The organism is Flavobacterium tagetis (genome assembly GCF_016735615.1).
In the GTDB taxonomy this organism is placed as follows: Bacteria; Bacteroidota; Bacteroidia; order Flavobacteriales; family Flavobacteriaceae; genus Flavobacterium; species Flavobacterium tagetis.
On record NZ_JAERSF010000003.1, the window covers coordinates 692,058 to 807,400 of the forward strand.

Consider the following 115,343-nt stretch of genomic DNA (forward strand, 5'->3'; position numbering starts at 1 on the left):
TTTCTTTACGAATCACTTTGTCCATTTCGTCAAAAACGGTTGCTGTAAAATCTTCTGGTTTTGTTCCGAAGAAATTGGCATCGCCATCTTTTGGTTCTAAAGTGATGAAAATAGGAACGTGATTTGGATTAGCATCTGACCATTTTTTTAATTCTTGAAGACAGATTTCGAAAGTATAGCAAGAAGTCCTAAAATCAATATCTGGCATATGAAAAACCTTAAAACCTGGTTTTTTCATTAATCCGTTTGGATCGTAAGCTTCTTCAGATTTTGCAATATCCAAACCTTTCGGGTGGGCATATTTTCCGCCTTTCGCGTCAGCAAAAATGTCAATTTCGAGATTGCGTAAGCCTTTGTTTAATTGATCTGTAATGCTAATATGAGTGTATTGCAAGCCTTTAAGAGAACGAGTGGTATCTCTAGCTTGAATAAGATTATATAAATCAGTTTCGATCGCGTGACGATAGCTGTTATGCGATCCGATAACCTGAATTTGGTTAATTTTCAGATTGTCGTTTTGCATTTGAGCACTTAAATTTAAAGTGCTGGCAAATAATAAAGTGAACAAGAATGGTTTCATAATTCTAAAATGTAATTAATGTTTGACTGGGACGCATCAAAAGAAAATTCCATTTTTTGAAAGTGACTAAATTAAATGTCATGCTCGATTTTGATGTTAGTTTAATAAAAAGAAATCGCAAAGGCATTTCTATTTTTACTTGAAAAAAGTAGTATTTCTACATCAAATGTGTTTGTTTTTTAATTTAAAGATAACATTGACACAAGAAACTTTGGCTTTTCATTTTATTATTTTACGATATTAAAAAGCCTCTAATTGCCATATGAATAAACCTGAAATTTTTGAACAAACGTATAATCAATATTGGAAAAAGCTCAACGCGTTTTCTTATACGATGACTCAGGACAAAGACTTGGCGCAGAACATTGTTCAGGATGTTTTTGTGGATTTATGGGAAAGAAAAGAAGAACTGAGTATTAATGCGATTGAACCTTTTTTGTTTCGCGCGGTTAAGAATCAGGTTTTCAAACATTACCAGAACAATCGTTTTGATAAGACGATTTTAGAAGAAAAATTCGAAGACTACATTATTGACAATTTTTCGACTATAGAGCCAGAAGTGATGGATTTGCTTTATGCTTTATTAGACAAACTTCCAGAAAAGAGAAAAGAAGTTTTGCTGATGTATAAATTTCAAGATATGACAATCGACCAGATTGCAGACGAACTTGGAATTTCTAAACAAACCGTAAAAAATCAGATTTCATCAGCGGTGAAGCAACTTCGTGAAGGCTTAAAAGACTTGGCTTGGCTGGCTCCTTTCATTATTTTCAATCAAAAATTTTAAGATAACTTTCGCTTGATGTTTTCATAATATTTGGCGATAGTACGATTTAGTGATTCTGGTACTTATTCATAACAATAAGTATTTATGATAAAAAGAATCAAACATAGTTTAGAATATCTGCTGGATAAAAGTTCGCGAGGAAAAACTTCATCGGCAGAAGAAAATTTATTACATGATTTTGCTTTCAGCGAATATCAAAAATCAGAATGGGATAGCGATTTTATGGGAAACCCTGAAATCGAATCTCAAAATATGTATGATGAAATCCAGTTAAGAATTGGAAAGAAGAGAGCTTTCCGTCCTTACTTAAAATATATAGCTGCTGCCAGCATTCTTTTTCTGCTTGGTTTAGGATTTTTCTTGAGACCAAATGTTTTAAACCAAAAACAAATCACATTTAAAACGTCATCGATTCCCAAATCTATCCAATTAAGTGACGGTTCGAAAATTTATCTGGCAGCAAACTCATCATTTCAGTATCCTGAAAAATTTAACGGCGATCAAAGAACGGTTTCTTTACTAAAAGGAAACGCTTTTTTTGAAGTTGCCAAAGACAAAGAGCATCCGTTTATTATTCATTCTGGCGAAATAAAAACCAGAGTTGTAGGAACTTCATTCCACATTCAATTATCAAAATTAAACTGTAAGGTAATTGTCGTAACCGGAAAAGTAAATGTTTCTGGAAAAGGGCAGAGTGTCGATTTAGTGCCAAATCAGGAAGCTTTATTCGAATCTCAAAAGTTAACCAAACAAATGGCTGATAAAGCTTTTTTGGTGAATTGGTATAATGAAGATGTAACGCTACAGCAAACTACTTTAAAACAAGTAATCACCATTTTACAATATAAATACGGAGTTTCATTTGAATATAATAATAAACACGTATTAGCAACGCCGTTAACGGTATTCATCAAGAAGGACGCGACATTAGAAAATGTTTTGGAACAAATAAATTATATCACAAACCTAAAATTCAAAGTTTATGGCGAAATAGTAAAAGTGGATTAAAAACAAAAAAGCAGTTGCGGGAACAACTGCCATTAATAATTAAGCATCGTAAAAACAATTACTTAAATCATGTATTTTAAACCTTCTTATTTAAATCTAAAGAGTTTTGTCTTTTTAGTTCTAGCTTTACTTGCCTTTCAGAGCGGTTATAGTAAAACTTTATTAAAAGAGTCAAAAGTAGCAAATAAAATAGAAAAAGCTACCCTTGTTTCTATTTTTTCAAAATTAACACAGCAGACCGATTACAAATTCAGCTACGGACAAGCTGTAATTGCCGATAATACAGCTTATGCAGTAAATTATAGCAATGAGTCTATTACGGCAATTTTGAATGATCTTTCTAAAAAAGCCGATTTCAATTATAACATTAATGGGAAATTAATTTTAATTCAAAAAACGGCTGCGCCAAAAACAGTAAATACTAAAGCTGTTGACAGAATTAAAGTAAAAGGAAAAGTGGTTGACGAAAATAAATTGCCTATTCCTGGAGCAACAATTACAGAAACAAGTTCATCAAATTCAACGGTAACTAATTTCGATGGAGAATTTGAAATTACAGTTGGAGAAGGAAAAACGATTGACATTTCTTATATGGGCTATAAAACTAAAACAGTTGCCGTACAAACTGGTTTTATGACTATTCAATTGGATCCAAATACAGCGGAATTAAATGAAGTTTTGGTTGTAGGTTACGGAAAACAATCTAAAAAAGATGTTACTGGTGCGGTTACGCAATTGGAAGCAGGAAACTTTAAACAAGGTGTAAACGTTTCTGTAGATAATTTAATGCAAGGAAAAGTAGCAGGTGTTCGTGTTGTAAATACAAGCGGTGAGCCAGGAGCGGGAGTAAATGTAACCATTCGTGGAGTTGGATCTATCAGAAGCGGAAGTACGCCTTTGTTCGTTGTAGATGGTGTGCCTTTGTCTAATGACGATGTGAGTCCATCGGGAAGTAATGTTGGTTTTGGAACTTCTTCGGCTAAAAATCCGTTGAACTTTTTGAATACAAGCGATATCGAATCGATTACGGTTTTGAAAGATGCATCGGCTTCTGCGATTTATGGAGCGAGAGGATCTAACGGAGTGGTTTTAGTAACTACTAAAAAAGGTTCTAAAGGTGAAGGTACATTAACTTTTGATACTTATACAGGAGTTGCAACTGTGGCTAACAAACTTGATGTTTTAAGCGCTGGAGAATACAGAAATGCAATTAAAGACAAAGCATTTGATCACGGTGGAAATACAGATTGGCAAGATGTAATTTACAGAACAGCTATTACGACAAACAATTCGCTGTCTTTTTCTAAACAGACAGAATCTGGAAATTATTATGCTTCGATAGCTCAAATGGATCAGGAAGGAGTTGTTCGCAACAGTAATTTTAAACGTCTTTCTGGAAGAATTAATGCAGCTGAATCATTTTTGGATAACAAACGTTTGAAAGTAAAAATGAATCTTACGGCAAGTGAAACTAAAGATGACGGAGTTCCAACAAGTGATGACGGTGGTTCAAACGGACAATTGATTGTGCATACTTTAATGGCAAATCCAACGCGTTCTGTTTTTGATGCCAATGGAAATTATACCAATTTCAATATGAATGCGCATTACAATCCTGCCTATTTGTTGAGCATTTACCAAGATCAAACTAGAACATTAAGAGTTTTAGGAAACCTAGAAGCTTCTCTTAGAATTATTGACGGATTAGAGTATAAATTAAACATTGGTGTCGATCGTTCGATGGCGGAAAGAAATACGACGATTTTTCCAAACTTAACAGATTTGAATCCAAAAGGGAAATATGTTCAGAATAATTTAGATTCTAAAAACTCTTTGGTTGAGCATTATTTGACTTACAATTTAAATTTAAATAAACATAAAATTGAAGCTTTAGGCGGTTTCTCATACCAAAAATTTGAAAGATCAGGAACAAGTTTCAGCATTGACGGAATTTCAAACCAAGGTGAAGGTGTTCCTCCATCAATTAATCCTGGTTTCAAAGGAACACAATCTGGAACAACAGGTTATGCGCAGGAAAATGAATTGCAATCTTATTTTGGAAGGTTAAATTATAGTTTCGATAATAAATATCTTTTAACAGCTTCTATGAGAGGTGATGGTTCTACTCGTTTTGGTAAAAACAACAAATACGGTTATTTCCCATCATTTGCTTTAGGATGGAATATTGCTAATGAAAGTTTCTTAAAAGATTCTTCGATATTAAACAATTTAAAACTTAGAGCAAGCTGGGGACAGACAGGAAACCAAGAAGTTGAAAATAAAATTACGCAAGCAAGTTATTCTTTGTCTGGAGCTGATGGATATTATTTATACGACGATTTAAATCTTGTGAACGGAGTTTCGGTAAACAGAACGCCAAATCCTGATTTGAAATGGGAAGTTGTAACGCAATACAACGTTGGTTTAGATTTCAATTTATGGAATGATAAATTGTACGGAACATTAGACTATTTCAATAAAACTACTACGGATGCGATTTTGAATGTTCCTTCTCAAGCTTTGAGCCCAACGACTACAATTTGGACAAATATTGACGGTAAAATCATCAATAAAGGTATTGAGTTTATGCTAGGGTCAAAAATTGTCGACACGAAGAATTTCTCTTGGAATATTGACATGAACGGAGCAACATTGAATAATAAAATTGAAGATCTTCCAGTTTCAGAAATCTTGACAGGAACAATTTCTGGTCCTGGTCAATCTGGAGTAAATGCAAATATCTACAAAAGCGGTTATGCAGCAGGATCATTCTATTTGTTAGAACATATTGGTTTTGATGCAAACGGAGGAAATATCTTTAAAGATCAAAATGGAGATGGGGTAATTGATAATAGTGACAGAATTATTATTGAAGGAGCTTTACCAACTTTCTACTACGGATTTAATAGTGATATGAGATACAAAAACTTTGCGTTCTCATTTTCTATCATCGGGCAAACAGGAGGTTATTTGTTGAATAACACAGGATTAAATGCATTAAATATCAACAACCTTGCATCAGACCGTAACGTAGCAACAGGTTATTATGAGTCTGGAGCAAATGCAGCAAACTCACCAATCTTGTCGACTTTATTCTTAGAGAAATCAGATTTCATCCGATTGAATACTGCTCGTATTGGTTACAACTTCGATTTGAAAGGATTAAACTGGATCAACGGATTAACGCTTTATGTAACAGGTCAGAACTTAATTACGATTACCAATTATACAGGTTACGATCCGTTAATCAACAGTCCGAAATCTAACGGAGGAAATCAATCTATCGGTATCGATTATGCAAGTTATCCAACTTCTAGAACATTCAGTTTTGGAGCAACTTTAAAACTATAATTATTATGAAGACAAATACAATTTTTAATATTAAAACATTAGCAATATTTTCTTTTATATGGCTTTTTGCAAGCTGTACAAACCTTGACGAAGTTGTGCTGGATGAGGTTTTAGGAGAAGATGCTTCAAATCCAGCAGGAGCTTTGGCAGCAGCTTATGATCGTTTAGGAGACGGAACTTTTGTAGATCACGGCGGTATTTTTTCTTTACAGGAATACACGACCGATGAGGCAATTTTACCAACTCGAGGAAGTGACTGGGGAGACGGAGGAAAATGGAGAGATATGCACGAGTTTACATGGAAATCTGATAATGCTGTTGTAGTGGACAACTGGAATAAATTGACAAACGGAATTACGCGTTCGTTAACTGCAATCCAGTCAGTTGAAGAAAGTTCAATTCCAGAGAAGAAATTGTTTTTAGCGGAAGCAAAAGGACTTTTAGCATATTATTTATACACGACATTAGATTTGTACGGACAAGCGCCTTACAGAGATCCGATGAACCCAAATGCGCCTTTGCAGATTTTAAAAGCCGATACGCAAATTGATCAATTAATTAAAGATGTTGAAGCTTTACTGCCAGATTTAGCAGAAATGGGAACACAGCAAACGCACCACGGAAGATTTACAAAAGAAGCGGCTTACGGATTTCTAGCAACTATGTACTTGAACCGTGCTGTTTTTAAAGACCGTTTTAATGCGTCTTCAAACTTCAATTTTAATGAGGCTGCCGCAACTGGTACAGGAACAGATATGGATCGTGTAATTTATTATACTTCATTGCTGATCAATTCTGGTAAATATTCTTTAGAAAGTGATTATTTCAAAAACTTCGCAAGAGATAATGATAAAGGGAAAGAATTGATTTTTGCAATTTCTCAAAAGATCGATTACATCAGAAATGGTTCAAATAGTTTTGCTTATGTGTGTATGGAGCGTAACCAAAGAACATCTGCGGCAAATAGAGGAACAAATGCGGCTTGTACAACTCCTGAGTTTTTTGCAACATGGGACGGAAATCACGATGATCCAAGATTTCAACAGAAATACCAATATGGAGACGGAACTTGGTTTATGAATGACGGAACAGACGTAAGCATTCCAGCAACAGACATTGTACCAAAAAGTGCTAATTTACCTTGGTTTCATTTTAACAGAGGAATTCAATACGGACCACAATATGGACCAGTATTATTGTCTTCTGGTTCATTAGAAATGGTTAACGGACGGATTAAAGTTTCGCCATTAGTAATGGAAAAAAGTACTACAACAAAAATGGATTTTACGCCTTCTTTAACTTTCAAAAATCCAGCTCAGGCAGTTTTTGCTCAAAACGAGATTAATCAAGGTGCACGTATTTTTAAATATGAATTTGATCCAGAAGGAGGAAACGGAAACAGTAATGTTGATATTCCATTATTTCGTTTAGGAGGAATTTACACGATGAGAGCCGAAGCATATTTCAGAAAAGGAAATACAGGTTTAGCGATGGAAGATTTAAACAAATTACGCACAAGCAGAAAAAGAGAATCTTTATACGGAAGCGTTGCAGGAAAAGCTTTGACTTCGATTGATCAGACTGTTTTATATAATGAAATTGGTTTCGAATTATATTGGGAATTATATAGAAGACCGCAAATGATCCGTTTCGGGAAATTTGATCTTCCAGGAACTGCAAAAGCAGCTTCAGAACCATACAGAAGAGTTTTCCCAATTCCGCAGTCAACAATCGATGTAACTAAAGAATTTGAACAAAATCAAGGATACAATTAAGTTTGTGTGTTAGTTTATTTTTTATTTTTTTTTCAAAAAGCCTGTTTTCAAAAAAAGCAGGCTTTTTTTCTTTAAGGTTCAGAGTTGCAAAGTGACAAAGGTTCAAAGGTTTTTTGGAATGACATTCTATGTAGAATCGTAGAGATGCACTGCAGTACATCTAACACAAAGAATTTCGCACAATCAAAGAAAACCTCTGTCTCTTTGAAACTTTGTCGCTTTGAGCCTTAAAAAAATATAATAAACGAATAGTTAAATGTAAGTGTTATCTGATTGATATTGAGTATATTTGAGTGTGTATTGAACATTGATAAAATGTTTAAAATAAAACTTCATTAAATAACTCAAAAAGTATAAAAATCATGATACATCAAATCGATACTACAGATAATATTGTTGCCTTTAGAGCATTGGCAGAAGTAACAAAAGAAGATTTTTTGACCACAGTAACTCCAGCCGTTGAACACTTGGTTAAACAAATCAATGAAATTAATTTTTTATTGGTGTTAGATACAGACATAAAAAATTTTACGCCCGGCGCTTGGCTAGAAGATGGCCTTTTGGGGCTTAAACATTTAGGAAAATGGAATAGGGCTGCAATTGTTACCGATACAGAAGAAATTATCTCTTTCACAAATGGATTTAGTTACATTGTTCCAGGTGAGTTTCGTGGTTATAAAAAGATAGATTTTAATAAAGCATTAAATTGGGTAGAAGGAAATATTTCTTAAATCAATCTTCTCAAAATAATAAAGAGCGCTTATTTTAAATAAGCGCTCTTTATTTATGATAGTTTATAAACGATTAGTGATTGTATTCGATACCGCTGCTTGCCTGAGCATCAATTTTTTCTTTAGATACTTGACTGTATTTTTTATAACAAGCAGAAGCTAGAATAGGTAATGCTACACTTCCTACAACTGCACTTGCTTTTGGATGCCCTGTTTTCTTCAAAACTGCCGATGCTAAAAGAGCACCAACGCCAACACATACCATTTGTTTTACTGACAGATTTAATGGTTTACTTTCAGGTTTAATTCCGTGTAATAATGGGTCTATAAAATTCAAATTCTCCATAATGCCAATTAATTTTAATTATACTTATTGTTATTTTTTTAATTTTTACTGTTTTCAGTGTCAGTTTCACTTTCAATTTTCTCAATTTCGACCTTTTCCTTTTTTATAGCTTGACGCAATAGAGCAAAAAGACTCATATAAACATTTGCCATAAAAACCAGAGAAAACCCTGCCAAAATATAACCTCTCCAATCATTTAACAAAAGTTTATAATCGCAGATAATCAGAAAGGCAATTGTAACGTAGTGACTAAAACAATATTCACAAGTAAGGAGATAGAAGAACTTTCTTGACAGTATGTATCTGTCATTTTTAGAATGTCTGACACACCATTCATGCGGTTCTCTAAAAATCTCTTCATGAGTGACAGTCCAACTGATACAGGCAATCGGAATTGCTAGTACAAAAAGCCAGACAATTTGAGTTGCTAAAGTCATATTACTTAATGCTTTACAATTTACAATAATTTTTGTTATTCTCTCGGATGATTTTCTGGATAATGTTCTGCGTCAAAATCATTCAATTCTTCATCTTTGTCATGATCTTCATCTCTTTCCTGATCATTTTGGTATTCTAAATCAGGATCGTATTCATCATTTAGATCATCTTCAGTATCATCGTTTGTTACGGCATCATCTTCATTGATGATTCTTTCTTGATTCGGAATATTTTCTGAACGAATAGTGGTATTAGGCTCAAAATCTCCTTTTGGATGCAAAGGATCTTCAATAAACTCTTCCTGATATTGATACGGATCTTCATCTCGCGCATAATTGTCATTGTCAATCAGCGTATTTTGTTCATAATAATCAGGATCGCTTTCGCCAAATTCTCGATTGTCCTGTTTTTTCAAAACTTGTTTAAACTCATCTTCATTAGAGTAAGTTCCATCAGCGAGAGTATTTTGTTCGATATAATCGGGATCAAATTGACCATAATCATAGTTGTGTTGCTTTTCCATAATACTATTTTTAGATTATTATTTTTTCAAGATTGAATCTTCATAAAGAAGACCTGTAAATTCTTTACAGTTTTACTGTAATTGTCTTATCCTAGCTTTAAAAGTCAAGGCATTTTGGCTTTTATATTTTTTCGAATTATACTAAATGACTTTAAAAAGCTGTATTTACAAATTTACTGCGTTAAGAGAAGGAAGTTCTTATAAGAAAATAAAGGATAGTTGCATAATTAACAGTTACTTATAATGTAAATATTGTAGGAAATTATGTAAGTTTACTATATAGGAACAATCTACATTTGAGGTTGAAATCAATGTGCAATTAAATTTGAATCAATATGGCATCAGAAAAAGTAGCAGCATGCTGTGAGGCTTTAATAGAAAAGAACTTAACAATAGCATTTGCAGAAAGTGCTTCTGCTGGAAAAATGTGTTACGAATTTTCTACAGTTGTTAATTCTGGAAGAATTCTAATAGGAGGAATAGTCTGTTATCATTCTTCAATGAAAGAAGATTTGCTTCATATTCCGTGGGGAACTATTGAACAGCATAGTGCCGAATCTGCAGAAGTCACCAAGTTAATGGCACAAAATTTTTACCGCTATATTAATTCAGATGTTTGTGTTGGTTTAACAGGACTGACTACACCAGGCGGAAGCGAAAGCGACTCAAAACCTGTTGGGACCATTTTCATCCATATCATTTTTGGCGAAAAACAAATTGCCAAACGTTATGAGTTTAAAGGAACTCCAGAAGGGATTATTGACCAAGCAATAGATGCTGTGGCCGATTTGATTTTGAAAGAGATATAAAAAAATAGGTATTAGAATAGCAAAAGCCGTAAAGTAATTAAACTTTACGGCTTTTTAATTTTTAAATTTGCATCTAAAGAATTTTGATTTTCTCATTTATGAAACCTCTCTCTAGTTTTAACGTAAGAGCTTATGCGATTTGCGAGAACGATAATAAGATTTTAGCACTTTACGAATATCACAAAGGCAAAATATATTGTAAACTTCCAGGTGGAGGTGTAGAATTTGGCGAAGGTATTCTAGATTGTCTGCACAGAGAATTTGAAGAAGAACTTAATGCTAAAATCGAAATCGTTGAACATTTATATACACAAGAACATTTTGTTGAATCTATTATTGATGATGGAAGACAGATTCTTTTGGTTTATTATGTCGTAAAAATTAGTAATCTTGAAGAAATGAAAATCAGTACATCAGATATAAGCAGATTTGAATGGATTGATATCAATGAAAATCCGTTTGTTTTACCAATAGATAAAATTGCGCTTGCCAAATACAGAGAACGATTTAACATTCTCAATCGGTAAAGTTTACTTTTTAATATAAAGCGAACCATTTTTAATTGTCTTTTTACCCAATAAACCTTGCTGATGTAATTTCTCTAAAATAGAAGTAGCTTCAGAAGTCGATTTATCCAAAATGACAGCATATTCTTTTGGTGCTAATGTTGGAAAAATCTCAAACAAATCTATCGCATTTTCATTTTTAATATTCTTCTTTTTTGCTTCAGGAAATAAGGTTAGCAAAGCATTTTCATAAGCATCATAAGGTTTAGAACCGTAAACAGTTAGTTGATTATTATCTGCATTGGCTAAAAATAAAGTTGGAAAACCTCGTACACCAAGAGTTTTTGCTAAATTTAAATCATCTTGAAAAAGTTCTTCGGCATCATCATAATCTGCTTTTAGTTTCGGAACATCTAGACCTGCGATTTTTGCAGCTTCTGCTATGTTTTCCCATTTGGCAATGTTCTTTTTATCGAGATAAAGCTTTTCGCGAAGAATACGCATAAATTTTACAGCTTTTTCTTTACTCTGCATTTGCGCTGCTTTCATAGCTATACATGACGGATAAGAAGAATCTAACGGATCTTCAATCCAAACATTTCCATCAATTGGCATTTCGTAGTATAAACTTGCTTCATCCCAATGATGCGCCACATCAGAAGGTTTGCTTATTCCGCCGCTATTATAACTCCAATCTGGCAATAAACCGCCCATTCGATAATCAATTTCAAAATAATCGCCGTACTCTAGTTTTAATTTTCTAAGCTGAGGTTCAATTCCCCAGCAAGAAGAACAAATAGGGTCGGTATAGTAAATTATTTTGACAGGTTTATTTTCTGTTGGAATAGCTGTTTTTTCATTCGATTTTTCGCCAGTAGGCATCTCACACATTCCGCTTACAGGATCGCATAATAACGGATTTGTTTTGTCTTCACTCATTTTAGAATTCGTTTGTGACTGACAGCTTGCACTGAAAATCAGGATTAATAATAACGACAGTATTTTCATAGTAATGTTTAAAAGGTACTCTCGGATTTATGAATTTGTTGCAAAGTTGAGCCGAATATCAAAACAAGTCAATTAGTCAAAAAAACATGACTAGAAGGTAATGGATTGTCATTTTTAAAAAGTGAGATTATCATTATAAAGTAATTGCGAGCTTGTAATTAATTGTTTATTTTTCACTTCCTAAAAATAGAAGCCAAAGATGAATTATATTCAAAAGATTAAACGCCTTTACAGCCTATCTGAAAATGAAAACTACGGATTTTTAGAAAATCAGATTCTCTATCTTGAGAAAACATTAAATGTAAAACTTCCTTCAAAAATCAAAGAATATTATTTGGAATTAGGGAAAGAAGAAAACCTTAATTACTGTTTTAATAGACTTTTGAAACCTGAAAATGAAATTGGATTCTCAGATGATGATTTTCTGGTTTTTTATGAAGAAAATCAAAACGTAGCTTTTTGGGGAATTAAAAAGGAAGATTTATCATTGGAGAATCCGCCAGTATATGGCAACTACGATACAATCGAAAAATCAGCTTGGGAAATGGAAACTGAGACAGCGGAAAACTTTTTTCTGTTGATGGCAGTTTTCAATGGTACTTTGGGCGGACTTCAATTTAATGGAAATTATTTAGGAGAAATTGATTCTGAAGTTGTAAAACTTGTTGAAGAAAACTATGCGCTTGTTTCTGAAATCAGCAGAGAAAATCAAAAGGTATATACAGATGAGTTTTATGATGTAATCAGTTTATCATTCGATCAAGAAAATAATTGTACAGGAGCTTTTATTGGATCAAGCGATCAGGAACGATTTGATGCCATTCTTAATCTTGTTGATATAGATTGGTCTTATCTGTCTTATGATGATGAAGAATATGATGAGGACGATGAAGAATAATCAAATTAAAAAGTGATAATAAATAAAGAATGAGAGAATTAAATTATTTAGTAAAAATAGAAGGTAACGAAGCGCTTTTAGAAAAATTCATTGAAGCGATTGATAATAATACAGTTAAAATAGATAAAGCATATCCAAATCCGTACGCATTAGATTCGGGAGAAAAATTTCTGTTATCACCCATAATTGAATATTTTTTCCAGACTAGACCTTTCTCAAAAGAGTTTTACATTTCGTTTGTTGAAAAATTAAGAAAACTTACTGGATTTGAGAGTTATCGATATTCATTAGGATTGCAAGCTGAAGAATTGGTTTTTAAAAGTTTTGAAAGAGTAAAAAAAGGCAAATACAAGATTTTTATACCAAAAACTAAAGAAGAACTTCTGAAGCCAATATTGACAGAAGAACAAAAAGAACTTTTAAGTTTTATATGTTATATTGCTGTTTCTCATATAAAATACGGCCCTAGTTATGCTACAGTTACTGCAAATGAATATTTTGATGTTGTAACTGAATTAGGTTCTAATGAGGTAGAACAGCTTAAGAAAAACGGAACAGGAAAAATTCCGAAAGAATTGACAGAGTATAAAGACAAAGATTTTACAGGAAAAGCAAATGATGTTTTCGCCAAAATAAATCTTAAACTAGCTGCGGAAACAGAAGAAAGCTACGCTAAAGCATTGCACTTCGTGAATAACCTTTTAAAATCTGATTTTCCTAAAAGCTTCGAAATTAGTTTTTCATCAAAAGGAAAAGAGCTGCTTCCTATAAAAGGGCTTTCAAAATGCGGACAGAATTACTTTTTCGCAGGAGCTGTAAAATATCCAAATTTGCATAAAAGCATTTTAGAATATATCAATCTTACTAAAAAGAAATACGAATGGTACACCAATCTTGAAGCTGAAAATTGTGCCATGCCTTCTACTTTTGCTGTTTTTGCTTTAGGATTAGAGAACGAAAAGTATTTTGATACACTAATAGATTATTATCAGACAATTGATGGTGAACATCAGTCTATTCAGCAGAAATTTACACCTGTGTTTTTGGAGAAATTCGGAATAAATGAAAAATCAATAAAAGTCTATATCAATGCTGTTTTATCCATGCAAGAACATCCGCATAATAAAGCGTTCATTTCTTATTTTACAAATGAAAATAGCTTGAAGTTATTATTGGATAGTAAAGAGAATTTTATTTCGAATTATTTTACGGAGGAAGATTTAAAAGACTATTCAGATAGTGGTACTAATGTTCAGGAAATGGCAAATTATTGCTGGGAAGGTGTGATGCATACTACGTTTGGACAAAGCAAAGGTTTCGCTAAAATTAGCAAACAGCTTACAGATGTAGAAAGAGAAATCTTTGAAAAACTTTTGCAATAAGAATCTATATAGTATATGTTTTATGGATAAAGATCAGTTTAAAAGTAATTTATTTCAAACCATACAAGAAGCTGTAAACGAATTGAAAAATAAAACAATTCTTTTTACTATAACTCCAATTAAAGAAAAGAATGTAAAATATAATTCAACGGATGATTTTGTGCGTTTATGGATTTTTACAGAGAAAAATTTAAGAAAGCAATTTACTTTAGATGAGTTTGTAAATCTCTTTTCATTACCTAATTGCAAATATCCATTTTGGATAAAAGTGATTTTAAGTGAAAGCACCGATGAAAATGTTATTTTTGAATTAAGAATGAGCATGAGATTCAGAAAATCTACACAATTGATGCATATTGAAGGTGGATATCCGCCCTTTATTTATGAACTTAAGTAAGATTTAAAACATGAATAAACAAATACAGATCGAAGAACTCAATAACAATACTTTTTTCTGGAAATATTATTTCTGCTGGTCAAGAGGTTATGATGAAAAAGAAGAAATAAATATCGACGAGGTTCTAGAAGTTGTAGAAATTAACGAAACTGAAGCTTATGAGTGGGAATGGAAGTTTTTCAATCAGAATGATATTGAAGAAAATCCAAGATATGTTTCGGGCAAAATAAATGATGATTTAAATTATGCTGTTGAATTCGCCGAATATGAAATCAACTTTTTCTTGAACGATATTTATATTGGCAATCTAGGCGGACATTTTGAAGCTTGGTTTTTTACTTTGGATGAATTATTAGCTTTTGAAAAATATCCAAATCTGTTTCTTCTTTTTCTTCCAATGACAGGAATACAAGAAAATGAAAAAGCTATTTTAAAACCCATAATTGTAAAACATTTAAATGCAATTCCAAAATTTGAAGCACATTTAGAATATATTTCAGATTGTATTTTAAACGGATTAGTGATGCAGTCTCCATTTCTAGAAACAAATGACATTGGATTGACAAATACCGAAAACCACAGTGTAAGAAACATAACAGATTACCCACGCTACAGAGAAGGGGTAACACTATTAAATAAAATTTTGCTTTCTTTTATAAATGAGTAACAATAGGCAACTTTGTTCCTTTGCAACTCTGGACCTTTGTGCCTTGCCACACTCATTAAACTTTCATTAACAAAAAGTAATTTATCATTATTTTATATTTGTAGGAAACAAATTAATCATAAAGCATTATTCTCATGAAAATAAAGCCTTTTTTCTACATATTTTTATTCGGTATTATTTCGGTTTCGGCGTATAGTCAGAATGTAAAATTGCTAAATATCAATCAGCTTAACGAGAGAATCAAAAACGGGAAAGACAGCACTTATGTTGTGAATTTTTGGGCAACATGGTGTGCGCCATGTATAAAAGAATTACCACATTTTGAGAAATTGGGAGCAGAGCACAAATCTGAAAAACTGGCTGTTTTATTAGTAAGCTTGGATTTTAAATCGAAACTGGAATCAAATGTGATTCCGTTTGTAAAAAGGAAGAATTTAAAGAATGAAGTCTTTTTATTGAATGAAAGCAGTCCACAGGAATTTATTGATAGAATAGATCCAAGCTGGTCAGGAAGTATTCCGGCTACACTTTTTATTAAAAATGATAAACGAAAATTTGTCGAAAGCGAATTTACATACGAACAATTATTAACTGAATATAAAAAACTGTAAACCATTATGAAGAAAATAATCTTATTACTAGCATTAGCATTTTCTGCTTTTCTATCTCACGCACAAAATGCTGTAACACTTAAAGCGGGTGATGCGGCTCCAGATTTCAAACTGAAAAATGTGGACAACAAAGAAGTTTCTTTTGGAACTTTTAAAGATGCAAAAGGATATATTGTAGTTTTTACTTGCAATACTTGTCCGTATGCAATTGGTTACGAACAGAGAATTATAGATTTGGATAAAAAATTCAAATCGCAAGGATATCCTGTCATTGCAATCAATCCAAATGATCCTGAAGCTTCTAATGCAGATACTTTTGCAAAAATGCAAGATTTAGCAAAAGACAAAAAATATTCTTTCCCATATTTATTTGATCCAGGACAAAAAATTACAGATGAGTATGGAGCAAAACGTACGCCTCATATTTTTATCGTTTCTAAAACAGCAAAAGGAAATGTTGTAGAATATGTTGGAGCAATCGATAATGATCCAGAAGGAAATAATCCTCAGAAAATAAAATATGCTGAAGATGTAATCGCATCTTTAAAAAGCGGACAGAAACCAGCAATTACGCAAACTAAAGAAATTGGCTGTACTGTAAAAAGAAAAGCAAAAGCTTAAGTTTTTTGTTTCAGGTTTAAAGTTCCAAGTTAAACGGAACAGAATAAAACTTGAAACTTGAAACCTGAAACAAAAAAACATAAAAGACAAACGCCCCAAATATGGGGCGTTTTTTTTGGCATGTATAGATGAACAAGTTTACTTTTTATCTATTCTATAAAGTCTTCCTTGATCGGTAACGGCGTATAATGCTTCATCTTTTCCTTGTGTAATATCTCTAAATCTTTGTCCTTCACCAGCCAATAATCTTTCTTCACCAGCTACTTTATTGTCTTTAAAAGCTAAACGAACAATATGCATACCGCTTAAAGCACCAATAAAAAGATTATTTTGCCATTCGGGAACGCGGTTTCCAGCGTAAAACGTCATACCACTTGGCGAAACCACGGGATCCCAATAATAAACAGGCTGTTCCATTCCAGTTTGCTGCGTAATACCTTCTCCAATTTTCGTACCACTATATTCAATTCCGTAAGTAATTGTTGGCCAGCCGTAATTTGCACCAGCTTTAATTCGGTTAATTTCATCACCTCCTCTTGGGCCATGTTCGCTTTGCCACAATTCACCAGTTGTTGGGTGCATAGCCAATCCCTGCGGGTTTCTGTGGCCAATAGTATAAAGTTCTGGCAAAGCTCCAGTTTGTGTAAAAGTAGGATTTCCAGGTGCTGCTTGTCCGCTTGTTGTAATGTGTACAATTTTGCCTAAACTGCTCGTTACTGATTGCGCCAAAGGACGTGTTTCTAGCACAGATCTTTCACCAATACTCACAAATAGATTTCCAGATTTATCAAATAAAACTCGACCTCCGTAATGAAGTGTGCTTGCGTTTGGCGTGTTCGAACGATAAATAACCGTTGCGTTTTCAATCGCTTTTTCATCGTTTGAAATTCTTCCTTTCGCGACAGCGGTAATATTTCCGCCAGCCACAACTTCAGAGAACACCCAGTAAATCATTCGGTTTGTTGCAAATGCAGGATCAAGACAAATTCCAAGCAATCCACCTTGACTATCTGGATTAACAGCTGGAACACCAGTTAAGGCATTGCTGATAACACCAGCTTGAGTAACGATTTTAATTTTTCCTGCTTTTTCAGTGACAAGTAGACGCCCGTCAGGAAGATAGGCAACTCCCCAAGGCGCACTTAAGCCGTTGGTAATAACTTTAGATTCAATTTCGGTGGTAGTCTGAATGCTTCCTGCGCGTGTCTGTCCAGAAAATGCTGGTTGATAAGTGGTGTTTGCCGTTCCTGTTTCTACAGGTGGTCCTGTCGGTCCTGGATCTGTGCCTCCGTCAGTATTGTCATTATTCGAACAGCTACCTAAAGCAAGAATTCCAGCAAGAAGAAAAATACTTTTTTGAATTATCATAATGCTTTCATTTTAATGGTTAAAATTAAATTTTTGCATTATCGAACATTTCGAAAGAGAAGATTTAGGGTAGAGGTTTGTTAATTATCAAATGGTCAGTTTCGAACAAACTCTTATTTTCAATTAAGAATGCCTAAATGCTGATGCCATTTTATATGAAGTAATAGAATTTCAAAAACAGAAATCAAACTTCTTTTGGAAAAAGCATTTAGTGGGACATGCCTAATTGGAACGATAAATTGTTATAAAATATTGCCAATAAGAACTGGAATGTCTTTTTCTTAGCAGAAATTTAACATTCAATATTTTAAAAGAAATAAGGCTGAGGTCTTATCTTTAAAGAAGATTTTAAAGACTCTTTAATTTTTTCATGAAGATTGGAAAAACTTCATTTAATTCTTCAAAAAGTGGATTTTTTCTGTTTTTTAATTTGATTTCGGTGAATAATTTTAGCCCTAAAGCAAATTGAACGGCTTCTGATTCGTTTGCAAAAATATCCTTTTGTTTGATTCGTTCAATGATTCCAAAAATTTCGTCGTGATTGTCAAATTCAATTCCGAGTTCTTTTGCTGGTTCGGTTTCACCATTTGAGTATTCCTTAAGACTTAAAGTAAGGTAATATTTGTTTGATCTTTTTTCCATGATTTTTGTATTCTAACTTTTATTTAAGCCATTTATCGACCAATGTTTTAAAGGCTTCTTTATATTGTTCGCCAACTGTAATTTCTATTTTATCAATAAAAATGGAGTTTTTACTGATGGCGCTTATTTTATCTAATGAAACAATGAATGAACGATGAACGCGCATAAATTTTGAAGAAGGCAGTTTTTCTTCTAATGCCTTAAGCGAAATAAGAGACATTAAGGCTTTCTGTGAATCTTCAAGATGTACTTTTACATAATCTTTGAGACTTTCGATATAAGTGATGTCTTTCAATGAAATTCTGACCCATTGGTATTCAACTTTCAGAAAGATAAACTCATCATCGGCTGCAATGGAATTAAAATGATTGCTAGCTTCTTCAGAAAGCTGTAAAACTTTGCTCGAAGCACGTAGAAATTCTTCGTAGCTAAAAGGTTTTAAAAGATAATCTACAGCATTTACTTTATAGCCTTCAATTGCATAATGATTATAAGCGGTCGTAAAAATAATTTTTGGCAATGGTCCAGCTTGATCTTGTATTAATCTTGCTAGTTCCATTCCGCTTAAATTAGGCATATTGATATCCAAGAAAACTAGGTCAGGTTTTGTTTCCCTGATAAGTCCCATGGCATCTACGGCATTGTCGCAAGTAGAAATTAATTCTAAAAACGGAGTCTGTTCTATAAAGGTTTCTACCAGTCTTAAAGCCAACGGTTCATCATCTACTGCTATACATTTTAATACTGTCATTGCTCTAAATTTATCTTCAACTTAATTTTATATGTTCCGTGATCGGTAACTCCAAAAGAAATAAAATGCTGATTTGGATAAATCAATTGTAATCTTCGTTTGGTGTTGGTTAAACCAATTCCGCCTACATCGGAAACGGTTGTTTTTTCGAAATAAGTATTTTCAACTTCAAACTCCAGTTCGCTTCCATTTTGTGTAAGCTTAATATAGATTTCACTTTTATCAGTAGCATGAACGCCATGTTTGAAAGCATTTTCTACTAAAGGTAGTAATAACATCGGAACAATTGGGTAATCGTGTATTTTTTCAGGAATATCTGTTATAATAGTCAATTTGCTGTTGGCACGAAGTTTCATTAATGCAATGAAATCTCTCATAAATTCAGCTTCTTTTAGCAACGTTGTTTTTTCTTCTGTGCTGTAAAGCAAATAACGCATCATACGGCTCAAAGTGTGAAGCGCATTCCTAGAATCTTCAATATCAGTATAAGTAAGTGAATAAATGCTATTAAGCGAGTTAAAGAAAAAATGCGGATTGATTTGTGCCTTAAGCATAGCAAGTTCTGCGGCCGTTTTATCCTGTTCTAATTTTTGCTTATGCTGAGCCGCTTTTTGCCAATATTGCAACATGGCCCAGCTTGTGCTTATTCCTAAAACAAGTAAACTAAGCATTAAAACGTAATTGTCAAAATAAGGGTTTTTATATTTTTTGAATCCTAGAATCAAACTTATTTTGGTGTGAAGATCGGTTTGTGAAGTATAAAAATACGCAATAACCTGCATGGCAAAAATCGTAATAAAAGCCCAAACCAAAAAAGGGGAAGTATTGTCTTTAAAAATGGTTCTTGGAACTATAATTCTTGCATTTGAATAAAAAATGATGATCAATAAAATCAATAAGACCATTTGCCAGAGCCAGAAGACACCAGGTAGCGTTACATTCCAAGTTAAAGGTATATAAAACAGCATTATAAAGCCTAATAATACCCAGCTTAGTATGTGTAATCCGGTAAATAAGTAAGGTCTGAAAAAGCTTGGTCCCATTGTGATTTTTGATATTTATGGACAATATTACATTTTATTCAAATACAATTTTTTGGTAATCGCTAAAATGGGATTTAGAGTCTCTAAAAAGCATTTTAGAGCCGATAAGATGAAAATTAAACACTTGTTTAATATTTTAAATAAAACCATCGGTTCTCATCTTGCCTTTATCGATTGTCTCTTGCTGTTCGTCTATTTGAAAAATTTCGTATCTTATATTTTATTTCTTTTGTTCACATATAATCGATAATTACACATTTTTCACAATGACTAAGCAATCATTTTTAAGCATCCTCGCAGCATCACTTATTATCGCTTCTTGCGGTAAAAATGATAAATCGGCTCAAGCCGGAGGTGCGCCGCAGATTAAAGAATATAAGACTGTGACATTACAGCTAAAATCAGCGACATTAAACAGCGATTTTCCTGCTAGTATCCAAGGACAGCAAAATATAGAAATTCGCCCAAGAGTTGAAGGCTATATTGATAAAATTTTTGTTGATGAAGGTGCTGTAGTTAAAGCAGGACAGCCTTTATTTAAAATCAGCGCTCCAGAATATGAGCAGCAAGTTCGTACTGCGACAGCAAGCATTAAAAGTGCTCAGGCAGAAGTTAGTTCAGCAAAATTGGCTGTGAATAAAGTAAAACCATTGGTTGAAAAAGGAATTATCAGCAAATACGATTTAGAGTCGGCTCAATATACTTATGAGTCAGCTATGGCATCTTTAGCGCAGGCAAATGCAGCTTTAGTAAATGCTAAAGTTAACTTAGGTTATACCACCGTTACAAGTCCGGTAAATGGAGTTGTAGGTTCAATTCCTTTCCGTTTAGGAAGTTTGGTAAGTTCTAATACAGCTGAGCCTTTAACAACAGTTTCAAGTATTGGTAACGTATATGCTTATTTTGCAATGAATGAAAAAGTTCTGCTAAATTTTACTAAAGACGCAGGAGGTTCATTAAACCAAAAAATTAAAAGTATGCCAGATGTTTCTTTATTGCTTTCAGACGGTTCGACTTATGATCAAAAAGGAAAAATAGAAACCGTAAACGGATTAATTAATACAGAAACAGGTACTGTAAACTTTAGAGCACGTTTCCCAAATCCAAAAGGAATTATCAGAAGCGGAAGCAGTACTACAGTTCAAATTCCGAACTACGTTAAAGACGCCATTATAATTCCTCAAAGCGCCACTTTCGAATTACAAGATAAAATGTTTGCAGTTATTGTAGGAAAAGACAAAAAGACAACAAATGCTAATATCACAGTGTTGGACAACTCAGCAGGAAACTATTATGTGGTAACAAGCGGTTTAAAAGCTGGAGATGAAATCGTATTAGAGGGAGTAGCTTCATTAAAAGAAGGAACTGAAATTAAACCTAATAATCAAAGCCAAGAAGCAGTTTACGCCGATTTAAAATAAAAAAAATGTTTAAAAAATTTATACAAAGACCCGTACTCTCGACGGTAATATCTGTTATTATCGTCATCTTAGGTGTTTTAGGCCTAATTGAGTTACCGATTTCCCAATATCCGGATATCGCGCCGCCAACGGTAAACGTTGCGGCAAGTTATACTGGAGCCAATGCAGATGTGGTACTTAAAAGTATCGTAATTCCGCTTGAAGAACAAATTAATGGTGTAGAAAACATGACGTACATGACTTCTACAGCAACAAATGACGGAAATGCTTCGATCAAAGTTTTCTTTAAAGTGGGAACAAATCCTGATTTAGCAGCGGTAAACGTTCAGAACAGGGTTTCTAGAGCAACCAGTTTATTGCCAGTAGAGGTAACTCAGGCTGGGGTTACAGTAACCAAAAGTCAGAGTAGTAACTTGTTGATTTTCTCTTTATATAGCGATGATAAAGCTTACGATCAGACATTTCTTCAAAACTATGCAAAGATTAACCTTGTACCGCAAATTCAGCGTGTAGTTGGGGTTGGAGATGTAACTGTTTTTGGTGCCAAAGATTACTCAATGAGAATCTGGCTGAAACCAGACATAATGCAACAATACAAACTGATTCCAAGTGATATTTCGGCAGCTTTAGCAGAACAAAACATCGAAGCGGCACCAGGTAAATTTGGTGAAAACGGAAATCAGGCATTTCAATATGTAATTAAATACAAAGGACGTTTAACAAGTGCTCAGGAATTTGGAGACATTGTTATAAAATCTGTTGGAAACGGACAGATGCTTAGACTTAAAGATGTAGCCAAAGTTGAATTGGGATCTTTAAGTTATTCGTCAACGATTAAAACAAACGGAGTAGAATCGGCAGCAATGGCGATTAGCCAGACTCCTGGATCTAATGCTCGTGATGTAATTATCAATTCTAAAAAACTGATTGAAGAAGCAGCGAAGAGTTTTCCAAAAGGAATGAAGTACACTATTATGGTGGACGTTAATGAGAACTTGGATGCTTCTATCGAAAAAGTAATTCATACGTTGGTTGAAGCTTTTATATTGGTTTTTATCGTGGTGTTTATTTTCCTTCAAGATTTTAGATCAACTTTAATTCCAGCAATTGCAGTTCCGGTTGCGATTGTGGGTACGTTCTTCTTCTTGAATTTATTCGGATTTACGATTAACTTATTGACGCTTTTTGCAATGGTACTCGCCATTGGTATTGTGGTCGATGATGCGATTGTTGTCGTCGAGGCCGTTCACGCCAAGTTGGATCATGGATATAAGTCGGCTAAAAAAGCGACTATTCACGCGATGGACGAAATTTCTGGAGCGATTATTTCGATTACTTTGGTAATGGCTGCGGTATTTATTCCAGTAACCTTTATTAACGGATCAACAGGGGTATTCTACAAACAGTTTGGTATTACACTGGCGGTTGCGATTATTCTTTCGGCAGTAAATGCCTTGACTTTGAGTCCTGCTTTATGTGCGCTTTTATTGAAACCACATGCCGATGATCACAAACATAAAAGCTATTTACAGCGTTTTTACACTTCATTTAACGTGGCATTTGATAATGTTACGGCGCGATATAAACGTTCTGTAAGTTTTCTTTCTGCGAAAAAATGGATTGCATTGGCTTCAATTGTAATTGCTGGTGTTGCGTTAGTTTATATGATGAAAACTACGCCTTCTGCTTTCGTACCTTCGGAAGATCAAGGAACTGTTTTCGCTAATATTAGTTTGCCACCATCAGCTTCTATGGAACGTTCTGATATTATTGCTAAAAGAGTAGATAGTATTGCGAAAACCATTCCAGGAGTTAAAAATACACTTCGTATTGTCGGACAGAACTTTACGGCTGGAGCAGGTAGTGCTTACAGTATGGTAATTGTAAAATTATATCCTTGGGATCAGCGTGATCTTAGTGTTGATGATGTAATTGGACAGCTTTTTGCAAAAACAAGTGGTATTCGCGAAGCAAGTATTTTCTTTATTTCTCCTCCAACTATCCAAGGTTTTGGACAAAGTGGTGGATTCGAATTCCAATTGCAGGATAAAGGAGGACATACGACTTCTGAGTTTTATAAAGTGAATAATGAATTCTTAGCGAAATTATCTGAACGTCCAGAAATTCAATATGCGACAACGCCATTTAACCCTGGTTTCCCTCAGTATATGATGGATATTAATTTAGCGAAAGCGAAAGATGCAGGAGTTTCTGTAAATACGATTTTATCGACCATGCAAGGATATTACGGAGGATTGTATGCTTCGAATTTCAACAAATTCGGAAAACAATACCGTGTAATGGTTCAAGCAGCTCCAGAATTTAGAGCGAATACAGAAGGATTGAATAAAATTTTCGTTCGAAACAGCGCAGGAAATATGGCGCCAATTACCGAGTTTGTAAAAATGACTAGAGTTTTTGGACCAGAATCTATTTCGAGATTTAACTTATTTACGTCAATTTCGATTACGGGAGCACCAAAACCAGGTTATAGTTCTGGAGATGCTATTAAAGCAATTCAGGAAGTAGCAGCGGAAAATCTTCCAGCAGGTTATGGATATGAATTTTCAGGTTTAACGCGTGAGGAATTAGCTTCGGGAAGCGAAACGATTTTTATTTTCCTTTTATGTTTGGTTTTCGTTTATTTCTTACTGAGTGCACAATACGAAAGTTACATTTTACCATTTGCGGTATTATTATCAATTCCGTTTGGATTAGCAGGTGCGTATTTATTCTCGATTATTTTTAAATTAAATAGTAACATTTACCTGCAGATTTCTTTAATCATGCTTATTGGACTTCTGGCGAAGAACGGTATCTTGATTGTCGAATTTGCTTTGGATAGAAGAAGAAAAGGACTTCCAATTGTACAAGCTGCTATTGAAGGAGCAGTAGCGCGTTTACGTCCAATTCTGATGACTTCGTTTGCCTTTATTTTAGGATTAGTTCCGTTGATGTTTGCCAAAGGCGCAGGTGCTGTTGGTAATAAATCTATTGGTACTGGTGCCGTTGGAGGTATGTTAATCGGAACCATTTTAGGAGTATTTGTTATTCCAGTTCTGTTTATCATTTTCCAAAACTTGCAAGAAAGAATAAGTGGTCCAGCGAAAGATGGTTATGATGATGACGATGATGATGAAGACGAAATTCATTTAATAGAAGCTCACAAAGAGTAAAATTTAATTACAACAAAAATGACGAATAGTTCTAATAAATATATTTTACTGGTAATAACAGCCGCACTCATTAGTGCGTGCTCTGTTACCAAGAAATACGAACGTCCCACAACTTTAAAAACAGATCAATTGTATCGTGATCAGTCTACAACAGATTCGACTACAATTGCAGACATGCCTTGGAATACTGTTTTTAAAGATGAAAAACTAAACGCATTAATTCAAAAAGGTTTAGAACAAAACTTGAATCTGAAAAATGCAATTGAGAATATTGTTCAGGCAAGAGCTTCTTTGCGTCAGAGTAAATTGGCTTATTACCCAAGTTTGCAGTTGGATGCAAACGTAACGCATAACAAGCAATCTCAGGCAGGATTAAACTTTCCAGCAGGAATCAATATTAATACTTTAACGACTACTTACAAATTAGGTGTAAGCAGTTCATGGGAAATTGATGTTTGGGGAAAATTAAGCAGTTCTAAAAGAGCGGCTTTAGCAACTTATTTAGCTTCTGATGCTGCAAAACAAGCCATTCAGACACAATTAATTGCTGATATTGCCAATAATTACTTCTTGTTATTATCGTATGATGAATCGTTAAAAATTACGGAAGAAACATTAAAAAGCCGTATCGAAAACGTTGCAACCATTAAAGCTTTAAAAGAAGGAGCAATTGTAACTGGTGCAGCTGTTGTTCAGAGTGAGGCTAATCAGCATGCGGCCGAAGTTTTAATTCCGGACTTGAAACAAAGTATTCGTGAAACCGAAAACGCTTTAAATATTTTACTTGGACAAGGACCTGGGCCAATTGATAGAGGTGTTTTGGGAACACAGATTATTCCTGAAAAAATTGCAATCGGAATGCCAGCACAGTTATTGAATAACCGTCCTGATGTCCGTCAAGCGGAATTTAATTTCAGAGTCGCTTTCGAATCAACTAATTTGGCTAAAACGTATTTTTATCCAAGTCTGACGCTTACAGCAAGCACAGGATTTTCAAATTTAGAATTGAATGACTTCTTTAGCCATTCTATTTTTTATTCGATTATTGGAGGATTAACACAGCCTTTATTCAATAATGGCTTAAATAAAATGAGATTGACTACAGCCCAGTCACAACAATTGCAAGCATACAACAATTTCCAACAAAGTCTTTTAGTAGCTGGTCAGGAAGTTTCAAATGCTTTGTATGCGTACCAAATGGCTGTTGAAAAAGAAGATTCTAGAGCGAAGCAAATTGCCGCTTTAGAAAAAGCAGTTGACTTTACACAAGAACTTTTAGAATATAGTTCTGCAACTAACTATACAGATGTATTAACATCGCAGCAAAACCTTTTAGCAGCACAATTAAACGGAGTTAATGATAACCTGCAAAAATTACAAGCTGTTATTAATTTGTACAGAGCGTTGGGTGGTGGTTGGAAATAATTGTTTATTATGATAAAAACCGTCTCAAAACCTGAGACGGTTTTTTGAAAAGTACGTCGTTTAAAAAACGCTCTCCGTCGATTAGTTTGATGATTTTGTATAATGAATGCTTGAATCGTGAATCTTTGGCATTACTTTCGATTAATATCTAATAAGATTAACATTTAAATTCTAAAGAAATGAAAAAGTTTATATTTGCCTCAGTGCTTTTTATGAGTGCATTTTTTGCTCAAGCTCAGGTATCAGTAAATGTAAATATTGGTACACCTCCAAATTGGGGACCACAAGGTTACGACAACAGCAGATACTATTATTTGCCAGACATCGATGTATATTATGATGTGAATCAAAGCGTATTTATTTACGACAACAGCGGAAAATGGGTTCGTGAAAGAAGACTTCCGTCAAGATATAGAAGTTATGATTTATATTCAGGATACAAAGTAGTTTTGACTGATTACAGAGGAGATTCTCCTTATTACTATCACACAAAGCATAGAGCCGAATATCCGAAAGGTTACCACGGAAAACCTCAAAAAAATAGAGGAGAAAAACCAAAAGGCAACAACGGAAATCATTACGGAAATGATAAAGATAATAAAGGAAAAAACAAAGGAAATAAGTCAGACAAGAACCACGATCACGGTAATGGCAAACACCATTAATAAACATGACTAAAAGAAAACGCCTCCCATTGGAGGCGTTTTTGATTTTTATACAATGAGTAAATAGAAAATATATCGTTTATATATTTCAAACATAGCCCGCGGTTTTAACCGCGGGAAACGTATTGTGATGATTAGTGGCTAGAAAAATCCTTTTTAATCCAAATAATCTGTGGCTAAAAAACTATTCAGAAACAGCTTTCACCTTATGACCAAAAGCCCCAAAAGAAAGAATAATCAAAAAGCAAACCAACGGAATAATATATCCCGACTGAATATCATCATGATTCATATCAATCAAAGTTCCCATTCCGTACGGAATAATTGCTCCACCAACAATCGACATTACTAGCCAAGAAGAACCCGTTTCTGTATTCGATTTTAAGCCTTTAATTCCTAAAGAGAAAATCGTTGGAAACATAATTGACATAAAGAATCCGATTCCTCCAAGAGCGTAAATCACTACGATTCCAGAACCGTAAATTGCAACTAAACATAGTAAAACGCTCATTACGCAGTAGATTGACAATAAAACATAATCTTTTACAAAACGTAAAAAGAAAGTTCCAATAAAACGTCCTGCCATAAAAAGGAAACCATAGATTCCTAAGTAATATCCAGCCGTTTTTTCGTCTAATCCAGCACCTTGCTGTGCAATTCTGATAAAGAAACTTGTAATACAAACTTGAGCTCCAACATAGAAAAATTGCGCCACAACTCCCCAGCTTAAGTGTCTGAACTTTAAAACAGAGAAAAATCCAGGTTTTATTTCAGCCTCTGAATGAGTTGCTTTCATTGAAGGCAGTTGTACAAAGTAAAATATAATAGCAACCAAAACCAAAATGCTTCCCAAAACGATATAAGGCATTTTTACAGAAGCTGCTTCGCCTAATAAATAGGTTGCTTTTTCTGCTTCAGGCATTGCTGCCATTTGCTCTGGTGTATGATTGGTTCCCGAAAGAATGAATAAGGAACCTACAATTGGAGCAACCATTGCAGCTAATCCGTTGAAAGAAGCAGCTAAATTCAATCTTTTAGAAGAAGATTCAGCAGGTCCTAATATTGCTGCGTAAGGATTTGCGCTAGTTTCTAAAATGGTTAATCCGCATCCAATTACGAATAGAGCGAATAAAAATAATTCGTAAGTTCTGGTATTAGCGGCAGGAACAAATAAAAATGCTCCAACAGCAAAAACTAACAATCCTGTAATAATACTGTTTTTATAACCAAATCTTTTAATCAGCATTCCCGCTGGAATTGCCATAATAAAATAAGCAAAAAATACAGAAGTATCAATTAGAGTAGATTGGCGATTGTTTAATTCACACGCTTTCTTTAGGTGCGGAATCAAAACAGAATCTAAATTGTGGGCCATTCCCCAAAGAAAAAATAGGCATGTAACTAGAATAAAAGGCAAAAGGTACTGATTTCCTTTTCCGCCTTCTGTCGGCACTTCGTGTTGATCGCCGGCTTGGTTTGTAATTTGCATTGTTTAGATAGTTTTTTGTTATTTTTTAGGTTCAAAGTGACAAAGAGACAAAGGTTCAAAGTTTTTTAAAATTTTGTCGATTTGTGACAATCTTCTTTGTTTTTATCGAATTCGAAGTGGCAAAAGATTCATAGGTTCAAAGTTTAGAAACCTCTGTCACTTTGCAACTTTGTCTCTTTGTCACTTCTAGAAAAATTATTTTTTCTTCACTAAAAGTAAGTGATCACATACCAAAACGACTTCACCGCGTTGATTAATGATTTTTACATGTTCGGTTACGGTTCCCATTTCTGGATTTTTGGCTTCTCCTTTTTCAGAAATAGTAATTTCAGAGTGAATAGTGTCGCCAATATGAACTGGTTTTACAAAACGCATTTTGTCGTAACCTCTAGAAAAAGCTTCTGGATTTATTTCCGAAGCGGTTAATCCAATTCCGATGGCAAACACCATGGTTCCGTGCGCAATTCTTTGTCCGAATGGCTGAGTTTTGCACCATTCTTCGTCCATGTGATGAGGGAAGAAATCTCCTGTGTGTCCGGCATGAACCACAAAATCGGTTTCTGTAATGGTTCTGCCTAAAGTTACTCGTTTGTCGTCGATTTGATAATCTTCGAAAAAAGTCGATTTAAAATACATATTATAGATATTTTTTGTCGGCCTTACTTAAAAAATACGTTTGTTTTGAAGAAGGCTTAAATTTGTTTTTTTTGGTTTTGAAATATAGTGTTTTAATTACACTTCATCAAAAGAAATTCCGCCGTTTTTGTTACTTTCATAACAAGCTTCTACAACTTTCATTGTTCCTAAAACATCCTGAACGCTGGCAGATAAAACTGAGTCAGAACCCTCTTTGTAACGCATCAAATTAGACATTGCACCAATAAAAGCTTCTGGAAACCACGAACCTTCCAATTTTACTTCTGTCCATTCATATTCCTTTTCATTATCTTTTTTTGGCAGAGCGTATTCAAAAACGTCTGGTAAACCGTCAGGATAATTCATTAACAAGCCCATTTTTGCTTTAACAGCGCCCTTTGTTCCTTCCCATTTGATGTAGCTTTCCTCATGTTTTGGACCAAAATGATGATCGTGATTCGTATTGATGACAACATGTTTATCTTCTCCATAATCTAAAATAATAGTAGATCGGCTCGATGATAATTTCTTAAGCGGATGTTTAGCCGTTTTTGCCAATACACTTTTCGGATTTCCCAGAAAAGATCGAATACAGTCAATATAATGAACACTATGGAAAAGAATCTCCAATCTTGGATGTTCTTTTATTAAAGGAAACAATTCCCAAGGCGTATTTACGGTAACTTTGAATTCCAAATCGTATAATTCGCCAATAATTCCCTGATCGATTAAATATCTCGCTGCGCTTACAAAAGAGGCAAAACGCAATTGGAAGTTGATTGCAGCAACGAGATTCTTTCTTTCGCAAACTGCTACAATTTCGCGTGCCTGAGCCAAATCATTTCCCATCGGCTTCTGAATCAAAACCGCAGCTCCGTCTGGCAATTGTTCTAAAATTTCGATGTATTGATCAGGTAAAACGGTAATATCGTAAACAGCGTTTGAAGGTGCATTTTTTACCGCATCTGCAACACTTTCAAAAACATGATCGATTTTGAATTGTTTCTGTAAATCGTACGCTTTTGAGATGGTTCTGTTGGTAATACCAAAAACTTTAAAACCAGCCATTTCGTAAGCAGGAAGATGAGCATCTTTTACAATACCGCTCGCTCCAATAATTACAATAGGCTGTTCTGTTTGGGGAAGTAAAGGTTTATAGGGAATATTCATTTGTTCTATATTTTGAAATTAAGCCCGCCAAGTTTAATTTTTGACAGAGCTGTGTAATGTTGTTCCTTGACTTAATTCTCTAATTTTTTTCTGAGTTTCCTCTAAAAGTATTTCAGAAGAAATATCCGTTTCAATGGCTTTTAAAACTGCGCCGTCAATAAGTTCGGCTACTTTTGGCCAGATTGGGGTTTGAGGCAGTGTTAATGCATTTTCATGAAGCATTTCCAGTTTATGATAAAAAGGAATTAAAGTATTAATTTCTGCATCTTTCCAAGTTGATTTTCTGCATCCAATACCGCCTTCAGTAGTTAATAGTTTATCGCTTTCGGGAGTAGTGGCAAAACGTAAAAAATCGTAAGCCAGTTTTTTATGTTTGCTTCCAGAACCAATGGTATACAACCAATATACATTCAAAGAAGCTGTTTTATGACCAGGATCGGATGGGAGGGAAGTAATATCGATTTTTCCTTTCACTTTCGATTCTTCGATAACTTCTGCCATAGAAGCAAATCCGAACCAGTTTATGGCCATTGCTGCTTGTCCTTCGGCGAAAGCCAAACCTGCTTCAACCGAACCAAATTCTCTCGATTTTGGATGAACCGCATTTTTGTCATTGACCATTTTTCTGTAAAAATCCAATGCTTTTATAGCCGCTTCGTTATGTATATCAATATGATTATTTTTGTTTAATAAAGAACCGCCACGTGTCCATAATTGCAGGCAAAAATCGAAAACCATATTATGTCCGTCTGGATAATTGGCAAAAACAGCACCGTATAAATTTTGTTTGGGACGATTAAAGAATGTGGCAATTTCTGCAAATTCCTGCCATGTTTTTGGTGTATCAAGTTCGTAACCAAACTGTTTTTTAAAATTCTCTTTTTCCGTTTCGTTTTCGAATAAATCTTTTCGGTAAATCAAACATTCTGGACCGTCGTGAAAAGGAAGTCCGAAAATGCCGTTACTTAGTTTCTGCAAATGCAACAACGATTTATGCCATCCAAAAGGATAATTTTCTGGCGGATTTTCTCCAATTAATGGAAATAAATTAAGAACCGCATTTTCGTTTGCAGCGTCATAAATCCAATCGGTGTTAATATGGGCGATGTCCCATTTTCCTTCTTTTAGACCTTTATCTGAAATTGTAGTTTCATATAAATCATGAAGTTCTAAGGCAACCATTTCCGCTTCCATTTTTATATTATTTTGAAGTGAAAATGCATCCCATAATTTTCGAAGTGTACTTTCGAAAGGATCGAATTTACGAACGGCGATTCTAATTTTTTCCATTAACAGTCAATAAATTCTTTAATAATTTTCTCGTTGTCCTGACCCAGTTTAGGAGAACCTTTTCCAGAAGTCAGATATTCGCCGTCGATTTTTATCGGACAGCGTGTTGTTTTATACGTATAACCGTCAAGCATTTCGACTTGTTGGGTAAAACTCAAAACCTTAAATCCGTCTTCAGCAAATAGCTGTTGATAGTTTAAAACTCCCGCACACCAAATGTCAGCGGGTTCTAAAATATCGAGCCAAAATTGTGTTTCCTGCGTTTGCAAATGATCGGCAAGAATATTTTTGATTTCGTCTCTAAGCGTAAATTTATTTTCAGGGAAAGCCAATAAAGCATCACATTTTAGTAAAGAAGCCAAAACAGGAATAGATCCCATTGCAAGAGCTAAATAGCCATTTTTGGTTTTATAAATTCCGTATGGCGCTCCCAAATAGGCGTGTGCGTTATTGGTTTTAGTTCTAACAGGCAATTCGCCTCCGTCATTAAAATATGTCGTAATCGTTTCGAACTGAAAATCAAATGCCGATTCCAACATACTTACTTGAATTTGAGCGCCGATATTATGAGTTGCTTTTCTATATAAAGCGGCCAAAATTCCTTGCGCCAAATGTGCTCCAGCAAGCATATCAACAATCGATAATCCCATTGGAACTGGACCATCTTCCTGATTGCCGCTCAACCAAGTTAAAGCGGTTAAAGATTGTAAAAGCAAATCTTGTCCCGGCAAATCTTTTAAATCGGGATGTTCTCCAAAACCTGAAATCGAACCATAAATCACATTTGGATTAATGTTTTTTACTTGTTCGTAACTTAATCCAATGCGTTCCATAACTCCAGGTCTAAAATTATGCATGACAACATCAGCTTTGGCTAACAATTTTTTTAGTTTTTGAAGCTCTTCAGGCTGTTTAAAATCAATCGCAAAAGATTCTTTGTTTCTGTTGATGGTATGAAAAACCGACGATTCGCCGTTCATTATCAAATCAGAAGTATATAAAGTACGGCAGATATCTCCCGTTCCCGGTTTTTCAATTTTTATTACGCGCGCTCCCAAATCGGCCAGACGCAAACTCGCCGACGGACCCGAAAGAAACTGACTGAAATCTACAATTAAATAATCTTCTAATGGCTTCATTTTTGTGTTTGTTAAACCGTTTAATGGGTTATGTGTTTAATCGTTTTTATTCAACAATTAAAAATCTAATTTGATCTGCTGAAATCTGTGTAAATCTGCGTGAAAAATCTATGTTCAAAAGTATTTCACGCAGATTTTAAAAAGATTAAAGCAGATTGTACAGATTAAATTAAAGCTGATGAGTGTTTTTTTACTCAACAGGATTAATAAACTCTTTATGTATATTCAAATTGTCTTGTCCTACTTTTGGTGCAGCTTTTTCGCTAAGTAAAATCTCACCGTCCAACTGAATCGGGCTTCTGGTCATTACCAAAGTTTCGCCTTCGGTATTTTTTACGGTTTGTTTCAGTTGTAATTCATTTACAAAAGGCTGATTGTCTAGTTCTTCGTAATTGAAAACTTTTCCGCACCAAATGCCTTCTTTCTGCAAGATTTCAGTCCAATAATCAGAAGTTTGAGTTTGAATCCTCTCGCTTAAAATCGTTCTGATTTCATCTCTTTTTTCAAACCAAAGATGTTTATCCGCGTAAGCGTTTAAATCTAAACCTAACACTTTTCCAATAAAAAGTAAATCTCCCATTGCAAGCGATAAATAACCATCTTGCGTTTGATAAACTCCATAAGGCGCACTTAAAAAAGCATGTGCACTTCCTTTAATATCGCCACGTTCTGGCAATTGACCGCCATCATTTAGGAAAGAAGTAATCGCTTCAAATTGTACATCCAAAATAGATTCTAATAGACTAACTTCTACTAAAACTCCTTTTTTGGTTTTGGCTCTTTTTAAAAGTGCCGCTAAAATTCCTTGTACAAAATGATTTCCGCACATTAAATCGGCTACAGCCAAACCAAAAGGAACTGGGCCTTGACTTTTTCGTCCGCTCAGCCAGCTTAAACCAGAAAGCGATTGTAACAATAAATCTTGTCCCGGCTTTTTTGCCCATGGCCCTTCATTTCCGTAACCTGTAATAGTTCCGTAAATAATCTGTGGATTAATAGAAAGCGCATTTTCAAAATCTAAACCGATTTTTTCCATTACTCCAGGTCTGAAATTATGTGTCATAATATCAGCCTTTTCGATTAGTTTTTTGATTAAAACCAAATCGTCTGGATTTTTTAAATCGGCTGCAAAAGATTCTTTGTTTCTATTAATCGTATGAAAAAGTAAACTGCTATCGTCTACAAATAAATCTTTGATGCTCAATTGTCTGCAAGCTTCACCTTTTATTGGACGCTCGATTTTGATGACGCGTGCGCCCAAATCAGCCAATTTTAAACCAGCTGAAGGTCCTGCTAAAAACTGGCAGAATTCCAGAACAATTAATCCTTCTAAAGGTCTCATACCGTCTGAATTTTTAGAGATTCCGCGTAAAGCGAATTCATTTCTTCCAGTACTTTTAATTCGTCTCCGCCATTCATCAAATAATTGCGAACCACATCTCCCGAATGATCTTGGAAATACATGTGACCATAATATCTCGGACGAAGGAAAGCGCGCTCTAAAGCAGGTAAAGTATTTTTGAAATAATCGTGCGTCACGCTATTAATTCTTTCGCTTTTCCAAGCTTGTAAATGTCCTGGCTGGCCACCATTATCGGTATAAATATTTTGCTGAACTTGTGATGAACACGTAAATTCAGCATATTTTACGGCTGTTTCAATATGTTCGCTAAATGAAGAAACTGCTAATCCAGTTCCGCCCAAAGAAGAAATCATAGGGTTTTCATTCAATTTTACTAAATCATAAAAATGTAAAAGGTTTTGGCTGTAGCCAATACGAGAATAATTAGAATAACCATAAGCAAACGGACAATAGGCAATTTCGTCTGAATTGACCATTGCTTCATAAACCTGAATTGGATTACGGTTAAAGTTTTTAGGATCAATTAATTGAGCTAATTCTCTAAACATTTGAAGCGCTTTGATTCCTGTTGTTTCAGAAATCACTTTTTCTTCAGAAAGAAAAGGAGCTTCACCCAAACTGCAGCAAAACATATAAAAGCTCATTAAAACATCTACTGGAATTCCGGCAAAGGCAACTAAACCTTTTTTAGCTAATGCCAATAATTCATCATAAGTTTTAGGAACTTCTAAATTATTTTTTTCTAAAAGATCCAAGCGGGCAGAGGCAACGGGAGTTGCAGCATCGATTGGAAGCGCCCATAATTTGTCGTGAAAAATATAACTTCCGTATGATTTCCCAACGGTGTTAATTTCTTGATCTTTAATATATTCGTTTGATAAATAATCAGATAACGGAAGAATCGCTTTGGTTTGCGCTCCAAAACCTGTCCAAGGATGATCGATTACCAATAAATCAAATCTTTTGGCTAAATCTTCAATAGAAGCATCTGCAAATTCTTGTAAGCTTCTTTTCTCCCAAGAAATTTCAACATCAGGATGTAGTTCTGTAAAACGCTGTGATGTGGCAACCATTGGTAGTAAACCTCTTGTATGATTCCAAGTTATGCCTTTTAATTTTATCATTTTTATATAGGAATTTTGAGTAGTGAAATCGTTTGAAATAATAAATGTAAAAAATACAATTACAAAAGTAGAAATAAGATTTAAATGAGCAAGAAATCCTTTATTTATTAAAGAATCTTTTTGCATAATAGGAGAATTAGTGATATAATTTTTACAATCCGTCTAAAAAATGTTATAAAAATTTAAAGTTTAACCATTTTAAGAATAGGAAATTGAAATATATCTCGGATATTAATTTTTAAAAAGTATTTTTGTAATTGTATTTTTTACATTTATTAATTTTGCTTTACTTTTTTAAAGGATTTAGAATAGATAAGGAGTAGAATTTCTAAGATAATTATGCGATTGATGAAGACCTTTCATCAGAAAAAATAAACTAACAACTAAAAATATACGATTATGAAATTAATACGTTTTGGAGAAATCGGAAAAGAGAAACCTGGAGTTTTGATTGGAGAAAAGAGATATGATGTTTCTTCGATTGTAACCGATTTTAACGAAAGTTTCTTTGAAGAAAACGGATTAGAAAAATTACAAAAAGCATTAGAAAACAATCCGTCTTTACCAGAAGTCGATGCTTCTGTACGTTTGGGTTCGCCAGTAGCAAGACCTTCAAAAATTATCTGTATTGGATTAAATTACATCGATCACTGTAAAGAAACCAATGCGCCGATTCCGACAGAACCTATTATTTTCTTTAAATCGACAACTTCTTTGTGCGGACCAGATGATGATTTGATTATTCCGAAAAATAGTGAAAAAACCGACTGGGAGGTAGAATTGGCTTTTGTAGTGGGTAAAAAAGCAAGTTATGTTGAAGAAGCAGAAGCTTTAGATTATGTTGCTGGCTACGCTTTATTAAATGATTATAGCGAGAGAGCTTTTCAATTAGAGCGTGGCGGTCAATGGGCAAAAGGAAAAGGAAGCGATACTTTTGCGCCTCTTGGGCCATTTTTGGCTACAAAAGATGAAATCGCTGATGTTGACAATTTAAAGATGTGGCTGACGGTAAACGGTAAAAAATTCCAAGACAGCAATACCTTAAATTTAGTTTTCAAAATTCCTTATTTAGTACATTATTTAAGTCAGTTTATGACTTTACTTCCGGGTGATATTATTAGTACAGGAACGCCTCCGGGAGTTGGCTTAGGAATTAAACCTGATCCGATTTATATTAAAGCAGGCGATGTTGTTGAACTTGGAATTGAAGGTTTAGGAACAAGCAAACAGAAAGCTGTAGCATATCAAAAATAAAAATTAAGAAAGTATAAAATGAAATATATTGTTTGCGAAAAACCGCAGGAATTTTTATTAAAAGAAACCAATATTCCAGAATCAAAAGAGGGTGAAGTTTTATTGAAAATTAAAAGAATCGGAATCTGCGGAACTGATATTCACGCTTTTGGCGGAACTCAACCGTATTTTGAATATCCAAGAATTTTAGGTCACGAATTGGCGGCTGAATATGTAAAAGGGAATGCTGAAGGTTTTAAACCAGGAGACAAAGTAACGTTTATTCCGTATTTCAACTGCGGAAAATGTGTGGCTTGTAGAAACGGATTGACAAATTGCTGTGTAAATATCAAAGTTTTCGGAGTTCATATTGATGGCGGAATGGCTGAATATGTTTCGATTCCAGAACAATATTTATTGCATGGTCAGGGATTAGATTATGACGAATTGGCTTTGGTTGAACCTTTGGCAATTGCAGCACACGGAGTAAGAAGAGCGGCTGTAAAACCAACCGACACTGTTTTGGTAATGGGAGCAGGGCCAATCGGAATTGGTTTGATTCAGTTTGCTAAAATCGCTGGTGCAAAAGTTATCGTAATGGATATTAACGATTACAGATTGAATTTCTGCAAAGAACAATTGAAGGCAGACGAAACAATTAATCCGTTGAACGATGATGTTGCTCAAAAATTAGCTGAATTGACAAACGGTGATATGGCAAATGTGGTTATTGACGCTACAGGAAACCAGAAAGTAATGAATAGCGCTTTTAATTATATTTCACACGGCGGAAGATTTGTTTTAGTCGGACTTCAAAAAGGTGAATTAAGTTTCAGTCATCCAGATTTCCATAAAAGAGAATCGACTTTAATGAGCAGCCGAAATGCGACAATCGAAGATTTCGAATATGTGATGAAATGTTTGAAAGAAGGAAAAATCGATCCAAAGAAATATATCACGCACAGAACTAGTTTTGATGAAATGATTACTGATTTTGGGAATTTGATTGATCCAAAAAATAATGTGATTAAGGCGTTGATTGAAATTGATTAATTTGTGAAAAGTGAAAAGTAATATGTGAAATGATATTTTAGTCGTAAAAATGGAAAACGACCCGATTTTTGATTTCACTTTTCACATCTTACATCTTACAGATCACATCTAACACAAAAAAGAAATGGATTTAAACTTAAAAAACAAAATAGTTGTCGTTTCTGGTTCGGCTGGAAAAGAAGGCAGTATCGGAGAAACGATCATCAACAGATTGGCAGATGAAGGCGCAATTCCGGTTTTAGTTGACAGAAATGCAAGAGGTTTCGAATACGTAGAAAGACTTCAAAAAAGAGGCGTTAATTCCTTATTTGTACAGACCGACGTAACCGATCCTGTTGCAATAGAAAATGCTGTAAAAGTAATTGGAGCCAAGTACGGAAGAATCGATGCCATAATTAATAATGTTGGTGTTAATGACGGAGCAGGATTAGATTCAAGCTACGAAGATTTTATGAACTCTTTGAAATTGAATGTAGTGAGTTATTTTCTTTTAGCTAAATACACATTGCCATATTTAAAAGAATCAAAAGGAAATATTTTGAATATTGGTTCAAAAGTGGCTTTAACAGGTCAGGGTGGGACTTCTGGTTACGCTGCTGCGAAAGGTGGAGTTTTGGGCTTGACAAGAGAATGGGCCGTAGATTTGATTCAGTACGGAATTCGTTCGAACGCGATTATTATTGCCGAAAGTTATACTCCTGCATACGAAGATTGGATTAAAACATTACCAGATGGAGAGGCAGTCTTGAAAAAAATTAGTAAAACGATTCCATTAGAAAGCCGAATGACTAAAACAGAAGAAATTGCAGATACGGCTCTCTTTATCATTTCTGAAAAATCATCACATACTACAGGACAATTTGTTTTTGTGGATGGAGGTTACGTACATTTAGACCGCGCTTTAATCAGCGATGTTAATTAAAAAGTTATGAGTAAAAGAATAGATTCCCATCAGCATTTTTGGAAGTTTGATCCCGTTCGAGACAGCTGGATTGATGAAACGATGCAGAATATCCAAAGAGATTTTCTTCCTGAAGATTTACAGCCATTATTAAATGCGAATCATTTTGAAGGTTGTGTTGCTGTTCAGGCAAGCCAGTCAGAAGAAGAAACTCATTTTTTATTGGATTTAGCTTCTAAAAATGATTTCATAAAAGGAGTTGTCGGCTGGATCGATTTGCGAAATGAAAACATTGAAGAACGTTTAAAATTCTTTTCAGATCAAAAAAAGCTGAAAGGTTTTAGACACGTCGTTCAAGGAGAAGCGGATGATTTTATGTTTGGAGCAGAATTTCGAAGAGGAATAGCAGTTTTAAAGCCATTCAATTATACTTACGATATATTGATTTTCGAACGTCAATTACCAGCGGCAATAAGTTTGGTAAAAGATTTTCCAAACCAAAAATTTGTGATCGATCATATCGCCAAACCAGATATTAAATCAGAAACTATTTTTTCTTGGAAAAGTGGCATTGAAGAAATTGCAAAATACGACAATGTCTGGTGTAAAATCTCTGGAATGGTTACAGAAGCCGACTGGAAAAACTGGAAACCAGAAGATTTAAAACCCTATTTAGATGTGGTTTTTGAAAACTTTTCAGCAGATAAATTGATGTATGGTTCAGATTGGCCAGTTCTCAATGTTGCTTCTGATTATAGTGAAGTGGTAAAAACATTGGAAGATTATATTTCGAAGTTTTCAATTGAAGATCAAAATAAGATTTGGTTTGAGAATGCGAAGGAATTTTATAAACTAAACAGCTAGTTTTTTTTCTTAACCATATAAGTTATATAAGTTCAATTTAACTGGTTCTTAAATAGTTATCTCAAAAACGCCAAGTCGCAAAGTTTTGTTTTCTTAGCGATTTGGCGTTTTTGCGAGATTTTTTTATTCGCATTTTTATTAAATGAACTTATATAACTTATATGGTTCAAGAAAAATTAAAATTTCACCGCTTTTTTAGGAACGTTTTTATCAATAGTAGTCGTCTTAGAAAAATTAGCAGAAGAACCACTTAAATCAATATTCTTGCTCGCTTCACCATTAATTGTAATTGCATTTGATGAAGAAGGATTAAACTCGATATTTTTTAACGAAAGGTTTTTAGTATTGTAAATTTCGAAAGCATTTTTAGCTTCAATATCCAATTGGGCATTGCTGATTTTAATTCCGTTGGCATCAATTATAGAAAAACCTTTTTGTGCTTTAGCAATCAAGTTTGTGATTTCAATATTTTCTAAATTCATTTCCGGGAGACCTTGTAAAAACACAGCTTGCTGAGCGCCTTTAATTGTGATGTTTTTGATTACGATATTTTTAAACTGAGGCGTTTCTTCGTTTACCGGAATCGCTTTTGTGCTAACCGTATTGCCGCCTTCCGCTAAAGTCTCAGCGATCGATTTTCCTCCGTAATACAAATCAAACGAAATTGCTTGAGATGGAATATCAGTCATAAAAACATCTGAAATGTAAATGTTTTCTACAACACCACCACGTCCGCGAGTACTTTTAAAGCGAAGTCCGACATCAGTCCCCATAAAAGTACAATTCGAAACATGCAAGTTTTTTACACCGCCAGACATTTCGCTTCCAACCGTAACACCGCCGTGACCATGATAAACGATATTATTTTTTACAATAATATTTTCGCAAGGAACACCTCTGTCGCGTCCGTCTTTATCTTTTCCGGATTTAATACAAATCGCATCGTCACCCACATCAAAACTTGAATTTTCGATTACTACATTTTTACAAGATTCTACATCAAGTCCGTCACCGTTTTGAGAAAACCACGGATTACGAACGGTTATATTTCGAACAATTAAATCTTCAATTAATAACGGGTGAATATTCCACGCAGGAGAATTTTGGAAGACAGGTCCGTCAAATAGCACTCTTTTACTATTTTGAATGCTTACCAAAACGGGACGAAGGAAATCATGAATAGCCTCAAAATCTTCTTTTGTTTTTAAGTCGAGACGAATGTTCTGATCGGCACCTTTAGCACCTTTTAAATATTGTTCAGAAGGATACCAGCTGTCTTTCTTTTCATTTAAAACCCCGCCAGAAGCTACAAATTTCTTCCATTGTTCATCTGTCAATTTACTCTTTTTAACTTGTCTCCAAGCTTCACCAGAACCATCCCAAACACCATTTCCAGTAAACGCAATATTCTCTAAGTTTTTTCCATAAATAGGAGAGATGCATCGCCAAGTGTTTAAGCCTTCAAAGCTGGTTTCGATTATTGGATATAAAGATTTATCAGTACTGAATTTGATTAATGCGCCTCTTTCTGCATGAAGCTCAATATTACTTTTTAGAATTATTGGCCCAGTTAGCCAAATTCCAGGTGGAATAACCAGTTTTCCTCCGCCTTTTTTAGAAAGTGCATCAATGGCATCTGCAAAAGCTTTTGTGTTTAAAACATAACCGCCATTTACTGCTCCAAAGTCTTTTAAATTTATACTATAATTCGGAATTACTGGTTCTTGGACTTCAGCCATTTTAAACTCAATATTTTTATAAGTGTCAGCAGATTTTTGTGCCGAAGCTGTGTTGAAACTCAAAGCAAAAGAGGCTAGAGCGACACATAAAAGGTTTTTTCGGTTAGTTTTCATTCTTATTCTATTATAGTTAAAAGTTTTTTTTGGAAACCGATTTACTAACAATTCAATTTTTAATTAATGAATTTTTTATTCAATAAATAAAATTACAGTTTTTTAATTTGAAATATTTAATGTAATCGATTACACAAATCTATTAAAAAAATAATATGAAATGACAGTTTTAGTGAGTTTATCACAGATTTTTTATGAATCTAACTTTTTTTGATTCGTAAATGAAAGGATAATTAAAAGCCGAATTTTCGAAATGAATGTCTTGAAGTCAATATTACAGGAGGGTACAGGATGCTCGTAATTTTATATTCTTTTAAATTGTCCCTGTTATTTGGTAAAAGTGTTAAAAATACAATTATTTGTAAAAATTATAGCGCTTTAAATAAATGCCTCGTAATTTTAGCTCAAGAAAAAAATCAATACTATAAATAATGCGTTTAATTCCTTTCAACAAATTACTGATCGTTTTTTTAATGGTATTCTCGCTTTCGGCAAGTGCTGCTGAAATCTGGGTTTCACCATCAGGAAAAGATTCGAACATCGGAACAAAATCAAATCCGCTGGCAACGGTTCACATGGCAATGCGAAAAGCCAGAGAACTTCGTCGTTTAAAAGATCCATCTATTAAAGACGGAATTCGAATCATAGTAATGAATGGAACGTATTATTTAAACGAACCATTATTTGTACGACCAGAAGATTCTGGAACAGCAGAAAGTCCAACAACAATTGAAGCTGATGTAAATGCAAGACCTATTATAAGCGGTGGAATCGAAATTAAAAACTGGACAAAATCGACAACCATTATCAACGGACTTAAAAAAGGATCAGTTTGGGTGGCCGATGCTCCTAAAAAAGCAGGAAGCCTAATTGATTACAGACAATTATGGGTAAACGGCAAAAAAGCCGTTAGAGCCAAAAATACTGCGGGAACCACAATGGAACGTATTTTATCGTGGAATCACGAAGAACAAACCTGCTGGATTCCGTTTAAAGATAAATCGGTAAAGTTTGAACCGGGAATGGAAATGTTTATTGTGCAATGGTGGTCGAATGCCAATCTTAGAATCAAAAATATTGAAGTTCAGAAAGACAGTGCTAAACTTTCGTTCGAAGAACCAGAAAGCCGTATTCAAAGCGAGCATCCGTGGCCTGCGCCTTGGATTTCTAAAAACAATGGAAATTCGGCTTATTTCTTAAACAATGCTTTTTCGCTTTTAAACGAGCCTGGAGAATGGTATTTGGACAAAAAAAATGCTAAAATCTATTATGTTCCAAGAGCTGGAGAAGATATTAATTCGGTTACCGTTACAGCTCCAGTTTTAGAAAATTTGGTTGAAGTAAAAGGAACGATCGATTCTCCTGTTCATCATTTTCAGTTTAAAGGAATTTCGTTTCAATACAGCAACTGGCTTCGTCCTTCACAGCAAGGTCATGTGCCGTTGCAGTCGGGTTTGTATTTGTTAGACGCTTATAAACTGAAAGTTCCAGGAACGCCAAATCAGGCGAATTTAGAAAATCAAGCTTGGGTAGGAAGACCTCGTGCAGCGGTTGAAGTTAATTATGCTAACAATATTCAGTTTGAATCGTGTCGTTTTGAGCATTTGGCTTCGACTGGTTTAGATTTAAATAAAGGAACGAATCACAATACGGTAAAAGGAAATTTATTTAAAGATATTGGCGGAAGTGCCATCAATGTTGGAATTTTCTCTGAAGAAGCTTTCGAAGCTCATTTGCCTTTAATCATAAAAGATGAAAGAGAAATGTGTTCGGATGAAGTGATTTCAGATAATTTAATCACCAATGTAACCAATGAAGATTGGGGAACTCTGGGAATCAGCGCTGGTTTTGTTCGAAATATTACAATTGAACACAACGAAATTTCGGATGTATCATACTCTGGAATGGCAATGGGTTGGGGTTGGACACACACACCTAACGTGATGCAGAACAATAAAATTCTAGGAAATAAAATTCATCATTATGCCAAACATTTACATGATGTAGCTGGAATTTACACGCTTTCGGCTCAGCCGGGAAGCCGAATTGAAGAAAACTATATCGACAAAGTTTACAACAGTCCGTATGCGCACGATCCGTTTTTATGGCTGTATTTATATACCGATGAAGGAAGTGAAGGTTTTACGATTAAAAACAACTGGATTGCAGAGAAGAAAATACTTAAAAACCATAATGGTCCAAAAGGGAATATTTGGGAACATAATGATCCATATGTAAGCGCTAAAATAAAAGATGCAGCCGGAATTAGAGCGCCTTACAAAGATTTAGAAAAAGAAGTTGTAATTGATGAAAAATGGGGATTGCAGGAAATGCCAAAACCGTATGCAATCGAATTGATAGGTTCTGATTTTGATATCGAAAAAATCAAATCGACTTTAACCGGTTTTAGAATTGTAGGTCAGGAATTGTACCAATGGAAAAATCATTTGGTGATTTACGGAAAAATGAATCAGCCCGAAAGAACGAAACGAAAACTGGCAGGTGCTTTTCCTTCTTTAGAAATTAAAATCTATGATGATTTGGTTTACGATTTCCAAAACTTCGAAAGATGTAAAGACTCAAAACCAGCATCGGATTGGGAAAATATTGTGTTGACAGCCAATCTTCCAGCTGATGAAAAACTCCAAAAAGAATATGTAGAGTATCATAAAACGCAATTCGAAAAATGGCCAGAAGTTGCCAAAGGTTTCTGTAACGCTGATTTCCAGCAATTGCAGGTTTTCAAAAAAAACAGACAATTGATATTGGTAATCAGTATCCCGAAAGGAGAAAGCTTGGATAAACTGAATCCGAAAACAACACAAAATAATCCTCGTGTAGATGACTGGAATGCCTTAATGAAAAAATACCAATCAGGAATTGATGGCGCAAAACCAGATGAAACGTGGATTTTCTTAAACAAAGTAGAAACGAAATAAAAGAGATAGCCACGAATTCACGAATTATTATTTGAAAATCTTTGCAATTATTTTTTCGAATAATTCGAATTAATATTACATCTAGATTTTAAAAAAATAATTCGTGAATTCGTGGCGAAAAAAAACTAATAATCTAAATTAACCACCAATGTTAAAAATAGCCATTCTGGGACTTGGAGAAGGACGAAGCACAATGTCGGCTGCTATAGAAAGTTCAAAACTAGAACTCGTTAAAATATGCGACCGAAACGAAGAATTGTGCAAACAACGCGCAAAAGAATTCGATTTTCATTCGTACACAACTAATTATGACGATTTGTTGAATGATTCGTCAATTGATATTATTGCGATTTATACGCCAGATCATTTGCACGCACAACATGTAAAACAAGCTTTATTGCACGGAAAACACGTTGTTTGTACCAAACCTTTTATCGATGATCTTTCGGATGCTAAAGAACTGTTAGAATTAAGCAAATCAACTGGAAAGAAAGTTTTTATTGGACAAAGTTCCCGTTTTTTCGAACCAGCCAAAAGACAAAGAGCCGATTATGAAGCGGGATTAATTGGAGATTTGATTACGATTGAAGCCCAATATCACGCTGATCACAGATGGTTTTTAAAGAAAGAATGGTCGCTTTTGCAATCGTTTAAATGGCTGTACGGTGGTTTGAGCCATCCTGTAGATTTTATCAGATGGTATTTGCCAAATATTCAAGAAGTGATGGGCTACGGAATGATTAGCAGTAACGGACAAAATGCAGGATTGAAGAATGAAGATACGATGCATTTTATTTTCAAAGCAACCGATGGAAGAATTGCTCGTGTAAGTGGAGTGTATACTTCGCCAACTCAGCCAGCACAGCGTGACAGTGGTATGAGTACAATTTTAAGAGCAACAGAAGGAGCAAGTCAGGCCGATTATCACGAATTACGCTATGCGATTACAGATAAAACGGGCGAAGAAAAAGTAGTTACTTGGGGCGACAGCACGATAAAATATTATTTCCGTTTTGAAGGGCAAAGTCATCACTGCGGGGAATATCAGAATTATTTAGAATATTTTGTAGACAGCATTGAGCAAGGTTTTGAGGCATATCCAAACATGGAAGAAGGAATTGGAACTGTAGCTTTATTACAGGCAATGGATAAATCTTTGCAAACTGGAATGCCGGTTAAAATTGCCGATATTCTTAACGAATACGGACTATGAACAGTATCTACGATAAATTAACCACACTCGATTTTGTAATTGTTGCGGGTTATTTAGTGGCTTTATTAGTCATTGGATATGTGGTAAGTATGAAGCAGAGAAAGAAAAACGAAACGCTTTTTCTGGCTGGAAATTCATTAAACTGGTACAGCATTGGGTTTAATATGTGGGGAACCAATGTTGGGCCTTCATCCTTATTGGCTTTTGCGAGTATTGGTTACGCTACGGGAATCGTAGCAGGAAATTTCGAATGGTACGCTTTTGTGTTTTTACTGCTTTTGGCAATGGTTTTCGCACCAAGATATATTGCGAGTAAAGTAAGCACAATGCCCGAATATATGGGAAAACGCTACGGCGACAGTACGCAGAATATTTTAGCTTGGTATGCTTTGGTAAAAATATTGGTAAGCTGGTTGTCTTTAGGATTATTCAGCGGAGGTGTTTTAGTGCGTCAGATTTTAGGAATTCCGATGTGGCAGAGCGTTACCGTTTTAGTGATTTTTTCTGGAATTTTTACGTTTGCTGGAGGATTAAAAGCAATTGCTAAAGTCAATGTTTTTCAAATGATTCTGCTGATTGTAGTTTCGTTGACGCTCTCTTATTTAGGATTACAAAAATTGGGCGGAATCGATGTTTTAATTGCTAAAACTCCTTCAAATTTTTGGAATTTAGTCCGTCCTTCAGATGATGCACATTATCCGTGGCCAGCTATTTTATTAGGTTATCCTGTAGCGGCTGTTGCTTTTTTCTGTACAGATCAATCGATGGTGCAGAGCGTTTTAGGTGCTAAAAACCTAGAACAAGGGCAATTGGGCGTAAACTTTATTGGGTGGCTGAAAGTGATGGCGCTTCCGTTATTTATTTTACCCGGAATTTTGTGTTATGCGTTATATCCAGAATTAGGAAGCAATTCTGATTTGGCTTATATGACAATGGTTACAAACCTTTTCCCAAGCGGAATGAACGGTTTGGTAATCTGTGTAATGATTGCGGTTTTGGTAGGAACAATTGGTTCTTCGTTAAATGCTTTAAGCACCGTTTTTACGAATGATATTTATGTGAAGAAAATCAACCCGACGGCGACGATTCAGGATCAAATTAAAATTGGCCGTTTGACAATTGCTGCTGGATGTGTTTTTGCAATTCTTATTGCTGTTGCGATTGACAATATTAAAGGACAGAATTTATTCAACATTTTTCAGGCGGTATTAGGTTTCTTGGCGCCTTCGTTATCTGTTGTTTTCCTTTTGAGTGTTTTCTGGAAACGCACCACCAAAAAAGCCGTAAATGGAACACTTTCTTGGGGTTCTGCCTTTAGTTTGTTTGTTGGAGTTTTATATCTATGGATTTTTCCTGCCGATAAATATCCAGCTTGGCCGCACTTTTTATTGATTTCCTTTTACATTTTTGCGGTACTTTTAATTACAGCAGTTATTATTTCTTTAACCGATAAAAATCCAGAAGTTAATGTTTCAGATGAAACGGATATTCCTAAAACGAATAAAAAAGTAAAGTTCTTGTTTGGTTTGCTAGGGTTGGTGATTGTTCTTTTGTATCTAATTTTTAATTTCAATTAATTATAATTAAAACAGCCAAAACTTTTAAACCAAGATTATAAAACTGATAAATGAAGATTTGCAGTAATAAAAGCGCTTTCTTGTTTGGAAGCGCTTTTATTATTTGATATAATAAATATGTCAAGATAGAATTTTAGAAAATAATAAATTGTATAAATAATAAAAAGATTACTTTTATATTATTGATTGTAGTTTTTTTACTACATTTGTATTGCTTTTTAAACAGTGTTTAACGATAAAAATGTAATTATGTCAAAAAGTAATTTTTTTAAAATTTTAGTTTTTCTTCTTTCGGGTTTCAATTCCATTACCGCTCAAAATCAAATTTATGTTACTCAGACCAGAAATGCAGATAATAGTGTCGAGTTTAAATATACTAAGGCAGTGCCGGGTAATTATTTTATAGAATTTAATATAGAAAACGTTTCAAATGTAAACGATATTGTTGCAATCAAAAAAACGTATAACATAAATTTAATTGGTGATACGGGAATACTTTTTAAACTTTATCCTGCTGATAAAGAGAAGCCAATTAATTGTTCGTACAGCTACATTTGCACAAGAGGACTTATAAAACCTCAAGTAGATTATGCTGTAACCTATTTGCTTCCATTTAAAGAGAATAAGACCGTAACAATTTATGAGTCAAATAGATTTAATGTAAGATCAGATATATGGAAAAATTATGTTGTGTACTCTAAAACAAAAGACACAATTTGTTCCATGAGAAAAGGCATTGTTACTGACATCAAAAGAAATGCTATTGATAAAGATGGAAAAATAGTTTTTAAAACTGAAATTGTTGTTGATCATGCAGATGGAACTAATGCATCTTATATCGGTCTTGATGAAAAATCACTAACTGTAAAAGTGAATGATCCGATTTTTCCTGGCACTCATTTGGGAGTGATGGATGATATATTAGACAATACAAAGAATCGCAATTTTAAATTTAATATCTATTATTTTTCTAATGAAGAAGTAGACGGGGTAGACGGAGAAAAAAATGTCAAAATAATTGAAAAATCTGTTATGCCAGTCTTTTATACCTCAGAGGGATATCAAAATTTGATAACGGATCAAAATTATACAGTAAAATATAAAGATGAGATTTTATTGAAAGAAATGACTCCTCAAGAGAAAGCAACGTATAAGTCTTAGATTAAAAGGTTGATTGTTAAAAATAAAAAATGCTCCTAATATGGAGCATTTTTTATTTTTAAGCTTTTAAAGTTTAAGCATTTTCCTTTCTCCCTTCAATATTCGGCAAAAATCCCGTAATAATACCAATTAATGGAAGAAACGCACAAATCTTAAATACATATTCAATACTGGTAGCATCGGCGATTTTTCCTAAAACAGCAGAACCTAATCCGCCCATCCCAAAAGCAAATCCGAAGAAAAGACCCGCTACAAGTCCGACTTTTCCAGGCATTAATTCAGTTGCATAAACTAAAATTGCTGAGAATGCCGAGGAAAGAATCAATCCGATAATTACAGATAAAGTTCCAACCCAGAATAAAGAAACGTAAGGTAACATCAAAGTAAACGGAGCAACACCTAAAATTGAAACCCAGATTACATATTTTCTGCCATATCGGTCGCCAATTGGTCCGCCAATTAAAGTTCCAGCTGCAACAGCTCCAGAGAACAGGAATAAATATACTTGCGACTGCTGAATAGAAATATGGAATTTATCAATCAAAAAGAAAGTATAATAACTCGTAATACTGCTCATGTAGAAGTATTTAGAGAAAATTAAAACTAATAGAATGATTAGGGAAGCAATTACACGGTTTTTAGATAAATGATGTGTTTCAATTTTGTGAGCGGCTTTATTCGCATTTCTTTCGGATAAATGTGCTGTGTACCAAATTGCAATTTTATACAAAGTAAAAACCCCAATTAAAGCAATAATGCAAAACCAAGCCACATAAGATTGTCCGTGTGGAATGATAATAAAAGCGGCTAATAACGGTCCAATCGCACTTCCCGCATTTCCACCTAATTGGAAAATAGACTGTGCCAATCCTTTTTTACCGCCTGAAGCCAAATGTGCCACACGCGAAGATTCTGGATGAAAAATTGAAGATCCGATTCCGATTAAACTTACGGATAACAATAAGTTGATAAAACTTGAAGCGATCGAAACAAAGAAAAGTCCAACCATTGTAAAACACATTCCAACAATTAGCGAGTATGGCTTAGAATTTTTATCGGTATACATTCCTACAAACGGCTGTAAAATAGACGCTACCATTTGATAAGTCAAAGTAATAATACCAATTTGAGTAAAACTTAAACTAAAATTATCTTTTAAAAGCGGATAAATTGAAGGAACAACAGCCTGTAAAAGATCATTAATTAAATGAGAAAAACTTATGATGAATAAGATCGAATAAGTGGTTTTTTTAACTATGTCAGGATTTGCTTTAATAGTGTCCATGAGATATTTTTTGATTTTTAAATTAGGTTAAAAAACAACAGCTGTATTATTTTTTGCAAAGATTAAAAGAATACTAATGTCAGAATTGCTATATTTGGACAATGAATAGTCAATATCGGACATATAGAGTAGCAACGGATTTTGGATATCAAGTAGATTCCTTGATCCCGGTTATAGGTTATACTGAAACAGTTAACAACGAAATGTGTATCTCGCACTCGCATCCAAGAGCTCAATTGATCTATGCAACTCGTGGCGTAATGAATGTTGTGGTCGGCAATAATATTTGGGTTGTAAATCCGTTGCAAGGCCTTTGGATTCCAAGCGGAGTAGAGCATCAGGTTACTTTTCAGAAAGACGTTAACTATTACAGTGTTTTTATTGATCCTTCTGCAATTGGAGGATTGCCAGAAAAGAGTTTTTCGTTTGATATTCCGATGTTTTTAAAGCAGTTGGTTTTCAAAATCATTTCTTTTGGAACAAGTGGCAACTTAACAGAATCACAATTAAGAATCATTTATGTCTTTTTAGATGAACTGGCTTTAATAGTGCCGAGCGCCACTTTTTTGCCTACTACAAATGATGAAAGGCTACAGAAAGTGGTAGAACTTTTAATGAGTGATGTTTCGAGTAAACAAACAATTGATTATTATGCCGAACTTTCTTTTATGAGCAGCCGAACTTTATCGCGATTATTCATAAAAGAATTGGGAATGAATTTCAGCGATTGGCGCACCCGAATGAAATTACTGGAAGCCATTAAAAGATTGGGCGAAAAACAATCCATAAAAGAAATCGCTTTAGATTTAGGTTACGAAACAGCGAGTGCTTTTATTTATATGTTCAAAAAGCATTTGGGCAAAACGCCTTCTAACTATATTTTAGAAGATGAAAACGAATCTGATAAAATGATTGCTTAGATTGTTAGCCTAAATTAGAACGCGGATAAAACGGATTAGCTATCGCGAAGATGCGGATTAATGCGGATTTTTTTCTTTTAATTATATTGAAAATAACAGTAATCATTGTCATTTCGACTGAAAGGAGAAATCACACGAGTAATTCTACAAAGATTGGTGACAAACGTTGCGTAACCCCGCGTGTGATTTCTCCTTTCAGTCGAAATGACAAAACTATATCCAAATTCCAAGTTTTACAGGAATGACAAAAAAGAGTAAAAAAAGAAAAAATCTGTTTTTATCCGCATCTTCGCGATAGCTAATCCGTCTCATCCGAGTCCCATAAAATTCTAACATCAATTTTTTTTAGTACTAAAAAAGTGATAAGTCATAATTTTTTCCTTAAAAATTTATCAAGAATCATAGTTTTTTATGAAATAACAGGATACTACAGGTTGTGAAATGTAAAAATAACACTTATCTTTAGTCCCAAAATAAACTAACTATGCTAAACCGCTTTTCCATTTTTAAGACTTTACTTCTTTTTGTTGCCCTTTTTTGTTGTTCGCTGTCCTCAGCACAAGAAAAAACAAAAGAAGCGACATGGATCTGGTATCCAGGGGATTTCGAAGTTTGGTTAAGCAATAAAATGCAGGTAAGACGTACAGAACGCGAAGCCGTATTTCCTCCGCTTTGGCAATATTACAGTCCTTATGCTTTGGTCACTTTTCAGACAGAAGTAGATATTCCGCAACAAGACGACGTAAAAATCTTCTCAGAAGGACCTTTTCAATTGCTTTTAGACGGTGTTCAAATTTACGGACAGCCAAAATCAATTACAGTTCCTGCTGGAAAACACAAAATTTCCTTTAAAGTTTACAATCAGGAAGTGTTGCCAGCTATTTATGTTTCAGGTCAATACGTTAAATCTGATGCCTCATGGAAAGTTACCAACGAAGATAAACTTTGGATTGATGAGACTGGAAAAGCACAACAATCTGGTACGCCATGGGTTCCTGTTGGTTCTTGGAATTTTAATTCACCAGAAAATAAACCTTCAGAATTTAAATTGACAACCAAACCTTTAAGCGCAAAAAAAACAGAAAAAATAGGAACTAGTCAATTAGTAGATTTTGGAAAAGAAACTTTCGGTTACATTAAAATTCATGGTTTAAAAGGAAAAGGGAAACTAGCATTGTATTATGGAGAATCTCGTGAAGAAGCTCTGGATTCTGCTAAATGTGAAACTTTAGATCATTTATCTTTTGATGGAAAACAATCTGAAACGTACACACATGATGGTTCAAAAGCATTCCGTTATGTTCAGGTGCAAGCAGATGCAGGAGTAAAATACGATTCTATTTCGATGCTTTATGAATATCTGCCATTAGACTATCGTGGTGCATTCAAATCTTCGGATGAACAATTGAATAAAATTTGGGATGTGTCGGCTTACACAATGCATTTAACTTCTCGTGAATTTTTTATAGACGGAATTAAACGTGACCGCTGGGTTTGGTCGGGTGATGCTTATCAAAGTTATTTGATGAATTATTATTTGTTCTTTGATTCGGCTTCTGTAGAACGAACACTTTTAGCACTTCGTGGAAAAGATCCTGTAACGGCTCACGTAAATATTATAATGGATTATTCGTTGTATTGGTTTGTAGGTGTTTATGATTACTACTTGCACACAGGCGATACAAAATTCATTAAAACTTTTTATCCAAGAATGAAATCACTTATGGATTTCTGTCTAGAAAGAAGAAACAAAAACGGATTCTTGGAACCTTTAGAAGGAGACTGGGTTTTTATTGATTGGGCAGACGGACTTCCAAAAACGGGTGAAGTTAGTTTTGAGCAAATGCTTTTAGCAAGAAGTTTAGAAGCTATGGCGGTGAGTGCTGAAATCGCAGGTAAAAGTGAAGATCAAAAACAATATCAGAAATTAGGCGATGACTTAAAAACGAAATTATTTGATGTCTTTTGGGATAAAAAAGAAAACGTAATGAAACACCAACGTATCGATGGTAAAATGCAAAATATTGTAACCAGATACGCTAATATGTTCGGCATTTTCTTCAATTATTTTACTGAAGAACAAAAACAAAGTGTAAAAAATAAAGTGTTACTTAATAAAGATGTTCTTCAAATCACAACACCATACATGCGTTTTTACGAATTGGAGGCATTGTGTGCAATAGGCGAACAAGATTACGTTTTAAAAGAAATGAAAGATTATTGGGGCGGAATGCTAAATGAAGGCGCAACTTCTTTCTGGGAAGAATACAATCCGAACAAAAAAGGAACGGAACATTTAACGATGTATGGGCGTCCTTATGGAAAAAGTCTTTGCCACGCTTGGGGCGCAAGTCCGATTTACTTGTTGGGGAAATATTATTTAGGTGTAAAACCAACTGCGCCGGGTTATTCTCAATATGAAATCAAACCAAATCTTGGCGTTTTAAAATGGATGGAAGGAAAAGTGCCAACACCAAACGGAGAAGTTGCTGTGTATTTCAGTACCAAAGAAATCAAAGTAAAAGCAGGCGAAGGAGAAGGAAAATTGATTTTTGAAAGTGCCAACAAACCCAAAACAAACTCTGGAACCATTACAGAATTAGCAAAAAATAAATATCAATTGATTGTAAAACCGAATGTGGAGTATAAAGTGAGCTATAAGGCTTTATAAGTTATGAGTGATTAGTAATTAGTAATTAGTGATTAGTGATTAACCGATAGTTTATAACGCCCAGTTTGTCATTCCGACTGAAAGGAGGAATCACACTCGTAACCATAAAGATTGTCACGTTTAGTTTGTCATTTCGACGAAGGAGAAATCTTCGCAAGAAACTCTACAAAGATTTGGGAAATGCATAAGAAAGAATAAAAGCCAATAAAAATAAAAAAACAATGTTTTCAAAAAATAAAAAATACAATATCAAATTAAAAACCGCTTTTTTAATGCTGTTAACTGTCTGCATCCAAGCCACAGCACAAACCACCGCATGGAAACCAGCGTCATTTGAAATTGTAAAATCCAATTACAAAACGTTCAAAACCACACTATACGCTCATGTATTTTCAGGAAGCAAACACAATATCGTTCGTCTAGCTCCAGAATTGCAAGGGTTAACAGGAATTGAACTTCCTTTAGATCAATATAAAAACGGAACACATGCTCCATTACAATTAAAATTTAAAGAACCAGTAACTGTTTTGATTGGAGTTTTTCAAGATAAAAATCCTGAATATCTTCAAGCAAATCAAATTGGAAATAACAACGAAATTCTTTCAAATGGAGTTACTATTACGGGTTTAGCGCCTGTAAGTGTTTATGCAATTCCTTACGGAAAAGGAACTCACACTATTTTGCCAAATCAAAAAGGATTATTTGCTGTTTTGGGAGTTTTGAAAAGCGACCAGCAGTTGAATGCGAGAAATGCCAATTTCCCAGACGGAAAACTTTGGAATCCAACTTTTATCGTTGAAGGATTTTCAGATGAAAAACCGCTTTTTGAAATTATCGGCGGAGAAAACAAACCTGTTATTGATGAAGGAATGTCTGGAACAGAAGGAATTCAGGGAGGTTTTGAAGGCGGACGTGTGGTAAAAGTCGGCGATACGTATCATATGTTTCCAACTGAAAGAGCAGGAGAAAAAGGAGTTGATTACTACTATGATCGTGTAAAAACCAAAATTGGACACTGGACAAGTAAAGATGCTATTCATTGGAAAAGAGAATCTACAATCTACCAAGCAAGCGGTGTCTATGCTGTTACTGAAGATGATAACCCGATGAATGATCGTCGCGCCGCAATTTGGTCTTATATGCCAGTTTTTAATGAAAAAGTAAACAAATGGTACGGTTATTATTTGGCTTATACAGTTAGTAAAGAGATAGAACCAAATCACTCATTCGGAAGAATTTGGCGTTGTGAATCGACTGTAGATGGAATCAACGGAATCGGCGGACCTTATAAAGATATGGGAATTATTATGGAACCGGGATTAGATTCTCAACCTTGGGAAGGTCGTCAGGGTGTAGCTTCATTTTTTCCATATCAGGTTGGCGATAAATACTTCGGATTTTACAGCGGTGCGTATCCGTTCAATTCATGGGCAGATTATCCGAAAAAATCAGGAAAAGGCTGGTTTGTAGCTTTAGCCGAATCTAGAAGTTTAGAAGGTCCTTGGTTGAGGATGAATAAAGGTTTGGAACCAATTAAAACGATGCATCCACAGTTTGTAGAAAACCCAATCGTTAGTCAATTACCAAACGGTCTGTACATCGCGATTTTCGACGGAGGCCCAGACGGCTGGGGGCATCATTTACCAAACATGATTGCTTATTCGTTATCAGTAGACGGCGTTAATTGGGCAGAAGCTCATTATTTACCAATCGAAACTAAAGTCGATAAATGGTGGGATATTATGAGAACGCCTTTGTGCCTAATCCCAGAAGGAAATGATGTTTACACAATAGTGTATAATGCAATTGACCTGAAAAGAAGATTTCATCCAACAGGAATGGTAAAAGTAAAACTGAATAAAGATGTGATGGAATCACGTTTAAAGGAATTGAAGAAATAGAAGATAGTGCGGAAGAAGAAAGATGCAAGAAGCAAGATTTTAGAGTATAGAAAATAGAAACTTTGCGACTTTGCGAGATTAAATTGTTCGCAAACTAAACAAAAAAACTTAGAGCCTTAGCGCCTTCGTGGCAAACAAAACATAACCAAAATGAAAATTAAATACCTAATCCTAACCATTTCAGCACTTGCCATAACCAGCTGTGCAACCAAATACAAGAAAAGAGAAATTACCGATAGCGTAATGCAGGAGATTTATGAAGAAATCAAAACGCCTTATAAATACGGTTTGGTAATGGTTCCTACCGACAACTCATACAAAATGGATTGTCCAAGTGTTTTTAGAAAAGACGGCAAATGGTATATGACGTATTTAATTTACGACGGAAGAGGTTACGAAACCTGGTTGGCAGAAAGTGACAATCTTTTAGATTGGAAACATCTAGGAAAAGTAATGTCATTTTCAGAAAATGAAAAACATTGGGATGTAAACCAAAAAGCAGGATATATTTCGTTACAAGACATGACATGGGGCGGAAGCTATGAATGGGAAAAATACGATGATAAATATTGGATGAGCTATTTCGGAGGAGACAGTAAAGGTTATGAAGCAGGTATTTTATCAATCGGAATGGCATATACCAAAGAAGCGCCTACAAAACCACACGAATTTCAAAGATTAGAAAATCCGGTTTTAACCCCAAAAGACAAAGACGCTAAGTGGTGGGATAATAGTACAATGTACAAAAACAGCGTGATCCGTGATAAAGACAAAGTTACAGGACATAATTTTATCATGTATTACAATGCCCGTGGCGATAGTATCAATCCTGCAAAAGGCGCTGAGCGTATTGCTATGGCAGTATCAAACGATATGAAAACATGGAAACGTTATGGCGATAAACCATTAATCAACCATCATAAAGGAATTTCGGGAGATGCTTATATTCAGCGTATTAATGATACTTGGGTAATGTTTTATTTTGGAGCTTTCTGGACAGGTTGGAATCAAGGTGCATTTAACCGTTTTGCCGTTTCGAATGATTTAGTAAACTGGAACGACTGGAAAGGAGATGATTTAGTTAAATCTTCTGAACCTTACGATGATATGTTCGCCCATAAATCATTTGTTGTAAAACATGATGGCGTTGTCTATCATTTTTATTGTGCCGTTAACAAAGCAGAACAAAGAGGAATTGCCATTGCAACTTCTAAAGATTTAGGAAAAAGCAAATTGAATTTTGTGGCAGCGCCGGAGAAAAAGGCGAAGAAGAATTAAGTATATAGAATTAAGTATTAAGATCCAGTTTGTCATTTCGAGGAACGAGAAATCACATTCGTAACCACAAAGATTGTCGATTATAGTTGAGGAATTTCTAGTGCGATTCCTCCTTCGTCGGAATGACAAAAAAACTAAAAATAAAAGAATGTTTCAACCAATTCAAAATAATAACTTTTCAAGGTTTCGAATTTCGATACCAAAATCAGTATTCACATTTTTCATTTTACTTCTAACATCTTACACAACGCAGTCCCAATCCGTAACAGGAGAACCAGCGGGAGTCCCAGAATTGCATAAAAAATATGAGTTTGCTCCGTGGGAAGATCCAACGATAACAAACATCAACAGGCAGCCATCGAGAGCGACTTCATATTCATACGCAAGTGTTGAAGACGCATTAAAAGGCGACAGAACCAAAAGCCGAATGCAAATGCTTACAGGCGATTGGGATTTCAAATATGCTGTAAACTTAAAAGAAGCTTCAAAAGACTTTTATCAAAACAAAGTATCAGGCTGGGATAAAATAGAAGTGCCTTCCAACTGGGAAATGAAAGGTTATGATAACCCGATTTACAAAAGTGCTGTTTATCCATTTCGACCAATTAATCCGCCTTATATTCCTAAAGATTATAACGGAGTAGGCTCTTATCAAAGAAGTTTTACGGTTCCCGAAAACTGGAAAGATATGACCGTGACATTACATTTCGGAGCCGTTAGTTCAGGTTTTGAAGTTTGGTTAAATGGAGAATTTTTAGGATATGGCGAAGACAGTTTTTTGCCATCAGAATTTGATATTACACCTTATTTAAAAGCGGGAGAAAATGTAGTTTCTGTTCGTGTAATTCGTTGGACAGATGGCTCTTATTTAGAAGATCAGGATCACTGGCGCATGAGCGGAATCCAGCGTGAAGTTTTTATTATGGCAGAACCAAAATTGCGTATTCAGGATTTCTTTGTTCAAACCAAATTAGATAAACAATATACAGATGCGATTTTTAAACTTCGTCCGAAAGTGGAGAATTTAACAGGAGCAAAAATCAAAGATTATACGATGAATGTTCAATTGTACGATGCCAATAATAAGGCAATGTTCAAAGAACCGCTTCAAAGACCTGTAATTGATTTGATCAACGAAAGTTATCCTCGTCTGGATAATGTCCGTTTTGGATTCTTTCAGGAAACCATTAAAAATCCAAAAAAATGGAGCTCAGAAGAACCGAATTTATATACGATGGTCATTTCGATAAAAGATAAAAATGGAAATGTTACCGAAGCCAAAAGCTGTAAAGTTGGTTTCCGTTCTATTGAATTTTCGAAAGAGAATGGAAAAATGCTCATCAACGGAAAAGAAACCTACGTTTATGGCGTAAACCGTCACGATCATCATCCAACAAGAGGAAAAGCCGTTACAAGAGAAGATATCAAACAAGATATTACCACGATTAAAAAGTTTAATTTCAATTTTATACGTACAAGTCATTATCCAAATGATCCTTATTTTTACGAATTATGTGATCAATACGGAATCATGGTTATGGACGAAGCCAATCAGGAAACACACGGAATTGGCGGTAAATTAAGCAACGATCCACTTTGGGCAAACGCTTATATGGAAAGAATGATTCGAATGGTTGAAAGAGATAAAAACCATCCATCGGTTGTAATGTGGAGTTTGGGTAACGAAGGTGGAAAAGGACCAAATCATGCTGCAATGTCGGGCTGGGTTCATGATTTCGATATCACACGTCCAGTTCATTACGAACCAGCGCAGGGAAATGCCAAATTAGACGGATATATTGATCCGCTTGATCCAGGATATCCAAAAACAATTGATCATTCATATAGATTTGAAAACCCACAGGATGATTCGTATGTCGATATGGTTAGCCGTTTTTATCCAGGCGTTTTTACACCTAAATTTTTGGTAGATCAAAAGAAAGATACTCGTCCGATTATTTTTGTTGAATATTCTCATGCAATGGGGAATTCGGTTGGAAATTTAAAGGAATTATGGGATGAATTCCGTTCACTTCCAAGAGTTATCGGAGGATGTATTTGGGAATTTAAAGATCAGGGAATCTTGAAATTTGATTCAAGATCAGGGCAGAATTATTTTGCTCACGGAGGAGATTTTGGCGAAAAATATCATGACGGAAACTTCAATACAAAAGGAATTGTAGATTCTTACGGAAAACCAAAAGGCTCAATTTTTGAGAATAAATGGGTGTATCAGCCTGCTATTTCGACTTTAAAAGGGAATTTATTAGAAATCAAAAATCGTCAGGCGGTTAAATCTTTGGAAGGATGTATTCCTTTTTTAAAAGTTTTAGAAAACGGAAATGTGATTAAAACTCAGATTTTAAAACCATTTAAAGTAGAAGCTGGACAATCGACAACTTTAGATGTGAGTCCTTATCTTCCAAAAATGAAAGCCGATGCCGAATATATTTTAAATATAGAATTCCAGCTTTCAAAAGATGAATTATGGGCTTCAAAAGGTTACGCTGTCGCGGAAGATCAGTTCATATTAAAAAAGAAAGAAGCTGTTTCTCCAGAATCTAAAAAAGAAACGCTGAAGGTTTCTGAATCAGATTCAGATTTCAAAATCAAAGGAAAAGCTTTTGATATTACAATTGGAAAAACAAACGGAGCTTTAAGTTCTTATATTTTTAACGGAGAAGAACAAGTTTTTGCACCGCTTTTACCAAATTTCGTAAGACCGCTTACAGACAACGACAAACGCGGATGGAAATCGCAAAAACTGCTGAAACAATGGTATAAAGCAAAACCAAAATTGGTCAACATTTCAATTGATAAATCAGCTTCAGAAATCAAAATTACAAGCGATTACGAAGTCATAAAAGACAGCGCAAGTGTAAAAGTAATCTACAGCATTTTACCAAACGGATTAATAAAAGTCGATTACAGTTTAAAAGCTTCAAACAAACTGCCGAACATTCCAAAAATCGGAATGCAAATGGGAGTTCAGAGAAAATTCGATCAGATTTCATGGTACGGTAAAGGAGAATTAGAAAATTACAGCGACAGAAGTTTTGGTTCGTTTGTTGGGAAATATTCACTTCCAATAAATGATTTTATCGAACATTATCCAAAACCTCAGGAAAACGGAAACCGATGCGATGTAAGATGGATGGCATTAAGCGCTCCACAAAAAAACAAAGGATTTTTAGTAGTAAACGATACCAAAGTTTTAAGCATGAGTGCATGGCCGTATACACAGGAAAACTTAAGCACATCTGGTCATACATACGATTTGAAAGATCCAGGATTCTTAACACTAAACATCGATTTAATCCAAATGGGAGTAGGAGGAAATGATAGCTGGACGATTGTTGCACAACCATTAGAACAATATCAGATTAAGTCTGGAAATTATGAGTATAGTTTTTATTTGATGCCTTTTAATGGTTCAAAAAATGAATTGGAAAGTAGTTTGAAGAAGTTTAAGTATTAATGAGGTCATTGCGAGGAACGAAGCAATCACACGTAGTTGATTTCGTTATGAGATTGCTTCGTTCCTCGCAATGACAAAACAACGATAAAATGTTTCAAAAAAAACACCTCTTTTTTATCCTCCTTTTAGCAAGCCTCGTCTCTGCACAGGAAGTCCCTAAAAAAGAAACCAATTTTCAGCCAACATTAGAATCCTCAAGACCTTGGGTGTATTGGTATTGGATGAAATCGGCGTATTCCAAACCCGGAATTACGGCCGATTTAGAAGCTATGAAACAAGCCGGAATTGCAGGCGCTTATTTAATGACCATTAAAGGGCCAGCAAATCCGCCATTGATAGATCCACCGGTTTTGCAGTTGACGCCTGAATTTTGGGACATGATTCATTGGGCTTTTAAAGAAGCTGATCGTTTAGGTTTGAAATTGGCTTTTCACGGAGCAGACGGATTTGCCGTTGCTGGAGGACCGTGGATTACACCAGAAATGTCAATGCAGAAAGTTGTCTGGTCAACAATTGAAATTTTAGGTGGAAAAAAAGTGGCGCTAAAATTGCCAGTTCCGGTACATTACAAAGATTATTATAAAGATATTGCCACTTTTGCTATTCCGATTAAAGAATACCAAATTACGTCGCAGATGGAAATACCAAAAGTAACGACATCAAACAACACCGATGCATCGTTTTTGGCTGATCCTAAAAAAGATGAAAATTTCAAGTTTGCTGATGCAGGATGGATTCAGTATGAATTTGCCCAACCTTTTACCTGCAAATCTATTGTAATAGAAACCAAAGGAAGAGATTTTCAGGCACAGCGTCTGATTGTAGAAGTGAGCGACGACGGAATCAATTTTAGATTCCACGAAAGAATGATCGCACCGCGTCACGGCTGGCAGGATATGGATTTCCCGAATACACATACGATTACGCCTGTTACGGCAAAATATTTCAGATTTGTTTATGATCCAAAAGGAACAGAACCTGGAGCTGAAGATTTGGATTTTGCGAAATGGAAACAGAATCTGAAAGTGAGTAAAATTACACTTTCGAATCAATCGCTGATTAATAATTACGAAGGAAAATCGGGCGCAATTTGGCGTTTGACTCCGCAGACTACTGAAAAAGAAATTCCAAACTCTGATGCATTCAAAAAGTCAGAAATCATTAATATCTCCAATTTTGTTGATGCCGATGGAAACCTAAATTGGAAAGCACCAAAAGGGAAATGGAAAATTCTCCGAATGGGACATACTTCGACAGGACATGAAAATGCCACTGGCGGAGCAGGAAAAGGATTGGAAGTAGATAAATTTAATCCAGAATTAATTCGTTTTCAGTTAGATCATTGGTTTGGAGAAGCCGTTCGTTCAGCAGGTCCGGAATTGGCTTCAAAAGTTTTAGAAATCCTCCATTTTGACAGCTGGGAATGTGGAAGCCAAAACTGGTCTTCGGTTTTTCAGGCTGAATTTAAAAAGAGACGTGGCTACGATCTTGTAGATTATCTTCCAGTTATGGCAGGAATCCCGATAGAAAGTGCCAATTTTTCAGAAAAAGTTTTATACGATATTAGAAAAACAATTGCCGATTTAGTAGCCGATAATTTCTACGGTACTGTCGCTCAAATTGCAAAAGAATACAACGTTAAGTTAAGTTCAGAAAACGTCGCGCCAACAATGATGAGTGACGCTTTGCTGCATTATAAATATGTTGATTATCCGGGTGGTGAATTTTGGCTGAAAAGCCCAACGCACGACAAACCTTTAGATATGGTTGATGCCATTTCGGGTGGACATATTTACGGAAAAGATATTATTCAGGCGGAATCTTTTACGGCTCTTCGAATGGATTGGGACGAACATCCCGGAAATTTAAAAACAATGGCAGACCGCAATTACGCTTTAGGAATTAACCGATTATTTTATCATGTTTTTGTACATAATCCGTGGACGGACAGAAAACCCGGAATGACTTTAGATGATATTGGAACTTTTTTTCAAAGAGACCAAACATGGTGGAAACCCGGAAAAGCGTGGTTTGATTATTGTCAAAGAGTTCAGTTTCAATTGCAAAAAGGAAAACCGGTAATTGATCTGGCGGTTTTTATTGGAGAAGATTTTCCTTCCCGTTCTTTTGTCCCAGATCGATTAGTGCCTTTTATTCCGAATGTGTTTGGTGCAGCAAGATTGGAAAGCGAGAAAATCCGTTTAGAAAATGAAGGTCAGCCAACGGCAAAAATGCCAAAAGAAGTCACCTATTCTAAAAACATAACTGATTTATCACAATGGATTAATCCGCTAAATGGTTATCAATATGATTCTTTCAATGCCGATGTTTTAATAAATCGTGCGAAAGTGGTAAACGGAAAAATTTCGTTTGATGGTGGAATAGAATATGGTGCTTTATTTTTCCCAGGAAGTCATAAAATGGCACCGAATAAAATTTTGTCTTTGGCTTCCGCCGAAAAAATATTGCAATTGCTAAAAGATGGAGCTACCATTTTTGCGGATGAAAAACCGAACCTTCAGCCAGGAATTCAATCAGAAGCCGATCAAAAGAAATGGCAGAATGTAATTGATGAAATTTGGAATAATGCCACTTCATCAACATGGAAAATTGGAAAAGGAACAGTTATCAAATTACCTTATTTAGGAAATGATTTTGCTTCCATCGGAATTACTCAGGATATTTATTTTCCAAATTTAAACAGAGCTGATTCAGAAACATTGGCGTGGGCGCATCGTAAATCGGATACTGAAGATATTTATTTTATATCTAATCAAAAAGCAGAAAAAAGAACATTTGTAGCTTCGTTTAGAATTTCAGGAAAAGTTCCGCATTGGTATACTGCTGTAACGGATAAAACTTCGGCTTTAGCTAATTGGAAAATAGAAAACGGCAGAACAATTGCTTTGATAAGTTTAGATGCGAACGAATCTGGTTTTGTGATTTTTAAAGGAGAAACGAAAGAAGTTTTAGCTCAAGGAAAATCCTCTGAATTTGAGAAAGTTCAGACTTTAGATGAAAACTGGGAATTGCAATTTGATCCTGAATTTAAAGGCCCAAATGAAGTGGTAAAAACAAACAAACTTTTTGACTGGAGTACTTCAGATAATGATCAGATTAAGTATTATTCAGGAACGGTAGTTTATAAAAAAGAGTTTATCTGGAAAGGAAAAGATACTAATAAAATCTGGCTGGATTTAGGTGAAATTGCCAATATTGCTGAAATCAAGATTAATGGAAAAGATTGCGGAACGCTTTGGACTTTTCCTTTCAAAACAGACATTTCAAAAGCTTTACAAAAAGGAAAAAATAGGATAGAAGTAAAAGTTACAAATACGTGGGCAAATAGATTAATCGGTGATCAAAAATTGCCAAAAGAAGAAAGATTAACGTGGACAACAGCGCCGTTTAGATTAGAAGGAGAACCGTTGTTGAAAGCAGGATTATTTGGACCGGTTGTGCTTGTGAAAGAGAAAAATAAATAAAAATTTAGCACAGATTAAAATGATTATTTGGATTGTCACCCTGAGCGAAGTCGAAGGGCGCTTCAATTGGAATCGGGCTTCGACTTCGCTCAGCCTGACAGAACTAAAACTAATAATCCTTTTTAATTCTCTAATCTGTGGCAATAAAAAATAAATATAAAATGAAAAAATTAATTATTGCATTATTAATGGTTTTAGCAAGCCTTCAAATCAATGCTAAAATAAAACTGCCAGCATTGTTTACCGACAATATGATACTACAGCAAAAATCTAACGCACCAATTTGGGGCTGGGCAGAAAAGAACGCCAACATCGTAATCAAAACTTCATGGGATTCTAAAACTTATAAGGTAAAAGCAGACAATTCTGGTAAATGGAAAACAGAATTAAAAACGGTTTCTTTTGGCGGACCTTACACAATCGAAGTTTCAGAAGGAAACGAAAAAGTAACTATCAAAAATGTTTTGTTGGGAGAAGTCTGGCTTTGTTCAGGACAATCGAATATGGAAATGCCATTGAAAGGATTTCAGGGACAGCCTGTTAAAAACGGAAACGAAATTATTGTAAGATCAACCAATAAAAACATTCGTTTAATTACGATTCCAAGAGCAACAGTTTTAGAACCTTTGCAAGATTTTGAAGGAAAATGGGAAGAAGCTTCTCCAAAATCAACCTCTCGTTTTAGCGCAACAGCTTGGTATTTTGGTTCGCTTTTGCAGGAAGTTTTAAATGTTCCTGTGGGATTGATTCATGTTTCATACGGCGGTTCGAGTATGGAAGCCTGGATGAATCAGGAAATGCTGAAGGATTTCACCAGTGCTAAAATTCCGACCACAAAAGAAGAATTGGCAAAAGACCCAAATCGTGTTGCAACTACTTTGTTTAATGGAATGCTTTCGCCTGTAATTGGTTACGGAATAAAAGGCTGTATTTGGTATCAGGGCGAATCGAATTACGAAAGAGCAAATGAATATACCGCTTTAATGAAAAAAATGGTCAGCAGTTGGAGAACGCTTTGGAATCAAGGAGATTTTCCTTTTTATTTCGCTCAGATTGCGCCGTTTAATTATGCTTCATTTCATCCAAAAGATTATCAGGAAAAATACAATTCAGCTTATTTGAGAGAGGCGCAATTAAAAGCTTCAAAGGAAATTCCGAATTCAGCAATGGCAGTTTTGATGGATGTTGGGGAAGAAAACAACATTCACCCAATGGACAAGGAAAAAGGTGGAAACCGATTGGCTTTTCAGGCTTTAGCAAGAACGTACGGTATTGAAGGTTTCGAATTCGAAAGTCCGAAATATAAATCAATGGAAATAAAAGATGGTGCTGTAACAATTTCTTTTGATGATGTTGCTAACGGAATTACGTCTTATGATAAAGAAGTTTTAGGTTTTGAAATTGCAGGAGCAGACAAAGTTTTTTATCCAGCGAAAACTGTGGTAAGAAGAAAATCTGTGGTTCTGACTTCTGATAAAGTAAAGAATCCTGTTGCAGTAAGATATTTATGGAAGGATTTCGTTAAAGCGGAATTGTTTAGCGCAGGTGGTTTGCCGGTTTCTTCGTTTAGAACTGATGAGTGGTAGTTTATAATGGTGAATTGTAAATTGTGAATTATGAGTTTAACGTCTAGTATGTCATTTCGAGGAAGGAGAAATCACACTTGTTAATCGACAAAGATTGAGGACATTCTGTGTGAAGTTTCTATTGTGATTTCTCCTTTCAGTCGAAATGACAAAAAGAACTATAAAAAAATAGATAAAATTGAAATACATAAAATACATCCTTCTCTTCACAACGCTTTGCCTTAAAGCGCAAATCCCTGTGCTTGATAATTACAATCAGGTTTGGACAACGCAGAGCAATAATTCATCAGAATCTATGCCTTTGGGAGGCAGAGATATTGGTATGAATGTTTGGGTAGAGAAAGGTGATTTGTATTTCTATTTTTCGCGAAGCGGAACTTTTGATGAGCATAATACTTTATTGAAATTAGGAAGAGTAAAAGTGACTTTAAGTCCGAATCCTTTTGAAGGAAAAGAAGGGTTTCATCAGGAATTGAAACTGAAAGATGGTTATGTTTTAGTTGGGCAAAACAACACAAAAATAAAACTTTGGGTTGATGTTTTTAAACCGATTATTCATGTTGATTTAGAAAGTAAAAATCCGTTGAAAATGAAGGCTTCTTATGAAAGCTGGCGTTATCAGAACCGTTATCCGAAAGGAAAAGAAAACAATGCCAATTCTTATAAATGGGCACCTCAGGGAGAACTTATAACCTATAAAGATTCTATTTCTTTTGAAAATAATGGAGTTAAATTTTACCACAGAAATCGAGACAATACGGTTTTTGACGTTGCGGTAAAACAGCAGAAAATGGAATCGGTTAAAGACCAAATGCTGAACCCGATTGCGAATCTGACTTTTGGTGGATTCATGAAAGGCGATAACTTAAAACCAGACGGAACGTATCTTGGAAAATATCAGGATATGGATTTTAAAGGCTTTACTTTATCAAGCATAAAACCATCCAAAAAACAGGCATTAGAAATTTATTTAAACACCAGTCAATCTGATTTTGTTGCTTGGAATAATGGATTGAAAAGTTTGATTGCTGCAAACAAAAACACAGCGAAACAAGCTGAGAAAAACACTCAAAAATGGTGGAATAATTTCTGGAATCGCAGCTTTATTTTCACTCAAAAAAATCATTCAAGTGTTAAAGATTCGGTGTATCAAATTGGGCAGAATTATCAATTGTTCCGATACATGCTTGGATGCAATGCATACGGAAAATATCCAACCAAATTCAATGGCGGACTTTTTACGGTTGATCCCGTTTACACGAACAAAGACCTGAATTTTACACCTGATTTCAGAAATTGGGGTGGAGGAACGATGACGGCTCAAAACCAGCGATTGGTTTATTTTCCGATGGTGAAAAGTGGTGATTTTGATATGATGAAATCGCAATTGGATTATTACGTAAGTCTTCAAAAAAATGCTGAATTAAGAAGTAAAGTTTATTGGAAACATAATGGTGCATCATTCACAGAACAATTAGAAAACTTTGGACTTCCAAATCCAGCGGAATACGAATGGAAACGTCCCGCAGATTACGATCCAGGAATGGAATATAACGCATGGCTCGAATACGAATGGGATACGGTTTTAGAATTCTGCCAAATGATGTTGCAACAAAAGGAATATGCAGGAGAAGATATTCAAAAATACAATCAATTCATCATCAGCTGTCTTCGATTTTTTGATGAACATTATCAATATTTAGCCAAACAGCGAGGAAGAAAAGCTCTGGATGGGAACGGGAAATTAATTCTCTTTCCGGGTTCAGGAGCAGAAACTTATAAAATGGCAAATAATGCTAATAGTACGATTTCGGCTTTACAAGTAATTACAACCAATCTTTTACAGTTTTCTTCGGAACAATTATCAAAGGAAGAATTAGAATATGTAAAAGCGTTTCAAACTAGAATTCCGCCTTTAAATTTCGGGCAGATTGAAAATCATAAAGTTTTGCTTCCTGCCAAAACATGGGAACGGGTTAATAATTCTGAAGTTCCGCAACTGTATCCTGTTTATCCTTGGGGAATTTATGGAGTTGGGAAACCTGATTTAGAAACGGCTTTAAATACTTGGAAATATGATTCTGATGCTATAAAATTCAGAAGTCACATTGGATGGAAACAGGATAATATTTTTTCGGCTCGTTTGGGATTAACCGAAGAAGCGATGAAATATAATACAATGAAAATGGCTAATTCAGAAAGACGTTTTCCAGCTTTCTGGGGACCAGGTTTTGATTGGGTTCCCGATCATAATTGGGGCGGATCAGGAATGATTGGCATGCAGGAAATGATTTTGCAGGAAGCTGATGGGAAGATTTATCTTTTTCCTGCCTGGCCAAAAGATTGGAACGTTCATTTTAAATTACATGCCAAACAAAATACTACGATTGAAGCCGAACTCCTGAATGGAGAATTGAAGGTTTTAAAAGTAATTCCAAAAGAAAGAGAAAAAGACATTATAAATCTGTTAGGAAAATCTGAAGCAGAGAAAACGAAATTAAACTAACTATTACCAATCAAAATGATAAAGAAATTAATAAGTGGCGCTGTTTTGTCCATGCTTTTGACCACAAATGGGCAGGCACAATCAGTTGCAAATACTGATAAACAAATTGTAAAAGTTGACTTTGATTTTTTTCAAAGAAGACTGGAAGAAGTTCATGATCCGAGTTATGATTCGTGGGTGATTAATGAAGGGAAAGAAGCTGAAAAATCATTTAATAATGTGTCATTTAAATTAAAAGGAAACTTTACATCAAAGTGGTATAAAGTTGGAATGAACGCTCCATTTTACAACAAATTAGGAAGTGATGGTTTGGTTACGAATGAAAATTTAGAATTGAAAATCAGCGGATTGAAATCGGGAAAACATACACTTTTGACTTTTCATAATGCTTTTGATGTGATTACAGGAAAAACTTTTTCTCCGATAAAAATCTACGTAAACGGAAAACTTCAGCAAACCGTAAATGCAAGTCAGAGAGCCAATGCTAAAATTGATGCTTCGATGGCGTATATTACTTTTAATGCTGAAAAAGGCAAAGATGTAATAGTTCGTTTTGAGATAGATCAAACTTCCAATCCTGATATCGTTAAACAAATTGTGATTAATGGTTTTGAAATTGATACGCCAAACCTTATGTATCAGGCTCGTACTCCTGAACCAAAAAACAGAGACGAACACGTTGAAGTGGGTAAAACTTTAACTCTAAAATGGGATGCTGTAAAAAATGTGGCATTTCATAAATTATATTTTGGAGAAGATAAAAATGCGGTAGAAAATGCAACAGAAGCTTCAAAAGAGTTTAAAGGAAAACTAACGGAGAAATCTTTTACAGTTTCTGATTTATACAGCGGCACAACTTACTATTGGAGAGTCGATGAAGTGGATAATAATGGCGAAGTAACTTTAGGAAATGTATGGTCGTTTAAACCAGCACAATTGGCGTTTCCAGGTGCTGAAGGTTACGGACGTTACGCCGTAGGAGGTCGTGGCGGAAAAGTAATTGAAGTAACGAACTTAAATGACGATGGTCCGGGAAGTTTACGCGATGCCATTAATCAGGAAATTGGACCAAGAACAATCGTTTTTAATGTTTCGGGAAATATAAAATTGGCTTCGAGATTAGTGGCAAATCAGCCTTATATCACTATTGCGGGACAAACAGCTCCGGGAGAAGGAATCACGATCAGCAGAGCGCCAATTGGATTGACAGGAAATGATGGAGTGATTCGATTTTTGAAAGTGAGAATTGGAGGCGGAACTACTTTTGACGGAATGGGATTAACAGGCGCTGATTATAGTATTATTGATCATTGTTCGATTAGCTGGACAATTGATGAATCATTTAGTTCGCGTGGTGCGCATCATATTTCATTGCAAAGAACTTTAATTTCTGAAGCTTTAAATGTGGCTGGACATGATAAATATCCAGCAGGAAAAATGCACGGATTTGCAGCAACTATCGGTGGTGATATTGGTAGTTTTCACCATAATTTATTGGCACATAATCAGGGGCGCAACTGGAGTATCGGTGGAGGTTTAAACGGAGACGGTTATTACACAGGAAGATTGGATATCACAAATAATGTGGTTTACAACTGGGGAGGGCGTACAACTGACGGAGGCGCAAACGAAGTAAATTTTGTAAACAATTATTATAAACCGGGTGCTTCAACTAAGATTTTTGTTGCATTGAATGCACAGCATGAAGGTGTTGGAAAAGGAATGCAGCGCTACTATTTTGACGGAAACATAATGCCGGGTTATTTTGATGAGAAATCTCAGGATAAAGGAAGAAAATCTACGATAAGCAATAATGAAAAAGTCGAATATGAAACTTTCGTTGATAAACCATTTTTTCCTTCTTATGTAAACACGCAATCAGCAAAAGGAGCATACAAAAATGTACTTTCGGATGTTGGGGCAAATCAGCCGTTTTTTGATAAACACGATAATAGAATTGTTGATGAAACTTTAAAAGGAACTTTCACTTACAAAGGAAGTAAAAGCGGTTTAGGCGGTATGATTGATAATGAACAAGATGCGGGAGGATGGCCAAATTTTGCTTCAGAAACTCGTCCAACGGATTGGGATACAGATCATGATGGTTTACCAAATTGGTGGGAAAAAGCTTTTGGTTTGAATGAAAATTCAACTGCTGGAGATTTCTCAGATACCAATCAAGATAAAGATAAAGACGGATTTACTCAATTGGATAATTACTTAGACTGGCTGGCTCAACCTCATTATTTTATCAATTTAAAGGATAAAAAAGTTTTAAACGTAGCAGATTATTTTAAAGGTTTTGAAAATAAACCAGTTTATACTTTCTCTGAAGTAAAAAATGGAAAAGCCAATTTTAAAGGAAAAGAAATTCAGTTCACGGCTTCAGATAAAGGTTTCGCTTCTTTGGTAGTAACGGTAAAAGATGCCGATGGAGATTCTATGAGCAGAACTATTAATTTCTTTGTTAAGTAAAAAAATGGGTTTGCCACGAATTACACGAATTTCCACGAATTAGTTTTTAGCTACAGATTAAAGGATTTGCACAGATTATAAAAAAAATCATTTTAATCTTTTTAATCTGTGGCTAAAAAAAAGAAAAAATTAGTGCAATTAGTGTAATTCGTGGCAAACAAAAAATATTCAAAAATGAAAAAGAACATCATCATATCATCCTTATTTCTTTCAACTGTAATCTTTGCGCAAAATAAAGGCTTGGTTGCGAATTCAGAAAGTCCGTATTCTAAATTACAGAGTATAGGCTTGCAAGATGTAAAATGGACAAACGGTTTTTGGAAAGAACAATTTGATGTAGAAACCAAAAATACTTTGCCATATATGTGGGATTTGTATCACAACGATGAAGTTTCGCATGCTTACAAAAACTTCGAAATTGCAGCAGGTTTAAGCAAAGGAACTTTTAAAGGACCTTCGTTTCATGATGGTGATTTCTACAAGATTTTTGAAGGAATGGCAGCAACGTATGCCGTTACAAAAGATAAAAAACTCGATGCGGAAATGGATAAAGCCATTGCGCTTTTCGCGAAAGTACAGCGTAAAGATGGTTACATTCATACACCCGTTTTAATTGATGAACGCTGGGGAACTTTAGGGCCAGAAGAAGTTAAGAAACAGCTAGGTTTCGAAAAATACAATATGGGACATTTAATGACTGCTGCTTGTATTCATTATCGTGCCACAGGAAAAACAAATTTCCTGAATATTGCCAAAGGAGTTGCCGATTTCTTGTATGATTTCTATAAAAAAGCGTCGCCAGAATTGGCTAGAAATGCGATTTGTCCGTCGCATTATATGGGAATTGTCGAGATGTATAGAACGACCAAAAATCCGAAATACTTAGAATTGGCTAATAATCTAATTGATATTAGAGGAACTACAAATGACGGAACCGATGATAATCAGGACAGAGTTCCATTTAGACAGCAGACAACTGCAATGGGGCACGCTGTAAGAGCAAATTATCTTTATGCCGGAGTAGCCGATTTGTATGCCGAAACGGGAGAAAAGAAATTATTAGATAATCTAGAATCTATTTGGGATGATGTAACGTATCGCAAAATGTACATTACAGGAGGTTGCGGTTCTTTATATGATGGTGTTTCGCCAGACGGAACTTCGTATGATCCAACAGTGGTGCAGAAAATTCATCAGGCTTACGGAAGACCTTTTCAATTGCCAAATGCAACGGCTCATACCGAAACTTGCGCCAATATTGGAAATGTTTTATGGAATTGGAGAATGCTTCAAATTACGGGAGATGCCAAATATGCTGATATTGTGGAGCTGGCACTTTACAACAGCGTGCTTTCGGGAATGGATTTGGAAGGAGAAAAATTCTTGTATAATAATCCATTGAATGTTTCAAACGATTTGCCTTTTCACCAAAGATGGGGCAATGAGCGTGAAGGTTATATTGCCTTATCAAACTGCTGTGCGCCAAACGTAACCAGAACAATTGCCGAAGTTGGAAATTATGCTTACAGTCTTTCAAAAGAAGGTTTGTTTGTGAATTTATACGGAAGTAATTCTTTGAATACCAAAACAATTAACGGAGAAACATTAGAAATTGAACAACAAACCAATTATCCTTGGGACGGAAAAATAACCTTGAAAATTGTAAAAGCTCCAAAAGATTTGCAAGCTTTCTTTTTAAGAATTCCGGGTTGGAGCCAAAATGCTGAAGTTTTGATTAATAATTCGAAAATTACAGATAAAATCGTTTCTGGAACTTATCTGAAATTAAATCAGAAATGGAAAAAAGGAGATGTAATCGAATTGAAGCTTCCAATGCCGGTTGAATTAATGGAAGCGAATCCATTGGTAGAAGAAGTTAAAAATCAGGTTGCCATAAAAAGAGGACCTTTGGTATATTGTTTAGAATCAGATCAGCTTCCTTCGAAAGTAAGTGTTAATGATGTGGCTTTGAATTTGAAATCGAATTTTGCAACAAACAATTTTACCTTGAATAATAGAAACTTAGTAAGCATTGATGCAGAAGCCGTTATAAATTCGAATAATTCATGGAATAAAGCGTTGTACAAACCGCTTTCTTCTAAAAATGCTGATGCTATACAAGTAAAATTGATTCCGTATTTTGCTTGGGGAAATAAAGGAAAAGGTGAAATGACGGTTTGGCTGTCCCATTGATTTGGGACGCGGATTTAACGGATTGCCCTTGGCAAAACGCGGATTAAAACGGATTTTTAATTTTTGTTAAAGGTATAAATCGTTCAGTTTGTCATTCTGAGGAACGAAGAATCATACACGTAACTCGACAAAGATTGGCGATTTAGATTGCGGAGTTTCTAGTGTGATCTTTCCTTCGTCAAGATGACAAAACAAAATGAATAAGTAAATTGAAAAACATGAAATACATTCTAGCCTTATTTTTACTCACAACACTTTCTTTATCAGCCCAAAAGCTCGATAATAAACTCGCATTAACCGTTGCCCAAGACGGTTCAGGAGATTTCAAAACCATTCAGGAAGCGGTAAATAATGTCAAGGACAATTCAGAGAAACGCGTTGTAATTACTATAAAGCCAGGAAAGTATGTAGAAAAATTAGAAATTCCAGCTTCCAAGCCATTTATTACTTTAAAAGGAGCAGACCGAAATAAAACAATTATTTCCTTTGACGATTATTCAGGGAAACCGCTTCGTGAACCAGATCCATCAGGAAAAAAGGAATTTGGAACATCCACTTCGTATTCTTTTTTAATAAAAGGAAATGATTGTACTTTAGAAAATCTAACAGTCGAAAATACCGCAGGTAGAGTAGGGCAAGCAGTTGCACTTCATATTAAAGGCGACAGAGTAATTGTAAAGAATTGCAATCTTTTGGCTAACCAAGATACGCTTTATTTATCAGAAGGAAACACGCGAAGCTATTTTGAGAACTGTTTTATCAACGGAACAACCGATTTTATTTTCGGTGCAGCAACGGCTTTTTTTTACAAATGTACAATTGAGAGTTTAGTAAATTCTTATATCACAGCGGCTTCAACTCCGCAAGGGCAGGCTTATGGTTTTGTTTTTGTAGATTGTAAATTAACCGCAAAAGATAAATCTGTAGATAAAGTATTTCTAGGAAGACCTTGGAGACCTTATGCACAAACCGTTTTTATCAATACAGATTTAGGTTCGCACATTATTCCCGAAGGCTGGAATGCATGGATTGATACTAGATTTCCAGATAAAGATAAAACAGCTTATTATGCTGAATATGGAAGTAAAGGGATGAGTTCAAAAAGTATTTCGCAACGAGTTTCATGGTCGAATCAATTAACGAAAGATGATATTAAAAAATATAACAGAGATTTAGTTTTGAATGGATGGAATCCCATTCAATAGTTAAAGCTGAATTAAAAATGCATCTAACAAAAGCTCACTAATAACTGATATTGGTGGCTTTTTGCTTGATTTTTTCTGTAACCATAAATAGAAAAAGAGCGTTTAAATTTTGTTGGTCAGAATTTACTTTTAAAAATTATTTTTTTTACTAAAATTTATTTAATGTTTTTTTAAACAATCCAGCTACTGTCCTGTGTTAAAATTTGTAGGTTTTTTAGCTTAAAATAAATGTAATTGCAACAATTATCTCTATCGTTTTCGTAAAAATTGACATTTTGTAAATATTTAAATATCAGGTAGGATATTCTTAAGTTTTGAAGAATATATACGATATGTTTATTTTTGATAATAATCTTATCATTTTTTAGTCAAAATGGGTTTTTAAATTTTGTTTTAATCAAACATTTGTCTTAAATATTCTGGTTCATCTATTTTTTCCATTCGTTTTTTATTAATATTGTTTTTTTTGAGTGTTTTTTTTTGAAATAACATGATTAAAACAGGATAGAGCAGGACGGTTCTAATGTGTCATCGTCATATTTTTGGAATATTAAAATAAATGTGTTTTAAACATTTAATAAAATTAATTTAAGATTCCATTAAGAAAAATTTTGTTAATAGACCGAAGCACATTAAACATGACTAACTAACAATTAATAACCTAACCAAAAAAACATTTATGAAACAAGCACTTATAAAAAGATGTAGTTTTCTTTTGTTTACACTGATCAGTGTTCTGAGTTACGCTCAAAACTCAAGTAATCAAGTTACTGTAACAGGAGCTGTTACTGATAATACATCAGGTCTTCTTCCTGGCGTAAACGTAACTGAGAAATCTACAAAGAATACAGTTACAACAGATTTTAATGGTAAGTATCAAATTAAAGTAAAACCAGGTGCTACTTTAGTGTTTTCATTTATTGGAATGAAAAAATTAGAAATTCCAGTTAACGGACGCGCAATAGTAGATGCAAAACTATCTGAAGATTCTAATGTACTAGATGATATTGTAGTTGTTGCATACGGTACACAGAAAAAGAATAATGTTACAGGGGCTATTGCTACTTTAAAACCAGATGATTTTCAGGATTTACCTGTATCAAATTTATCTGAAGCATTAAGAGGTTTGACTCCAGGTGTGAGTGTTACAGGAGGTTCTACGCGTCCTGGAGATGCTGCAAGCCTTCAAATTCGTCAAACTTTTGGATTTTCAAAAGATGGTAACTCAAATATTCCTTTAGTAGTTATTGATGATATGGTTCAGGTTGACCCTCAAAATGGAAAACCTACATTGGATACCTTTAATCAATTGGACCCTTCTGAAATTGAAAGCATGACAATTTTAAAAGACGGTTCTGCGGCAATTTATGGATCAAGAGCTTCACAAGGGGCCATTATCGTAAAGACAAAAAGAGGAAAATCTGGTAAAACTAAGTTTACTTACTATAGCCAATATGCAATAAATGATGCGGTAGGTCATAGTAAAACAATGAATGCTTATGAGCATGGAATTTGGAAAAACAGATTTTTGAATTCTAGCTTAGAAGCAGATAAATCTAAATATTTTTCTGCTGCAGAACTTGAGCAGATGAAAGGTCTAGATTACGATTGGCTTAAAAAAGCATGGAAACCTGCACTTCAGCAAAGACAGTCACTTTCTGCAAGTGGAGGTACTGAAAAAGCTACTTATTTTGCGGGTGTTACCTACTTTGATCAAGGAGCTAACTTAGGTGAGCAAGATTATAAAAAATGGAATTTCAGAACAGGAACGAATATTAAAATCTCTAAGGATTTAGAATTTTCTGCTTCGGTTTCGGCTATTACAACAGACGTAAATAAATCATTTACTAAAGCTTCTGCAAACTTAAACGACAGCAGTTTTGGTGCAGCAGCAGGAGGGGAGCAAGCAGATTATGCTTATTTGTTACACATGCCTAAATATATTCCTTGGGATACTACAGTAGATGGCAAAACATATTGGATGTCTCCATTTCCGCGTACAGATCGCAATTTAGGTAGTGCAAATGCCAATACGACTATTGCAGGATGGAATTATTTTGCAGGTTTGGATGCTGGAAAGCAAATAGAAGAGCAGTTTTCATATAATGTGAATTTGTCTTTAGAATATAAATTACCATTTGTAAAAGGTTTAAGCGTAAAAGGAAGTTTTGCAAGAAGCCAATCTAGTAATTACACAGAGCAATATCAATTGCCTTATGATTTAGCTAGAATAACAAATTATCAATTAGCAGATAATCACTTAGAAAATCCTAATTCTATCTATGCTATTGAAACAAATAACCGTGGTGCTAGAGTTTATTATACTACAGACATGGATAAATTGGTTCAGGCTAACTTCTTTGCAACATATGCTAGAACGTTTGGTAATCATAATGTGTCAGCAATGTTTGGTTATGAGCAATCAGAAGCTTGGAACAAAAGAGTTCGTTTGGCTTACGAAGGAACTTCAAAAGATTATTTAGGAAATAGTACTACTGCAGGACCAATTAGTACAAACTCATTGGCTGAAAAAGTAGAGTCAGGAACACAATCTTATTTAGGACGTGTAAACTATAATTTTAAAGACAAGTATCTTGTTGAGTTTATCTTTAGAAGTGATGCTTCTACTAAATTTGCTCCGCAAAATTACTGGGGCTTCTTCCCAGGCGCACAGTTAGGATGGGTAGTATCTAGAGAAGATTGGTTTACAGAAAATGTTTCTTGGATCAATAACTTGAAATTACGTTATTCAATCGGAAAAACTGGTAAAGATAATATTGATTACTGGAGATGGTTACAATACTATGAACCAGTACCAGATAAAGGAGCTCAGTTTGGTGGAAATGGAGGTATTTTAGGTGGTGGAATTACACCACGTCCTACTCCAAATGAAAATGTGCATTGGGATACTACTATCAAAAATAACTTTGGTTTAGACATATCTTTCTTAAAAAATAGATTGGCAGTTTCAGCTGATTTCTATTATGATAAATCTACAGAAATGTTGATTGGATTGGCTGGTGAGGCAGGTACTCCAATTACAGTAGGAGGTGGTTTTGCAGAGGTGAACTATGCAGCAGTTGATGCTTGGGGATCTGAGTTTAGTGTAAATTGGAATGATAAAATAAAAGATAATTTCAGTTATAATGTAGGGGTGAACTTTGGGTTTTCAAACAATGAAGTTAAAAAATACCCTGAACTTGCAAGAACAGATGCAAATACTAATATTACAGAAGTTGGTTCTTCTACATATTTCCCAACTTATGGATTCAAAACATGGAAAGGAACTTCAACAGGAGATGGTATCTTAAGAACAGATGAGGATGTAACTAATTATTGGAATTATTTGACAGAAAGAGCTACGGCTGCAGGAGGTGTTCCAACTTATATGGGGATCAATAACGTAACTTCTATGCGTAAAGGTATGTTGGCTTACGAAGATACAGGAGGGGTTTATAATGCTTCAACAGGTACTCAAGCAGGTGCTGATGGTAGAATTATGAAAAACGAAGATTATGTTAAGTTGGCAAACAACAGTAGAGTTTACGGTTTTACAACTAACTTAGGATTCAAATACAAAACAGTTTATTTCAAAACGCAGATTCAGACTTCTTGGGGAGGTTACAGAGCTATAGATTTAGTAAAACAAGGTGCGGCATCTGCTCACAATGACTGGGCTCACGAATCTTTCTGGACAGATATGTATGACGCTACTGATAATCCTAATGGTAAGTATCCTAATATGGGACAGCAAGAGTACGCTTTTCTTCCATCTGATTTCTGGCAATTGGAAACATTTAGATGTGTAGTTAGAAATTTAACTGTAGGATTTGAACTTCCAAGAGAAGCAATGAAACAATTAAATATTCAAAAAGCTACTTTAGGAGTTACAGGTAATAACCTTTGGGACTTATATAATCCTTATCCAGATCATTACAGAAATATGTATGATGATTCAGCTGCTAGATATCCAACTCTTAGAACTTGGTCAATTAATTTGAATGTATCATTCTAATATTTAATTAAAAAACAATTATGAAAGCAAAATTTTGTAGATATATAGCAATGATACTTTTAATGGTGTTAGGAGTTTCATGCAGTGATGACTTTTTGGAAGATAAAAAACAATATAAGTATTATGATGCAGAGTTCTTTAAAAGTGAAGAGCGTGTTAATTGGTACGTGAACAATTTGTACTTCGATTTTTTTGATGCCTATAAAACACCAACTGCGATGGTTGTTGGATCTTATACAACAACGCAGACTTCTTATACAGAAGAAATAGGAGGTATTTCTGCGATGATTAATCCGAATATTACTTTAGAAAATGCAGCTGACGGATCTGGATATTTCGGAAAAACATTGGTTGAAAACCCTTCAAACGACCCTTATAACAGAATTAGAGATATTAATGTTATGTTGGAAAGAATTGATGTAGACGGAGCTACTTTGAACCAAACATTTCGTGATCAGATTAAAGGGCAAATGTATTATTTACGTGCAATCCAATATTTTGATTTAATGCGTACTTATGGAGGTGTTCCAATTGTATTAACTGTTCAGACTCCTGATAAAGATGATCCTTCTATAAAAATACCGAGAGCTACAGTAAGTGAATTGGTTAATCAAATTGTTGCCGATCTTGACTTAGCAGCAGGTTTATTGCCTCCTAAATGGCCAGCAAGTGATTATGGACGTTTTACTAAAGGTGCAGCGATGGCTCAAAAATCACGCGTATTGTTAACGTATGCGAGCCCATTATTCAATAAAAATTGGGATTCATCAACAGAGCGTTGGGATGCAGCTTTAGCAGCCGGATTAGCAGCAGAAGCAGAATTAACTTCACAAGGACATGGTTTATATGGATCTAGTGCAAAGGATTGGGAAAGAATGTTTTATGTAAACGATAATGCATTTATTTCAGAAGCGATTACTGTTAAATTGTTAGCAAGCAGTACTACAGTTGCTCCTTCTTTACAGTCTAATAACTCTTGGGAAAGATCAATGCGTTTGGCAAGCCAAGGAGGACAAGGAAGCGGCGGAGTTAAAGCTCCAAAAAGCATGATTGATTTATTTCCTATGGCAAGCGGAAAAAGACCAACCGCAGCTAATAGCTATGATCCTTTCTTGTTTTTTAAAGATCGTGACCCACGTTTTTACAGAACATTTGCTTTCTCAGGAAGTTACTGGCCTTATAATAATAGTTTGCCTTCAACTGCAGCGCCAACTGTTTGGGCATACCGTTGGTCAACAAATGCAACTACGGGCGTAGCTTTCAGTATGGGTAATGATGTCTCAAGTCCAGCTTTTATTCGTAAAATGTCTAGTCCAACAGTAAGTAATTCATCAAACTTCCAAGTTTCAGGAACAGATATTATAGATTATCGTTTTGCTGAGTTAATATTAAACATTGCAGAATGCTATGCTGCTAAAGGCGATGTTGGAAATGCGACTACTTATTTAGGAAGAATCCGTAAACGTGTTGGAATTCCTGCAACAGATAATTATGGAATTGGAACATTAGGAGACAAATATGCAGCTCTAGAAGCTTGTTTATATGAGCGTAGAGTGGAGTTAGCTTATGAAGGAAAACGTTTTTGGGATACTCAAAGATGGATGCTTTATAGCGATGACGCTTCAATTAATGACCAGACAAATGCTAAACTTGGTATTCCGGTAATAAATGGTACGCAACGTGTTGGAAATTATTTGCACTATAAAAACGGAACTAGTGCCGCAGGTACAGATCCTTTAGCAAATGCACGCGCATCTATTTCTGTTGATCCAGATGCTTCAAACTTTCAAACTCAAATTACTGCTTTGGCAACCTTCTATACTAATAATTTTGAATTGCGTTCTCCTCCAACACCTATGGATAACGTTGGTGGTGTAGCCACTCCTATTTTATGGAGACCGAATTATTATATAATGGGACTTAATCAAAGTGCTTTGGTTAATAACCCTTGGCTGACACAAACTGTTGGATGGAAAGATGGTAACGGAGCAGCCGGAACATACATTTATCAAGAATAAATTTTAATATAAGAAACAGATTAATATACAAAGCTTTTCACCTGTATTTGTCAAAAGATACAGGTGATTTGTTTAAAAAGAATTACCAAAAGTTGAAATTAACATGAAAAATTCCGCATTATTTATCGCATCATCTCTGCTTTTTTTAGGAAGTGCAAAATGTTTTGCTCAGTATCCAAAAATAAGTCCAGAAGTTCAAGCGCAGGAAAAAGCAATTAAGGAAGAAGCTCAAAGACTTTCTGATGAGGCTTGGACAAAAGCTTTAGTTGTTATTGAAGAAGAAGCAAAACATGGAAAACCATATATTCCGTGGGCATCAAGGCCAACAGATTTACCTCAGGCAGAAATTCCAGCTTTCCCAGGTGCTGAAGGTGGTGGAATGTACACTTTTGGTGGCCGTGGCGGAAAAGTTTATACAGTAACAAGTTTAGAAGATCGCGGACCAGGAACTTTGCGTGAAGCTTGCGAACAAGGAGGAGCGAGAATTGTGGTATTTAATGTTGCCGGAATTATCAGATTAAAAAGTCCGTTAATTATTCGTGCGCCATACATTACAATTGCTGGACAAACAGCTCCAGGCGATGGAATTTGTATTGCAGGAGAATCAACTTGGATTGATACACACGATGTAATTATCAGACATGTACGTTTCCGTCGTGGAGAAACTTTCGTAGGACGTCGTGATGATGCTATTGGAGGAAATCCTGTTGGAAATATCATGATCGACCACGTTTCTGCAACTTGGGGATTAGACGAAAATATGTCAATTTACAGACACATGTACAATCCAGGACCAGGTTATCCAGACATTAAAGTGGGAACAGTAAACATTACAATCCAAAACAGTTTGTTCGGAGAAGCGTTAGATACTTATAATCACGCTTTTGGAAGTACTTTAGGTGGAGAAAACTGTTCTTTCATGAGAAACATGTGGGCTAATAATGCTGGTAGAAACCCTTCTATTGGGTGGAACGGAATTTTCAATTTTGTGAATAACGTAGTTTTCAACTGGTACAACAGATCTACAGATGGTGGAGATTATACTGCAAATTACAATATCATTAATAACTTCTACAAACCAGGTCCTGTAACCGATTTAACACAGCCAATAAGCTATAGAATCTTGAAACCAGAATCTGGAAGAAGTAAATTGCCTTATATGGTTTTTGGTAGAGCTTATGTAAACGGAAATGTTGTTAATGGAAACGAAAAAGTAACTAAAGACAACTGGGATGGCGGAATTCAGCTAGAAAATAAAAAAGGTGAATTAATGACATATGATGAGGCAAAAGAATACTTCGCTAAAATGAAAGCAGCTAAACCTTTCCCAATGCCTTGGTTTAATAAATTCATGACTGCAGAAGAGTCTTATGAGTTTGTACTTAAAAATGTTGGAGCAACTCTTCCAATTAGAGATAAAGTGGATGAAAGAATCGTGAGAACTGTAAAAACAGGAGTTCCTGAATATGCTAAAGGACTAGAGAAAAAAGAATTCTACCAATTCGAACACAGACGTTTACCGATGGATTCTTATAAAAAAGGAATCATTACTGACATTTCACAAGTTGGCGGATATCCAGAATACAAAGGAAAACCTTATGTAGATACTGATAAAGATGGTATGCCGGATGCATGGGAGAAAAAATACGGTTTAAACCCAAATGATCCATCTGATGCAAAAGGAGATTTAAACGGAGACGGATACTCAAATATTGAAGATTACATTAACGGTGTAAATCCTGCAATAAAAGTAGACTGGAAAGACTTGGCTAATAACAAAGAAACATTAGTTAGACCTTTATTAGATTTAAAATAAGGAACAATTTTTGAAAACATAAAATTGCTCGCAAAGTCGCTAAGGCGCAAAGATTATCAAAATAAAGCATAAAAAACTTTGCGCCTTAGCGACTTTGCGAGATTAAAAAGTTAAGCAGATAAAAATTTATTTAGCTTTTTAACCAAAGCAAACTATGTTTTAAATCAAATTAAAAAATAAAACTCATGGCACTAAATAAAATAAATGCTGGTTTATTATCGCTGCTTTTTGCATTTTCAAGTTTAAATGCACAACAGCATTTAGATCCTGAATATGTAAAAGTCACTAATGAAAGAGCTGCAAAAATCGTTACCAAATTAGACTTGAAAAACGAAGCAAAAGAAAAAGCAGTTTCAAATATAATAGCTCAACAATTCAGAGATTTAACTGAAATCCAAGACGGGAGAGATGCTGAAATCAAAAAAGTAAAAGAAGACATTTCTTTAGCTAAAGAAAAGCAAAACGAAAAGATTGATAAACTGAAAGCAAAAGCAGACGAATCAATTGCCAAATTGCACAAATCTTATATCAAAAAATTAGGTAAAGAATTATCTGAAGACAAAATCACTGAAGTTAAAGACGGAATGACGTATGGAGTTCTTCCTATCACAGTGGCAGGTTACAACGACATGCTTCCAAACTTAACGGCAGAACAAAAAGATTATATCTACAAAGCTTTAGTTGAAGCAAGAGAACATGCAATGGATGCTGGTTCTTCTAAAGAAAAACACGGATGGTTTGGTAAATACAAAGGAAGAATCAATAACTATTTATCAAAACAAGGTTACGATTTAAACAAAGAAAGTAAAGACTGGCACGAACGTGTTGAGCAGAGAGAAAAGAATAAAGTAAAAGATTCGACTGCAAAAGAATAATTTTCTCCTTTAAAACTTTCTATTACAACTATTAACTACAACCACACATAATTCAATGCAAAATATTTTCCCAAACCATACTTTAAAAAGAACATTTATGGCGTTGTCATTTTGTTCTCTTGTATCATCGGCGTATGCCCAATATCCCGTAATTCCAAAACCTGTTCAGGAAAAAGCAGATGCTATTTTAGCTGATGAAGAAAAAAGGCTGAACGAAATCTGGAATGCTAATCTTCATATAATCAAAGAAGAAGCAAAACAAGGAAAACCTTATTTACCTTGGGCTTCGTATCCAAAAGATTTTGTTTTTGCTGATATTCCTGCTTTTCCGGGAGCTGAAGGCGGTGGAGCATATACACAAGGCGGACGCGGCGGAAAAATATTTGTGGTTACTAGTTTGGAAGACAGCGGAAAAGGAACTTTTCGTGAAGCCTGCGAAGCCGTTGGAGCGAGAACAATCGTTTTCAATGTTTCGGGAATCATTCAATTGAAAAAAAGAATCAGCATGCGTGCGCCATATGTTACTATTGCTGGACAAACCGCTCCAGGTGACGGAATCTGCATTGCCGGAGAAACTTTAGAAATTGATACACACGACGTTATTATTCGCCATATGCGTTTCCGTCGTGGAGCAACTGAAGTAACAAGAAGAGACGATGCATTGGGTGGAAATCCAATGGGAAATATCATTGTTGATCACTGCTCTGTAAGCTGGGGATTAGACGAAAATATTTCTTTGTACAGACATCAGTTTGCAGCTAATGCAAAATCAAAACTGGAGAAATTACCGGCTTGTAATATCACAATTCAAAACACTATTTCATCAGAAGGTTTAGACACTTATAATCATGCTTTCGGAAGTACGATTGGCGGATTAAATAGTACTTTTATGCGCAATTTATGGGCAGATAACATCTCTAGAAACGCTTCTATTGGGATGTATGGTGACTTTAATTTTGTAAATAACGTAGTATTCAATTGGTGGAATCGTACGCTGGACGGCGGTGATTATCGTTCAATGTTGAACATCATCAACAATTATTTTAAACCAGGGCCAATAACGCCACAAAACGAACCTATTTCACATAGAATTGTGAAACCAGAATCAGGTTATATAGAACCGAAACAATACGGAAGAGCCTATGTTTCAGGAAACTTTATTGTTGGCTCTCCAGAAGTTACAGCAGATAACTGGAATGGTGGCGTACAATTGGAAAACCTTCCAGAAGCGGAAACAAAAGAATTTTTAGCTGCTATTAAACAGCCAAAACCATTCTCAATGCCAAAATTTAATATCATGTCGGCAGAAGAAGCTTATGATTTTGTTTTGACGAATGTTGGAGCAACAATTCCAAAAAGAGATGCGGTTGATGAAAGAATTATCAAACAAGTTAAAACTGGAAAAATCGAAGTAAAAGACGGTTTAGAAAATTCAATCGGAAAAGAATTTATCAAAAGAAGATTGCCTGCAGATTCTTATAAAAAAGGAATAATCACGCATCCTGACCAAGTTGGAGGATATCCAACTTACAAAGGAAAAGCGTATAAAGATTCAGATAATGACGGAATTCCAGATGCGTGGGAGAAAAAATATGGCTTAAATCCAAATGATGCTTCAGACGCCAATAAAGATGCAAACGGAGACGGTTATACCAATATCGAAAAATATTTTAACGGAATCGATCCAAACACTAAAATTGATTGGACGAAAATCGAAAATAATACGGATACTTTGGCTAAGTTGAAATCATTATTGCAATAGTTAAGTATTCTCAACGTAAACCTGAGAGGTTTTTAAAACCTGCCAGGTTTAAGCACACAAAGAATATACCCAAAATTTGTCATTCCGAGGAACGAGGAATCTCCATAAGGAACTCCGCAAAGTATATCAATCTTTGTCGATTTAGCAACGAAGATTTCTCCTTCGTCGAAATGACAAGATTGTGGAAAAAGACAAACCTAAAAATTATATGAGCTTATATTACTTATATGGTTTAATTTTAAAGTCTAAAAAATTAATAAGGTGAATTTTATCCAGTTAAAAAATACGATCTCCCTTCAAAAAGATAAAATAGTTTTGTCTGGTTTGGCGATGCTTTTTAGTATAAACATCACAGCCCAAAACAATTTTCCAGACATTATCAAAACCAAAGAAGGAAAACTTTCTTTCACTACAGACAGTAAAGGAAATCAAATCCCTGATTTTTCTTTTGCAGGATACAGAAATTCTGAAGTCGCACTTCCGAATCTGGAGAATAAAATTTTTGTTTCTCAACAAGAAGAAGATGCAACACAAAAAATCCAAAATGCAATTGATTATGTAAGTGCATTAAAACCAGATAAATCAGGATTTCGTGGAGCAGTTTTGTTAGACAAAGGAACTTTCAGAATCAGCGGAACATTATATATCAGAAAATCTGGAGTAGTTTTAAGAGGAAGTGGCAATTCGGAAAACGGAACAATACTTTTAGGAACCGGATTAGAAAGAGAAGCTTTAATTAGAATTTTAGGCTTAAACGATAAAATTTATAAAGATTCATTTGAATTTGCAAACGCTTACACACCACTTGGAACGCAGAAAATCCAGTTAAAAAATACTTCAAAATTAAAAGTTGGCGACGAAATCGAAATCAGCAAACCTTTAACGGATAATTTCATTAAAGAAGTAAACATGCAGGATTTCGGTGGAGAAACTTCTTGGATTGGCTGGAAAAAAGGAGACTGGACGACAACTTGGAATAGAATTGTTACCAAAATCAACGGAAACGAAGTAACCGTAAATGCTCCAATTACAATGTCTTTAGATGAGGAGTTTGGAACTTCAAAAGTAACCGTTTATTCTTGGGCAGGAAGAATCGAACATATCGGAATTGAAAATATCTTAATAAAATCAACTTATAATCTTTCAAACTTAAAAGACGAAGAACACAGATGGCAGGCTATCAGCATTGAAAACACTAGAAATGCTTGGGTAAAACAAGTTAATTTCAAACACTTTGCAGGCGGAGCTGTTACGATTTTAAAAACAAGTCAGCAAATTACGGTTGAAGATTGTATTGCCACAGAACCAATTTCTGAAATCGCTTCATTTAGAAGACACACTTTTTATACCGAAGGTCAGCAGACTTTATTTCAGCGTTGTTACTCCGAATTTGGATATCATGATTTCGCTGTAGGCGGATTCGGAACAACTGGACCAAATGCTTTCGTGCAATGCGAATCACATTTGCCATTCGAAAACAGCGGAGCAATTGGAAGCTGGGCAACTGGAGTTTTATTTGACATTGCCAATATCGACGGAAAAGCATTAAGTTACAACAACAGAGAACAAGGAGGAAGAGGAGCGGGATGGACAGCAGCCAATTCAGTAATCTGGGAATCATCAGCATCAAAAGTAGAATGTTATAGTCCGCCAACAGCACAAAACTGGGCTTTTGGAGTTTGGGGACAATTTGGAGGAAACGGACACTGGAAAAACGTAAACGAACATATCAGCCCAAGAAGTTTATTTTATACACAACTAGAAGCCAGATTAGGAAAACTTTCAATTCAGCCTTTTATCTATGATTTAGGCTCAGAAGCTTCTTCAAGTCCGAGTGTAGAAGTTGCTGCAGAATTGACTAAAAACGCTGCTACAACGGCAAAAAGTTTACAAGAATTAATTGTAGAAGCTTCAAAAGCAAATCCGATTAATACAGACAGTAAAGCTTTAAAAAATGCAAACGATTTAAAAGTTGCTTCAAATAAAACAGAAAAATCAACTTCTAAAGTAACAGTAGAAAACGGCTGGTTAACCTTTGAAGGAAAAGTAATTGCAGGAAAACAAACCAATGTAGCATGGTGGAGAGGGGATTTAAGTGATGATTTCGTTAACAAATCAACACCACATATTACTCGTTTTGTACCTGGAAGAACAGGAAACGGATTGACTGATAAAGTGCAAGAAACTGTAGATTATCTAACTAAAAATAATATCGTTGCCTTAGAACACAATTACGGTTTATGGTACGACAGACGAATGGATGATCACGAACGTGTTCGCCGAATTGATGATGATGTTTGGCCTCCGTTTTACGAACAGCCTTTCGCCAGAAGTGGAAAAGATTTTGCCTGGGATCATTTAAGCAAATACGATTTAACAAAATTCAACGATTGGTACTGGAGCCGTTTAGCGCAGTTTGCAACATTAGCAGAACCAAACGGACAATTGTTAATAAATCAGCAATATTTTCAGCATAATATATTAGAAGCGGGAGCGCACTGGGCAAGTTCGCCTTGGCGTTCAGCAAACAATATTAATAGCACAGGATTTCCTGAACCACCGCCTTATGCAGGAGACAAACGTATTTTCATGGCAGAGCAGTTTTACGATATTACCAATGCTCAAAGAAGAAAATTGCACGAAGGTTTCATCAGAAAATCATTTGAGAACTTTCAGGAAAACAGCAACGTAATTCAGCTGACAAGTGCCGAATTTACAGGTCCGTTGCATTTCATGGAATTCTGGTTAGACCAAGCTCAAAAATGGAAAGATGAAACTGGTAAAAAAGGCTTAATTGGTTTAAGTGCTACAAAAGACGTTCAGGATGCTATTTTAAATGATGCTAAAAGAAATAAAACTGTTGATGTAATCGACATTCGATATTGGTATTACAAAGAAGATGGTTCAGCTTATGCACCGCAAGGAGGCGTAAATCTTGCACCAAGACAGCACGCCAGAAAACTAAAAACCGGAAAAGAAACCGACAATCAGGTATATCGTGCCGTTCGTGAATACAGAGAAAAATATCCGGATAAAGTCATTTTATATTCAACAGACGGTTCTTCAAGATTTGGATGGCCGGCTTTAATGGCTGGAGCTTCATTGCCAAACATTCCGAAAATTGAACTTGTGCAGTTTTATTCCGTTTTAAGCGAAATGAAATTAGTTGACGGAAATACGTTTTCCGACAATCTTTGGAAGTTAGAAAATAAAGGAAAAAGCTATCTTTTCTATTTAAAAAACGACCAAGATATCACAATCGATTTATCAAATGAAAAAGGAACATTTGAAGTATTTGCAATCAATGCTTCAACAGGAAATATAACCAAAAAAGCAAACATCGGCGGAGGAAAACAAATAACCATTCCACAAGCCGAAATAAAAGAAAAAGTGCTTTTTATAGTGAAAAAGTAAAAAGTTTTGATAGCCACGAATTCACGAATTAATCGGAAAGAATTAAATCTGCTTAATTTCTCAAATCTGCGAGAGAAAAATTTCACGCAGATTTAAGCAGATTCAGCAGATTTTATAAAATTTAGATCTGCGTAAATCTGCCAAAATCAGTAAAATCTGCGTGAAATAAATACACAAAGATTATAAAAAAAATAATTCGTGAATTCGTGGCAAACAAACCTAAAAAACATAAATTCAAAAACAAACCAAAATGAATCTGAAAATTAAATCTTTATACGCTCTTAGTATAAGCTTTATGTTGACAGCACAAAGCGGATTTTCGCAATCTGCCAAAACAAAAGCCTCTCTGCCTGAAATCAAAGTATCTAAAAATCAGCATTATTTTGTTACCGAAAACGAAAAACCATTTTTCTGGCTAGGCGACACAGGCTGGCTGGCATTCGGAAAACTGGATAGAGCAGGAATTGAGAAATATTTCAAAGACAGAAAAGACAAAGGATTTAATGTCGTTCAGGTGATGGTTTTGCATAACATCAATGCTGTTAACGTTTATGGCGATGCGGCTTTGATAAACGAAGACGTTTCAAAACCGTTGATTACGGCAGGAAATGATTTTAAAGATGCAAAACAATACGATTATTGGGATCACGTAGATTACACCTTAGATGTGGCTCAGAAAAACGGAATTTATCTTGCAATGGTTCCGGTTTGGGGAACAAATGTTTCAAAAGGAAATAAAGTAAGTAAAGAACAAGCAATTGAATATGCTAAGTTCTTAGCTAACCGATATAAAAATAGAACCAATGTAATCTGGTTAAATGGTGGAGACACTCACGGAAACGAATTTCAGGATATCTGGAATGCCATCGGAAATACTTTAAAAACTAACAATCCAAACCAGTTGGTAACTTTCCATCCGTTTGGAAGAACCGATTCTTCAGAGAACTTTCACAACGAAAAATGGCTGGATTTCAATATGTTTCAATCAGGACACAGAAGATACGATCAGGATTCATCAAAAACGAATTTCAAAGAAGACAATTACAAATTTGTCCTAAGAGATTTCGAATTAAAACCAACAAAACCAACACTTGACGGAGAACCATCTTACGAAGGAATTCCACACGGCTTACACGATACTCTACAGCCAAAATGGACAGCAAGTGATGTTCGCCGTTATGGATATTGGTCGGTTTTATCAGGCGGTGCAGGTTATACGTACGGGCACAATGCTGTAATGCAAATGTTTAGAAAAGGCGATAAACCCGCATATGGAAACAAAGAATTATGGACATCGGCAATCAATGCGCCTGGAGCAAAACAAATGATTTACATTAAGAAATTAATGGAAGAAGTGCCATTTTTAGAAGGAGTTCCAGATGCTTCATTAGTGGTGAATCAAGGAGGAAAATACGATTATATTTCAGCGATAAGAGGTGAAAAGTATGCTCTACTATACACTTACAACGGAAGAATAATAGAAGTAAAACTAGGAAAAATTGCTGGAGATAAATTCGAAGCAACTTGGTACAATCCAAGAAATGGTAAGAAAACTAAAATCGGAATATTTGATAACAAAGGAACTCAAAACTTTCAACCTGCAGGAAAAAAAGAAGATGGTAATGACTGGGTTTTGATTTTGAAATCTACTAAGTGATTAGTGAAAAGTAAAAAGTAATTAGTGAAATGCAATTCGTGAGTAAATAATCACGAATTATCCACAATCTTGTCATTTCGACGTAAGGAGAAACTCTACAAAGTTGCTCAACCATGCGGAGCTACTAATGAGGATTTCTCCTTACGTCGAAATGACAAAAATGAGAGTAAAAATCTGTGCTAATCATTTTAATCTGTGGCAAAATAAAACAACACAACAATGAAAAACATACTAATAATACTCTGCTTCATAACAGGATTAAATACAACTTTCGCACAAGACGGCTGGTTAAACATCCTAAACGAAGGCGGAAACAATAAAGGAATAAAATGCACCCAAGCCATTCAGAATGCCATTGAAAAAGCATCCAAAAACGGCGGAGGAACCATCTTTTTTCCAGCAGGAGAATATTTAACGGGAGCCTTGACACTAAGAAGCAACATCACGATTCACTTAGATTCTGGAGCACTTTTAAAGTTCTCAGAGAACTTTGATGATTTTCTACCTTATGTAGAGATGCGTTACGAAGGAATTGTAATGAAGAGTTTCCAACCTTTATTTTATGCAAAAGACGTTGAAAATATTACCATCACAGGAAGAGGCGTAATCGACGGACAAGGAAAAGCGTGGTGGAATGAAGTGTATCGAATCGAAACAGCTAAAGAACCGCTTCCTCCAACCAAATATCAAACCATGTGGGAAGAGCAAAATAAAGGCCTTTACACAGAACCGTATTACAAAAGAACAGTTGATAAAAAATTTTTCAGACCATCTTTTTTTCAAGCTTACAACTGCAAAAACATTTTGATTGAAGGTGTAACTTTTAAAAATTCGCCTTTCTGGACCATCAACCCGGAATTTTGTGATAATGTGACGGTTACTGGAATTTCGATTTTTAATCCGCATTCGCCAAACACAGACGGAATTAATCCTTCATCTTGTACCAATGTTCACATTTCAAACTGCCATATCAGCGTTGGAGACGATTGTATCACGATCAAATCGGGAAGAGACGGCGACGGACGTAAATACGGAAAAGCAACAGAAAATGTAACCATCACAAACTGCACCATGTTAAGCGGTCACGGTGGAGTGGTAATCGGTAGCGAAATGTCAGGAGGAATTAAAAAAATCACAATATCCAACTGTGTTTTTGATGGAACAGATCGCGGAATCCGTATTAAATCAGCTCGTGGAAGAGGTGGAGTTGTAGAAGATATTCGTGTTGATAATATTGTCATGAAAAACATCAAAGAAGAAGCCATCGTTTTGAGTCTTTTCTATGATAAAGGGACTACAGTTGAACCTGTAACGGAGAAAACACCGATTTTCAGAAACATTCACATGAGTAATATTACAGCTTCAAACGTAAACAAAGCTGGGCAAATTCTTGGAATTACTGAAATGCCAATCCAAAACATCACTTTCTCTAACATCAATATGGATGGAAAAGAAGGTTTTACTGTAAGTACCGCAACAGATGTTGAATTTCACGATGTAAAAGTAAACGCAACTGTAGGTTCGTCTTTCAAAATCTCAGATTCAAAAAATGTGATTTTGGATAATATTGGATCTTCAACAGCGATAAAAGGAGTTCCGGTTATCAAATTAGATAACGTTTCGAATGCATTGATCAACAATAATTTTCCATTCAATCCAACCGATATTTTTATCGAGGCCGATGGAAAAGACACCAAAAATATTTTCCTAAAAAACAATGTGTTCAACAATGTAACAACGAAAATTAAAAAAGGAGCTTCTTTAGATAAAAAAGCGATTACAGAATAATAAAATTTAGTAGCAGAAACAATAGGCATTTTTGGAAACACCGTCCCGCTTTCCGTTGCAATCTTGTAAACCGAACCCCGGTTTACAAGGATTTTCACTGCAATCGGGGCTAAAGAGAAAGATTAGGCTTTTTTGCCATTATAAGTAAACAAGACATGAAAAAAATATTCATCCTATTAACCTTTTCGATTTTTGCGATATCTTACGCACAAAAAAAGAAAGAACTCTATCTTTTTACGTCATTTAGAGAACCCGCAACAGAAGGTTTATATTTGGCGTACAGTGAAGACGGTTACAACTGGAAAGGATTAGAAGGATCATTTTTAAAACCAGAAATCGGAGCCAGTAAAATTATGCGCGATCCGTCAATCACAAAAGGAGCAGACGGAACGTATCACATAGTTTGGACAACCGACTGGAAAGGCGGAAACGGTTTTGGTTACGCCAGTTCAAAAGACCTGATTCATTGGTCAGAACAACAATATATTCCTGTCATGAAAAATGAGCCAGAAGTGGTAAATGTTTGGGCTCCGGAAATTTTTTATGATGATGTAAAAAAAGAATACATAATTATTTGGGCATCAACAATTCCGTTTCGATTTCCAAAAGGTGTTGAAGAGGAAAAAAACAACCACAGAATGTATTATGTAACGACGAAAGATTTCAAAACGTTTTCAGATACAAAATTATATTACGATCCAGGTTTCAGCGTAATTGATTGTGTGATTGTCAAAAAAGGAAAGAAAGATTATGTTTTGGTTTTGAAAGACAATACAAGACCAATGCGAAATATAAAAGTAGCTTTCGGAAAATCGCCTTTAGGGCCGTTTGAAAAAAGTTCTGAGCCTTTAACCGAATATTTATCTGAAGGTCCAACAGTAGTGAAAGTCGGTAAAAACTGGCTGTTGTATTATGACAATTATGGTTCGAAAAATTATAAAGCGTTAAGTACAACAGATTTTGTTCATTTTGAAGATGTTTCCTCCAAAATAAGTCTTCCAGAAGGACACAAACACGGAACGATTACAACAATCTCTGAAGACGTTTTAAAGGGATTAATTGAAAAGAAATAGTTAGAAAAATTTCACGCAGATCTAAAAATGATTTAAGCAGATCAAGCAGATTTTTTAATTTTTTTAAATCAAAAAGATTAAAATTAAATCTGCGCAAATCAGTCAAAATCTGCAAAATCTGCGTGAAACAAAAAAATAATAAAATGATTGCTTTCCAAAACATAAAAACCAACATCATCACAACAGCTACAATTCTTCTAGCTTGTACCGCTGTAAATGCACAAAACGACACGGTGCGTTATGTTGGCAAAACACTTTCAAACATCGATTATCATCACGGACAGTTGAGTCCAGCGGTTGGAGTTCACGCCACACAAATCATGCGTGCCAGCCGTGAACATCCTGAAAAAGCAGATGGTTTTGGCTGGACATACAACCACCAGCCGATGATGGCGTATTGGAACAATACCTTTTATCTGCATTATTTAAGCGATCCTTCGGGCGAACATATTCCGCCAAGCCAAACTTTATTAATGACTTCTAAAGACGGCGTAACGTGGACTAAACCAGAAGTGATTTTTCCAATTTATAGAATTCCTGACGGATGGAAGAAAGAAGGAGTTGAAGGCGTTGCCAAAAATCTGGATGCAATTATGCATCAGAGAATGGGTTTTTACACATCAAAGGACAACCGACTTTTTGCTTTAGCGTATTACGGAATTGCAATGGATGAAAAAGATGATCCGAATGATGGAAAAGGAATTGGACGTGTGATTCGTGAAATAAAAAAAGACGGAAGTTTCGGCGAAATCTATTTCATCAGATACAATAGAACTTGGGATAAATCGAAATCGAAATTTCCATTTTATACAGCATCAAAAGACAAAGGTTTAAAGAAAGCCTGCGAAGAAATTTTATCAGAGCCATTAATTTTACAGCAATGGGTAGAAGAAGCTGATCGTGATGATGAGTTGATTCCGTTACAGAAACCATACAAAGCGTTTAGTTATTACCATTTACCAAACGGAAATGTAGTGGGTTTATGGAAACATGCTTTAACATCTATCAGTAGAGACGGAGGAAAATCTTGGGATTATATGCCGTTAAGAGCGCCGGGATTTGTAAACAGCAATGCTAAAATCTGGGGACAAAAAACGTCAGACAATCGTTATGCAACACTTTATAATCCGTCAGAATATCGCTGGCCTTTGGCTATTTCAACAAGTGACGACGGTTTAAATTATAAAGATTTATTGTTGGTTCACGGAGAAGTAAGTCCGATGCGTTATGGTGGGAACTACAAATCAGCAGGTCCGCAATATGTGCGTGGAATCACAGAGAAAAATGGAACTCCGTCAGACGGAAAAATCTGGGTAGGTTACAGTATGAACAAAGAAGATATTTGGGTAGCATCGATTCCAGTTCCCGTTACTTCGGTAGTAACAGAAAATGTAAATGATGTTTTCAATAATCTTCCAGACGGACAAGAATTAAAGCTATGGAATACTTACGATCTTTCTTGGGCATCAACAAAAATCGAAAAGAAAGCTGATGGCAAAAAATGGCTGACTTTAAGAGATCAGGATTATTTTGACTATTCACGTGCTGAAAGAGTTATTCCTTTTGCTTCAAAAATGGAAGCTGTTTTCACAGTAAAACCAGAGCAAAATAATCACGGATTATTGCAGATTGAATTTCAAAATAAACAAGGTTTACCATCGGTAAGATTGATTTTTGATTCGGATGGAGAATTAAAGGTAAAAAATGGTGCGCGTTTGAGTTCGGTTACAAAATACGAAGCAAACAAAGCATATACAATCACTGTTAAATTAGATGCTAAAAACCGTCAATACACTATAAAAGTAAACGATGGAAAAGAATCAACAAAGATATTTTATGCGCCAACAGACGGTTTCGAGCGAATTATGTTCCGCACAGGAGAGCAAAGACATTCGCCAGATCCAGATACAGCGCCAGACACAGATGATTACGACGACCTGCCTCAAACGGGAAAATTAATCCCAGAAGCAGTATTCAATATCGAATCTTTGGTAACTAAAAAATTATAATGATTTTTACCATTAAGAGATTAAGAAAATTAAGCAGGATGTTTAATTAGACTTATCTTGAGAGCATAAAGTTTTGAGAACGAAAAATGAACGTAACTGAATGCTTAATGAACTTAAGACAAAGGTTCCATCTAGTGAGCTTAATTGACTTAATATCTTAATGGTTCAATTAAAAATTTACAAAGTGAATATTTCAAAATCAATATTATCCTTTATTTTTCTTTTTTTCTTTTTCATTTTAAATGGACAAATTTTGCCTGTACGCTTAACGACGGAAATGGCTGAAAATCCATTAGCAGTAGTTCAGAATCAACCAAAATTGAGCTGGCAATTGATTTCAAAAGAATCCGATGCCTCACAAGTCGCTTATTTGATTTTAGTAGCTTCTTCGGAAGAAAAACTAAAAATGGATGATGGGGATGTTTGGAACAGTGGAAGAGCTAATACAGATAAAAACCTGCATATCGTTTATAATGGAAAACCATTAAAAAGCGAAACCAAATATTTTTGGAAAGTTAAAGTTTGGAATCAGGTTGGAAAAGTTTCAAAATGGAGTAAAACAGCTACTTTTAGAACAGCTTCATTAGAATCAGATTTAAATCCAATTTGGATTGGAGCAATCACAAAGGCTGATAGTCATTTGCCAGAAGGAAGAAATTATCATACAGCGACTTTTAACAGAGAAAAAAAGAATTCGTTTATCAATGCTTCCGATTCATTGTCACGCAGAAGTATAATGTTGCGTAAACCTTTCGAAGTTGAAAAAGCAGTCAAAGAAGCCGTCGTTTACATTTCAGGTTTAGGCCATTACGAATTGACTATCAACGGAAAAAAAGTGGGTAACAGCCAATTTGCACCTCTGTGGACAGATTATGATAAAACAGTCAATTATAATGTTTACGAGTTAAGTGCAAAAGATTTTCAAAAAGGTGATAACGTAATTGGCGTTCTTTTAGGAAACGGAATGTACAACACGCTTGCCGAAAGATATACCAAATTCTTCGTAAGTTTTGGTCCGCCGACTTTATTCTTCAAAATGAAAATCAAGTATAATGACGGTTCAGAAGAAATTATAAAATCAGATAGAACTTGGAAATACAGCAAAAGTCCGATTACGTATAACAGTATTTTTGGAGGAGAAGATTACAATGCCAATTTAGAGCAAAAAGGTTGGGATCGTAAAGGTTTCAAAGATAGAGATTGGAAAAAAGTAGTGATTCAGGAAGCGCCAAAAGGAGTTTTGAGACCGCAGACCGCATCGCCAGTTACCATTCAGAAACAATACGAAGTTAAAACCGTAAAAGAACTGAAACCAAATTTCTATGTTTTTGATATGGGACAGAATCTTTCAGGATTTCCAACCATCAAAGTAAAAGGAAAAAGAGGACAAACGATTCGTGTTTGGGTGGCTGAAGGTTTAAATGAAGAGGGCACAATAGCGCAGGGAAGATCAGGAAAACCATATTATTACGATTATACTTTAAAAGGCGATGGAGTGGAAGAATGGACGCCAAAATTCAGTTTCTACGGTTATCAGTATGTTCAGATTGAAAACATTAATTACAAAGAAGATAAAAATAAAGAGCTTCCAACTTTAGTTGATTTAAAATCGAATTTTATTTACAATTCGGCTGGAGAAGCAGGAAGTTTTGCTTGCTCGAATGAGATTTTCAATAAAACACACGAATTGATAAATAATTCGATTAAAAGTAATTTCCAAAGTGTTTTTACCGATTGTCCGCAACGTGAAAAATTAGGTTGGTTAGAAGAAATTCAGTTAAATGGCCCAGGTTTAATGTTCAATTATAATCTTCAGAATTTCCTTCCCGCAACCATGCAGAATATTTCTGATTCACAACGTGATAACGGTTTAATTCCGACAATTGTTCCTGAATATGTAATCTTTGGTGGCGATTTTACCGATTCTCCAGAATGGGGAGTTACAGGCGTAATTCTGCCTTGGATGTATTATGAATATTACGGAGACGCTTCATTGTTAGAGAAATATTTTCCTGTAATGAAGAATTATGTAGATTATTTAGGAACAAAAGCAACAAACCATATCGTTTCACACGGATTAGGCGATTGGTACGATTACGGAACGCATCCAGCAGGATATTCTAAAAATAGTCCGATTGCACTTTCTGCGACTTCTCATTACTATTATGGCGCTTATTTAGTGGCAAAAGCATCAAAATTATTAGGAAAAACGGAAGATTTCGAGAAATATAATACGTTGGCTTCTGAGATTAAAACGGCTTTCAATAAGGAGTTTTTCAACGAAGAAACCAAACAATACGGAACAAACAGCCAGTTTAGCAATGCCGTTCCGATTTTTATGGATATTGTGGAGCCTCAGTATAAAGAAGTTGTAATGCAGAATTTATTAGCAGATATCAAAGAAAAAGGAGATCGTTTGACAACGGGAGATGTCGGAAATCGTTACTTATTTCAGACTTTGGCAAGAAATGGCGAAAACGAAACCATGTACAGAATGCACAATCATTACGATGCGCCGGGTTATGGTTTTCAGATTAAATTTGGTTTGACCACTTTAACAGAGCAATGGGATCCGAGAAAAGGAAATTCGTGGAATCACTTTATGTTAGGGCAAATCGAAGAATGGTTTTACCAAAGTTTAGCTGGAATTATGTCCGATCCTGAGAAACCAGGATTCAAACATTTCTTTATTCAGCCAGAAGTAGTTGGCGATATGACTTTCGCGAAAGCGGACTATCAATCGGTTTACGGAAAAATTGCTTCTTCTTGGGAAAAGAAAGACGGCAAATTTATTTTGACAGTTCAGATTCCGGTAAATACAACTGCGACAGTAAAATTACCCGTTGCTAAAAATTCAGAAATAAAAATGGATGGCAAGAGATTTAAGACAGGTTTTGATGAAAAGGCACAAAAGCCTGTTTTGGAATTAGGATCAGGAATTTATACAATTGAATGCACAATATAATGGAACGCGGATGACACGGGTTTACTTCGTAAAGACGCGGATTTAAATGGATTTTTTCTTTTATTTTAAAATGTAAAAATTGAATTGCCTCCAGTTTTAACTGGAGGTTTAAGAAAACAGGAGAAGTTACAGGGCTTTAGCCAAACGGATGAGTTAGGCTAAAGCCAATTTACGAATCAAAAATATTTTCCTCCAGCTAAAGCAGGAGGCAATTAAAAAGAATAAAAAAAATCCGTTTAAATCAGCGTTTTCGCGATAGCGAATCCGTTTCATCAGCGTACCAACACACAACAATATTAAAATGAAAAATTTAAAATACATCTTCTTAGTTTCCATTTTTGCTTTGACATTTGCTAATGCGCAAAGCACTTCTGACACTAATTTTAGAAAGCCTGTATCAGAAACGCTTAAAAAAATCGAAACGATTTTTAACGTCACAATCAACGATGACAGAGGTTTATTAAAAGGAAAAGAACTGGATTATGCCGATTGGAGAATTGAACCTGGAAATTTAGCGCTTTCGCTGACTAATATTTTAGCGCCGTTTGAATTGATGTATTTTAAACAACCCGATGGAACCTACATCATACGCAAGTATGAAAACCATAAAGTTTCGGTAGATAAAGGAAAAGAACGTTTGTTTTACTTAGAAAGCCTTTACTCGACGAAAGAACAATGGGAGAAACGCAAAACGGAGTTAAAAGCTTGTATGATTGAATCATTTGGTTTGGATAAGGCGCCCCCTACGCCAAAATCTAAACCACTTTTAACTCCAAAAAGAATTTATAAAGATTACAGTGTCGAAAATATTGCTTTAGAAATTTTGCCTGGTGTTTATGTAACAGGATCGATTTACAAACCATATCCGTTAAATAAAAAAGCAGCAGTTATTTTAACTCCTGACGGACATTTTGGCGACGGAAGATATAGAAAAGACGAGCAGTACCGTTGTGCCATGATGGCAAAAATGGGAGCAATTGTGGTAGGTTACGATTTATTTGCTTGGGGAGAATCGTTACTACAATTTCCAGAAGAAACGCATAGAAACAGCATTGCATCGACGGTTCAGGTTTTAACTGGAATTCGTTTCTTGGATTATTTGGCAACGGTTAAAAATGCTGATATGACAAGAGTTGGTGTTACTGGAGGTTCTGGCGGAGGATCACATACGATGTTTTTAGCCGCAATTGATGACAGAGTAAAAGTTTCTGCCCCGGTTGTGATGGTTTCTTCTCATTTCTCAGGCGGTTGTCCATGCGAAAGTGGTCGCGGAATTCACTTATGTGGAAACGGAACAAACAATGCCGAAATCTCGGCTATGATGGCACCAAAACCGCAATTGATTGTTTCTGACGGAAAAGACTGGACATTGGCAGTTCCGGAATTGGAATTTCCTTTTATCCAAAGAACATATGAATTGTACGGAAAGAAAGATTTAGTCGAAAATGCACATTTTGCAAAAGAAGGACACGATTTCGGAATCTCGAAACGTATGGCTTTGTATCCGTTTATGGCGAAATATTTAAATTTAGATTTGAATAAAGTGAAGAACGATAAAGGCGAAATCGACGAATCGACTTGTGTAATTGAACCAAAAGAAAAGTTGTTGGTTTTTGGAGATAAAGGAGAAAAATTGCCTGTAAATGCTTTGAAAGACATCAACAAATTATATGAAATGTTCGGAGAAAAAAATATGAAAGTTTACGAGGTTAAGAAATAGCCACGAATTCACGAATTATTTTTTATAAACGATACGTATTTTTTGTGTCAAATTGCTCGAATTAAGATTTTCGGTAAAAATTAGAGAAATAAAGCGCAAAGAACAATTAAGGAAAATTCGTGAATTCGTGGCGAAAAAAAAATATACTATGAAGTTAAAAATTAAAATAACGGCAATCTGTTTTGGAATTTTTTCCTTGATTGCAAAAGCACAAAGTGACCTAAAACTTTGGTACGATAAACCCGCATCCATCTGGAACGAAGCTCTGCCTTTAGGCAACGGACGTTTGGGTGCAATGGTTTTTGGAGATCCGGCTGTAGAACGCTTACAATTGAACGAAGAAACGATTTGGGCAGGTTCTCCAAACAGCAATGCACATAATAAATCTATTAAAGCACTTCCAATTGTTCGTCAGTTAATTTTTGACGGAAAATTTGATGAAGCGCAGGATTTGGCAACGCAGGATATTATGTCGCAAACCAATGACGGTATGCCGTATCAGACTTTTGGAAGCGTTTATATTTCATTCAACGGACATCAAAAATATACCGATTATTACAGAGATTTAGACATTAGCAACGCTACAGCGAAAGTAAAATACAAAGTAAATGGTGTTGAATTTACAAGAGAGATTTTAACCGCGTTTTCAGATCAGGTAATTGTGGTGAAACTTAGTGCTAGTCAGCCGGGACAGATTACCTGTAATGTTTTCATGAACAGTCCGATTGATAAAACGGTTGCTTCGACAGAAGGAAACCAGATTATCCTTTCGGGAGTTGGAACTAACTTTGAAGGTGTAAAAGGAAAAGTAAAGTTTCAAGGCCGATTAACCGCTAAAAACAAAGGTGGCGAAATCGATGCCAGCAACGGCGTTTTAAGTATCAACAAAGCCGATGAAGTGACTTTATACATTTCGATTGCAACGAATTTCAAAAACTATCAGGATATTTCGGGAGATGAAATTGGGAAAAGCAAAGACTATTTAGCGAAAGCGGAAACAAAAGATTTTGAAACAATTAAGAAAGCCCACGTTGATTATTATCAAAAATTTTTCAACAGAGTTGCTTTAGATTTAGGTTCGAATGATTTGGTGAAGAAACCCACAAACGAAAGAATTAGAGATTTTTCAAAACAATTCGATCCACAATTGGCTTCGTTGTATTTCCAATTCGGAAGATATCTTTTAATTTCAAGTTCACAGCCAGGCGGACAGCCAGCAAATCTGCAAGGAATTTGGAACGATATGGTTACTCCGCCTTGGGACAGTAAATACACCACAAACATCAATGCCGAAATGAATTACTGGCCGGCACAAGTAACCAATTTGCAGGAAATGCACGAACCTTTTGTACAAATGGCAAAAGAATTAAGCGTTACTGGAGCAGAAACGGCTAAAACGATGTACAATGCCAGCGGATGGGTTTTACATCACAACACTGATATCTGGCGCGTAACCGCTCCGGTAGATGCAGCAGCTTCGGGAATGTGGCCGACTGGCGGTGCATGGGTTTGTCAGGATTTATGGGAAAGATATTTATATACCGGCGATAAAAAGTATTTAGCAGAAATTTATCCAATTATGAAAGGCGCAGCCGATTTCTTTTTAGATTTTATGGTTATAGATCCAAACACAAAATATTTAGTGGTTGTGCCGTCAAGTTCACCTGAAAATACACATGCAGGCGGAACTGGAAAAGCTACAATTGCATCGGGAACAACAATGGATAATCAGTTGGTTTTTGATTTGTTTAGGCATGTTATCGAAGCTTCGGCATTGGTTTCTCCAGATGCATCTTATGTAAAAAAAGTAAGTGATGCTTTGGCAAAAATGCCACCAATGAAAATTGGAAAACACAATCAGTTGCAGGAATGGCAGGACGATTGGGATAACCCAAAGGACAATCACAGACACGTTTCGCATTTGTACGGATTGTATCCGAGTAATCAGATTTCGGCAATTAAAACACCTGAATTATTTGAAGCGGCTAAACAATCTTTAATTTACAGAACAGACGAATCTACTGGTTGGTCAATGGGTTGGAAAGTAAATTTATGGGCGAGATTATTAGACGGAAATCATGCTTATAAATTGATTCAGGATCAATTGCATTTGGTAACAGCGGATCAAAGAAAAGGAGGAGGAACGTACCCAAATATGTTAGATGCGCATCAGCCGTTTCAAATTGATGGAAATTTTGGATGCACAGCCGGTTTTGCCGAAATGCTGATGCAAAGTCAGGAAGATGCGATTCAGTTATTGCCTGCTTTACCAGCTGTCTGGAAAGACGGAAGCATAAAAGGTTTAGTGGCAAGAGGCGGTTTTGTAATCGATATGACTTGGAAAAACAATAAAGTTTCGACTTTAAAAATCTATTCGAAAATTGGTGGAAACTGTCGCTTAAAAGTTGAAAATAGTTTGAGTGGTTCTTCAATCAAAAAAGCAAAAGGGAAAAATACAAATCCTCTGTTTTATGATGTAGAAGTGAAGAAACCTATTATTTCTAAAGAAGCAAAATTGCCTAAAGTACAATTGCCAAATTACAATATTTACGATGTGAATATGAAAGCGGGGCAGACTTATACTTTTACTGGGAATTAATATATTATAAGTCTAGTTTGTCATTTCGACGTAAGGAGAAATCACACAAGAAATTCCGCACAGAATGTCGCCAATCTTTGTCGAATCCCGCGTGTGATTTCTCCTTAGGTCGAAATGACAAAACGAAAAGAATTAAAAAGAAAAACTAATGTTGACAAATTTCAAACATAAAATAATAACACTTTCAATTGTAATCGCTTGTATAAACAGCGGTTGTAAATCTGGTGCAGTAGAATCCCAAAAAGGAAAATCGGTTATTTTAAAAGAAAAAAACTTCAAACATTATGTTGATTATTTCAATACAATGGAAGATGAAAATTTAAAATTCGCGATTCCGAATGACAGCGCGTGGGCCTGGATGGAAAAGAATATTCCGTTGTTTGAATGTCCACAGCAGAATTTTGAGGAAATCTATTATTTCCGTTGGTGGAGCGTTCGCAAACATATTAAGAATACACCACAAGGGTTTGCGATTACAGAGTTTTTAGTTGATCGTTCGTATGCCGATAAATACAATATGATCAGTTGTGCTTTGGGACATCATATCAACGAATTCAGATGGGTTCATGATCCGAAATACATTGAACAGGATGTCAAACTTTGGTATAGAGGAAATGATGGAAAACCAATGAACAAATTATATAAATTCAGCAGTTGGACAGCCGATGCTTTATATAATCGTTATTTGGTGAATAAAGATGAAAAATTCTTATTGGATTTGTATCCAGACATGGTTACAGATTATGCCGTTTGGGAAAAAGATCGTCAGAGAAAAGATGGTTTGTTTTGGCAGCATGATGTAAAAGACGGAATGGAAGAATCCTTAAGTGGCGGGCGTAAAGTACAAAATGCTAGGCCAACGATAAACAGTTATATGTATGGAAATGCTGTAGCAATTTCTAAAATGGCTGCAATGAAAGGCGATAAAGAAGCGGAAACAAAATTTAAAGCTAAAGCTGACATTTTACAACAATTAGTCGAAACCAAATTATGGAATTCTAAAAGTGAGTTCTTTGAAACTTTAACTCAAAAAGATACTCTGGCGCAGGTTCGCGAGGCGATCGGATTTATTCCGTGGTATTTTAATCTTCCTGAAAAAGGAAAAGGATTTGAAAAAGCTTGGGAACAAGTGAAAGATGAAAAAGGATTTTCGGCTCCGTTTGGTTTGACAACAGCAGAAAGAAGAAGTCCACGTTTTAGAACTCATGGAACAGGAACTTGTGAGTGGGACGGCGCGATTTGGCCTTTTGCAAGTTCTCAGACTTTGACTGCTATGGCGAATGTCCTAAATGATTACAATCAGAATTTTGTTGGAAAACCAGATTATTTCAAACAAATGGAATTGTATGTTCAATCACAATATTATAGAGGAAAACCTTATCTTGGCGAGTATTTGGACGAAACAACAGGCTATTGGTTAATGGGAGACAGGGAAAGAAGCCGTTATTACAATCATTCGACTTTCAATGATTTAGTGATTACTGGTTTGGTTGGTTTACGCCCGAGAGCTGATGAAAAGATTGAAGTGAATCCGTTGATTCCGCAAGAAAAATGGGATTGGTTTTGTTTGGATAATGTTCTATATCATGGCAATATTATTACCATTCTTTGGGACAAAACAGGAGAAAAATATAATAAAGGAAAAGGTTTTAGAATCTTTAAAAACGGAAAGGAAATTGCGGTTTCTGATAAATTAGAGAAGTTAGTTTCTGAATAATTTTAAACCCAACAGTTTTTAAAGCTTGTCAGGTTTAGCAGATAAAATTTATTTAGTTAAGAATAAATTTGGAGAAAACAGTATTAAATTATTCAATCAAAGATGGTGTATTTCATATTATATGGAATATGGTATTTGTGGTTTTAGGCATTTACTTTTTATCACTTATAAATGTTGAAAAATTTACATTTAAATTTAGCAATTTAGTATTACCAATTGTTGCTGTTTTGTTTATCGTCGTTTATGGGAAAAAAGCAGTGATGACTCTTTTTAATTTTCATAAAAAAATAATATTCTCACAAGAAGGATTAGAACTTAATGAGATTTTTTATGAATGGAAAGATATTGTATTTCCAAGAGTTATCGTCAAAACAGAACACACGGCAAAATACAATTTGTCATATAAGGAGTTTTACCTCACTTTTGTTTATAAGCAGAAAACGATCGAAATAAAAATAGATGATTACGATGTATCTGAAAATGAAATTAAGGAACTTCTAAAAAAATATACTCCAAAGTTTACACCAAACACTATGAGCGAAAATAAAACAGTTTACCAACCTATACATGATTTTGACCAGATCATCACTTTAGAGCAATATTATGATCTTGAATATGAGGATTCAGAAGAAGCGATTAAAGACATTCAGAAATTAGCGGTAAAAGATCTAGAGTCAGTAAAGCGTTTTTGTGAAAACAATCTTTATACACAACCTGATAAAGTTAGGTTTGTCTATTATGCATTGAGTGAGGATGAAGATCTTGATAAATGGGCAGATTTTCTTTCAGATGAATTCAGAAGGGTGTATCAAATAGGATTAGATCAAAATAATGTTAAAGAACTTTCTTCTGTTATTAATGAGATTATAGTCGAGACAATAGATTCCTATCGTGCAGAAGGGGTTAGAGAGGTATTATTAAAAGCTTTGGATCATAAGAATTTTGAAATTCGTTTAAACGCTTTGGAATTTCTTCCAGATTGGATTGATGAACAGGTTTTGAAGAGTAATTCAGCAATAGTATCCAAGCTGAGACAAAAGCTGAAAGATCCAGAGTGGAAAATACGCTGGGAAACAAGTAAGTTATTAGAACGAAATAAAATTGCTTTTGAGAGTTTAAGCACATTGGACAAATTAAGACGATTTATAAATCCTTAACAATCTAATTTTGAGCTTCGGAGAAGCTTAATATTTATAGCAAAATAAAGATCCAATTGATAAAAAGCTCCAGCGGAGCGATACCTATAGAAAATTATGTCGCCCCGCTGGAGCTTATTGAACTTGTTATTATAAAATCTATAAATATATCGTCCCTCTGGGACTTGACTTTATTTAAACAATACCATGAAAAAGTTTTTTTTACATCTTATCTTAATCATTTCACTTTTCACAATTTCGGCGAAAGCCCAAACCAAAATAATTGTGAGTGATTTAAAATGCGAAATGTTAACGAATCCAGAAGGGATTGATGTTTTACAGCCAAGATTGAGCTGGAAAATTAAAGCAGAGATAAACGATGTAAAACAAACTCATTATCAAATTTTAGCTTCTTCATCTTTAGAAAAACTAAATGCGGGAAACGGAGATTTATGGGATAGCGGAAAAGTACAAAGCGACGAATCTGTAAATGTAATTTATACTGGAAAAAAGCTAATAGACAGACAAGAAGTTTATTGGAAAGTAACGGTTTTTACCAATAAAGGAGAAATTCAATCAAAAGAAACGGCACATTTCAGTATCGGAATTTTAACTTATGCTGATTGGAAATCAACACGATGGATTGGTTATGAAAAAACTTCTCAAGGAGATAGTATTTCGCAGTATTCTCGATTATCAGCCAGATATTTAAGAAAAGAAATTGACTTGAAAAAGAAAGTCAAAAGTGCCAAAGTTTATATCATGGGAATGGGCTTGTACGAGCTATACATTAACGGAAATAAAATTGGAGATCAGGTTTTAGCGCCCGTTCCTACAGATTATACGAAGAATGTAAAATACAATGTCTTTGATGTGACTTCACAATTACAGGAAGGTAAAAATGCATTAGGAACGATTTTAGGGAACGGACGTTTTTTTACGATGCGTCAAGATTATAAACCTTATAAAATCAAAACTTTTGGTTATCCGAAAATGGCTTTGCAGTTGTTTGTAGAATATACAGATGGAAGTAAAGATGTGATTAGAACCGATGATACTTGGAAAATTACAACCGATGGACCAATCTTATCCAACAACGAATACGACGGCGAAGAATATGATGCCCGTAAAGAAATGAAAGGCTGGAATACCATTAATTTTAATGATAAAAAATGGTTTTCGGCAGAATATGTTCAAGAGCCAGGCGGATTCTACGAAGGACAGATGTCGGCGAATATGAAGATAAAACGCGAAGTAAAACCTATTTCGATCAAACAAACATCAAAAGGAACTTATATCTTAGATATGGGACAAAATATGGTGGGCTGGCTACAATTGAAAGTAAAAGGAAATGCGGGCGACAAAATCACAATGAAATTTGCTGAATCTTTACAGCCAGATGGTTCGTTATACGTTGCGAACCTTCGTGATGCGAAAACGACCGATATTTATACGTTAAAAGGTGAAGGCGAAGAAGTTTGGGAACCGCGTTTTATTTTTCACGGATTTCGATTTGTGGAAATTTCGGGTTTCAAAACCAAACCGACATTAGACAATTTCGTTGGAAAAGTCGTTTATGATGACATTGCCACAACAGGAACTTTCGATTCTTCAAACCCAATTATGAATCAGATTTTTAAAAATACTTGGTGGGGAATTAGTGGAAATTATAAAGGAATGCCAATCGATTGTCCGCAGAGAAACGAACGTCAGCCTTGGTTGGGAGACAGAACAACGGGAGCTTATGGAGAAAGTTTCTTGTTTGATAATCAAACGTTATACGCAAAATGGTTAGATGATATTAAAAATGCCCAGACTATCGATGGCGGAATTCCAGATGTGGCACCAGCTTTCTGGCGTTATTATGGTGATAATGTGACTTGGCCGGGAACTTATATTACAGTTGCCGATATGTTGTATCAGCAGTTTGGAGATAAAAAAGTGGTTGAAAAACAATATCCGTCTATGAAAAAATGGATGGATTACATGGAAGAAAACTATTTGGTTGATGATATCATGATCAAAGACAAATATGGCGATTGGTGCGTTCCACCAGAATCGCTGGAATTAATTCGTTCCAAAGATCCTTCTCGTTTAACCGATGGTGAATTGATTTCGAGCGCGTTTTATTATCAGCTTCTAAATATCATGAAAAAGTTTGCTGTGATTGCCAATTCGCAAAATGATATTAAACATTATGATGAATTAGCTTCAAGAATAAAAAAAGCATTCAACGCTAAATATTTTAATGCATCCAAAAACAATTACGCCAATAATACCGTAACTGCCAATTTACTGCCTTTGACTTTCGGAATGGTTCCAGAAGAATTACAGCAAAAAGTTTTCGAAAATCTAGTGCATGAAGTTGAAGTGACAAAAAACGGTCATGTAAGTACGGGCGTTATTGGAACTCAGTTTTTGATGCGAACGTTAACCAATTTTGGTCGTGGCGATTTGGCTTTCAAATTGGCCTCAAACAAAACCTATCCAAGCTGGGGTTATATGGTCGAAAATGGCGCAACAACCATTTGGGAACTTTGGAATGGAAATACTGCCGATCCAGCAATGAATTCGCAAAATCACGTCATGCTTTTAGGCGATTTATTGATTTGGTATTACGAAAATATGGCGGGAATCAAAAGCAATCCTGAAACTCCAGGTTTCAAACAAATTATTATGAAACCAGATTTTAATGCTGGATTGACTTATGTAAATGCCTCATACGAATCGATTTACGGGACAATAAAAAGCAACTGGAAAAAAGATAAAAAAGGTTTGGTTTGGAATATTACCGTTCCCGCAAATGCATCTGCGGTAGTTTATCTTCCAACAAACAATATTGAAGCTATTTCAATTAATAAACAGAAGCTGGATAAGACTTCTTATACTTATTCGGTAGAAAAAAATCAAATAATTGTCACTCTTTCGTCAGGAAATTTTGCTATTAGCGTTAAATAATCTGCATTTTTAATAATTCGGGACAGTACAGGATACATTGTTAATTTTTTGGTGTTATTTTTACACTTATTAAATATTTTTACCTAAAAAAATGTTAGGCGTGTATTTATAGTCAAAAAAAATAATTCATAATTTAATTAAGAATGAAGTTAGCAAAATTAGCATTTGTCTTGTTTGGACTTTTCCTTTTAGGAAGCTGTAAATCGGCTTTGGAGAAAAAGACTTGGAAAGAAGGAATTTTAGTAGATGAATTTATTTATGATAAAGCACCTTATCCGTCTTGCCATGCCGTTACAATTGTCGAAGCTACAAATGGTGATTTAGTTGCCTCATGGTTTGGTGGAACTCACGAAAGACACCCAGATGTTTGCATATATGTAGCTATCAAACCAAAAGGAAGTGATAAATGGGGAGAAGGTGTAAAAGTTGCCGATGGTGTGATGAAAGAAGGGCCAAGATTACCAACTTGGAATCCGGTTTTATATCAAATTCCAAGAGGCGATTTAATGTTATTCTACAAAATAGGACCAAAACCATCAGAATGGTGGGGCGTAATCAGAACTTCATCTGATGGCGGAAAAACTTGGTCTGAAGCACAAAAAATGCCAGATGGTTTTTTAGGGCCAATCAAAAACAAACCTGTTTTATTAAGCAATGGAACTTTATTATGTCCGTCAAGTATTGAAGGCGACGGCTGGAGACTTCGTATGGAATCTACTCCAGATTTCGGGAAAACTTGGGTAATGGGAGATACACTTCCAAGAGGAAAACAAAAAATAAATGCCATTCAGCCAAGTATTTTATTTCATAAAGACGGAAGTATTCAAGCGATCGGAAGAACTCGAAATAGAGCAATTTTTAGCACATTCTCAAAAGATAACGGAAAAACTTGGTCGGATGTAGAATTAATCGGACTTCCAAATAACAACTCAGGAACTGATGCGGTTACACTTAAAGACGGCAGACATTTATTAGTTTATAATCATGTTTTGCCTCCTGGAAAAGAAGCAAAAGGGCCAAGAACGCCTTTGAATGTTTCGGTTTCTAAAGACGGAATTCATTGGAACGCTGCTTTAGTTTTAGAAGATTCAAAAATCAGTCAATATTCTTATCCTTCAATTATTCAAAGTTCAGACGGAATGGTGCATATCGTGTACACTTGGAGAAGGGAAAAACTGAAATATGTAAAAGTAGATCCAAGTAAATTAGTGGCGCTTCCAATTAAAAACGGAATTTGGCCAGGCGACGAAGGAAAAGTAGTTACAGCAGTAAAAGCCGAAGAAGAGTAAAATAAATTGAACCATTAAGAGATTAAGAAAGTTAAGTTGTTGTATCTATTTATTCTTTTAAAAAGAACATTAAGCTTAATTTTCTTCATCTTCTAATGATAATAATAAAAAGTATTGAAGCTTAATTTCCTTAATGCCTTAATGGTAAAACCAATTAACATGAAGCTAAATAAAAATTTAATTGTTGTATTGTTTGTTGCTTTATCAACGACATTTAATAGCTGTGCAACGGCTCAGTCTTCTAATAAAAAGCAAAAATATAAGGTTGCAGTTTGTGACTGGATGATTTTAAAAAGACAAAAACTAGGTGCTTTTGGTTTGGCCGCTGAAATAAAAGCAGACGGAATCGAACTCGATATGGGAGGTTTAGGAAACAGACCAACATTTGACAGTAAATTAGGCGATCCAGTTGAAAGACAAAAGTTTTTAGATAAATCGAAAGAAACTGGAGTTGGAATCAGCTCAATTGCCATGTCTGGATTTTATGCGCAGTCTTTCGCGACAAGAGAAATCACACCAATGATTGCCGATTGTATTCAGGCTATGAAAAACATGAAAGTAAAAGTGGCCTATCTTCCGTTAGGAACACAAACCGATTTGGTTAAGAATCCTGAATTACGTCCAGAAGTGATCAAAAGACTGCAATGGGCAGGAAAAGAAGTAGGGAAAATAGGCGGTGTAATTGCGATTGAAACCTCTTTAGACGCGACAGAGGAGAAAAAACTTTTAGACGAAGTCGGTTCAAAATATATTAAAAGCTCTTTCAATTTTGCGAATGCTTTAGATAATAAAAGAGATATTTCATCAGAATTGAAAATCTTAGGAAAGAAATATGTATCTCAAATTCACGCTTCAAACACCGATCATTTTTGGTTAGAAAATGACAAAGCGATCGACATGCCAAAAATCAAAGAAACTTTGGATGAAATGAAATGGCGCGGATGGCTAATAGTAGAGCGTTCTCGTGACGTAACGCAAGTACATAATGTTAAAGCCAATTACGGAGCAAACGTAGCTTATTTGAAGAAGATTTTTCAGAATTAAACAATAAACAGTGATCAATATGTAATCGTTAAACAACACAATTTTTCACTATAAATCTGCGTGATTTTTTTACGCAGATTTTATTCTCATTTTTTGTCATCCCGAGGAACGAGGGATCTCCACAAGTAACTCTACAAAGATTGATAATTACTGTACGGAGCTACTTGTGGAGATTTGCTTCGCCTGTTCGCTATCGCTCGGGTCTCCTTCGTCGAAATGACAAACTAGATGGGAATTTTTAATGTATAAAATTAAAATACTATGAAATATTTACAATTACTTTTTTTATGTCTTTACGTCTCTTTCGCGACAGCGCAGAACATCACAGTAGTTAGTGATCCGAGTTCGCCGAGAGCAAAATTTGGAGCAGAGAAATTATCTGAAACACTTTCAGCAAAAGGGTTCAGTGTAACTTCTTCTGATAAATTCAAAAAATCAAAAGATAAAATAATTGTAATTGGAGAAAAAGGAACCGATTTTTGGAAGAAAAACGCGAAAAGCGCTAAAATCGATGATAGCAAATTAACCAAGAAAGAAGGTTTCCAGATTCGCACACAAAATAATGTAATTTATGTTGAAGGAACAGATGCTTCAGGAGCTTTGTATGGAGCTTTAGAATTAACAGATAAAATTAAAGCTTCAGGAAAACTTCCTTCAGAAATTAATATCGAAGACAGTCCAGAAATGGTTTTGCGTGGAGCCTGCATCGGAATGCAAAAACCAGTTTATCTTCCAGGACGTGATGTTTACGAATATCCATATACACCAGAAACTTTTCCGTGGTTTTATGATAAAGCTTTATGGATAAAATACTTGGATATGCTGGTAGAAAACCGCATGAATTCTTTGTATTTATGGAACGGACATCCGTTTGCTTCTTTAGTGAAACTAAAAGAATATCCATTTGCAGTTGAAGTCAGCGACGAAGATTTCAAAAAGAATGAAGAAATCTATAAATTTCTGACTGTTGAAGCTAACAAAAGAGGAATCTGGGTAATTCAGATGTTCTACAATATTATTGTTTCTAAGCCTTTTGCAGAGCATTATAATATTAAAACGCAAGATCGTTCAAGACCTATTACGCCTTTATTGTCAGATTACACGAGAAAATCTATTGCTGCTTTCATCGAAAAATATCCAAACGTTGGATTGATGGTTTGTTTGGGAGAAGCCATCAATACCGTTGATGATGATGTAGAATGGTTTACCAAAACTATTATTCCGGGTGTTCGTGACGGTTTACAAGCATTAGGAAAAACAGAAGAACCGCCAATTATCCTTCGTTCTCACGATACAGACGGACCTTTGGTAATGGAAAAATCACTTCCGTTATACAAAAACCTTTACACAGAAAGTAAATATACAGGAGAATCTTTAACGACTTATACGCCGGGCGGACCTTGGGGAGAAACGCACAAACAGTTGAGTTCTCTTAAATCAATTCATATCGAAAATGTTCATATTCTGGCAAATCTAGAACCTTTTAGATACGGTTCGCCAGATTTTATCCAAAAAACAGTAAAAGCGATGCACAGCATTCACGGAGCAAATGCGCTACATTTATATCCGCAAGCGTCGTATTGGGATTGGCCGTATTCGGCAGATAAAACGAAATCAGGAGAGCGTTTATTAGAAATGGATCGCGATTGGATTTGGTACAAAGCTTGGGCAAGATATGCTTGGGACAGCAAAAGAGATCGTAACGAAGAAGTTAAATTTTGGGATAATGATTTAGCAGCGAAATTCGGAACGACTCAAGAAGCAGCAAATAATATTTTAAAAGCTTACGAAGAAACAGGAGAAATCGCTCCAAAGACCTTAAGACGTTTCGGAATCACAGAAGGAAACCGTCAAACCTTATTGTTAGGAATGTTCGAAAGTCAGTTGGTAAATCCTTCAAAATGGAGAGTTTATCCGGGATTCCATGAATCTTGCGGACCAGCAGGAGAATTGCTTTTAGAATATGCTAAAAAAGAATGGAATAAAGAACCGCATTCGGGCGAATTGCCAACGCAAATTATTGCTGAAATTACAGAACACGGAAGATTGGCCGTTGAAGCAATAGATAAAGCAGAAGCCAGCGTAACCAAAGACAAAGAAGAATTTGCACGTCTTAAAAATGATATGCATGCGTATAAGGCTTTTGCCGATTTCTTCTCAGAAAAAGTAAAAGCAGCTTTATTGGTTTTAAGATACAGTTATTCAAATGATATTACAGATTTAGACAAAGCTTTGCCTCATTTAGAAAAAAGTATCGAGTACTATGAGTTATTGGTAAAACTAACAAAAGATACGTACTATTATGCCAACAGTATGCAGACTGCTCAACGCCGAATCCCGATTGGAGGAGACGACGGGAACAACAAAACATGGGCAGAATTATTGCCTCATTATGAGCGTGAATTGGCTAATTTTAAAAGAAATCTAGAGAAGCTAAAATCTTCTAAAGATGGTAAAATCGAAACCAAAGAAGGTAAACCTTGGAAAACAGCCGAAGTAACTTTTATCGACGAAAAACCAGGAACGTATTTAGTAAAACCAGGAACAAAAGTCTATGGAACAGATATTTCTGAGTTAACTAAAATTGCTCCTGAACTTCAAAACCTTAAAGGATTTTCATTCGTAGAAAACGATCAAAACGAAAAAGGAACACATTTGAAGTTTAGAAATACAAAAGCGGTTAAATTAGTTGTCGGGTATTTCAATTCAGATCAGAAGAGATTCTTATTGCCACCAAGTTTAGAAACTGACGCCGCAGGAAATGCGCACGGTCAAGCCGAAGTGATTCTGGCAAGTGCAATGAATTTAAAAGAGTTACCACGTGTAAACATTCACACCTATACTTTCCAGCCGGGCGAGAATAAATTAGATTTAGGAAAAGGAAAAGTATTGATTTTAGGTTTTATCGATGCAGATCAAACCATATCACCACGCGATGTTGGATATATCGATGCAGGAGAAAAAGCAGCTATTGACTGGTTGTTTTATTAGTTTGCGTTTCCTGCAAGGTTTTCAAAACCTTGTAGGTATTCTAAATGAACGTTAAAAAGTAAACCTACAAGGTTTTGAAAACCTTGCAGGAAATAGAAAATATGAATAGAATAGTTTTTTTTATTTTTTGTTTTTTTTCAAGCCTTTGCTTTGTTTGGAGTCAGAGCAAAGATTCAGGGAAGTTTCGTAAAGAAATTTCGCTGAATTCGTCTTGGGAAACCGTAATACTGGATAATCTTCCGCTGAAAGAAGAAGATTTTGTAGAAAATCCAAAAACTGATTCCAATTGGCAAAAGGTTAGTGTGCCTCACAATTGGGATCAGTATTATGGTTTCAGAAGAACAAAACATGGAAATTTACATGGTACCGCCTGGTACAAAAAAATACTAAAACTCGATAAGAAAGACAGTTCAAAACAACATTTTCTCTATTTTGAAGGCGTAAGTTCGTATGCAACTGTTTGGGTAAATGGTAAAAAAGTAGGAGAGCACAAAGGTGGAAGAACTACTTTCACTTTAGATATTTCCAAAGCAGTTTCTTTCGATAAAGAAAATGTTATTTTAGTAAAAGCAGCGCATCCCTCTTTTATTGCAGATTTACCTTGGGTTTGCGGTGGCTGTTCTGGAGAATGGGGATTTTCAGAAGGTTCTCAGCCAATGGGAATTTTTAGGCCAGTTTCATTGGTAATTACAAACGATGTTAGAATTCAGCCTTTTGGTGTTCATATTTGGAATGACAAATCGGTTTCAAAACAAAAAGCGATTCTTCATACTACAACCGAAATCAAGAATTACAGTACTTTACAGCGAAATTTAACTATCGAAAATATTCTTTTGGATGCTTCGGGAAAGAAAGTTGTTATTACAAAAAGCTACAACAAAATCAATTCGGGAGAAACAAAAGAAATAGCTCAGACACTTCCTGAGATTCAGAATCCGAAATTATGGTCGCCATCCAATCCGTATTTGTACAAATTGGTGACTTCAGTTTACGAAAACGGAAAAGTAATCGATCAGTTAGCAACGCCTTACGGAATTCGGTGGGTGAGCTGGCCGGTAAGTCGTGACGGAAAAGACAATCGTTTTTTCATTAATGACGAACCTGTTTTTATAAACGGAGTTTGCGAGTACGAACATTTAATTGGAAAAAGCCATTCGTTTTTGGACGAAATGATTCATTCCAGAATCGAACAGATAAAAGCAGGCGGATTTAACGCTTTTAGAGAAGCGCATCAGCCTCATAATTTATTGTATCAAAAAGAATTAGACGAAAACGGAATCTTATTTTGGAGTCAGTTTTCAGCACATATTTGGTACGATACGCCTGAATTTAAAGAAAACTTTAAAACCCTTTTGAGAGAATGGATTAAGGAACGCAGAAACAGTCCGTCGGTGGTTATGTGGGGATTGCAGAATGAAAGCACGATCCCGAAAGAATTTGCTGAAGAATGCACTCAGATTATTCGAGAAATGGATCCGTTATCAGCTTCACAAAGGATTGTAACAACTTGTAATGGTGGAGAAGGAACAGATTGGAATGTTGTTCAAAACTGGTCAGGAACTTATGGCGGAGATCCTTTAAAATACCATCTAGAAATGACAACTCAGCTTTTAAATGGAGAATATGGCGCTTGGCGTTCAGCCGATTTACATACAGAAGGTGAGTTTGACCAAAAAGGAACTTTGAGCGAAAACCGTTTTTCTCAATTAATGGAAATTAAAGTTAGAGAAGCCGAATCGGTAAAAGATAAAATTGCGGGACAATTCAACTGGCTTTTTGCTTCGCATGAAAATCCGGGACGAGTGCAGAACGGAGAAGGTTTTAGAGACATTGACAAAGTCGGGCCAGTAAATTACAAAGGACTTTTTACGATTTGGGGCGAACCTCTGGATGCGTTTTATATGTATCGTGCGAATTATGTTTCCAACAAAACCAATCCGATGGTGTATATTGTTTCGCATACTTGGCCAAGCCGTTGGGAAAAACCGGGAATCAAAAACGGAATCGATATTTATTCGAATTGTGATGAAGCAGAATTGTTTAATGATGTCAATAAAGCTTCACTTGGAAAACTAAAAAATCCGGGAATCGGACAGCATTTTCAGTTTAATAATGTCAATATTCAATACAATGTTTTATATGCCGTTGGTTATGTAAATGGGAAAGCGGTTGCTAAAGATTATATCGTTTTAAATAATTTTCCAAAAGCACCAAGTTTTGATGCTTTAACCACTAATAAAGCAGATATTACAAAAGCCAAAAGCGGTTATAATTACATTTATAGAGTAAATTGTGGTGGTTCTGAATTGACAGATTCTGCTGGAAATACTTGGTTAACGGATACACACAAAAACGGTCAAAATACTTGGGGTTCGTTATCATGGACAGATAATTTTGAAAAACTTCCAGACTTTTTTGCCAGTCAAAGAACAACTTTCGATCCAATAAACGGGACAAAAGACCCTGAATTATTTCAAAGTTTTAGATACGGAGTTGATAAATTGCGCTACGAATTTCCTGCACCAGACGGAGAATATTTGGTTGAATTATATTTTGCGGAACCGTGGTACGGAACAGGTGGCGGATTGGATTGCAAAGGCTGGCGTTTGTTTGACGTAGCAATTAATGATAATGTTGTTTTAAAAGATTTCGATATTTGGGCAGAAGCTGGACATGATAACGCTTTGAAGAAAACATTTAAAGTAAAAAGTACAAACGGAAAAATTGTGATTTCATTTCCAAATGTAAAAGCTTCACAAGCGATTATTTCTGCGATTGCGATTGCAACAAAAGATATTCATGCAAGACCAGCAGCCGAATCTTCGAAAAATATTCAGAATTTGGTTTTAGATTCTTATGATAAAACTAACAAAGTAGCTTCATGGCTGGATATTAATTCAAAACAATATTCAGATTCTGATGTTATTTTTACCGAATTGCCTTCTGAGGTTTTTGGAGCAGATTATTTACAGTTTTCAGTTAATCCAAAAAACAAAGGATCATTTATAGCTAAAGAAGAATCGACAATTTATGTTTTAGTTGATAGTAAAATCAAAGCGTTAAGCTGGCTTTCAGATTATAAAAAAATAGAAGAAAAAGCGAAAAACAGCAGTGGAATTTTATTTGATGTTTTCACTAAAAAAGTAAAGAAAGGCGAGAAAGTTCTTTTTGATAATTCTGAAACAATATCTTCGATTGCAGTCGTTCCAACGTACGATATGGGCGAAAAAGACGATTCAAGGCCAGTTGTAGTCATAGAAGCCGAAAAAACAAAAACAACAGGAACAGGAATCGAAAAAGGAAATTTCAAAAAAGCCGATTATATTGAGTTCACAAAAAAGACAAACAATAGTATTGAGTTTGAAGTAAAACCAGGAGTTGCCGGAATTTATTTAATGCGTTTCCGTTTTATGAATAGAAATGAAACGCCATTAAAAGTCAAATTCAAAATGGAAGATGCGTATGGAATTTTAATGCGAAACGACACAATTGAGTTTTTCCCTTCGCCAGAAAAATGGAAGATTTTAAACACAACATCAGGTGGTTATATCAATGCAGGGACGTATAAAATTACGTTGGA

The 115,343-nt window shown here is 35.2% G+C and carries 74 protein-coding genes (2 of these 74 cut by a window edge); 56 read left to right on the forward strand and 18 right to left on the reverse strand.

Annotated features, from left to right (window positions below; translation table 11 throughout):
• A protein-coding gene (locus JI750_RS16980) for a phosphatidylinositol-specific phospholipase C1-like protein (protein ID WP_202004728.1) crosses the window boundary here: on the reverse strand, positions 1–580 show its 5' portion. Its footprint begins 485 nt before the window's first position; the window shows 580 of its 1,065 coding nt (coding positions 1–580); it begins with the start codon at positions 578–580; its stop codon lies off the left edge, out of view.
• A 262-nt stretch (positions 581–842) separates the two neighbouring features.
• On the opposite strand from JI750_RS16980, the gene JI750_RS16985 reads away from it, so the two are divergent.
• The 5 genes from JI750_RS16985 to JI750_RS17005 all read left to right on the forward strand — a co-directional run bounded on the left by JI750_RS16985 (position 843) and on the right by JI750_RS17005 (position 8,232).
• Positions 843–1,367, forward strand: coding sequence for an RNA polymerase sigma-70 factor (locus tag JI750_RS16985; RefSeq protein ID WP_202004731.1), 525 nt, complete (start codon positions 843–845; stop codon positions 1,365–1,367).
• Positions 1,368–1,451: 84 nt separating this feature from the next.
• Positions 1,452–2,375 (forward strand): FecR family protein, encoded by a 924-nt coding sequence (locus tag JI750_RS16990; RefSeq protein WP_202004734.1) that lies wholly within the window; start codon positions 1,452–1,454, stop codon positions 2,373–2,375.
• A 69-nt stretch (positions 2,376–2,444) separates the two neighbouring features.
• Positions 2,445–5,726, forward strand: coding sequence for a SusC/RagA family TonB-linked outer membrane protein (locus tag JI750_RS16995; RefSeq protein ID WP_202004737.1), 3,282 nt, complete (start codon positions 2,445–2,447; stop codon positions 5,724–5,726).
• 5 nt (positions 5,727–5,731) lie between these two features.
• On the forward strand, positions 5,732–7,501 hold the full coding sequence (locus JI750_RS17000) for a RagB/SusD family nutrient uptake outer membrane protein (protein ID WP_202004740.1): 1,770 nt from the start codon (positions 5,732–5,734) through the stop codon (positions 7,499–7,501).
• A gap of 362 nt (positions 7,502–7,863) precedes the next feature.
• The gene (locus tag JI750_RS17005; RefSeq protein WP_202004743.1) at positions 7,864–8,232 is read left to right on the forward strand and encodes a SpoIIAA family protein; all 369 of its coding nucleotides are present in this window, start codon (positions 7,864–7,866) and stop codon (positions 8,230–8,232) included.
• A gap of 73 nt (positions 8,233–8,305) precedes the next feature.
• On the opposite strand, the gene JI750_RS17010 is transcribed toward JI750_RS17005, so the two are convergent.
• Genes JI750_RS17010 through JI750_RS17020 form a run of 3 tightly spaced genes read right to left on the reverse strand, consistent with a single transcriptional unit; the run spans position 8,306 to position 9,539 of the window.
• Positions 8,306–8,578, reverse strand: a complete 273-nt coding sequence (locus JI750_RS17010; RefSeq protein ID WP_202004746.1) for a PrgI family protein — start codon at positions 8,576–8,578, stop codon at positions 8,306–8,308.
• Between the two features lie 38 nt (positions 8,579–8,616).
• Positions 8,617–9,015, reverse strand: coding sequence for a hypothetical protein (locus JI750_RS17015; protein WP_202004749.1), 399 nt, complete (start codon positions 9,013–9,015; stop codon positions 8,617–8,619).
• A 35-nt stretch (positions 9,016–9,050) separates the two neighbouring features.
• Positions 9,051–9,539: a hypothetical protein gene (locus JI750_RS17020; protein ID WP_202004751.1), complete on the reverse strand. Its 489-nt coding sequence runs from the start codon at positions 9,537–9,539 to the stop codon at positions 9,051–9,053.
• 335 nt (positions 9,540–9,874) lie between these two features.
• Between JI750_RS17020 and JI750_RS17025 the strand changes: the two genes are divergently transcribed.
• Entirely contained in the window at positions 9,875–10,348 is a 474-nt protein-coding gene (locus tag JI750_RS17025; RefSeq protein ID WP_202004755.1) for a CinA family protein, read from the forward strand.
• Positions 10,349–10,446: 98 nt separating this feature from the next.
• The gene (locus tag JI750_RS17030) at positions 10,447–10,875 is read left to right on the forward strand and encodes an NUDIX domain-containing protein (protein WP_202004758.1); all 429 of its coding nucleotides are present in this window, start codon (positions 10,447–10,449) and stop codon (positions 10,873–10,875) included.
• A 3-nt stretch (positions 10,876–10,878) separates the two neighbouring features.
• Here the strand turns inward: JI750_RS17030 and JI750_RS17035 are convergent, their stop codons facing one another.
• Positions 10,879–11,793, reverse strand: coding sequence for a DsbA family protein (locus tag JI750_RS17035; protein ID WP_202005233.1), 915 nt, complete (start codon positions 11,791–11,793; stop codon positions 10,879–10,881).
• Positions 11,794–12,061: 268 nt separating this feature from the next.
• Here JI750_RS17035 and JI750_RS17040 point away from each other — a divergent pair, with 268 nt between their 5' ends.
• From JI750_RS17040 to JI750_RS17065, 6 genes are all read left to right on the forward strand, one after another.
• A complete protein-coding gene (locus tag JI750_RS17040; protein WP_202004760.1) occupies positions 12,062–12,760 on the forward strand; it encodes an SMI1/KNR4 family protein in 699 nt (232 codons plus the stop codon).
• A 29-nt stretch (positions 12,761–12,789) separates the two neighbouring features.
• Positions 12,790–14,142 (forward strand): DUF6138 family protein, encoded by a 1,353-nt coding sequence (locus JI750_RS17045; RefSeq protein ID WP_202004762.1) that lies wholly within the window; start codon positions 12,790–12,792, stop codon positions 14,140–14,142.
• 22 nt (positions 14,143–14,164) lie between these two features.
• Positions 14,165–14,539 (forward strand): hypothetical protein, encoded by a 375-nt coding sequence (locus JI750_RS17050; RefSeq protein ID WP_202004765.1) that lies wholly within the window; start codon positions 14,165–14,167, stop codon positions 14,537–14,539.
• Between the two features lie 10 nt (positions 14,540–14,549).
• Positions 14,550–15,206 carry an Imm19 family immunity protein gene (locus JI750_RS17055; protein WP_202004768.1) on the forward strand — a complete coding sequence of 219 codons (657 nt, stop codon included), beginning with the start codon at positions 14,550–14,552 and terminating at the stop codon, positions 15,204–15,206.
• A 134-nt stretch (positions 15,207–15,340) separates the two neighbouring features.
• The gene (locus tag JI750_RS17060; RefSeq protein WP_202004772.1) at positions 15,341–15,817 is read left to right on the forward strand and encodes a TlpA family protein disulfide reductase; all 477 of its coding nucleotides are present in this window, start codon (positions 15,341–15,343) and stop codon (positions 15,815–15,817) included.
• Positions 15,818–15,823: 6 nt separating this feature from the next.
• Positions 15,824–16,438: a thioredoxin family protein gene (locus JI750_RS17065; RefSeq protein ID WP_202004775.1), complete on the forward strand. Its 615-nt coding sequence runs from the start codon at positions 15,824–15,826 to the stop codon at positions 16,436–16,438.
• 138 nt (positions 16,439–16,576) lie between these two features.
• Here the strand turns inward: JI750_RS17065 and JI750_RS17070 are convergent, their stop codons facing one another.
• The 4 genes from JI750_RS17070 to JI750_RS17085 form a co-directional block, all read right to left on the reverse strand.
• Positions 16,577–17,806 (reverse strand): PQQ-dependent sugar dehydrogenase, encoded by a 1,230-nt coding sequence (locus tag JI750_RS17070; RefSeq protein ID WP_202004778.1) that lies wholly within the window; start codon positions 17,804–17,806, stop codon positions 16,577–16,579.
• 348 nt (positions 17,807–18,154) lie between these two features.
• Complete coding sequence (locus tag JI750_RS17075) at positions 18,155–18,448, reverse strand: DUF3861 domain-containing protein (RefSeq protein WP_202004781.1); 294 nt, start codon at positions 18,446–18,448, stop codon at positions 18,155–18,157.
• Between the two features lie 19 nt (positions 18,449–18,467).
• On the reverse strand, positions 18,468–19,199 hold the full coding sequence (locus tag JI750_RS17080) for a LytR/AlgR family response regulator transcription factor (RefSeq protein ID WP_202004784.1): 732 nt from the start codon (positions 19,197–19,199) through the stop codon (positions 18,468–18,470).
• On the reverse strand, positions 19,196–20,242 hold the full coding sequence (locus tag JI750_RS17085; protein ID WP_202004787.1) for a sensor histidine kinase: 1,047 nt from the start codon (positions 20,240–20,242) through the stop codon (positions 19,196–19,198). The genes JI750_RS17080 and JI750_RS17085 overlap by 4 nt, the downstream gene beginning before the upstream one ends.
• Positions 20,243–20,508: 266 nt before the next feature.
• Between JI750_RS17085 and JI750_RS17090 the strand changes: the two genes are divergently transcribed.
• The 4 genes from JI750_RS17090 to JI750_RS17105 all read left to right on the forward strand — a co-directional run bounded on the left by JI750_RS17090 (position 20,509) and on the right by JI750_RS17105 (position 26,929).
• Positions 20,509–21,663, forward strand: coding sequence for an efflux RND transporter periplasmic adaptor subunit (locus JI750_RS17090; RefSeq protein WP_202004790.1), 1,155 nt, complete (start codon positions 20,509–20,511; stop codon positions 21,661–21,663).
• A 5-nt stretch (positions 21,664–21,668) separates the two neighbouring features.
• Positions 21,669–24,839 carry an efflux RND transporter permease subunit gene (locus JI750_RS17095; protein WP_202004793.1) on the forward strand — a complete coding sequence of 1,057 codons (3,171 nt, stop codon included), beginning with the start codon at positions 21,669–21,671 and terminating at the stop codon, positions 24,837–24,839.
• An 18-nt stretch (positions 24,840–24,857) separates the two neighbouring features.
• Positions 24,858–26,264, forward strand: coding sequence for an efflux transporter outer membrane subunit (locus JI750_RS17100; RefSeq protein ID WP_202004796.1), 1,407 nt, complete (start codon positions 24,858–24,860; stop codon positions 26,262–26,264).
• A 179-nt stretch (positions 26,265–26,443) separates the two neighbouring features.
• Positions 26,444–26,929, forward strand: a complete 486-nt coding sequence (locus JI750_RS17105) for a hypothetical protein (RefSeq protein ID WP_202004799.1) — start codon at positions 26,444–26,446, stop codon at positions 26,927–26,929.
• Between the two features lie 184 nt (positions 26,930–27,113).
• Here the strand turns inward: JI750_RS17105 and fucP are convergent, their stop codons facing one another.
• The 7 genes from fucP to JI750_RS17140 all read right to left on the reverse strand — a co-directional run bounded on the left by fucP (position 27,114) and on the right by JI750_RS17140 (position 35,140).
• Positions 27,114–28,418, reverse strand: coding sequence for an L-fucose:H+ symporter permease (gene fucP / locus JI750_RS17110; protein ID WP_202004802.1), 1,305 nt, complete (start codon positions 28,416–28,418; stop codon positions 27,114–27,116).
• Positions 28,419–28,613: 195 nt separating this feature from the next.
• Positions 28,614–29,054 (reverse strand): MaoC/PaaZ C-terminal domain-containing protein, encoded by a 441-nt coding sequence (locus JI750_RS17115; protein ID WP_202004805.1) that lies wholly within the window; start codon positions 29,052–29,054, stop codon positions 28,614–28,616.
• Between the two features lie 96 nt (positions 29,055–29,150).
• Positions 29,151–30,224: a Gfo/Idh/MocA family protein gene (locus tag JI750_RS17120; protein WP_202004808.1), complete on the reverse strand. Its 1,074-nt coding sequence runs from the start codon at positions 30,222–30,224 to the stop codon at positions 29,151–29,153.
• Between the two features lie 33 nt (positions 30,225–30,257).
• Positions 30,258–31,514 (reverse strand): extracellular solute-binding protein, encoded by a 1,257-nt coding sequence (locus JI750_RS17125; protein WP_202004822.1) that lies wholly within the window; start codon positions 31,512–31,514, stop codon positions 30,258–30,260.
• Complete coding sequence (locus JI750_RS17130; RefSeq protein ID WP_202004824.1) at positions 31,514–32,653, reverse strand: CaiB/BaiF CoA transferase family protein; 1,140 nt, start codon at positions 32,651–32,653, stop codon at positions 31,514–31,516. The genes JI750_RS17125 and JI750_RS17130 overlap by 1 nt, the downstream gene beginning before the upstream one ends.
• Positions 32,654–32,843: 190 nt before the next feature.
• Positions 32,844–33,995 (reverse strand): CaiB/BaiF CoA transferase family protein, encoded by a 1,152-nt coding sequence (locus JI750_RS17135; protein ID WP_202004828.1) that lies wholly within the window; start codon positions 33,993–33,995, stop codon positions 32,844–32,846.
• On the reverse strand, positions 33,992–35,140 hold the full coding sequence (locus JI750_RS17140; protein WP_202004842.1) for an ABC transporter substrate-binding protein: 1,149 nt from the start codon (positions 35,138–35,140) through the stop codon (positions 33,992–33,994). Before JI750_RS17140 ends, JI750_RS17135 begins: the two co-directional genes overlap by 4 nt.
• Before the next feature lie 399 nt (positions 35,141–35,539).
• Between JI750_RS17140 and JI750_RS17145 the strand changes: the two genes are divergently transcribed.
• From JI750_RS17145 to JI750_RS17160, 4 genes are all read left to right on the forward strand, one after another.
• Positions 35,540–36,394, forward strand: a complete 855-nt coding sequence (locus tag JI750_RS17145) for a fumarylacetoacetate hydrolase family protein (RefSeq protein WP_202004845.1) — start codon at positions 35,540–35,542, stop codon at positions 36,392–36,394.
• Positions 36,395–36,412: 18 nt separating this feature from the next.
• Positions 36,413–37,426 (forward strand): zinc-binding alcohol dehydrogenase family protein, encoded by a 1,014-nt coding sequence (locus JI750_RS17150; RefSeq protein WP_202004848.1) that lies wholly within the window; start codon positions 36,413–36,415, stop codon positions 37,424–37,426.
• A 124-nt stretch (positions 37,427–37,550) separates the two neighbouring features.
• Positions 37,551–38,348, forward strand: a complete 798-nt coding sequence (locus JI750_RS17155; protein ID WP_202004851.1) for an SDR family oxidoreductase — start codon at positions 37,551–37,553, stop codon at positions 38,346–38,348.
• Between the two features lie 6 nt (positions 38,349–38,354).
• Entirely contained in the window at positions 38,355–39,191 is an 837-nt protein-coding gene (locus JI750_RS17160) for an amidohydrolase family protein (protein ID WP_202004854.1), read from the forward strand.
• Positions 39,192–39,367: 176 nt separating this feature from the next.
• Here the strand turns inward: JI750_RS17160 and JI750_RS17165 are convergent, their stop codons facing one another.
• On the reverse strand, positions 39,368–41,044 hold the full coding sequence (locus JI750_RS17165; protein ID WP_202004857.1) for a glycoside hydrolase family 28 protein: 1,677 nt from the start codon (positions 41,042–41,044) through the stop codon (positions 39,368–39,370).
• 431 nt (positions 41,045–41,475) lie between these two features.
• Between JI750_RS17165 and JI750_RS17170 the strand changes: the two genes are divergently transcribed.
• From JI750_RS17170 to JI750_RS17185, 4 genes are all read left to right on the forward strand, one after another.
• Complete coding sequence (locus tag JI750_RS17170; protein ID WP_202004859.1) at positions 41,476–43,983, forward strand: right-handed parallel beta-helix repeat-containing protein; 2,508 nt, start codon at positions 41,476–41,478, stop codon at positions 43,981–43,983.
• 148 nt (positions 43,984–44,131) lie between these two features.
• On the forward strand, positions 44,132–45,196 hold the full coding sequence (locus JI750_RS17175) for a Gfo/Idh/MocA family protein (protein WP_202004863.1): 1,065 nt from the start codon (positions 44,132–44,134) through the stop codon (positions 45,194–45,196).
• Positions 45,193–46,773, forward strand: coding sequence for a sodium:solute symporter (locus JI750_RS17180; protein WP_202004866.1), 1,581 nt, complete (start codon positions 45,193–45,195; stop codon positions 46,771–46,773). The genes JI750_RS17175 and JI750_RS17180 overlap by 4 nt, the downstream gene beginning before the upstream one ends.
• 249 nt (positions 46,774–47,022) lie before the next feature.
• Positions 47,023–47,934, forward strand: a complete 912-nt coding sequence (locus JI750_RS17185) for a hypothetical protein (protein ID WP_202004869.1) — start codon at positions 47,023–47,025, stop codon at positions 47,932–47,934.
• Between the two features lie 73 nt (positions 47,935–48,007).
• On the opposite strand, the gene JI750_RS17190 is transcribed toward JI750_RS17185, so the two are convergent.
• Entirely contained in the window at positions 48,008–49,219 is a 1,212-nt protein-coding gene (locus JI750_RS17190; RefSeq protein WP_202004872.1) for an MFS transporter, read from the reverse strand.
• Between the two features lie 101 nt (positions 49,220–49,320).
• On the opposite strand from JI750_RS17190, the gene JI750_RS17195 reads away from it, so the two are divergent.
• The 31 genes from JI750_RS17195 to JI750_RS17345 all read left to right on the forward strand — a co-directional run.
• On the forward strand, positions 49,321–50,139 hold the full coding sequence (locus JI750_RS17195) for an AraC family transcriptional regulator (protein ID WP_202004875.1): 819 nt from the start codon (positions 49,321–49,323) through the stop codon (positions 50,137–50,139).
• Positions 50,140–50,623: 484 nt separating this feature from the next.
• Complete coding sequence (locus tag JI750_RS17200; protein WP_202004878.1) at positions 50,624–52,810, forward strand: alpha-L-rhamnosidase-related protein; 2,187 nt, start codon at positions 50,624–50,626, stop codon at positions 52,808–52,810.
• 221 nt (positions 52,811–53,031) lie between these two features.
• Complete coding sequence (locus JI750_RS17205; protein ID WP_202004880.1) at positions 53,032–54,711, forward strand: glycoside hydrolase family protein; 1,680 nt, start codon at positions 53,032–53,034, stop codon at positions 54,709–54,711.
• A 150-nt stretch (positions 54,712–54,861) separates the two neighbouring features.
• On the forward strand, positions 54,862–55,989 hold the full coding sequence (locus JI750_RS17210; RefSeq protein WP_202004882.1) for a glycoside hydrolase family protein: 1,128 nt from the start codon (positions 54,862–54,864) through the stop codon (positions 55,987–55,989).
• A gap of 148 nt (positions 55,990–56,137) precedes the next feature.
• On the forward strand, positions 56,138–59,467 hold the full coding sequence (locus JI750_RS17215; protein ID WP_202004885.1) for a glycoside hydrolase family 2 TIM barrel-domain containing protein: 3,330 nt from the start codon (positions 56,138–56,140) through the stop codon (positions 59,465–59,467).
• A gap of 89 nt (positions 59,468–59,556) precedes the next feature.
• On the forward strand, positions 59,557–62,952 hold the full coding sequence (locus JI750_RS17220) for a glycosyl hydrolase (protein ID WP_202004888.1): 3,396 nt from the start codon (positions 59,557–59,559) through the stop codon (positions 62,950–62,952).
• Positions 62,953–63,113: 161 nt separating this feature from the next.
• Positions 63,114–64,538: a sialate O-acetylesterase gene (locus JI750_RS17225; protein WP_202004891.1), complete on the forward strand. Its 1,425-nt coding sequence runs from the start codon at positions 63,114–63,116 to the stop codon at positions 64,536–64,538.
• A gap of 178 nt (positions 64,539–64,716) precedes the next feature.
• Positions 64,717–67,044 (forward strand): DUF5703 domain-containing protein, encoded by a 2,328-nt coding sequence (locus JI750_RS17230; RefSeq protein ID WP_236673071.1) that lies wholly within the window; start codon positions 64,717–64,719, stop codon positions 67,042–67,044.
• A gap of 15 nt (positions 67,045–67,059) precedes the next feature.
• Entirely contained in the window at positions 67,060–69,519 is a 2,460-nt protein-coding gene (locus tag JI750_RS17235) for a pectate lyase family protein (RefSeq protein ID WP_202004904.1), read from the forward strand.
• A 174-nt stretch (positions 69,520–69,693) separates the two neighbouring features.
• Positions 69,694–71,712 (forward strand): aceric acid hydrolase, encoded by a 2,019-nt coding sequence (locus JI750_RS17240; RefSeq protein WP_202004907.1) that lies wholly within the window; start codon positions 69,694–69,696, stop codon positions 71,710–71,712.
• Between the two features lie 218 nt (positions 71,713–71,930).
• Complete coding sequence (locus tag JI750_RS17245; protein WP_202004910.1) at positions 71,931–72,917, forward strand: pectinesterase family protein; 987 nt, start codon at positions 71,931–71,933, stop codon at positions 72,915–72,917.
• Between the two features lie 679 nt (positions 72,918–73,596).
• On the forward strand, positions 73,597–76,932 hold the full coding sequence (locus JI750_RS17250) for a SusC/RagA family TonB-linked outer membrane protein (protein WP_202004924.1): 3,336 nt from the start codon (positions 73,597–73,599) through the stop codon (positions 76,930–76,932).
• A gap of 20 nt (positions 76,933–76,952) precedes the next feature.
• Entirely contained in the window at positions 76,953–78,950 is a 1,998-nt protein-coding gene (locus JI750_RS17255; RefSeq protein ID WP_202004928.1) for a RagB/SusD family nutrient uptake outer membrane protein, read from the forward strand.
• Between the two features lie 103 nt (positions 78,951–79,053).
• Positions 79,054–80,766 carry a polysaccharide lyase gene (locus JI750_RS17260; RefSeq protein ID WP_202004930.1) on the forward strand — a complete coding sequence of 571 codons (1,713 nt, stop codon included), beginning with the start codon at positions 79,054–79,056 and terminating at the stop codon, positions 80,764–80,766.
• 185 nt (positions 80,767–80,951) lie between these two features.
• The gene (locus tag JI750_RS17265; protein ID WP_202004933.1) at positions 80,952–81,641 is read left to right on the forward strand and encodes a DUF3826 domain-containing protein; all 690 of its coding nucleotides are present in this window, start codon (positions 80,952–80,954) and stop codon (positions 81,639–81,641) included.
• Positions 81,642–81,696: 55 nt separating this feature from the next.
• Complete coding sequence (locus tag JI750_RS17270; protein ID WP_202004935.1) at positions 81,697–83,403, forward strand: polysaccharide lyase; 1,707 nt, start codon at positions 81,697–81,699, stop codon at positions 83,401–83,403.
• A 261-nt stretch (positions 83,404–83,664) separates the two neighbouring features.
• Positions 83,665–86,817: a DUF6298 domain-containing protein gene (locus JI750_RS17275; RefSeq protein ID WP_369410035.1), complete on the forward strand. Its 3,153-nt coding sequence runs from the start codon at positions 83,665–83,667 to the stop codon at positions 86,815–86,817.
• 250 nt (positions 86,818–87,067) lie between these two features.
• On the forward strand, positions 87,068–88,474 hold the full coding sequence (locus tag JI750_RS17280; RefSeq protein WP_202004939.1) for a glycoside hydrolase family 140 protein: 1,407 nt from the start codon (positions 87,068–87,070) through the stop codon (positions 88,472–88,474).
• 219 nt (positions 88,475–88,693) lie between these two features.
• Positions 88,694–90,262 (forward strand): glycoside hydrolase family 28 protein, encoded by a 1,569-nt coding sequence (locus JI750_RS17285; RefSeq protein ID WP_202004942.1) that lies wholly within the window; start codon positions 88,694–88,696, stop codon positions 90,260–90,262.
• Positions 90,263–90,417: 155 nt separating this feature from the next.
• Positions 90,418–91,335 carry a glycoside hydrolase family 43 protein gene (locus JI750_RS17290; protein ID WP_202004945.1) on the forward strand — a complete coding sequence of 306 codons (918 nt, stop codon included), beginning with the start codon at positions 90,418–90,420 and terminating at the stop codon, positions 91,333–91,335.
• Between the two features lie 143 nt (positions 91,336–91,478).
• Positions 91,479–93,344, forward strand: coding sequence for a sialidase/neuraminidase family protein (locus JI750_RS17295; RefSeq protein WP_202004948.1), 1,866 nt, complete (start codon positions 91,479–91,481; stop codon positions 93,342–93,344).
• A 160-nt stretch (positions 93,345–93,504) separates the two neighbouring features.
• A complete protein-coding gene (locus JI750_RS17300) occupies positions 93,505–96,309 on the forward strand; it encodes a glycoside hydrolase family 78 protein (protein ID WP_500789590.1) in 2,805 nt (934 codons plus the stop codon).
• 301 nt (positions 96,310–96,610) lie between these two features.
• Positions 96,611–98,029 carry an acetylxylan esterase gene (locus JI750_RS17305; RefSeq protein WP_202004955.1) on the forward strand — a complete coding sequence of 473 codons (1,419 nt, stop codon included), beginning with the start codon at positions 96,611–96,613 and terminating at the stop codon, positions 98,027–98,029.
• A 148-nt stretch (positions 98,030–98,177) separates the two neighbouring features.
• The gene (locus JI750_RS17310) at positions 98,178–100,628 is read left to right on the forward strand and encodes a glycoside hydrolase family 95 protein (RefSeq protein WP_202004958.1); all 2,451 of its coding nucleotides are present in this window, start codon (positions 98,178–98,180) and stop codon (positions 100,626–100,628) included.
• 148 nt (positions 100,629–100,776) lie between these two features.
• Positions 100,777–102,345, forward strand: a complete 1,569-nt coding sequence (locus tag JI750_RS17315) for an MGH1-like glycoside hydrolase domain-containing protein (protein ID WP_202004961.1) — start codon at positions 100,777–100,779, stop codon at positions 102,343–102,345.
• A gap of 68 nt (positions 102,346–102,413) precedes the next feature.
• Positions 102,414–103,502 carry a HEAT repeat domain-containing protein gene (locus JI750_RS17320; protein WP_202004964.1) on the forward strand — a complete coding sequence of 363 codons (1,089 nt, stop codon included), beginning with the start codon at positions 102,414–102,416 and terminating at the stop codon, positions 103,500–103,502.
• Between the two features lie 186 nt (positions 103,503–103,688).
• Complete coding sequence (locus JI750_RS17325) at positions 103,689–106,439, forward strand: glycoside hydrolase family 78 protein (RefSeq protein ID WP_202004967.1); 2,751 nt, start codon at positions 103,689–103,691, stop codon at positions 106,437–106,439.
• A 143-nt stretch (positions 106,440–106,582) separates the two neighbouring features.
• Positions 106,583–107,728 carry a sialidase family protein gene (locus JI750_RS17330; RefSeq protein ID WP_202004970.1) on the forward strand — a complete coding sequence of 382 codons (1,146 nt, stop codon included), beginning with the start codon at positions 106,583–106,585 and terminating at the stop codon, positions 107,726–107,728.
• Between the two features lie 159 nt (positions 107,729–107,887).
• Positions 107,888–108,772: a sugar phosphate isomerase/epimerase family protein gene (locus JI750_RS17335; protein ID WP_236673075.1), complete on the forward strand. Its 885-nt coding sequence runs from the start codon at positions 107,888–107,890 to the stop codon at positions 108,770–108,772.
• Between the two features lie 261 nt (positions 108,773–109,033).
• Positions 109,034–111,763, forward strand: a complete 2,730-nt coding sequence (locus JI750_RS17340; protein ID WP_202004972.1) for an alpha-d-galacturonidase — start codon at positions 109,034–109,036, stop codon at positions 111,761–111,763.
• A gap of 101 nt (positions 111,764–111,864) precedes the next feature.
• On the forward strand, positions 111,865–115,343 hold the 5' portion of the coding sequence (locus tag JI750_RS17345; RefSeq protein ID WP_202004975.1) for a malectin domain-containing carbohydrate-binding protein. Its footprint extends 49 nt past the window's final position; only the first 3,479 of its 3,528 coding nucleotides appear in the window; it begins with the start codon at positions 111,865–111,867; the stop codon falls past the right edge of the window.

What these genes read in the sequence shown, in the direction of transcription:
- JI750_RS17335 (WP_236673075.1), top strand. Translation starts at nt 107,888, where the DNA reads ATGAAGCTAAATAAAAATTTAATTGTTGTATTGTTTGTTGCTTTATCA.
- JI750_RS17150 (WP_202004848.1), top strand. Translation starts at nt 36,413, where the DNA reads ATGAAATATATTGTTTGCGAAAAACCGCAGGAATTTTTATTAAAAGAA.
- JI750_RS17070 (WP_202004778.1), bottom strand. Translation starts at nt 17,806, where the DNA reads ATGATAATTCAAAAAAGTATTTTTCTTCTTGCTGGAATTCTTGCTTTA.
- JI750_RS17090 (WP_202004790.1), top strand. Translation starts at nt 20,509, where the DNA reads ATGACTAAGCAATCATTTTTAAGCATCCTCGCAGCATCACTTATTATC.
- JI750_RS17205 (WP_202004880.1), top strand. Translation starts at nt 53,032, where the DNA reads ATGTTTTCAAAAAATAAAAAATACAATATCAAATTAAAAACCGCTTTT.
- JI750_RS17220 (WP_202004888.1), top strand. Translation starts at nt 59,557, where the DNA reads ATGTTTCAAAAAAAACACCTCTTTTTTATCCTCCTTTTAGCAAGCCTC.
- JI750_RS17035 (WP_202005233.1), bottom strand. Translation starts at nt 11,793, where the DNA reads ATGAGTGAAGACAAAACAAATCCGTTATTATGCGATCCTGTAAGCGGA.
- JI750_RS17125 (WP_202004822.1), bottom strand. Translation starts at nt 31,514, where the DNA reads ATGGAAAAAATTAGAATCGCCGTTCGTAAATTCGATCCTTTCGAAAGT.
- JI750_RS17290 (WP_202004945.1), top strand. Translation starts at nt 90,418, where the DNA reads ATGAAAAAAATATTCATCCTATTAACCTTTTCGATTTTTGCGATATCT.
- JI750_RS17010 (WP_202004746.1), bottom strand. Translation starts at nt 8,578, where the DNA reads ATGGAGAATTTGAATTTTATAGACCCATTATTACACGGAATTAAACCT.
- JI750_RS17265 (WP_202004933.1), top strand. Translation starts at nt 80,952, where the DNA reads ATGGCACTAAATAAAATAAATGCTGGTTTATTATCGCTGCTTTTTGCA.
- JI750_RS17245 (WP_202004910.1), top strand. Translation starts at nt 71,931, where the DNA reads ATGAAATACATTCTAGCCTTATTTTTACTCACAACACTTTCTTTATCA.
- JI750_RS17140 (WP_202004842.1), bottom strand. Translation starts at nt 35,140, where the DNA reads ATGATAAAATTAAAAGGCATAACTTGGAATCATACAAGAGGTTTACTA.
- JI750_RS17185 (WP_202004869.1), top strand. Translation starts at nt 47,023, where the DNA reads ATGTCAAAAAGTAATTTTTTTAAAATTTTAGTTTTTCTTCTTTCGGGT.
- JI750_RS17255 (WP_202004928.1), top strand. Translation starts at nt 76,953, where the DNA reads ATGAAAGCAAAATTTTGTAGATATATAGCAATGATACTTTTAATGGTG.
- JI750_RS17135 (WP_202004828.1), bottom strand. Translation starts at nt 33,995, where the DNA reads ATGAGACCTTTAGAAGGATTAATTGTTCTGGAATTCTGCCAGTTTTTA.
- JI750_RS17130 (WP_202004824.1), bottom strand. Translation starts at nt 32,653, where the DNA reads ATGAAGCCATTAGAAGATTATTTAATTGTAGATTTCAGTCAGTTTCTT.
- JI750_RS17000 (WP_202004740.1), top strand. Translation starts at nt 5,732, where the DNA reads ATGAAGACAAATACAATTTTTAATATTAAAACATTAGCAATATTTTCT.
- JI750_RS17240 (WP_202004907.1), top strand. Translation starts at nt 69,694, where the DNA reads ATGAAAAAGAACATCATCATATCATCCTTATTTCTTTCAACTGTAATC.
- JI750_RS17020 (WP_202004751.1), bottom strand. Translation starts at nt 9,539, where the DNA reads ATGGAAAAGCAACACAACTATGATTATGGTCAATTTGATCCCGATTAT.
- JI750_RS17050 (WP_202004765.1), top strand. Translation starts at nt 14,165, where the DNA reads ATGGATAAAGATCAGTTTAAAAGTAATTTATTTCAAACCATACAAGAA.
- JI750_RS17105 (WP_202004799.1), top strand. Translation starts at nt 26,444, where the DNA reads ATGAAAAAGTTTATATTTGCCTCAGTGCTTTTTATGAGTGCATTTTTT.
- JI750_RS17305 (WP_202004955.1), top strand. Translation starts at nt 96,611, where the DNA reads ATGAAAAATTTAAAATACATCTTCTTAGTTTCCATTTTTGCTTTGACA.
- JI750_RS17065 (WP_202004775.1), top strand. Translation starts at nt 15,824, where the DNA reads ATGAAGAAAATAATCTTATTACTAGCATTAGCATTTTCTGCTTTTCTA.
- JI750_RS17120 (WP_202004808.1), bottom strand. Translation starts at nt 30,224, where the DNA reads ATGAATATTCCCTATAAACCTTTACTTCCCCAAACAGAACAGCCTATT.
- JI750_RS17045 (WP_202004762.1), top strand. Translation starts at nt 12,790, where the DNA reads ATGAGAGAATTAAATTATTTAGTAAAAATAGAAGGTAACGAAGCGCTT.
- JI750_RS17310 (WP_202004958.1), top strand. Translation starts at nt 98,178, where the DNA reads ATGAAGTTAAAAATTAAAATAACGGCAATCTGTTTTGGAATTTTTTCC.
- JI750_RS17285 (WP_202004942.1), top strand. Translation starts at nt 88,694, where the DNA reads ATGAAAAACATACTAATAATACTCTGCTTCATAACAGGATTAAATACA.
- JI750_RS17295 (WP_202004948.1), top strand. Translation starts at nt 91,479, where the DNA reads ATGATTGCTTTCCAAAACATAAAAACCAACATCATCACAACAGCTACA.
- JI750_RS17075 (WP_202004781.1), bottom strand. Translation starts at nt 18,448, where the DNA reads ATGGAAAAAAGATCAAACAAATATTACCTTACTTTAAGTCTTAAGGAA.
- JI750_RS16985 (WP_202004731.1), top strand. Translation starts at nt 843, where the DNA reads ATGAATAAACCTGAAATTTTTGAACAAACGTATAATCAATATTGGAAA.
- JI750_RS17210 (WP_202004882.1), top strand. Translation starts at nt 54,862, where the DNA reads ATGAAAATTAAATACCTAATCCTAACCATTTCAGCACTTGCCATAACC.
- JI750_RS17325 (WP_202004967.1), top strand. Translation starts at nt 103,689, where the DNA reads ATGAAAAAGTTTTTTTTACATCTTATCTTAATCATTTCACTTTTCACA.
- JI750_RS17155 (WP_202004851.1), top strand. Translation starts at nt 37,551, where the DNA reads ATGGATTTAAACTTAAAAAACAAAATAGTTGTCGTTTCTGGTTCGGCT.
- JI750_RS17015 (WP_202004749.1), bottom strand. Translation starts at nt 9,015, where the DNA reads ATGACTTTAGCAACTCAAATTGTCTGGCTTTTTGTACTAGCAATTCCG.
- JI750_RS17030 (WP_202004758.1), top strand. Translation starts at nt 10,447, where the DNA reads ATGAAACCTCTCTCTAGTTTTAACGTAAGAGCTTATGCGATTTGCGAG.
- JI750_RS17270 (WP_202004935.1), top strand. Translation starts at nt 81,697, where the DNA reads ATGCAAAATATTTTCCCAAACCATACTTTAAAAAGAACATTTATGGCG.
- JI750_RS17005 (WP_202004743.1), top strand. Translation starts at nt 7,864, where the DNA reads ATGATACATCAAATCGATACTACAGATAATATTGTTGCCTTTAGAGCA.
- JI750_RS17225 (WP_202004891.1), top strand. Translation starts at nt 63,114, where the DNA reads ATGAAAAAATTAATTATTGCATTATTAATGGTTTTAGCAAGCCTTCAA.
- JI750_RS17100 (WP_202004796.1), top strand. Translation starts at nt 24,858, where the DNA reads ATGACGAATAGTTCTAATAAATATATTTTACTGGTAATAACAGCCGCA.
- JI750_RS17055 (WP_202004768.1), top strand. Translation starts at nt 14,550, where the DNA reads ATGAATAAACAAATACAGATCGAAGAACTCAATAACAATACTTTTTTC.
- JI750_RS17160 (WP_202004854.1), top strand. Translation starts at nt 38,355, where the DNA reads ATGAGTAAAAGAATAGATTCCCATCAGCATTTTTGGAAGTTTGATCCC.
- JI750_RS17300 (WP_500789590.1), top strand. Translation starts at nt 93,505, where the DNA reads ATGGTTCAATTAAAAATTTACAAAGTGAATATTTCAAAATCAATATTA.
- JI750_RS16995 (WP_202004737.1), top strand. Translation starts at nt 2,445, where the DNA reads ATGTATTTTAAACCTTCTTATTTAAATCTAAAGAGTTTTGTCTTTTTA.
- JI750_RS17340 (WP_202004972.1), top strand. Translation starts at nt 109,034, where the DNA reads ATGAAATATTTACAATTACTTTTTTTATGTCTTTACGTCTCTTTCGCG.
- JI750_RS17200 (WP_202004878.1), top strand. Translation starts at nt 50,624, where the DNA reads ATGCTAAACCGCTTTTCCATTTTTAAGACTTTACTTCTTTTTGTTGCC.
- JI750_RS17040 (WP_202004760.1), top strand. Translation starts at nt 12,062, where the DNA reads ATGAATTATATTCAAAAGATTAAACGCCTTTACAGCCTATCTGAAAAT.
- JI750_RS17215 (WP_202004885.1), top strand. Translation starts at nt 56,138, where the DNA reads ATGTTTCAACCAATTCAAAATAATAACTTTTCAAGGTTTCGAATTTCG.
- JI750_RS17165 (WP_202004857.1), bottom strand. Translation starts at nt 41,044, where the DNA reads ATGAAAACTAACCGAAAAAACCTTTTATGTGTCGCTCTAGCCTCTTTT.
- JI750_RS17115 (WP_202004805.1), bottom strand. Translation starts at nt 29,054, where the DNA reads ATGTATTTTAAATCGACTTTTTTCGAAGATTATCAAATCGACGACAAA.
- JI750_RS17025 (WP_202004755.1), top strand. Translation starts at nt 9,875, where the DNA reads ATGGCATCAGAAAAAGTAGCAGCATGCTGTGAGGCTTTAATAGAAAAG.
- JI750_RS17060 (WP_202004772.1), top strand. Translation starts at nt 15,341, where the DNA reads ATGAAAATAAAGCCTTTTTTCTACATATTTTTATTCGGTATTATTTCG.
- JI750_RS17280 (WP_202004939.1), top strand. Translation starts at nt 87,068, where the DNA reads ATGAATCTGAAAATTAAATCTTTATACGCTCTTAGTATAAGCTTTATG.
- fucP (WP_202004802.1), bottom strand. Translation starts at nt 28,418, where the DNA reads ATGCAAATTACAAACCAAGCCGGCGATCAACACGAAGTGCCGACAGAA.
- JI750_RS17180 (WP_202004866.1), top strand. Translation starts at nt 45,193, where the DNA reads ATGAACAGTATCTACGATAAATTAACCACACTCGATTTTGTAATTGTT.
- JI750_RS17330 (WP_202004970.1), top strand. Translation starts at nt 106,583, where the DNA reads ATGAAGTTAGCAAAATTAGCATTTGTCTTGTTTGGACTTTTCCTTTTA.
- JI750_RS17235 (WP_202004904.1), top strand. Translation starts at nt 67,060, where the DNA reads ATGATAAAGAAATTAATAAGTGGCGCTGTTTTGTCCATGCTTTTGACC.
- JI750_RS17145 (WP_202004845.1), top strand. Translation starts at nt 35,540, where the DNA reads ATGAAATTAATACGTTTTGGAGAAATCGGAAAAGAGAAACCTGGAGTT.
- JI750_RS17250 (WP_202004924.1), top strand. Translation starts at nt 73,597, where the DNA reads ATGAAACAAGCACTTATAAAAAGATGTAGTTTTCTTTTGTTTACACTG.
- JI750_RS17260 (WP_202004930.1), top strand. Translation starts at nt 79,054, where the DNA reads ATGAAAAATTCCGCATTATTTATCGCATCATCTCTGCTTTTTTTAGGA.
- JI750_RS17085 (WP_202004787.1), bottom strand. Translation starts at nt 20,242, where the DNA reads ATGGGACCAAGCTTTTTCAGACCTTACTTATTTACCGGATTACACATA.
- JI750_RS17175 (WP_202004863.1), top strand. Translation starts at nt 44,132, where the DNA reads ATGTTAAAAATAGCCATTCTGGGACTTGGAGAAGGACGAAGCACAATG.
- JI750_RS17095 (WP_202004793.1), top strand. Translation starts at nt 21,669, where the DNA reads ATGTTTAAAAAATTTATACAAAGACCCGTACTCTCGACGGTAATATCT.
- JI750_RS17170 (WP_202004859.1), top strand. Translation starts at nt 41,476, where the DNA reads ATGCGTTTAATTCCTTTCAACAAATTACTGATCGTTTTTTTAATGGTA.
- JI750_RS17195 (WP_202004875.1), top strand. Translation starts at nt 49,321, where the DNA reads ATGAATAGTCAATATCGGACATATAGAGTAGCAACGGATTTTGGATAT.
- JI750_RS16990 (WP_202004734.1), top strand. Translation starts at nt 1,452, where the DNA reads ATGATAAAAAGAATCAAACATAGTTTAGAATATCTGCTGGATAAAAGT.
- JI750_RS17315 (WP_202004961.1), top strand. Translation starts at nt 100,777, where the DNA reads ATGTTGACAAATTTCAAACATAAAATAATAACACTTTCAATTGTAATC.
- JI750_RS17190 (WP_202004872.1), bottom strand. Translation starts at nt 49,219, where the DNA reads ATGGACACTATTAAAGCAAATCCTGACATAGTTAAAAAAACCACTTAT.
- JI750_RS17080 (WP_202004784.1), bottom strand. Translation starts at nt 19,199, where the DNA reads ATGACAGTATTAAAATGTATAGCAGTAGATGATGAACCGTTGGCTTTA.